This window comes from Bordetella tumbae (assembly GCF_054780995.1).
The window spans coordinates 1-115,343 of record NZ_BAAGVG010000002.1 but is presented as its reverse complement, the minus strand read 5'-3'; the positions used below and the strand labels follow the sequence as shown (position 1 = coordinate 115,343).

Sequence of the window (115,343 nt, the reverse complement as noted above, 5' to 3'; positions counted from 1 at the left end):
GGAAAGGCATTCTACTGGGCCAATGGTTGTGGCGTGGCCAAGCGTTGGTGCCTGTACGCGCCAGGGGTGGCCATTATGGCCGCAACGGCAGGCGGCAGCTATGAAACCAGGACGGGAGCGTCGCTTGCCGTTCCCCATGTGGCGGGTGCCGCGGCATTGGTGGCTCAGCGATTCCCTTATATGACGATGGCGCAAGTACGTCAGGTCTTGTTGGGCACTGCCGGAGATATGGGTGAGCCAGGTGTAGACGAGGTATACGGCTACGGTATCCTCGATGTTGGCAAGGCGGTTCGCGGTCCAGGGAAATTCGATTGGGGGGATTTCCATGTTTCGTTGGACCAAGGGCGCAGCACATGGAGCAATGACATTACTGGTAAGGGCGGCTTGATCAAATCCGGCGCTGGATCGCTGGAATTGACCGGCAACAGCACGTACACCGGTAAAACGCGCGTCGATGGCGGTGAGCTTGCCATCGCAGGCAGTATTGCTTCGAACACGACGGTGGGCCGGGGTGGTTTGCTGTCCGGTAACGGCATCATCATTGGCAATCTCGATAACGCAGGCATCGTGGCGCCGGGCTTGCCTGGCGAGGGAAGAGCATTGTTCATTGGTGGGAATTATGTTCAGCGCCAAGGAGCCAGCCTACTGGTGCAGATCAACGAGCGGCAGGAGGCGAGCGTTCTGTACGTCAGTGGTCAGGCCCACATCGACGGCGGCAAGGTCGCGGTGATGATGAGGCTCAGCGATTATCGCGGCGACAGGCGTTATACGATTCTGTCAACGGGAGAGGGGGTCTCGGGGCGGTACGACGAGCTGTGCAAATGCTTTGCGTTTTTAAATGTGTCGCTGGCATACGATGCACGGCACGTTTACTTGGATGTTGCACGTAATGGTGTGGCGTTTGCCGATGTAGGGGAGAGTGATAACCAGCGATCGGTGGGCGCGGCGATCGAGCGTATGGGCGTGACGGCAATGGCCTCTGCCGAGGCGAGCGCAGCAACGGCAGAGGCAACAATGCCAGATGCTGCGATGCCAGGCGGAGCAATACCAGATGCAGAAACCCCTGACAGAGTAGCACCAGGTGCAGTAACGCCCAGTGCAACCGCAACTGTTGCTGAGGTGACAACAAATGCGGACTTATCCCTGTTTCAGCGGATCCTTTTGATTGATACCCCTGCAGCGCGCGCCGCGTTCGATAGTTTGTCTGGAGAGTTGCATCCCAGCATCGCATCCGCCCTGATCGATGACAGCCGCTATACGCGCGATGCCATCACGAATCGCCTGCGCACGGCAGTCGGAGGCGCAGGCGAATCCTCGGCGTTGAGGTCGCTGTACGCTAGCGCGACGCACCCTCTGAGCGATAGGGTCTCGGTTTTGGAACCTGCAGTCGCGACATGGGGCCAGTTCTACGGCGCGTGGGGACATATGTCATCGCCTGGCAGATCCGCTCAACTGCAGCGCTCAGCTCGTGGGTTTTTTCTCGGCGCCGATACGGCGATGGGTGATTCCTGGCGAGCCGGTGTGATGGGCGGCTTCGGGTCCAGTTCTCTGCGGATGGGTGCACGCTCGTCCTCGTCCTCGGTCGATAGCTACACGCTGGCGGCTTATGCGGGCGCGCAGTACGGTGCGACGTCCTTGCGCTTTGGCGCCGCTCATACCTGGCATGACATTGACGCCAAACGCAGCGTATCGTTCTTGTCCGAGCGCGCAAACAGCGATTATCACGCACGCATCGCGCAGGTGTTTGGCGAGGCGGGGTATCAGTTTGATGTGGACGGTGCTCAGTTCGAACCTTTTGTACAGCTGGCCTATGTGCGTCTGCATACGAACGGTTTTGAGGAGGGTGGTACCGTCGGTTTGAAGGCACGCAGCGCCAATCACGATGCGACGTTCAGTACGTTGGGTTTGCGCGCTGAAACGGTGCTGGGCAACGCAGAGACGAGCACGCTGTCGATTCATGCCATGATGGGTTGGCAACACGCATTCGGTACGTTGTCGCCTAAATCAACATTCTCATTTATCGATGGATCGCCATTCACCATTGAAGGCGTGCCGTTGGCTCGAGATGCGTTGGTGCTGGATGCGGGGCTGAGTATCGCTGCAGGAAAAGCGTTGAACATCGACTTTTCGTACATAGGACAATTGGCACAGAACTCGACGAATCAAACGGGCAGGGTAAATTTGATTTGGCGGTTTTGAGTCAACACCAGCTTGGCGCCAAAGAGAGCGAGCTTTCAGTGTTACGTAATTTTTGGTGTTTATATTGCAATAATAAATTACTATTCGAACACTTTTTCAACGATTCTCCCGTAAGGCGTTGTTCGAATGGCTCACGCAGCTGGCGGTGTATTACGAAAATTATTCCTATATTTCATCGCGACTACCGGCCTGCAACCGGCGCCGGTTTACGCGCAGACATCCGGTGATCTGAGCAGTCCAGACACGTGGCGCACCAAAGAATATCTCGCGCAATGGGGATTGGACGCCATTAACGCAGCCGATGCCTATGCGTTGGACTTGGACGGCAGTGGCGTGAAAATCGGAGTCGCCGATACCGGTATAGACCCTAATCACCCTGAGTTCTCCGGCCGCATTGGGGGCGGGTATGACTATCTGGATAATACGGCTACGCTGACAGATAGTTACGGGCATGGCACGATGGTTGCCTCAGTCATCGCCGCAAACCGCGATGGTGTTGGCATGCACGGCGTAGCGCCGGGCGCCACCGTGTACTCCGCGCGTATCCTGGACGAGGATGATTCCTTTAGTCAATTTAACCGCCCCTACATGGCCGCAGCCTGGGACGACCTCATCAGCCAAGGCGTGCGCATTATCAACAACAGTTGGGGTTCGAGTGGCACCTCGATCACAGACGAGTCGGCGGAGTATTGGCTGACGCTCCAGCCTAATTTGATTGCGGCTGCGCGCCGGGCGGTCAGCGCAGACACGTTGATGATTTTTGGCACGGGCAATAACGGCGCTGCGGATCCACTGAGTCCCGCTGGCTTGCCTTATTACGTGCCGGATTTGGAGTCCGGGTGGTTGGCGGTGGCGGCGATCGCGCCTGCCTACATGCCGGAGTGGTCCAATGAGTGTGGGGTGGCGATGAACTGGTGCCTGGCCGCGCCAGGTGGCAGTGATGGTTGGGCCTGGGATAGTGCCGTCGGGGCATGGGTCTGGGTGAACGATCGTGACGATATTCTCGTAGCGAATTCGGGAGGCGGCTATTCCAGAGAATGGGGTACGTCGCTCGCGGCCCCACATGTAGCGGGGGCCGCTGCATTGGTGGCGCAACGGTTCCCCTATATGACGATGGAGCAAGTGCGCCAAGTGCTGTTGGGGACGGCGTTGGACGTAGGCGATCCCGGGGTAGACGAGGTGTTCGGCTATGGGATTCTCGATGTCGGCAAGGCTGTGAAGGGGCCAGGGAAATTCGATTGGGGTGATTTCCGTGTGACGTTCGATCAAGGCACCAGCACCTGGGGCAATGACATCACAGGTGCTGGCGGATTGATCAAATCGGGCAGTGGATCATTGGAGCTGACCGGCCACAGCACGTATTCTGGCCAGACACACGTCAATGGTGGCCAGTTGATGGTTTCCGGCAGCATCGCGTCGCCCACGTTTGTCGGCGCAAACGGGGTGCTCTCTGGTAACGGCACCATCATCGGGGATCTCGACAGCCAAGGAATGGTGGCGCCCGGTGTGCCTCAACAGGGAGGCACGCTATCGGTCGAGGGCGACTATGTACAGCATCAAAGCGGGAGCCTCTTTGTAGATGTCGCCGCACCGGGCCGTTTGGACGTTAGCGGGCAAGCACACATCGACGGTGCCAGAGTCGATGTCGCATTGAAGCCGGGTGATTATCAGGGTGACCAGCGTTACACCATTCTGTCGACGGGCGACGCGATTTCGGGTCGGTACGATGAGCTGTGCCAGTGTTTTGCGTTTTTGAATGTGGCGCTGTCGTACGATCCGCAAAATGTCTATCTGGATGTCGCACGTAACGGCCTGGCATTTGGCGATGTGGGCACGAGCCACAATCAACGATCAGTCGGCGCGGCGATTGAGAGCATGCAGGGTGTTGCTGCTGTAGGTGATTCAAACACCACCTTGTTTGACCGTGTCCTCCTGATGGACGCTTCCACGGCGCGTGCCACCTTTGACAGCTTGTCTGGCGAGTTGCATCCCAGCGTGGCGTCGGCGCTGATCGACGACAGCCGCTATACGCGCGATGCCATTACGAGCCGATTGCGTACGGCATTTCGACAAGGAGCGACGCAGCCCAGCCTAGTGGCTCAGAACGGCAGCGTGAAGCTCAATACCCGCAATACCGCCTTCACCGCTATGCCCGAGACCTCGACATGGGGGCAGGTATATGGTGCGTGGGGCCACATGTCCTCGGGCAGCACGGCCCAACTGGATCGTTCTTCCAGTGGCTTTTTTGTTGGTGCGGATACGTCTGTCGGCGACTCCTGGCGAGCCGGTTTGATGGGAGGCTTTGGCTCCAGTACGTTCCGCGTGGACAACAGGCAGTCGTCGGCATCTGTGGACAGCTACACGCTGGCGGCTTATACCGGTGCACAGTACGGTGCGACGTCGTTGCGCTTTGGGGCGGGGCATACCTGGCATGACGTTGATGCAAAGCGCAGCGTACCGTTCTTGTCAGAGCGTGCGGATAGCGACTATCACGCCCGCACTGCGCAGTTGTTCGGCGAGGCAGCTTATCAGTTTGACCTGTATGGGGCGCAGCTCGAACCCTTTGCGCAGTTGGCCTATGTGCATTTACATACTGATGGCTTTGACGAGGGCGGTGCAGTGGGCCTGCGTGCACGCAGCGCCAATCACGATACGACCTTCAGCACGCTGGGATTGCGTACGGAAACGGTGCTGGGCACGACAGAGAAAAGTGCGCTGACGGCCCACGCGATGATGGGTTGGCAACACGCATTTGGCGCGTTGTCGCCGAAATCGACATTCTCATTGTCCGGTGGGTCGCCATTTACTATCGAGGGCGTGCCGTTGGCACGAGATGCGTTGGTGTTGGATGCCGGGCTGAGTGTTGCCGCAGGGGACACGCTGAATATCAGCTTCTCCTACATCGGCCAACTGGCACAGAATTCAACGAATCAAACCGTCAGGGGCGATCTGGTCTGGCGGTTTTGATTCGGTCGGGTGATTTTTTATAGCTTGCGCGTCCATACAGAACGGCCATACCTCGGTAACTACGACTATACGGCGTTAAATATTCCGGCCAGACTGCAGGGCGGGGCGATCAAGTATTAGCTCGATATTCTGATCGTTACTGCACTGATTTGTATTGCCGGGGGGCCATACTTGAAGCGGGGGCATTTAACCGTTCGACGTGGCTTGTTCTTGTATTTAATTGCATCTACAATTTGACTATAAGCATCATTTACGATCCGGAAAAAAATGACGCCAACATCCGTAATCGGGGATTGTCGTTTGAGCTGGTTCAGCAGTTTGACTGGGATAGCGTATTAGTTGTTGAGGATGACCGATATGATTATGGTGAACAGCGGTTTCAGGCGCTGGGCATGATCGACGGTCGTTTGCATATGGTGGTTTTCATGGTGCGGGATGACATGCTGCGTGTCATCAGCCTGCGTAAAGCCAATGCCAGAGAGGTAGCACGTTATGAAAAAACCAGATCCTGAAATGATTGACGATCAGAATCCAGAGTGGACGGAGGATATGTTCCGCCGTGCCAAGCCTGCTCGGGATGTATTGCCTCCAGGCTTGCAGGCCAAGCTTGGAATACGCCGTCGCGGGCAACAGATCGCGCCGACGAAGATCCAGACTTCGGTTCGATATGACGCTGATGTCTTGGCTGCGTTTAAAGCAGACGGCCCTGGTTGGCAGTCGCGGATGAACGATGCTTTACGCGAGTGGCTGAGAGAACATCGGCCCACTTTTCGGTAATGCAGCACGAGACACCTCCGGCGACTGCGGACAGCGTCTAAATTGCCGCTCGTCAGTGTTTCCCCAACCCCAGATACACATCAATCACCCGCTTGTCCTGCGCAATATCCGCGGCCGGCCCTTCGATTGTGATGGCGCCGGTTTCCAGGACGTAGGCATAGTCGGCGACTTGCAGGGCGGCGCGGGCGTTTTGCTCGATCAGCAGAATGGATACCCCACGCCGGCGCAACTCAGCGACGATATGGAATACCTCGCGCACGATGCGTGGCGCCAGCCCCAGGCTCGGTTCGTCCAGCATCAGCAGCCTGGGCTTTGCCATCAACGCACGCCCAACGGCCAGCATTTGCCGTTCCCCGCCAGACAGCGTGCCGGATAATTGTGTCCGGCGTTCGCGCAATCTGGGAAACAGTTCATAGACCTCCTGCAGACTGGCTTGATGGTCGCGCTGACCCGTGCGATAGCGGTGAAAGGCGCCCAGCATCAGGTTGTCTTCCACGCTCATCTCGGCGAATAGTTCACGTTTTTCGGGGACCAGGTTCATGCCTGCTGCGACCATTTCCTCGATCTCGGCATGTACGTGAGGCCGGCCGTCGAAGACGATCTCACCGCGCGAGGGCAATACGCCCATGATGGCGGCCAATAGCGTCGTTTTTCCCGCACCATTGGGGCCGATCACGGTCACGATCTGGCCTTCGCCTACACGTAGATTGATGCCCGAGATTGCCTCGATCTTGTCATAGGCGACATGCAGGTCCGTGACTCGCAATAGGTCGCGTGGGGCGGATGGATGCGCGAGCCCGTCTGCGCTCGTGCTGTTCATGGCAGTGCCCGTGGTCATGTTTGAGTTGAGCATCAATCGTCTATGCCTCCGAGATATGCCTCCAGCACGGCGGGATGCGATTGAATCTCCGCAGGCAGGCCCTCTGCGATCTTCTGGCCAAAGTCCATGACCACGACGCGGTCCACCAGACCCATGACGAAATCCATATCGTGCTCCACGAGCAGTATTCCCATCCCCTCGGCACGCAGGCGTCGCAGCAGCTCGGCCAGTTCCTGCTTTTCCTGATAACGCAGGCCGGCAGCAGGCTCATCCAGGAGCAGCAAGCAAGGATCGGACGCGAGCGCACGAGCGATTTCCAGGATGCGTTGCTGTCCCAGCGCCAGCGAGCCTGCCTCATCGTGCAAATGCTTGCCCAGTCCGACGCGTTCGATTTGATGGGCTGCCTCGGCCAAAAGACGTTGCTCTTCGGTCCGGTCCAACCGCCAGGCGGATGGCATAACGCCACAATGGCCGCGCAAATGCGCACCGATGGCGACGTTTTCCAGGACCGTCATGCGGCTCAAGAGTTTGACGTGTTGAAACGTGCGCGATAGACCCAGGCCGGCAATGTGCCGGGCACCGGTTCCCGCGACGGATTTGCCCCGCAGCAGCACTTGCCCCGAAGTCGGCGTGTCCACACCGCTGATCTGGTTGAACATGGTGCTTTTCCCCGCGCCGTTCGGACCAATCAGGGCCAGGATCTCGCCGGCGTGGACGGTGAGGCTCATCGCGTTGTTGGCGACCAGGCCGCCGAACTTGCGCGTGACGTCGCGCGCTTCCAACAGGACGCTGCCTGGCGCAGGCATGTCGCGGCGGGGCAGGGGGTCGGCTTGCCGATTGACTTGCAGCGGAGCCTTTTTGACCGGAACGAGTTTCGCCAAAACAGGCCAAATGCCGCCCCGTGCACGGTGCAGCAACAGGACCATGCCAAAACCGAAAACGATGATTTCGAAGTTCCCGGTTTGTCCCAGCAAACGCGGCATCCAGTCTTGCAGCCATTGCTTCAGCACAGTGAAAATCCCCGCACCGGCAATCGCACCCCATACGTGGCCCGCACCGCCGATCACTGTCATGAACATATACTCGATGCCCATTTGCAGACCGAACGGATGGGGGTTCACAAAGCGCTGCATATGGGCATACAACCAGCCCGAGGCGCAGGCCTGTAACGCGGCGATGAGAAAGATCACCATACGTGCACGCGTGGTGTTCACACCCATGGATTCAGCCATGATGCGTCCGCCTTTCAGGGCGCGTATCGCGCGGCCCTCTCGGGAGTCCAGCAGATTGCGGGTGCACCAGACGGCCAGCATCAAGAAAGCCCAGATGAGGTAGTAGATGCTTGGGCCGGTGTTCAACACCAGGCTGCCGAGCGAGATGGGCGGAATGTCGGGCAGACCAGTATGGCCGCCCAGACCCTGGACAGAACCAAACGCGAGGTACAGGCTCAACCCCCACGCGATCGTGCCCAACGGCAGAAAATGGCCGGACAGACTCAACGTGATCGCGCCTAGCAGCCAGGCAACGATCAGGGTCAATATCAGGCCGACAACCAGCGTGATCCACGGCGATGTGCCCATCCAGGCCAGCCATGCAGGCAAGCTGTCGGCCTGCGTGGTCAGCACCGCGGTGGTGTAGGCGCCCAGCCCCACGAACGCCGCCTGTCCGAAACTCGTCAGCCCCCCTACGCCCGTCAATAGCACCAGACCCAGCGATACCATCGCATACAGACCGATGTAGTTCAGCAGGGTGACGTAGAACGGCGGCAATACCTGAGGCGCCAGCAACAAGAGCGCCAGGAACACCAGGACAATGTGGCGCGGCTTCACTCGTCGTCCTCCTCTTCGACATGATGGCTTCTCAGTGAACGCCAGACGAGCACGGGGATGATGAGTGTGAACACGATGATGTCTTTATAGGCACTGGCCCAGAATGCGGAGAAAGCCTCGATCAGCCCCACGAGCACGGCGCCCGCGGCTGCAATCGGATAGCTCACCAATCCGCCGATGATCGAACCCACAAAGCCTTTCAGGCTGATGAGAAATCCCGAGTCGAAATAGATGGTGGTAATCGGGGCGATCAGGATGCCGGACACGGTACCGATCAAGGCTGCCAGAAAAAAAGTAGCCTTGCCGGCAAGCGTCGGCGAAATCCCCATGAGTCTCGCGCCGAGCCGGTTGAATGCTGCGGCCCGCAGGGCTTTGCCATACATGGTGCGTTCAAAGAACGTATACAGCACCACGATGAGGATCAACGACACCAAGACGACCCAGATCGCCTGGCTGTTGATGTTGATCGGCCCGAGCGGAAAGCTGGCATCGCTGAACGGATCAGTGCGCGCACCCTCGGGGCCAAAGATCAGCAGACCCAGCCCCACCAGGGCCAGGTGTACGGCGATGGACACGATCAACAGCACCAAGGTGGATGCCGACGCGATGGGCTGAAAGAACAAACGATAGAGCTGCGGCCCCATGGGGATCAGAATCGCCAATGCGAGCAGCGCGCGCAGCACCATGGGCAACGAGGCCAACGGCAGCGCATAGAGCAGGGCGGCCAGCGCGAACGGATAACTCAGCTTGATGATCATCCAGCGGCCTATGCGCAGGCCCCCTGTACGGCGGCGCGCCGCGATCACGTCCGCTAGAAATTCCGCTACGGCAAAGCCCGCCAGCAGCCACACCATACGGGTCGGAGTGCCTGCTTGCAGCGCCGCCATGGTCAGCGCGCCAAACGCCACGAACTCGCCCTGCGGAATGAACAGCACCCGGGTGACCGTGAAGACGAGCAAGATGGACAGCGCCAACAGCGCGTAGACCGCGCCGTTGGTAATGCCATCTTGCCCCAGGATCAAGGCGATCTGCGCATTCATGCAGAGGCTCTCCGTTGTCGCATTGCTCGCGTTGTCATCATTTCACAAGCGTCCATTGGCCATTTTTGACGGTGATCAACTCGCGGCCACGATCGTCGAACCCGCTATGGTCGGCTGCACTCATGTTGTAGACGCCTTGGGTACCAATCAGTTCTTTGGTTTGCTCCAGGGCGTCGCGCAATGCGCTGCGGAATTCCTTGGTGCCTGGCTTACCGGCCTTTTGTGCGATCGGCACGGCCTTCTCCAGCAGCAACCCCGCGTCGTAGACGTTCGCTCCAAAAGTGGCGGGTCTGGAACCGTTCAGCTTTTCATAGGCGGCGATATAGTCGCTGGCGACTTTCTTGGACGGATTGCTGTCGGGGATCTCGGGCAATACCAGCATCAAGCTTGCCGCCAGGATCGTGCCCTCGACTTTCTTGCCACCCAATTTCAGGAAATCGGGCAGTGCTGCGCCGTGGGTTTGATAAAACTTGCCCTTGTAACCCTGATCGAACAGCGTGGCTTCTGGCAGGACGCTCGCCGCGCCGGGAGCAGCGATCAACACGGCATCCGGTCGTGCCGACAGCAGTTTCAGCGACTGGCCTGTGACCGAGCTGTCGGTGCGCATATATCGCTCGTTGGCGATGATCTTGATGCCTTTTTCCGTCGCCAGCCCGGAAAAAACCTTGTACCAGTTCTCGCCATACGGATCGTTCAGGCCGATGAAGCCGACTGTCTTGATGCCCGTCTTGGCCATGTGATCGACCAACGCGCGTGCAATGATGTCATCGTTCTGCGTGGTCTTGAACACCCATTTTTTCTGGTCCGTCATCGGCAGCACGACCGCTGCGGTGCCAACCGGAGCCAACATGGGAACGCCAGCCTCGGCGACAAACTGAATCACGCCCATCGCGTTCGGCGACCCTGAGGGGCCAATGATGGCGTCCACGTTTTCCTCGGAAATCAGTTTCTTGAACGCCGTGACGGACGCCGTGGGATCGCTGGCATCATCCAGGGAAATGTACTGCACGTCGATATCGCCGATTTTTTTTGGCAACAGCGGTACCGAGTTCTTCTGCGGGATACCCACCAGCGCCGTGGGGCCGGTCGAGGACGTTACAACGCCCACTTTCATTTGTGCCCAGGCGGGTAGGGCGCAAAAGGTAGCCAGGACGGCTGCGGCCGCCAGCGAGACAGTCTTTGAATGCATGGCAAATCCTCCGAGAGGGAGAGAAACAAATGCTGCAATGAGGGAATAAGACGACGACGGAACTGCTCTGCGGTACGAGCGCAATGCGATGTCAGATCGTGATGGAACTCACACTGGCGCCGCCGCAGACATACAAGGTTTGGCCCGTCACGAAACTATTGGCGGGATCTGCAAAAAACATCACCGCGCGGGCCACATCATCCGGCAGGCCCACGCGTTGTACCGGGATGCCGCGCGCGAGCTGCTGTTCGCGCTCGCTGCCGGCGGGAATGACATCGTGGAACATGTCCGTTTTGATCGGGCCCGGGGCGACGACGTTGACCGTGATGCCATGCGGGGCCAGCTCTAACGACCACGTGCGCGCCATGCCTATCATGCCGGCCTTGGTGGCGGAGTACGCCGTGCGCGTAGGCAGCCCGAGCGCGCCGCGCGAGGACATCAGCACAATACGGCCGAACTTGCGTTCCTGCATGCCAGGCAGGGCTGCCTGCACCAGGCTGATGGCAGCGCCCAGATGCAATTGGGTCAGTCCGTGCAATTGCTCTTGCGTGACGTCGGGCAGCAGATTGGGCCAGATGACGCCTGCGTTATGCACAATATGGCTGATGGGATAATCCTGCGCGATTTGCGCGGCAGCCTGGGCGGTGGCTTTCGCATCCAGCAAATCCGCCTGCACGCTGATCAAACGTTCGTGCGTGAAATCGGGATCGCGCCGCGCCAGCGACACGACGCGCCAGCCGGCATCGAGCATGCTGCGGCAGATTTCGGCGCCTATCCCGGCGCTGCCGCCAGTGACCAACGCGACGTAGTCCGTGTTTTGCATGATTTTCCCTGTGATCTGTATATCGTCTCGTGCGAATTGCCGCAGGTCAATGCGTGGCATCCCGCGTAGCCTGTGCGGCCGCGGATGGGGTAAGGGCCAATACCCGCAATGGGCTACCCGAGCCTTTGCGGATTTTCAGCGGCGCCGAAAAAATGACTGCGCCGGTGGCTGGCAACTGATCCAGGTTCGTCAGGCACTGTAGGCCATAGCGGTTGTTTCCATGCATGTAGTAATGGCAGGGATAGGGCGGATCCAGATGCTGGGCCTGCCCTGCATCGGTGCCAACGGATTCCGTGCCAAAGCCATGCACGTCGCGTTCGCGTATCAGCCACGGCACGACTTCCGCGTCGGGCCCGGGCGAGTGTGCACCGTCATCACGCATATTCAGATAGTCCACGGGCTTGGCGCGCTTGGACCAGTCGGTGCGCATCAGCACCCAACTGCGCGCGGGAATGCGACCATGAGTGGCCTCCCATTCGCGCACATAATCTATCGTCAGCAGAAAATCGGGATTGTCGCGAGCAGGCTCCGAGCAATCGATGACGCACGCCGAGGCGATGAACGCCTCGATCGGAATGGTGTCGACGGTATTATCGGGTTGATCCTTGCCGGACACCCAATGCGCGGGCGCATCGAAGTGCGTGCCGGTATGCTCGGAGCAGGAAAAATTATTCCAGTACCAAGCCGGACCTCGTTCGTCATAGCGGGAGATTTCCTCCAGACGGAACGGCCAGGCCTGGCCGAATTCCGGCGGCAGCACGATGGTCGGGAATTCCGGCGTCAGGGTTTCGGTCAGGTCCACGATGCGAATGCGGCCACTCATCAATTCGCTCATGAACTGGGTCAATACATGGGTATCCATTACCAAGGCTCCAATCAATCGATAGGGGAATGCAGCGCGTGTGCCGTAATGACAGCCTCAGGCGCCCAGCTCGCGCTCGAGGGCTTTGGGGTTTTCCGTCAGGCGTTCGCAGAATTCCTGCGCGACGTCCCCCACGTACACGTCCTCGGTTCCTTGTCTCAAACTGCGGACGACCGCTTGCGCCAGTGCCTGCGGCGTGACGCGAGGCGGCGGTGTGCGTTGTTCCCATTCATGATCCAGCGGCCCGGGGAATACATTGATGACGCGAATGCCGGACGGCCGCATCTCGGCGCGCAAGCATTGCGACAATGACAATGCCGCAGCTTTGGATGCCGACCACATGCCGCGTGCGGGCAGATTCATCTGGGCGTAAATAGACAGGATATTGACCCAGGCCACGGCATTGCGCGTCCCGTCGGCAGCGCGCCCGCATAGTGCCGGCCCGAAATGTTGTGCCAAGCGCATCAGGCCCAGCACATTGATATCCAGCGCATCCCGCGCGACGTTGACGTCGCGGGTCGTCATGACACCGCCTTCGCGCTCCATGTCGGCGGTATTGATCAGAATCTCGACCTTGCCTCCCAGTGACGCGGCGGCACGCTGTACCGAGTCGGTATCGGTGATGTCCAGCGTGACGGCCTGGATGCGGTCGTCCTTCAGCAGGTCGGTGTAGGCGTCGACAGGACGCCAGGGCTGCGGATCGCCGAGGAATATTGTCGATGCTCCCGCATCCAGCAAGGCGGTGGCCAGGGCCTGGCCAGCAGCCGACTTACCGTCGGTGATCAACACGCGCCGGAACTTGGGGTCGCACGAGGTCTCGCGCAGAACGGGATCGTCAGCCATATGCGGCGTGTCCTTTTCGGGTAAAGCGATCATGACGGCCTGGCCGGAGCGATCCAGGCGCAACGTCAGGCGTACGCGTGTGCCATCGGCGCAGTCTTGATGCACATGTGCTACTACGGAAGGGCCTGCATCCATGCGTACGGTGCCGACTCTCCACGGCAGGCGCTCGCGGAAATACAGGTCGTTGCTGTGGTGCAAAGTGGTGCTCGCGAGCAATACGCCTTCGGGATTGACGGATTTCCAGGCTAACTCATGCGACAAGCATGCCCCGCAGACTTCACGAGGGGGATACTGCACGGTCTCGCAGGCGGAACACACTTGCAGTTCGAATCGACCCAACGCGGCGGCACGCGTCAGTCCGAGCGCGCAACGGCTGCGGGGGCCCGGCGGCAGCGTAGGCTGCCGAGTTCTGGCGATAGGGTTTTTCTTGGCCGGAGGGTTCAGAGGCTGCGTCATGCTTCGCTCCTGGCCAGGACCGCGGCGGCCGTGCATAGGCCGCGGTCATAGTTGATCATGCCGAAACCACTTACCAGTCCCGTTTGTACCTGCGCGACCTGCGTGCCACCTGCGGTGCCCGTCAGTTGCCGCAGCGCTTCGACCAATCCCAGATAACCGCCTGCCGCGCCAGCCTGGCCGACGGAGAGCTGGCCGCCGTTGGTATTAAAGGGAAAGGTCCCGTCTATCGTGAACGTGTTGTCGCGCACAAATTGCGGCGCATCGCCTTTGGCACAAAATCCCAGATCTTCGATCTGCATCAGGTTGATGACGGGATAGTCGTCGTAGGCTTGCATAAAGTCCATATCCTGCGGCCCACGACCCGCCAGTGCGTAGAGTTCGTCCACATCGATGGTCCATCCGCCGCGTTGCTGAATAGGGTCCTCGCTCCAGGCGTTGTGGCGCTCGATGGTAGACAGAATCCTTACACCGGTCAGGCCCAACGCCTTTGCTCGATCGGTACTCATTACCAGAAACGCATCTGCCCCCGCGCAGGGCATGACGCAATCAAACAAATGGATTGGGTCGGTGATCAGACGTGCATCCATGTACTGTTGCAGACTCAGCGGCTTTTTCATCAGCGCATGGGGATAGCGCAGTGCATTGTCGCGCTGCGCGACACACAGCTTGCCAAAATCCTCACGTGTGGCGCCGGTTTGCGCCATGTAGTGTGCCGTCAACAGCGCAAAGCTGGCATTGGGCCCGCCGGCGCCATAGGGGTACACCGCGTCTTGGGCAAAGCGTGAAAACTGGCTGACGGTATTGCGAAACGAGTCCACATGATTGGTGTCGCCCGCGAGGCAGGCGACGACCTCGGCATCGCCGGCTTGCACGGCACGTGCCGCCCGGCGCAGGGCCACGACACCGCTTGCCCCACCCATGGGGATATGGTCCAGCCAGCGCGGAGCCATGCCTAGATGTTGAGTCAGGCCGACGGCAGTATCCGGCGCCAGCGTAAAGCTCGAGACGCACATGCCATCGACATCGGATTTTTGCAGGCCCGATGCGTGCAGCAGCTCATACAATGCGCGACCCAGCCACCAATGAGCGCTATGCGTGCTGTAGCGTGCATACGGGATCGTGACGGGGCAAACCGCGACCACACCTTCGTATCCGCGGCGCAGGGCGGTCATGCGGGCACCTCTTGGCGCTTTTTCATGGCGCAGGTATCGACGCAGCGTGCGGTGCCCGGCAGCGTCGGCGCGAGGGCCTTCATCTCTCCGCGTTGGATCTTGTTGGTGGTGGTCAGAGGCAAGGCCTCGACAAAAGCCACGAACCCCGGCGCCTTGTAATAGGCCAGTTGCGTCAGGCACCAGCGGACGATGTCATTGGCTGCATCCCGCATCGCGCCGGCATCGGCAGGCATGGTGACCGGCACGACGCAGGCTAGGACCTCGTCGCCTCGCACCGCGTCCGGGACAGCAGCCACGGCGACGCTTTTAATCAGGGGATGTTGTGCCAGCACGCTTTCGACTTCGACCGCGGAGATGTTCTCGCCACTGCGGCGGATCACGTTTTTCTTGCGGTCGACGAAATGCATATTGCCATCGGGCTCGCGACGTACCAGGTCGCCGGTATGGAACCAACCGTCCTGCCATGCCGCCGCCGTGGCGGCCTCGTCCTTGAGATAGCCGGCAAAGAAACCGTAGCGCGGATCCTCGCCGGTATGACACACGAGCAACTCGCCAGGGCTGCCGTCGGCTACGTCCAGGCCCGCGTCATCGACAATGCGAACCCGCACGTCGTCCTCCGCTGCCCCAAAACAATTTGTACCCGTGTGACGCGGCTCGTGATTCGCAATGATGACGGCGCCCGCGCCGGTCTCCGTCATCGCCCAGGCCTCCAGCAATGGAAAACCAAAGCGCGCTTCAAAAGGATCGTGCAATGCCCGGTCAACACCCGCGCCGAAACCAAAACGAATCTGGTGATCGCGATCTTGCGGCGCTGGCGCCGCTTTCATCAAGATAGCGGGCATCACGCCCAGATAATGCAACACCGTTGCGCCCGAATCGCGAACGTTCTCCCACCAGGTCTGCGGATGAAAACGGTCCAGCGTAATCAGGCATCCCCCCGTCAACAACATCGCCATCGCCGAGTAAGCCATGGCGTTCATGTGCACCAGAGGCAGTGGGGTCAGCATGCGATCCCGTCCTTCATGCAGCGTCGCGAGCCCGCCGATGTTGGCGTACCAGTTGCCTGCATGCAGGAAATAGCGGTTAGGCAGAATGCAGCCTTTGGGACGTCCGGTGGTGCCGGACGTGTAGAGCAGGGCGCACTCGGTCATGATGCCGGGGGCCGTCCCGGCCGCAGGGGCGCGGAATGGCGCAGGCGGTGGCGTGGTATCAGCAGCGATGACTTGCAACGGATGATTTGCGCGCTCTGCCGCGGCGCGCAGTTCTTGGTGACGTGAGGGCAGCGCGATGGCGATGGCGATCTCGCTATGGCCGATGAGGTATTCCAATTCCGCTGCGCGCAGATCCCCGTTGATAGGAACGACAGAAACCCCCAAGCCGTTCAACGCATACCAGTGCAGAAAGAAGTCCGGCCGATTCTCCAACAACAGCCCCGCACGGTGGCCGTGCCCATAACCCGCCCGTTGATAGGCCTCGCGCAGCGCCCCAATACGGTTTGCCGCATCCTGATAGCTGATTTCGCCGGCGGGGATGCCATAAATCCCGGCCGTTTCCTCCAGCACACACAGCATTGCGTTGGATGGCCATTTCTGTGTTGTGTCTACAAACGCTTGGTAAACCGTGGCGCTCACGTGGCCCCCTTACATGAATAGCTGGATGTTGCCAAAGGCGGCGTCACAATTGACCAGGTCCACCCGTTTCAGCCGGATGCGCAATGCACCCTCGTGTTCGACCAAGTGCAGCGTGGACCAGCCCGCATAGAGTTGCTGCGCATCCTGCCGTGTCTCGACATAGTGAAATGCCACGCGCACGACATAGCGTCCTTGGTCGGGCGCGTGCTCAGGATGATCGCGCTCGATCGTGGGCTGTTGCAGCAAATGGTGACAACGGCTTTTAGGTTGCTGTGAGAACGTGCGTTGCCCAGTCAGACGCTCGACGCGCACTTGCAGCAGCAGTTTGTCCTCGTACATCAATGAGGCATGCAGGCGAGGATCCTGTTGATCATGTGCAAGCGGCATCCAGTAGTACGCATCGTCGGCATAGAGCGCCAACCATTGCTCGAACTTCAGCTCATCCAACAGCCTCGCCTCGGCATAGACAAAGTCGAGCAGATCCTGTTCGCTCACGGCGGTCGTTAGCGGGTTCATGCCGCGTCCTCCATGCCCTGGGTCATATAGCGTGCCCAGGCTCGATACTGATTACGCATCTGCCATTCGTTGGTGCCGTTGGTGACGACATTCTTTTGACCGTGCTCGGCAGGGTCATAGAGGCGGCCTACGTTGACCCAGCTGCGCGCACGTGTACGCAGGCCATCCTGGGCGCGTTCGTACATTTCCAGGTCGTCGTGGCCCACGACCGAGGTAGGGGCATTGATCAGCCGGTTATACATCAGCGTGCGCTCCAGCAACAGATCGGGCGCTCCGACCAGACGGAAGGTCCATGACTCGACCAGCGTACGATCCGCAGCCAGCGGCTTGAAAATACGCAGTGTTTGAATGGGACCCTTTACCATGATGTTGGGGAAATACACCGTGTTATGACGCACATCGCCCAGGATGGCCTTGGCGCGATCCTCGCCGTAGGCGGCCACCATCGCATCCCAATAGCCGGGAATCGCCGAATACGAGGCGTGAATCGAGTCAGAGACGCCGGTGTGCCCGTGTCCGTTTTCCCAGACACGGATGCCCATGCCCTCGAAAAATTCGTACGGTGAGATAAACGGCGCATAGAGTTCGACCGCCATGGGCTTGGGCGTGCCCTCGGGGGCCTGTGCCCAGACACGTACGGCCGTGCCGGCCGAGGACTCATGCGCCACCATGGGGTGGCAGGTGTCGGTCTGGTTGTCGACCAGCATTTTCCAGTTGCAGCGATGCATATAGCGAAATACGCCGCCAGCGACCTCGAGCCGGCCCTCGGGCGATCGATCCACCATATTGTCCAGCGTAGACAGGGCCTCGCCAAAAAAGGTCTCGAAGTCCTCGCCTTCGTCGCTCAGGCGGCAGAATACAAATCCCCGGTGATTGCGGACATTGGCGACCGCGGCCATGCCCTTGCTGGCTTCGCAGTGTTCCAGCCCCGTGTTCTCGTAGCCCTTTTTGAGCGGAATGGACAACGGGCTGCCATCGGTTTTGAACGTCCAGGCGTGATAGGGGCAGCGAAAAAACTTACCTGTATTGCCGCACGCGTCGCCCGCGACCATGGTGCCTTTGTGCGGACAGCGATTGATCAACACGCGGACCCTGCGATCGGTATGGCGCACCATGACGACCGGTTCGTCGCCCACGGTCGTGGTGATGAAATCACCGGGGTTCGGAACCTGGCTGTCATGGCCCACATAGACCCAGGTGCGGGCATACAGCTGTTCCATTTCCAGTTCGAACAGTTCCTGATCGACGAACAGGTCTTTGTGCACCTCGGTGTCGCGCACCAGGGCACGGATGGCGTCGGGGTTGTTGCGATAATGGCCCATGATGTTTCCCCTTTTTTTATGTCTCTTGCGTCACAGATCCAGCACCAGGCGCGCGGATTTTGCGCGCGAGATGCAGATCTGGATCAGTTTGCCTTCGGCTTTTTCTGCGTCCGACAGGTAGTAGTCGCGGTGATCGGGCGTGCCCTCGAGGACGGTAGCCTGGCAGACGCCGCATTCACCGCGCTTGCAGTCATACATGGGATCGCAGCCTGCGGCTTCCATGATTTCGACGATGGTTTTGTCAGCGGGAATGGTCAGCACCAGGCCGCTTTGCTTGAGTTCGACCTCAAAGGGCTGATCGCCAGCCAACGGTGCAGCCGTTGTGAACAGCTCGAAATGTATGTGTGTGTCGGGCCATTGTCGTTGACGCGCTCCCGCAATGACCGCGTCGATCATGCCCTGTGGTCCGCAGACATACAGGTGTTGATGTGGCGCGTAGGTATCCAGCAATGCGTCGAGATTCAACGCAGACAGCGGATCGTCGTCCACGTGTACATCGAGGTGTTCGCCGGCCAACGTATGCAGTTCGTCGACCAAGGCCAACTGATCGCGGTGGCGGCCGCAGTAATGCAAGACGAATTCGCGGTCCGTGTTTTTCAGCGCTGCAGCCATCGATGCGATGGGGGTGATGCCGATACCGCCTGCAATGAGCACGGTGCGATGACGGTCTGTCGATTCCTCGCGCGAGCAGGCATGCAGCGGGAAATCGTTCTTCGGTCCCTGCACCGTCAGCGTGTCCCCGACTTGCAATCCATGCATGTAGCGTGATCCGCCACCGCCGGCTTCGTCCAGGCGAACGCCCAAGCGATATTGATGAGGAGCGGTAAAGGCCGCGGTATCGGCGCACGTTGCGATCAGCGAATAACAACGAGGTTCGGCCAGGCCCGGGATCTGGACTTTCAAATGCGCGCCGGGCTCGAATGCCGGCAGCGTGCCACCGTCCGCATTTTCCATGACAAAAGTGCGCACCAGCGGCGTGGCCTGCTGGATGTCGCGAATGATGAGGTTCAAAATCTGCACGATGTCTCCGTAGCGATCGTGGCGGTTCAGGCGGCGATGGCCTGTTTGGCTTGGTTTTCCAGCGGGCCGCAGGCGACTTGCGACAGGGCGGTTTCCCGCAGACCGCGCAGCGTTTGCGCGGCGTCAGGGCGGCCTGCCAACTGGCGGGCGGTGTCGAGCAATGTGCCGTACTTGCTGGTGCCGCGTGAGTGCGTATCGCTGTAGCCCTTGACGAGCCGTCGGCAGTTCACGACCTCGACGGCGAGTGCGTAATCGCGCGGCGCGAGCTCGGTGATCAAATCCAGCCATTCGCGCAAGGCTTGTGTTTCGATCTGATGGCGCAAGGTCCGGCGGCGAATGCGCCGCATGCCGGATAGTCCATAGAGCATCAGGAACCCTGTCAACGAGGCGCTGCTCAGTCGGCGTCCTTTACCCAGGCGGCGGCTGACAAATCCCGACAGACCCGGCGAGCGCTCGATCCAGCGGCCCAGGCCTACCGGCAGCGTGCCGCAGATTTCCTCGACACGAGGGTGCATATAGTCGGTGGTGTAGACCAACTGATCCGGTTTGGCGCCGACCTCGGCACGTACACGGTCAAAACGGGTGCCGCGCGTCTTGAGGTCGGCGACGCGAATGACGTCGTCGTACGCCATCGCCACCGCGAGGTAGCGCGCCGCCGCACAGGTCAATGCCCAGTCGTGACCGGCACCGCCATATTGCGCGTCCAATGCCTGTAGTGCCGCCATGCGATCCAGGTATTCGCGGGCATACGCCATGTCTTGAAATTCGGCAGTACGCTGCGTCCCTGCTGCCAGCAGTGGCTGCGCCACACTCGGAAAATCACGCGTGATGCGATCCAGCAGCGCCTGCGCGCCCGGTGTCGCGGCACGCGTGGGCACTGCAGGCATTTCGCGTTCACGATCAATCGCGGCAGGCACGGCAGGGGCCGTCGCAGCGGCCTCATAGCCCAACGCGAACGCGCGCAAGCTGGCTTTGACCCCGAGCCCGCCGCGTTCGATCGTGGCCTCGAAATCCTGGCGGCTAAAGGGCAGGGCGCCGCTGCCCGCCACGGCGCCAAACAGGCTGGCGCTGATGACGCTGTCGGCCTGATCCGCCAGGGCTTGCAAATCAAAACACAGAAAACGCTGTGCGGCGACACGCCCAGCATCGAGCACCTTGTTCGGATCGGCAATGCCATTACCGGGTGCGGATTTTTCGCTGACCGCAAAACTGCGATGCGAGGAGGAGATCAAGGTCGTACGTTCAGGGGTGACAAGGCCACGTTGAATGGCGCGACCGCCTTCCATCAATTCCGCAGCCACGACCAGATCGACATCGCCGGGCGTAGGCATGAGAGCCAGCGCCGGTTGGCGGCCCGCCTGTTGCACAGCAGACTCGGGCAAGAGTTCCAGATAGTAAATCGTGGCGCCGGTACGTTGCGCGACACCCGGCACGGACGTGGTTTGCGCCCACCAGCCTGCGTGTTCGGCCATATCCACGATCCAATCAGCCAACACGCCTCCGCCTTGGCCGCCCATGGCGAGGACGGCGATCTTGATCGGAGATGCGGCGGTTACAGCGTTCGTGTGCATGCGAGTCTCGAGATGGAAAAGCCATACAGGTCGTCATTCGGTGCGATGGGATCAACAGTCCCATTGCCGATACTGCGGTACTACCAGGCGGTCTGTGCCAGACGTCTGGCGCGTCGTTTTTGCAAGAAACCGATCACCGCGCCGCGCACGCGTGCCGCGGTGAGATCCCATTTTGTGGGGTTATGCACGATATCGGCGCGATAAAACGAAGGACACAGTACGGCGGCGTGAGCGACCTCACCGCAATTGCCGCAGCCGACGCAGCTGCTTTCCACATGCGCGACCGGATCCTCTTTCAATGGATCACCGCTGTCTTTCACGCTGAGCGACGGGCAACCCGACAGGCGGATGCACGCGTGATCGCCCGTGCAGACATCGGGATCCACGCCAAAACGTTCCTTCACCACGCGCTTGCCGTCCTTGACGGCCTGGTTGAACTGCGGTTTGATGCGGCGCTGCTTATTCAGCATGCACTCGGACTGCGCGATGATGACCTTCGGACCTTTTTCGTCGGTGGTCAGGGCTTCTTCGATCGTGGCGCGGACCTTGGCGACGTCGTAGGTGCGATCCAGCGTGCGTACCCATTTGACGCCTACGCCGCGCACGGCTGCATCGATAGGGTTGTTAGTGCTGCGATCGGGATTCTGTGCGCGCGAGGACAAGATGTCCTGACCGCCTGTCGCCGATGCATAAAAGTTGTCGACGATGACGATGACGCCGTCGTACTTGTTGAATACTGCATTGCCGATGCCGGACGCGAGCCCGTTATGCCAGAAACCGCCATCGCCCATGATCGAGATCGGCCGTTTTGCCGCTGGAACATTAAAAGCGGCTGCGCTCGATGCTCCCAGGCCATAGCCCATCGTCGTCGCGCCGAGATTGAACGGCGGCAAAATCGAGAATAGATGGCAGCCGATGTCACAGGAAATATGGTGTTGTCCCAGCGTTTCCTGCGCCAGCGTCAGCGCGGAAAAAATCGGCCGTTCCGGACAGCCCGTACAAAAGCCCGCAGGGCGGGGCGGTACGACCTGAGCCAGATCGGCGACGTGTTTGTGGAACGTGATGGGTTGTTCTTTAGGGAGCGCCTTGGTACCCGTACTGTCGGGCGTCTGCGTTGTCGCGCGGGACTGAGTGGCTCCTGTTTCCGGTGTGTGTGGGCTGATTGATGCTTGCTTCACTGCCGCCGGCTGCGGTGAATCCAGCACGGTTTCCTGCACCAGATTCCGCAGCGATTGCTGACGAGCGTCAGCGGGTGCCTGACTCGCCTGTGCGGCCGACAGGGGCCCCGCATCTGCCGCGACTGCCGGATGCGTCTGCAACACCTCGGGTTGATACTTCGCCAGGAACCCGCGTATGCCATCGCGCAGCACCTGTGTCGTGTACTCGCCGGCCATCGGCAGAAAATCCTTGCCGTGCAGCGCCGTGGCGACGCCTGCCTTGCGCAGGATGGCGTGCAGGTTTTGTTCCAGATAATCGGGTTGGCCTTCTTCCAGCATCAACACGGCGCGCTTGCCCGTACAGAAACGCTGCACCTCGTCCTCGATGACCGGGTAGGTGACGTTCATGACGTACAGGGGGATACGGCTATTGCCAAAGTGATCCGCCAGGCCCAACAACTGCAATCCGCGGATGACACCGTTATACAGCCCGCCTTGCAAGATCAATCCGATATCCTGCAGATCGCCGTCGTCCATGAATTCATTGAGTTGGTGTTCCTGGATATAGCGCACCGCGGCGGGCCAACGGTCTTTGATCTTTTCCTGCTCGTGCAAAAACGAGGCGGGCGGCAACACGATGCGATTGGTATCGCGCGACGGACTCTCCAGCGCTTGGGCCAGCGTGTATGTGGGACGCTTGTTGTCCTTGGCAATAAATCGCCCATGGACATGGCAGCCGCGGATGCGCAATTGCAGCATCACAGGGGTATTGCTGGCCTCGGATAGCTCGAACCCGTCTTCGACCGCCTTGACCATGCTCTCCAGATTGGGACGTGGGTCCAGCAACCAGATCTGCGATTTCATCGCAAAGGCATGTGAGCGCTCTTGCATAATGGATGAGCCCTCGCCGTAGTCCTCTCCCACGATGACCAGTGCCCCGCCCGTGACGCCGCCCGAGGCCAGATTGGCCAGCGCATCAGAGGCTACGTTCGTGCCGACGGTGGATTTCCAGGTGACAGCCCCGCGAATCGGATACATGACTGACGCGGCGAGCGTCGCGGCGGCAGTGGCCTCGGAGGCGCTCGCCTCGAAGTGCACGCCCAGCTCCTGCAGGATCTCGTTTGCGTCGGCCAGGACATCCATCAAGTGCGAAATCGGCGAACCCTGATAGCCGCCCACATAGCCCACACCGGCCTGCAACAGGCCCTTGGTCACAGCCAGAATCCCTTCGCCGCGAAATTCCGTGCCGGCGCCGATGCGCAACTGCTGGACTTCTTTCTTGAAAGATCTTTCAGCCATGCCGTTTTCCCTGAATCCGGAGCTATCGAGAGCCCGTGTTTTTTTGCCGCGATTGCGTCATGAATAAATACTTTAGGAGTCAACTATATAACTGTCAACAAAAAACATGATTTTTCATGGAAAAGACAAAATATCACTTAAAAACAAGGGTGTATACGACCAGGAAAGATGATTTATATCCAGGTTTACCCTGTATCGAATTGGTGCATGGCGTGCTAAAACAGGGCATCGCGGTATGGTGCGGCACAGCATTCAACAACCATGTTGGTGCAGGTGCGAACCGTGCCTGGTTTCGAAGTAAAGATGAGGCCGAATGAATCCGCCATCGACGCGTTTTGTAGACGAATACCTGGCTTATTTATTGGCCCAGGCCAGCCATCGCATCTCGGCGGACTTCCATTTGCAGGTCAATGCGGCAGGGCTTTCAGTGACCGAGTGGCGCGTGTTGGCGAGCTTGATGGGCGGCACGGGCGAAACCATCGGGACCTTGGCTCGCCTGGCAATCACCAAACAGCCTACGCTGAGCAAAGTGGTGCAGCGGATGGAAATCGACGGTTGGGTAGAACGCGTCGGCGTGCGCGCGGATCGCCGGCAAACTCAGGTTCGGATTACTGCGGCGGGGCGGCGATTGATCGGCGGTCTGTGCGATCAGGCTATGGCCCACCAACGTGAAATACTGGCGTCGTTTGATCCAGCGCGCGCGGCGTCTTTTGTCGAAATGCTAAAGACTTTGATGCACTGGCACGAGCCCTTAGTGGATCAGAGCGACGGTGCAGTGGACGGTGCTGTTTGAGTTCGCAGAATAGGGGGCTCATGTTATCGCCCTGATTTTGCAATGTCTGCTCCGACGGGCGTAAACTTCATGGTGAATCCCCCGGTTGCTTGTGAATACTTCGCGTATATCACCTTTAGGCACTTTGATGCCCTTGACCCGTGGGGATCCACCTCTTATTGCACAGAAGGGATTAGTCATCAGAATGCCGTACGGTTCGCGTAGGGTGTTCCCGTCAATGCGTCACTACCTCGGAGATTCTCCGCCATGAGCCGCCTCACCGCCCGCGACTTTTCCCCTGAACTGCTTGAGCTTTATGACGGTTATGTGCACGGCCGGATCAGCCGGCGCGATTTTCTCGATCGCGCGGCGAAATACGCGGTGGGCGGCCTGACAGCCGCAACGATCCTGGCGTCCTTGAGTCCCGACTATGCGATGGCCCAGCAGGTGCAGTTCACCGATCCCGATATCGTGGCGGAATACATTGAGTATCCGTCACCGAACGGGCACGGTCAGGTACGCGGCTATCTGGTGCGTCCAAAGGCTGCCCAGGGCAAGGTCCCCGGCATCGTCGTCGTGCACGAAAACCGTGGCTTGAATCCTTACATCGAGGACGTGGCGCGTCGTGTGGCCAAGGCCGGTTTCATCGCGCTGGCCCCGGACGGGCTGAGTTCGGTCGGCGGCTATCCCGGCAACGACGACAAGGGCCGCGAATTGCAGCAGAAAGTCGATCCGCAGAAATTGATGAACGATTTCTTTGCGGCGATCGAATATGTGCGTGCCAGCGATCTGACCACCGACAAGGTCGGCATTACGGGATTCTGCTACGGGGGCGGCGTGTCCAACGCGGCTTCTGTGGCTTATCCCGAGCTTGCCGCGGCCGTCCCGTTCTATGGCCGGCAGGCCAAGCCCGAGGACGTCGGGCGCATCAAGGCCCCGCTGCTCTTTCATTTTGCCGAGACCGATCCCAACGTCAACGGCACGTGGCCAGCCTACGAGGCGGCGCTCAAGGCGGCGGGCACAAAATACGAAGCCTATATTTATCCCGGCACCAACCACGGGTTTCACAACGACTCGACTCCTCGCTACGACGAGGCTGCGGCCAAGCAGGCATGGGATCGCACCATTGCCTGGTTCCAACGCTATCTGGCCTGATCAATAGATCCGGCTCTGCGCGGATTTGAGCGGCGTTGCCATCCTGATGGCGGCCGTTTCGCGGGCGTTAGTCCCTTAATAAGGGGAACGCCGGCCATTCTTACTTTCATATATATAAAGATGATTAAAATGTATTTTTATATATAAATAAATAATGAAAGAATGGCCGCTGGGCTTACTCCTTTCAGGGCACGTATCACCATGAAGCGTTTTCTCCTTCTCTTTTCCGCCGCGGCGCTGATGGCGGGCTCGGCCGTGTACGCCGCGCAGCCCTTGCTGACGCCGGCCGAACTGAACGCGGTGCGTAGCGAACCCGCCGTGCGCATCATCGATATCCGGCCGCCGCAGGACTATGCCGCCAACCATATCCCCGGCGCCTTGTCGGCCCCCTATGGCCAATGGCGTGGCCCGGCGGACAATCCCGGTCTGCTGCCGCCCGTAGAAAAACTCGCCGACCTGGTGCGCAAACTGGGTGTGGATCAGAACATCCATGCTGTCGTCGTATCCTCGGGCTCAGACGCCACCGATTTCGGCAGCTCGGCGCGGGTGTATTGGACACTGAAATATCTGGGCTTGTCCGAGCTGTCGATCTTGAACGGTGGGGTCAAGGCCTGGGCTGACGCCGGCTTGCCTCAGGACCAAGCCGTGCCGACGGTCGCTGCCAGCACCTATACGCCGGTGCTGAATCGATCCTTGATCGCGACGCAAGAGCAGGTCTTGGCCCAGATCGATAACCCCAAGGTGCACTTGGTCGACGCCCGTCCGTCGAACTTTTTCCGCGGTGAGGTCAAAGCACCCACCGCCAAGATCCCGGGCACGATTCACAACGCGCTCAATCTCGAGCACAGCAAATGGTTCAAGCCTGGCACGTCGATCTTTGTCTCGCCGGACGAGGCAAAAACGATTGCGTCGCAGTCTTTGCCCGAACCCGCTGATGAGACCATTTCTTTCTGCAATACCGGTCACTGGGCAGCGACAGATTGGTTCGCTCTGTCAGAGGTGGTTGGCCAAAAGAACGTGATGCTCTATCCGGCATCGCTGGCCGATTGGACACAATCCTCTGAGGCCTTGCCGATGGACAACGTGCCTAGCAGAGGTCAACAGATCTGGAAGAGCCTGAAGGATTTGGCGGGCTGATCGCGAGTCGAATAATCAAACTCAAAATTTTGCAGCCGCTTGGTTGCATCCTTTTCCCCGGCGTGAGCGCCGGGGTTTTTCAAGGCATGTGATGACCCGTTTCCCGTTGGCGGCAGTATTCGCCGCGTTTTTCTTGGCGTTGGCCTGGTTCGTATCGTTACGTCAGGCGGCCTTATTCCTCGTTGGCATCGGCATGGGGGGTGTGCTGGCCGGCGCGCGATTCGGATTCACGACCGGGTGGCGACGCCTGATCGAACAGCGCGATCCCAGCGGCGTGATGGCGCAATTGATACTGCTCGCAATCGCGGCGGCAGTGTGCATGCCGCTGCTGGCCGAATATCCGACGGATCTGGGGGCAGCGCTAGGCCCACCTAGTGTCAGTTTGTTGATTGGCGCGTTCGTATTCGGCGCCACGATGCAGATTGCCGACGGCTGCGGCTCCGGCACGCTGTACAAGGCTGGTATGGGCGTGCCGTTGAATATGGCGATATTGCCGGTGTTTGCGATCGGCAGTTTTCTGGGCTCGGCTCAGTTGGAGCAATGGCTGCAGCTGGGCGCGACAGCCCCCGTCAGCCTGGTAAAAACGTTTGGCGCAGGCGAGGCGTTTGGGCTGACATTGATCGGCTTGGTCGTGTTTGGTTTGGCTGCACGCGCCTGGGTCGGCGGGGGCGCCAGCTGGTTCAACCGGCGCCTGCTGATCGGGGCCGTGTTGTTGGCCGCATTGGCGATGCTGAACCTGCTGATTGCCGGTCAACCGTGGGGTGTGGTGTATGGCTTTGGCCTGTGGGCCGCAAAGCTCGCCACTGCTGCTGGGCTATTCGACCCAACGGCGAATGCCTTCTGGAGTCAGTCCGTCAATCTCAATAACCTGTCGCAATCGGTATTCCTGGACGTTACCTCGATCACCAACATCGGTATTTTGGCGGGAGCCTTGTTCGTCGCTGCGGGGCAAACTGCCGCGCAGCGAGCGCCCTTGACCGGCAAGCAATGGCTGGTCGGCATCATCGCGGGTTTTTTGCTTGGCTACAGTTCGCGTCTGGCCTTTGGCTGCAACATCGGCGCCATGGTCAGCGGCATTTCCACCGGCAGTTTGCACGGCTGGATCTGGGTGCCGTTAGCGTTTTGCGGTTCATTGATTGGCGTACGGGTTCGTCGCCACTTTGCGTTTTAAGCTGGGCGTGCAGATCATGAAGAAAAATCTATCCTCACTCACGCTGGTTTTTTGGCTGGGTTTGATTGCCTTTTTTGCCTGGGACTGGGCTGTGTCCAAACCCGTCAACGTTCGATTGGAGCCGCCGCTCATCGCAGCGGGCTCCGGCCATGCCCCCACAGGAGGGCATTGCGCATCAACGTTCTGAGGCGTTTAAACCTGCTCGCTACGGTCGCGGCCTAGCCCGCGACGCCATCCTGTCTGATCTGCCTGCGGCGGCGTTGACGCTACCGCAGGCAGATGTCTTTGTAGCAATCGCATGGGCCTCAGATGCGCCTATTTCCGCGGCAACTCCGCGGGCGTTGCGCTGCCTTGGTCAACCTGAGATTCCGACGGAATCACTACCGGCGTTGGAGGCTTGCTGGCGCAGGCGGCCAAGAGAGTGAGAGACAGCAAAGCAGCGAAACGCATAGAAAGGCTCCGTGATGGGGTGGATGAAATCAGCTTGCCGAGGTTTGCAACATGTTCACCATTGTGCGGTGCCCTCTGCAATTCTTTCATGTCATGTCACATTATGGCCGATGTTTTTACATCCTTGTAGATCACCCTCAGATCTGAGCAGCCTAGAAATCCATTGATTCAAGCCAACTTGGAAGCGAATGCATCCATGACAGATGGCCTGTCGTTTGTCGTCGAAAAACAAGCCGTCTCTCCAAATTGCTACCTATTTCGACGTATTTTTTCTAGTCATATTTTTTGTCGTTACATGCAATCAATGTGCTAAATGTGTCAATCCATAGTGTTGCAGCATTGTTTCACTTAAGTTGCAATGGAAATATCTATGCGCGTTTGATATGCAATTAGCTATAACAATATACGGGTTAATGACATGTGTTTGTACATTTCACTGTGATAATTTAGCTCTTTGAAAGAATATAGAGTCGTATTGTGTTGTTTTTAACAATTGGAAATAAAAAATGGTTTCAAAAATATTTGAAATCATCTGAGAATGCTGCTGTTGAATAGGCAATACCAGTATTATTTTTTGCAGTTCGTGAAGATATCCTTCACGGATGCTTTCTTTTGGCAACTTTTGCGTCGGAGAATGTCATGGCGATCATTGGTGTAAATATTGGTTCGAGCGATCAGACAATTGATGAAAGTAATTACGACGCTGGCGATACGCTGTCGATCACTGCGCTTGGCACTAACACGCTGACAATTGATGGCGTCTCCACATCCGCGAATTTTGCCGCTGGCGTTTCGATAGTTGGCAACCCCACGTACAATTTGGTCAATGGCGGCGACCTGACGATCAATTTTGGTGTGGCCAATCTGAGCGCTCTGAGCGGCACTACGTATAACGTTGGTGACGGCTCCGCGTTGACCATCAATGGTCCTACGGTCGACGTTGGTTTGATCAACAATCAAACGATCAATTTCACCGGTGACGGCGGCGGCGTGTTCTCCTATGACCCCAGTGGTCTGATCGGGACTGGCCAAACGTTCAACGTTGAGAGCCTCGGTGTAGGCGATACGCTGTCGGTGGGGGATCGTACCAACGGCACGTTTACCTACAACGCAGAAACCCAGACCGGTACGCTTAACTATCCCGGTGGCATCCTCGGCGTCGGTGGCGGCCCGGTGACGTTCAATGTTCAGAACCTGAGCCAAGAAGACTACGACGCCATCATCGCTGACCACGGCGGCACCACTGGCTTCGGCGAATTCGTTTCGCCCGTGTGCTTCCTGCGTGGCACCATGATTCAAACGACCAAGGGCGAAGTCGCCATCGAAGACCTGGTCGCAGGCGATGTCGTCATCGGCCAATCCGGCGAGCGCACCGTCAAGTGGGTCGGCTTCCGCAAGACCTACACCAAGCGCATCCCCGCCGATCGCCGTGCCGAGCACATGCCCATCCGCATCGTCCGTGATGCCATCGCTGAGAACGTGCCCAGCAAGGACATCGTGGTTTCGCCGGGACACCACATCCTGGTCGAAGGCAAACTGGTTCGCGCTCAAGACATGGTCAACGGCAAGACGATCTATCAAGAAACGCACCACGTCAGCTACGAGTACTTCCACGTAGAACTCGATCAGTTCGACGTGATCAGCGCCCATGGCCTGATGTCCGAATCGTGGGCCGACGGTGGCAACCGCGACTACTTCCAGAACGCCGACGTCGCTGCTCTGCGTCCGGAAGACCGCAAGCGTCGCCGTGCTGACCGTCCGGGCTTCGTTGCTCTGCGCAAGGGTGCCGAACTCGAGCGTCTGCAAGCCGTCTACGCTGCCCGCGCTGAAAAGCTGCAGCAAGAACAAGACCAAGAGTTGATGGTCGCTTACGGCTAATCTTCACCCGTGCCAGGCGGGTCCTGGCACCGTTGTTGATAGAAACTGACTTCCCACGCCGTACCGGTATCCGGTACATGCGTGGGAAGTTTTTTTATTGCTGCGAGATCAGCGCGCAGTGCTCGGCACAGGCGTATTGAGTAGCTGTTGCTCCCATAAAAACGCTATGCCGCTGCCGCCTGCATGGTGCTTGATGACTTCCGTCAACTCGCCGATGTGTTCGGTGCGCGCCCAGTCGCGCTGCCATTCCGATGCCACTGCCAGCCACGTCATCATGTTGGCGCCGGCGGCGATCATGCGTTGGATGGCGATCTCGTGTGCCTCGACCGACACGCCGCCGGATGCATCGGTGACCACGGTGACATCCCAGCCTTCGCCAAGGGCCTGAATGGTGGGCATCGCGACGCATACCTCCGTCCACAGACCAGCGATGATCAGTTGCTTGCGGCCCGTTGCCTTGACCGCATCTACGACCTTCTTATCCTCCCAGGTGTTGATGAGCGTCCGGTCGATGACCTCCTGGCCGGGAAACACATCGGTGATCTGAGGAAAGAGGAGGCCGCCTTGCCTGGCGATCACGGTCGTCAGGATCGTGGGCACGTCGAAGGCCTTGGCGACTTTTGCCAGTGCGGCTGAATTGTTGACCACCATCTGTGGCTCGTGACTGTTCACGTTCGCAAGCTGGTAAGGTTGGTGGTCGATCAGGACGAGTACTGAATCCTCGGGGCGAAGAAGCGAAGCCAAGCCGTTACGGAAGGTCATTGATACATCCTCTGCAGTAAGTGAAATGGGTTTGCCGGCAGGCACGCTCGAACTGCCGTGCTGCCTGAATGGATTCTGGCATCTCCATTTATGATGCGGTACCGGCCTTTTTTGCTACGCTGTGTCGCTAAACAAGGAACGCTGAATGGATATCGAAGACCTGCAGACCTTTGTCGCCGTTGCAGATGCGGGCGGCGTATCGCCCGCTGCACGCCGGCTCGGTATCTCTAAATCGATCGTCAGCCGGCGGCTTTTGCGGCTGGAAACAGAGTTGGGTACCCAGTTGCTCGCGCGAACCACGCGCGGCGCCGCGTTGACGGAGGCCGGGGCCGCGTTTCGAGATCATGCCGCCAGGGCCTGCGCCGAGATCGACGTGGCGAGGGAAACGATCCTGCCTACTGGCGACCTTCGTGGCCGCTTGAGAGTGGCGGTGCCGCTGTCTCTAGGCCCCAATCATTTTGCGCCCGTGCTCGCCGACATGGGACGGCGCCACCCGCAATTGCATATTGATGCTTCTTACAGTGATCGCTTTGTTGACCTCATTACTGAAGGCTTTGATTGTGCGATACGGGTCGGCTATCTACCGGATTCCAACCTGATCGCCAGACGCGTCGCGCCGCTGTACGGCAAGCTCGTTGCAAGCCCCGACTATATCGACGCGCATGGTGCGCCCGAGACGCCGGATGATCTGATCGTTCATCAGGCACTCATGCAAGGCACCGAGGCCTGGCAATTCATGGACGGTGACAAGACCGTCAGCGTTCGTCCGCAGGGCCGCTTCAAAGCCGACAACGGCATCGCGCTGGCTGCAGCTGCGGCGGCGGGGCTCGGCATCGCTTGGCTGCCTGACTGCGTCACCTATGAATATGTGGCGTCTGGGGCACTAGTGCCTGTCATGACAGGCTATCCGCCGCCACCGGCAGGTATCTATGTCATTCGCCCGCCTGGGCAGCATCCTGCACGGAAAATACGAGTCTTGATTGAATTGCTGATCGAATATTTCGAGCACGCTCCGTATCTTCAGGGGAGTGCTCGCCAGATTTGACCGTGCTTGTTCGTATCTCGATTGCGATGGCAAAATGGTGATGAGGATTCCATCAATTTCCTGGTGGGTCTGGATGATCCTATCTACGATCTCGAAAGCAGAGTGCAACCCACAAAAAAACTGAGCCCGGGGCAATGCTGGGCTCAGGTAGAGCGTGCTCTTATTCAATCAATCCAGCTTGATCTTGGTGCTGAAGCTGCGCCACTTTGCCAGGTCCTGGGCGATATAGGCCTTGAATGACTCCGGTGTGCTGGTGGCGGGTTTGAAATAGTTGTCGGCCATGGCCTTCTGTGTCTCCGGCATTTGTGAAACTGCGTTGACCGCAGCATTCAACTTGGCCACGATCTCTGAGGGTACGCCAGCCGGGCCGACCAAACCGTAATAGGTATACGGATCGATCGCCTGCAGTTCCTTAAAGCCAAGCTCATTGACCGATGGCACATCAGGCAGCGCCTCGATACGGTTCGCGCTCGTAATGGCCAGTGGGCGTACCTTTCCGGCGCGTATTGCGCTGATCGCGCCTTGCAATGGCGAGATGCCCAGGTGCACCAAATTGCCTGACATGGCCGTCATGATTTCGGCATCGGCCTTATAAGGAATATGCGTGGCTTGCACGCCGGTCAGACTGAGAAAATATTCACCTTGCAGGTGGCTGGCCGATCCCATGCCCGACGAACCGTAGTTCAGTTCACCCGGATGGGCCTTGGCATAGGCGATCAGCTGGGAAAAATTCTTGACCGGCAATGCGGGGCTGATGGCAATCAGACCTGGGGTGGTGGCGACCAAGCCGATATGCGTAAAGTTCTTTAGCGGGTCGTACGTGAGATTCGTGCGGACGCCAGGATTCTGGGATAGCGAGCTGCCTGTGCCCAAATAGACTGTGTAGCCGTCCGGTGCGGAATTCAGAACGGCATTGATGCCTATCATCTGCGCTGCGCCCGGCCGGTTTTCCACTATTACATTGGTTTTTAACACGTCGCCCATTTTTGCGGCGTAGTAGCGCGCGACGGTGTCGGTCGAGCCGCCTGCACTGAACGCGACAATCATCCGTATAGGTCTGTTGGGGTAGGTGTCTGGCTGAGCGGCGTGGGCACTACCCGCTGCGATACAGACTGCGGCAGCAATCAGGCAGAGTCTGGTCGGGGTCATGGGGGCATCTCCTTCTTGTCGGTGTTTTCAATCTGATCAGCCGCATCATACAGTTTCATTAATCAGTTTTAGTTTCGATAATTGGAACTTGCTGAAAAATAGTTTATTTTTGCCTTTTGTTTGTTGGTTTCATTTAATGGAACTGGTTCCTAAAATTTGACAGGGGCGTTTGAACCGATTAGAGTCGCCGTGTGCTGACGAGCTGGATCCCCGTAATGGTGATGAATCTGGCCGTGTGGCTTACCCCCGAGGAGACAAAAGTGTTCGGAAAAATCAGTAGTACGTGCCTGCTGTTCTGTACGCTGGCCTGGGGCAGTCCGGCTGTGGCTGCCGAAGCATCAGAAGGCCCTACAAAAATCGTCGTTGCGTCTGCCCCGGGCGGTAACCTGGATGTATTGGCGCGTATTCTTGCCGAACAGATGAGTACGGCAACGTCGAGAAGTTTCTTTGTCGAGAACAAGGCCGGCGCGGGAGGCAATATTGCCACCGCGCAAGTCGCACTAGCCAAACCTGACGGGCGGACCTTGTTGGTCGTGTCTACCAGCCATACCAGCAACATTCATCTGTATCGCAAAGTGGGCTATGACCCCATCAAGAGCTTTACACCGATCTCCAGCTTGGCTGAGTCTGCGTTCGCTGTGGCGGTTCCTGTCACGTCGAGTTATCAGAGCCTGAGCGACTTGGTAGCGGCCGCGAAAGCCAACCCGGGTCAATTGAATTATGGCTCCTCAGGCATCGGCCAAGGGAATCACTTGGGCATGGAGTTACTGAAGTCGCGGCTGGGAATGGATCTGGTGCATGTGCCTTTCACGTCCGCGGGCGCTGTAACTACTGCGTTGATGGGCGCTCAGGTCGATGTTGCGATGCTGACGTTGCCGGGAGCATTTGCCGGTCTGGAGGCAGGCAAGTTGCGCATTCTGGGCGTCACTGGAAACCGGCGTGTGGAAAAAATTGATAGTGTGCCGACGATCCAAGAGACGACGGGCGTTGATTTTGACCTGACTGCATGGCAAGGGTTGGTAGCGCCAGCTGGTTTGCCGCCGGATCAGGCTGTTGCATTGAGCAAGCAGATCGCTGCCGTCTTGGCCATGCCTCAGGTTGTCGAGCAACTCGATCGCGTAGCCCTGACGCCGAAGACTTCCACTCCAGACGAGTTCGGACGATTTTTGGTCCGGGAGACCGCCCGCTGGGGCGACGTCATTCAACAAGCGAACATACGTGTGGAGTAAATATGGTGAGCAATACTCTTGCCCAGCGATTCGGCAAGTTCATTACTGAGTCCGAACTAGGAGATTTTCCATCAGAAGCCGTTGTGCACGGCCAGATGCTGGTGGCCAGTACGCTGGCCAGCGCTGCGCTGGGATCGACCCTGGAATCCGGCCACATCGTTCGGCGTCTGGAAACTGAACGCGGAGGAAACGCCGAGGCTACGGCGTGGTTTGGCCAATGGGACGCGTTGCCTGCTGTAGCTGCGGCGCGTGTGAACGCATTGATGAGTGACGCCGCAGCATCAGATGATAGTGACTTGCGCAATATCGTGCACAGTGGCACACAAGCTTGCGCGGCCGCGGTCGCGGTGGGGCAGCAGTGCGGTGCCAGTGGTAAAGACGTCGTTGCAGCCATCGTGCTGGGCTACGAGGTCGCCGGCACGATCAATACGGCCATGACAGGCGGGCTGCAGCGCAAGGGTTTTCACGGTTGCGTGGTGGCGACCTTTGCCGCGGCAGCAGCTGCGGCGCGGCTGTTGAAGCTTGATGCGAAATCGTCCGCTCATGCGCTGGCGTTGGCCGCTACGTCTATGGGAGGGCTGCATGCGGCTGCTGCGACTAGCCTGTCTCGTGAATACCAGGCCGGTAATGCGGCCATGATGGGGGTATATGCGGCACAGGCTGCCAGTTTGGGCTATCAAGCTGAGCTGGCCACGTTTGAAATGAAACGAGGGTTTTTCGAGACATTGGGCAATGGCGCAGACGCCGAAGAGGTGATCGGCCAATTGGGCAGGAAATGGAACATTCTGACCGAGCTTGGTGTGAAGCTCGTTCCGGGAGGATCACCGTTTCATGCTGTGGCGGAGGCTGCCGCAAATGCTGCGCGCCAGGCAGATCTCGATGTGTCGGATATCAGCCAGATTTACTTCACCATGCCGGATTATCCATTTCCCGGGCCGAAGCATCCTACGGATTTGATCGGCATCGCGCACAGCCCGTTTTATTTCGCCGCGGCGGGTGCCGCCGATCATGACTACAGCTGGCAACATGCTTTCCCGGAAAAGATCCAGGATCACCGTATCCGATCGTTGTTCGATCGCGTGACGCGCGTGGATGCGGACGTTCCCGACAAAGGCTTCTACAAAAGCGGGGCCATCGTCAAGATCGAAACCAAGGACGGCAGGGTGATCGAGGAAACCGTTCGATTTCCCAAGGGTGCTGCGGTGCGGGGAATCAGTTGGGACGAGATCAGCCACAAATACCAAACCCTGATGCCGTATGGCGGCGTCAGCCCCGGGGCCATAGCCCGCAGTTTCGACTTGCTACGTACCCTCCCTTCGGTGCCGGCAATCCAGGACTTGATCGTCAGCCTGCGCAACGGCTGAGAACGTATTCACCGATAAAGAAAAACAGGAAGAGACATGAAGAAAACGGCATTTACGCGCTTGGGACGGGCGCTATTGGCCTCGTTGATGTTGACATGCTCGGTCGGCGCATTCGGCGCCGATGCATATCCATCGCGGCCCATACGTGTGGTGGTGCCCGTCGCTGCGGGCGGATGGGGCGATGTGACCACGCGCATCATCGCCCAGCGCATGGCCGAAGAGCTGGGCCAACCGGTCGTCGTCGAAAACCGGACGGGGGCAGGGGGGCTGGTAGGTATTCGCTATACCAAGGGCGAGCATCCCGATGGATATACCGTTCTGGCGACCGGCGGCACGATTGCCATTCAGCAGGCTCTGAACGCTCAGCCCGGCTATGAGGCTAACAAAGATTTCGTCGCCGTTGCCTCGATGGTGCGTTCGCCTGCCATTGTCGTCGCGGGGGCGGACTCGGCGTACAAGACTCTGCCTGAGTTGATTGAGGCCGCGCGCGCCAAGCCCAATCAGATCAGTTACGGGTCCGCAGGGGTAGGCACGACGACGCACATCGCCGCTGAAATGCTGTTGCGCAGGGCGGACGTTCAAATGTTGCACGTGCCGTATAAGGGCAACGGTGCAGCCATGCCGGACGTCATCGCGGGACGCCTGAGTTTCATGATCGACGCTTATGGCAGCAGTGCTTCCAATCTGGAAGGCGGACGCCTGCGTGCATTGGGAGTCACAGCCGACAAGCCCTTGAACGTGTTGCCGAAAGTGCCGACCGTAGCTTCCGCAGGGCTGCCGGGTTTTGAGTATTACTACTGGCTGGGACTGTTTGCTCCGGCGGGCACCCCAGAAGACATCGTAAAGGTATTGTCTGAGGCGTTAAGACGGTCACTAGACGATCCCAAAATCAAGGCCAGATTGCAGTCCGATGGCACGGAGCCGTATTTTCTGGCTCCCGCGGAATTCAAAGTATTCCTGAGCAAGGAGGTCTCTGATACCGCCTCCTTGATCAAGGATCTGGCACTGCCGAAGCAATGACGCGTTGGTCACCGTTCACCACTCAAACTACAGCAAAGCACAGCAGGGATCTGAGCATGGCCGATGAGCGCGTCAATGTGAATGCAGAGGAACAGGAGCAGGCACTCAATGCCGTCAACGATGTCATCGCCGCGGCGGTTCTATTGCTGAACCTTGAGGTCATGGCGATGGGGTGCAAATCCGGACTGTCATTAACAGGCATGCTGCAGACTATTAACCAAAGTTCGGGCCGCAGCCGTATTTCCGAGCTCGAACTGCCAATGTTGCTTGCCGGCAGAGATATTGACAACGGGGTGCTGGCGTCAGTCTTGAACAAGGTGGACCGCGCGATTGCCTTGGGCGCGGAGGCCGGTGCCGCGATGCCCATTGCGGCCGGGACGCGTGCGTTGCTGCAGATCGGGGTCAATATGCGAGGGGCCGAGGCATATGCAGACAGTATGGTTGATGTGATCGGCAGCTTAGCAGGAGTTTCGTTGTATACCGCTGCAGAACGTAGCGGGCAGGCCGGGCCGCCAGTGAACGATGTTCCGGTTACAGCTTCCTCTCGCAAGCCAGTCATCGGCTATGTGGGGCTGGGTGCGATGGGCAGCGCTCTGGCGCAGCAGGCATTGCAGGCGGCGAGCAAGCTATATGTCTACGATATAAGCCCGTCGCGCGTGCAGACGTTGGTACAGCAAGGCGCCCATGGGGCGACCGACCTGGCGTCGTTGGCTAAAGCCTGCGACATCATCATGCTGTGCGTGCCAGGTGCAGCCGAAGTTCGCCAAACGCTGTTTGGAGCGAGCGGCATGATTGACGGATTGGCGCCTGGCAAGATCATCGTGGATCAAACGACCGGCTCGCCGGCACGCACGCGCGCATTGGCAAACGAGCTGGCGTGTTCAGGTGTCACATTGATCGATGCTCCCGTCGCGGGAGGACCAGACGGTGCACGAAAAGGCTCGTTATTGAGTTTGTGCGGAGGGGGCGGGCCTGCCTATGTCGTGGTCGAGAAAGTGTTAAGGGCAATGGGCAGTCAAGTCACGCATTTTGGTGAGACGGGTAATGGCCATGCCGCAAAACTCGTCAAGAACGCGCTGGGGGCATGCAACCGTCTCATCACCTACGAAGCATTGTCCATGGCTATGAGGCTGGACTTGCCGCTGGATGTGTTGGCCCAGACCGTCAGTACGAGTCCGGGCTGGACGGTTGCATTTCAGCGCATTGTCCCGGCTATGAAGACTGGTGCGCCGACAGCCGATATCAGACTGGAGCTATTGGCGAAAGACCTGCGTCTTATCTGTGATCAGGCTGTGAGCTGCGGAGCGCCAATGCTGATTGCCAATCTAGTGCGCACGTCTGTCGAGAACGCAATCTGCGAATTGGGTAAAGACGCCAACATTGACGAACTGGAACGGGTGTTTGGGCTGGACGCGCTCCGGCAAAAGAAGGCATGAAGAATCATTCATGAAGTTTCATACATTGAAACTTGTGCTGATAATAGAAATTTCGTGTTAAGATTTCTCATCGCTGAAAAATCTCGCTTTGTCCTTTGATGCTGAGTTCAAGCTCGCCGGCCAAGGCTACATAAACTCAACAGGAGACGTGCAAAAGTGAAGATCGGGTACATAGGATTGGGCGCGTTGGGCGGTCAATTGGCGCGTACATTTCTGGGCAAACATGAACTGCACGTTTGGGATGCCAATACGACGGTGTGCTCGGCATTTGCAGAGGCTGGCGCACAGGTCGCAACCTCGGCCATTCAGTTGGCGCGGGACTGTGAGGTGATTCTGTTGTGCCTCCCGCGTAGTGCCGATGTGCATCAGGTGGTATTTGGTCCGGGCGGGCTGTCCGAGGGGTTGTCGGCCGGGCAGTTGGTCATCGACCAGACCAGCGGCGTTCCAGCCGAAACGCATGCGATGGCGTTGGAGCTGCAGCAACGTGGTGTGGTCATGATCGATGCTGCGGTGTCGGCCAGTCCGCACATTGTTGCCGAAGGCGGCGCGACATTGATGGTAGGGGCGTCTGACGAGGCATATGAACGTGCGCTGCCGGTGCTTCGTGCCGTTACCAAAACGATCTACCGCTGTGGCATCCGCGTGGGTGACGGCCAGGCGATGAAGATGGTCAACAATGCCATGAATGCCGGCGTGCGGCTCGGGACCTTGGAGGTCGTGGCAATGGGCCGTGGCGCTGGTTTGTCATTGACCAGCATGACCGACCTATTGAACAAGGGGGCGGCGCGCAATCAAACCACCGTAAAAATGCTGCCTGCCATCGCCGCAGGAAAAGCGTCGACCAATTTTTCATTGGCGCTGCAAATCAAAGACGTAAATCAAGCGGTGGTGTTGGGTATGCAGACAGGCGTGCCCATGCCGCTGATGAATATCGTTCGAGGGTTGCTGCAAATAGGCCTGAATACCGTAGGGAAAAACGCGCAGCTCGAAGACATGGTCACCGTTATCGAGTCCATGGCGGGTACCCGGTTCAGGGACGATAACCTGCAGGCCCAGGCGGAACATGCAGGCGATGTCCATGACGTGGCATCGATGAAGATAGGCTTTGTAGGGTTGGGCGCCATGGGCGGATCGCTCGCGCGGCGGCTGATGCAGTCACAACATATTCACGTCTACGACACACGTGAAGAGGTTCGCAGACAGTTCGAGCGCGAAGGTGCAGTGGCGGCGGACGATCTGGCGTCGCTGGCCACGCATTGCGATGTGATTTTCCTGTGCTTGCCTAATTCAGCAGCCGTCCATGATGCCTTGTTTTCGGCAGAAGGCTTGTCGAGGAAGCTGGCACCACAATCGTTGGTCATCGACATGACCAGTGGCGATCCGGTGCAATCCCGGCGCTTCGCTGACCGGTTGCAGAAAATGGGTATGGGTTGGGTTGACGCCCCGGTGTCGGGGATGCCGGATTGGGCGCTGGCGGGCACGATTGCCATCATGACCGGTGGCACATCACAGGATTGCGCGCGCGCTCGCCCGGCGCTGGAGGCCATCAGCACAAACATTGTGACGTGCGGCCAGGTAGGCAATGGGCATTTGATCAAGCTGGTAAACAACGCCGTGTCTTCATTGTGCCGGCTTGTCACGTACGAGTGTGCCGCAGCGGGATTCAAGTATGGCCTGTCGTTGTCCACGATGGCTGAGGTATTGGCACATACCTCTGGCTGGAGCGGCGTGTCTCAACGGGCGTTGCCCGTTCTGGGTACGGAGGCGAAATCGGCAAATTTCCAGATCCAGTTGATGGTCAAGGATCTGCGTTTGGCTGCCAACGTTGGCATGGCGTGCGGCGCGCCCATGATGATTTCCAATGCCGTGCGCACTCTTTTCGAGACCGGGCACAACGGGATTGGCGGCACTGCAAACATCGACGATATGGCTCACTTGTACGAAGCCATGGCAGGGATCAAGTTTCAGCAGGATACGACACTGGACTAGCACGTGGTGCCGCATTGCTATTTGAATCACAAGATCAGTATGGAGACAGCAGCGTGAAACGGCAATATTCGAATTTCTTTGGCATGGGCGCCTGTGCGCTCGCCGCGGCATTGGGGGGAACGACCGCAGCGCAGGCGGCTGATGCGTTTCCGACGCACCCGATACGCGTCATCGTGAATACGGCGCCCGGCGGCCTCACGGACGTGACGACGCGACTCGTTGCAAAGAAGATGTCTGAAAACCTGAATCAGTCGGTAGTGGTCGAGAATCGCGCGGGAGGTGATGGTCTGATCGGTCTGCGTGCCGTCAAGGCTGCCGCACCCGACGGCTACACCTTGCTGGCCTCCGCGGGGACGATGGCACTGCAACCCTCGGTGCGCGAGGATGCCGGCTACGATCTGCTAAAGGATTTCACTGGCGTGGGTCTGATGGGCCGATCGCCGTTCATGTTGGTGGAAGCCTCCTCCGGACAGGACAAGTCGGGAGCCGACTTTATCGCCCGCGCCACGGCCAATCCCGGAACGCTGTCCTATGCGTCGGCGGGGGTAGGCACCGTCCCTCATCTGGCTGCTGCGGTGCTCTTCAAACAGCTGGGCTTGAACTTGATGCACGTGCCATACAAAGGAAACGGTGCAGCCATGGGTGATGTGATGAGCGGCAGGGTCGACGTGATCATGGAGGCCTATGGCAGCAGCGGGGCCAAGGTCAAAGCAGGGCAGTTGACGGCGCTGGCCTTGACGTCGCCCAAGCGGGCGACAGTGTTGCCGGATGTTCCGGCATTGGCCGAGTTGGGTGCGCCTGAGTACAGCTACTACACGTGGTTGGGTATGGTGGCGCCGGCGGGGACTCCAAAAGAGGTAGTCGACCGTCTGTCCATTGCATTACGCAGCGCCCTGGACAGCACAGAGGTGCAACAGCGGTTTCGCGAAGATGGGGTGGAGTCCTTGCCGCTCTCGCCAGACGAGTTCAACAACTACATGGCGCAAGAAGTCGAAAAGGGGCGCGAGGTTGTGACCTATCTGGCGCTGCCCAAACTTTAATCCCATCTAATACTGACTGGAGTTCGGAATGACATTGACGATAGACGGCGGCGCACTGCACGATTCCCTGACGACGGGACAGAAGCAAGCGTTCGAGTGGCTGCGCGGCCGCCCTAAGCAATTGCTGATCGGAGGGAAGTGGGTCGATTCTCTTTCTGGTAAAACGTTCCAGACCATCAATCCGGCGACGGAGGACACCTTGGCGGAAATCGCCGAGGCTGACAGCGCCGATGTGGACCGCGCGGTCAAGGCGGCACGGCAGGCGCTGGAGTCGCCGTCGTGGTCGGGTATTTCTCCGCATGTCCGCACCCGGTATCTGCTAAAGATCGCTGACCTGATCGAGGAGCATGCCGAAGAACTGGCTATGCTCGAAACGCTGGATATGGGTGCTCCTGTGTCCTTTACAGCGGGGCGCGTTGCGTCGGCCGCCGAGTTGTTTCGCTACTACGCCGGCTGGGCCACCAAGATCATGGGCACCACGAACCCCACCGACGCGGCGCGCTTCGTGTACATGTTGCGCGAACCCATGGGCGTGTGCGCGTTGATCAATGCATGGAACGTGCCATTGGTCATGGCTGCTACAAAATTGGCGCCCGCCATGGTGTGCGGTAACACTGCCGTCTTGAAACCTGCCGAGCAGTCTCCATTGTCGACCCTGCGTTTGGCCGAGCTGATCCAGGAGGCGGGCGTTCCGCCGGGCGTGGTTAATGTGATTCCGGGATTTGGGGCGACTGCAGGTGCAGCTATGGCGGCGCACTTGGACGTGGATAAGATCGCGTTTACAGGATCCACGGCCGTGGGCAGGCATATTCTGCAGGCGTCTGCGGGCAACATGAAGAAAGTCACCCTGGAGCTGGGTGGAAAGTCGCCCAACATTATTTTTCCCGACGCCGACCTGGACAAGGCTATTGAAACGGCGGTCGTGGCCTTTTGCCGCAATTCCGGGCAGATCTGCTCTGCGGGCACGCGCCTGTTCGTCCAGGAAAGCCTGCAAGACGAAGTCACTGAGCGCATTGTAAAAATCGCCTCAGGCTATAAGGTTGGCTCTCCATTGGCTGCGGCTACGCAATTGGGCCCGTTGATCTCGGAAAAGCAGATGCAGCGCGTGTTGGACTATGTGAGGTCGGGGCAAGAAGATGGCGCTACGTTGCAACTGGGCGGTGCTCGTGCTGCGGACGTGGGGTATTTCGTCGAACCCACGGTGTTTTCCGGGGTGGCCAATGGCATGAAAATCGCCCAGGAAGAAATCTTCGGGCCGGTGCTTTCGATTATTCCATTCAAGGACGAGAACGATGCAGTGCTGACAGCCAATGACACGCCTTATGGCTTGGCTGCGGCAGTGTGGACGCGCGATATCAGCCGCGCCCACCGTGTGGCACGTGCGTTGAAGTCAGGCCGCGTGTGGATCAACACGTATGCGGAGACCGACCCTGTCATGTCCTTGGGTGGCTATAAGCAGTCAGGGTTCGGGCGTGAAATGGGTGCCGAATCGATCGAGGCTTATACGCAGACCAAGTCGGTGCTGATGCGCCTTTGAGCGGTAAAACATAAAACGATAGCCCAATGATGGCAGGAGACAATCATGAAATCACTTTTGCAGCGCATTGCCCGGTTTTCCCTGGGCGGTCTGGCCGGGCTGGCACTCTGTGCCGGTGGTATTGCGCAGGCCGCCAATTACCCTGATCATCCCATACGCCTGATCGTAGGTGTGCCGCCTGGCGGTGGCGCTGACATGATCGCCCGGTTGCTTGCAGAGAGCCTGCATGGCATTCTGGGCCAGACAGTCATTGTCGAGAACCGTCCTGGCGCTGGCGGCAATATTGCCGCGAGCGAGGTGGCGCGGGCCAAGCCGGACGGCTATACCTTGCTGCTGGCGAACTCCAGTCATGCCATCAACGCCAGTTTGTACAAGAAATTGCCGTTCGATCCTATCAAGGATTTCGAGCCCATTTCGCAGTTGACCGAGAATTTCTTCTTTCTGGCGATCAAGCCCTCGTTGCCGGTAAAAACACTGGGTGAACTCGTGCAATACGCCAAGGGCCAAAAGACGGCACTGTCCTATGCATCGGCAGGGGTAGGGCAGGGATCGCATCTGGGCATGGCTATGCTCGCTTCTGACGCGGGTTTTGAGGCGGTGCATGTGCCGTATGCGGGAATGGGCCCGGCGGCGCAGGCGCTGTTAGGGGGACATGTGGACATGGCGTTTTTGACGCCGCCGTCCACGCTGCAGTATTCCCAAGCCAACAAGATTCGGGTACTGGCTGTGACAGCACCTACGAGAGTGAAATCGCTGCCTGACGTTCCCACGATTGCGGAGTCGGGCTATCAGGGCTTTGAGGTGAACAATTGGCAGGGGTTGCTGGCGCCCGCGGGAACACCGCCAGACGTCATTCAGAAACTGCAGGAATCAGTGGCCCAGGCGTTGAAAAAGCCCGAGGTCGTCAAGCAGCTGAATACCAGCGGCACTGATCCCGTGGGCTCCGCGCCGGACGCATTCGGCGCATTCCTGAAAGCCGAGATAGAAAAGTGGGGCAAGGCGGTGGCGCAATCAGGCGCAGTCGCAAACTGATCATGTTGTGCCGTATCTCGAAAGGAAGTTGGTCATGAGTGTGCAGGATGCAGACATTGCACGTGGTGCTGAGGTTGTCGGCTTTGTCGGCCTCGGGGCAATGGGAGGGCCCATAGTTCGCCACTTGTTGAGCCAGCATTGGACAGTCGTGGTGTACGACTTGAACCAGGAGGCCGTTCGCTCGGCAGCGCAAGCCGGTGCGCGCATTGCCGCCAATCCTCAGGACGTGGCACGACAGACTGGATTGGTCTTTGTTTGTCTGCCTTCGTTGGGGGCATTGCGCGCTGTCCTGTTGGGTGATGACGGCGTCGCCCGTTGTGGTCGGCCGTGCACTCTGGTCGATCTGTCTACGACGGGGCCAGCGTTTGCACGCGAAATGCGTGCCGCGCTGGAGCCACGAGGCGTCTCATATATCGACGCACCGATTACAGGCAATGTCACGACCGCCGGTAACGGACGGCTGGGAGTGATGTGCTCGGGGCCGGAGTCGGCGTTCGAACAGGCCGAGCCCGTCATGCGTGTGATGGCAGGGGCCACTGTGCTGTATCTGGGAGACTCATCGGGGCGTGCGCAAACACTGAAATTGCTGAATAACCTGATTTCAGCGACTGGCATGGCAGTCACATGCGAGGCCTTCATCCTGGGGGCAAAGGCCGGTTTGAAGCCGGCCGTGATGCTACAGATCCTGAACGCCGGCGAAGCCAGCACAAATGCCAGCCGCAATAAATTCGCCAGCTCTGTACTGCCGCGGCGTTTCAATTACGGCGCACGCATGGCCATTACCGCCAAGGATATTTCGCTGACAGTCGCGGAAGCCGAGCATTTGAACGTACCCGTATGGATCGCGCGCCCCGTGCAGCAGTTGTGGCGTTACGCGGTGTCGCAAGGTGGTGCGGAACGTGATGGCAGCGCTTTGATTACCTACCTGGAGGCGTGGGCTGGCATTGAGGTACGTGACGACGATGCAACGTACGACGCGCTTTTACCTGCAGACGGCGGCCCTATGGCCCCCGGGGCGTGCCACATCTTGTGCGAGCCCGAGAATGTCTCAGCGCTGGTAGATCATTTGGCGGGTCTGGGGTGGACCGTAGCCCTGGCGACGGCGGAAGATTCCACTCCTGCGGCGCATTGCATAGTATGGGTACTCGACAGCGATGCCGATATCTCCGAACTATCAGGTTTGCCCGAGCTGGGCTCAAACCCCGACCATGCGCTGATCGTCAATACCTGCTGGATGCCTGCCGCGCAAGCGAGCTTGTTGGCTGAGCGGTTGCAACGGCAGGGCTATGGATTCGTGGACGCTCCTTTATCCAGTAGGCCTCGGGACATGCAGGATGGTAGCGCAACGCTGCTGGTCAGTGGCGATCCCCGTCATGTGTCGCAGGCTTTGCCCGTTTTGCACGCATTGGGAAAACAGGTATATCAGGTTTCAGCGCGGCCTGGCGACGCCCAGCGTATGCGCCATTTGGAGGAGGCCGTCTCCGCCGTATTGCTTGCCGTCGCCTGCGAATCCTATGTGATCGGCGCGCGTGCCGGTTTAGCTGTGGAGATCATGCCCCGCATTCTAGGCATCGAGACCGGCCGTACGTTGGCCAGCGCAACACTGTTTCCGCAGCAGGTGTTGACGCGTCAGTTCGATTACGGGAAATCCTTGGGCAGGGCCCTGCGTGCGCTGCAGCTGGTCAGCGAGGAAGGAGCCAAGTTGCAGATCAGTGCATGGGTGCTGGAATCCGCCCGATTGCTTTATCGCATGGCAGTGGCCAGGCTTGGGCCTGACGCTGACGTGACGACCCTGGTTCAGCTGTACGAACAATGGACCGGCGTGGAGGTCCGTGCCGGATCGTCCGCACACGATACACAAGGATGAGAAAGATGCCCAACGAAGAGGAGTTCATTGGAAACACGCCACGAGGCCTGGACGAATTGTCAGTCTGGACATCGCGTCATGTCGAGGCAGCACTGGAGCCGGAATTGCCCATTATCGACTCGCACCATCATTTGTACGACGATGAGCGCGGCCGATATCTGGCGCCGGAGATGTTGGATGAGATTTCGTCAGGGCACAACGTCGTGGCGACGGTATATCTGCAGCATTCTGCCTCGTATCGCACAGAAGGCCCGGAGGCGCTGCGCCCGGTGGGAGAGGTCGAGTTTGCGGCGGGTGTCGCGCGCGCAGCCGCAACGCAGTCTGTACGTTTGTGTGCGGGCATCGTCGGCCATGCCGATCTGGCATTAGGCGATCAGGTCTTGCCGGTGCTCGAAGCGCAACAGGAGGCCGGTAACGGCTATCTGAGGGGTATTCGGCATGGCGCAACCTGGGATGCAGGCCGCGCGGGCTATGGCCGGACTTTCGCGCGCAGGCATCTTTTGCTCGCGCCGGAGTTCCGTGCGGGTTACGCGCATCTTTCCCGGATGGGATTGTCATTCGATGCCTGGATCTTTCATCCTCAGTTGCCCGAGCTGATCGATCTATTGCAGGCCTTTCCAGAAACGCCGGTGGTGCTGAATCACTGCGGCGGCATCTTGGGCATACCCCCCCATACCGATCATGAGCAAGTGTTCAACGTCTGGAGCCGACATATCCGGGATCTCGCCCGATACCCGAACCTGAGCGTGAAATTGGGCGGCCTGGGAATGCTGTATGGCGGCCATCAGTTTCACCATGATATTGAGCCGCCATCGTCGGAAACACTGGCCGAAACATGGAAACCGTATGTCGAGACCTGTATCGAGGCATTCGGCCCGGCGCGAGCAATGTTTGAGAGCAATTTTCCTGTCGACAAGCAAAGCTGCGGTTATGGCGCACTGTGGAATGCGTTCAAGCGGCTGACACGGTCCTATACGGACTCGGAGCGAGCCTGCTTGTTTCATGATACGGCTAAAAAGTTTTATCGGCTCGACTTGCCGCCGCCTGCGTGATGGCAGCACTGCGTCCGAAGGAACGCTTCGGGCGCACTGACAATCTACTGGGGCATGCAAGTTTGCCCGCGCGATCGACCCTGTCGTATCAGGGCATCTGATTTCATCAATCAATTTTGAGGCGAAGCCCAAAAGGCGGCCGCTATTCCGACGCCGTTGGGTTGGCTGGGCCGCCTTATATAGACGTTGTTGAATGGAACAAGGTCCAAAATAACGGAGATAGACCGCATGGCAACTGATATTGGTTCTAGCGATCCGCGTCAACGCCGATTCGTCGTGGCCTCCACGTTTATCGGCGCGACGATCGAGTGGTATGACTTTTATATTTTTGGCGTGCTATCGGCGTTGTTTCTGAACAAGCTGTTTTTTCCCACGTTCGATGACACGACAGGGACGATGCTGGGGTTCATGGCCTTTGCCACGGCATGGATTGCCAGGCCGATAGGCGGGGTGGTAGCCGGCCACCTGGGCGACAGAATAGGAAGAAAAAAAATTCTGCTTTGGAGTTTCATCATCATGGGACTGGCGACCATGATGATTGGAATGCTGCCCACCTATGACAACGCAGGATCGACGGGAGCGGTCTTGCTGGTGCTGCTGCGTATTGTGCAAGGGCTGTCAGTAGGTGCGGAGTACGGCGGCGCCGTTGTGACGGTGGTGGAGCATGCGGAGAAATCCAAGCGGGGTTTCTACGGCAGCGTGCCACAGATAGGATCATTCCTGGGTTTGCTGCTGGGCAACGGGACGTTCGTTCTGATGACTTACCTGGATAACGACGCGATGATGACCTGGGGATGGCGGGTGCCATTTCTGTTCAGTGCGTTGATGCTGGTGGTAGGTGTGCTGATTCGCAAGCGTATGGCCGAATCGCCTGACTTCGAAAAAGCCAAACGGCAAGGTGCGATTGAGCGTATTCCCTTTGTGACCGTGGTCCGGAAGTATCCACGTCAATTGATATCCGTCATGCTGGCGCAGGGAGCACCGAACACGTTCTTCTGGACTTGCGCGGTGGCCATGGTGTCCTACGGCGTCACGCGTCTTGGATTTACACAGACGCAGATGCTCGCTGCTGTGTGCGTGGGTGCAGCCGTAGAGATGTGCACGCTGCCATTGTTCGGCAAATTGTCTGACAGGGTAGGACGCCGCAAGGTTTTTGTCGCTGGATTGATTGTTCTGCCCATTGCCAGCATTCCCCTGTTTGCTGTGGCGCAAACGCAGTCCTATATGTGGCTGGTGATCAGCTACGCACTCGTACTGGGCATTGGTCATTCGGCCAGCTACGCAGCGCAACAGGCCCTGTTCGCTGAAATGTTCCCTACATCCGTCCGATATTCGGGCATTTCAATCGGATATCAAATGTCCGGGGCCTTGTTTGCGGGTCCTTTGCCGATCATCGCGACGGCGTTGATTGCCTATCAGAATGGCAGTTTGTGGCTCTTCTACGGCTACGTCGTGGCAGTCGCGATCATCAGTATCTTGGCCATCATGGCGGGAAAACCTCACTACAGCCAAGTTCAAATAAAGACGTCATTAGAACAGGAGGCCGCGCGCGAACGTAGTCAAACGGCCTGATTGCCAAGTTCGTGCCACACGTTCCGGATGGAACGAAGGATCACGTCGCCTGGGGAGGGAGGACTCCAGGCGATGGAACAAGCGTTACCAGCAACTCACCAAAATCGAGGAGACGACAATGTTGGAAGAACGTGAAACCCGTAAGCAGGGAGTCCTGCGTGAGCGGTTTTTTGTAGCCGTTGCTGCGGTGATGGCGACCGGTGCTTTTGCAAGCACGCCGGCATACGCGGCGGGCGACTATCCCAGCAGACCCATACGATTGATTGTTGCTACGCCGCCAGGCGGGGCGACAGATATTACGGCGCGCCTGGTGGCCCAGAAAATGGGAGAAAAGTTGGGGCAGACTATCGTGGTCGAGAATCGGCCCGGAGGCGACACGATGGTTGGCACGCGCGCAGTCAAGGAACTGCCTGCTGACGGCTACACCGTACTGGCGCAATCGTTGGGATTCTTGTCCGTGCCTGTGACGAAAAAGAATCCGGGATACAGCATCAAAGATTTCACCGGCGTCGGGATCATGGCGCGTTCACCTTTTTTGATGGTGGTCGGCGGCGACACGCCATATAAGTCGCCAAAGGACTATATCGCCGATGCCCGGGCGCACAATATTACGTTCGCCTCCGGTGGCACGGCCAGCGCGCCGCATCTGGCTGCGGAACAGTTCGTCCGTTCCGAGGGGCTGAATATCCTGCATGTTCCTTATAAAGGCAACGGGGAAGCCCTACCCGATGTGGCTGCGGGCCGTGTCGGAATGATCTTCGACGCCTACATCGGCTCGGCGCCCTTTATTGAAGTTGGCCGTTTGCGGCCGCTGGCCGTCACGTCGACCGAACGCATACAGCCCTTGCCGCAGGTGCCCACGTTCAAGGAGCTGGGATTCGACTATTCCTACACAGTCTGGCTCGGCTTGTTAGTGCGCGAGGGAACCCCGCCAGCCGCGATAGAAAAGCTCTCGGACGCCCTGAAGTATGCGCTGCAGACTGAGGTCGGCACACGATTGAAATCGGAGGGCGCCGATACGACTTTCATGACGCCGGATCAGTTCAACCGGTATCTGAACGATGAGGCCGCTCAGATGAACAAGCTCGCGGCGCAGTTGAATCTGCCGCGCGAATAGTGTTTGGCGACGCTTAATCCAGGAGAATTTCTTATATGCGTGCGATTACGTTTCCTGGCGATCGCCAGGTGGAAATCATCGAGATGCCGGACCCCACTCCGGGGCCGTTAGATGCGGTCATCGAGATCAAGGCTTCAGGAATGTGCGGCAGTGATCTGATCTACTACCGGCGTCCGGTGGGCACGCCAATGAGCGAAAAATTCCAGTATCAGTCTGGTCCATTGATCGCGGGGCATGAGCCTTGCGGGGTTATCGTGGCGCTGGGCTCAGCCGTGCCGGAGTCATTCGGTCGTGTAGGTGATCGAGTGATGGTGCATCATTATTCCGGCTGCAGCGCGTGCAGCCTGTGCCGTTCGGGCTGGCAACAGCTGTGTCAGGAAGCGCCCAGCCGTACCTATGGCAATAACGATCATGGCTGCCATGCGCATTACTTCAAGGTTCCCGCCATGACCTTGGTGCCGTTGCCTGACACACTGTCATTCGCAGCGGGCGCCGCGATTTCCTGCGGCACGGGGACGGCTTATGGGGCTTTGCGTCGCCTGGCGCTATCCGGCAACGAGACGATCGCGATCTTTGGCCAGGGCCCGGTCGGCTTGGCGGGCACACAGTTGGCGCGCGCGATGGGCGCCCGAGTCATTGCATTGGACATCAACGCCGATCGTTTGCGGCGCGCGATCGAGTTTGGCGCCGATCATGTGATCAACCCCGCCCAGGACGACCCGGTGAGCGCCATCAAAGACCTGACCCGTGGCTATGGGGCGGATTCCTCGATGGACAGCTCAGGCTCGGGGCCGGGGCGTATTGCAGCGATTCGATGCCTGAAAGTATGGGGCAAAACATGTTTTGTCGGCGAGGGCGGCGAACTGAAGGTCGACGTCAGTCCGGATCTGTTGCGCCGCCAGATTACGGTGATGGGTTCGTGGACATTCTCGACGATCATCCAGGCAGAATGCGCGCAGTTCATCGCCGACAAGAAAGTCGATGCCGACGCGGTATTTACTGACTATTGGCAATTAGATCAGGCCGAAGAGGCGTACCGGCTGTTTGACAAGCAAACCACCGGAAAAGGAGTGTTTCTGATATAGATGATCAACTACCCCGTCAGCGCTCAGGTGATGTTGTACCGCTGGGCGCTTGACTTGCCGGCGTTGCAGGAGCGGCGTTGGTGTTTGTGCCACTGCCGCCGCTGCTGCTGATGCTGCTGCCGGACGCAGGCACTGTCGGCCGCTTAAGGCTGATTATCGAATGTCTGGACAGCTCCGAGCGGAGCAAGCCAGGAGAATCTGCGTTTGGCCCAAATCTGTCGCACGGGCGGTCCCAGCTCGTAGCGTTGCTTTAACGTGCCGACGCGCAGAGAATAAGTTTGCGGATTGTCGGCCGCGCAGGCATAAACCGGCCCACCGCAGTTGTCGCAAAAGGCATGAATGCGCTTGGTTCCGCTATCCGCAACCTTCAAATACCGCTTAGGGATTCCTTTCAACAGCCGGAATTTATCTGCGGGTGCAGGAATATTGGTGCGAAAAACGGAACCGGACTGCATTTGGCAATCAGCGCAGTGGCAGATGGAAATCGTACCCGGTTCGACCTCTGCCTCATACGCAATAGCGCCACAATGACATTGACCCTGGACTTTCATCGTTTCTCCCGGTAGATGATAGGCGTAGCCTACGTTTTTAGTGTAGGCTCTTGGCGCTATTCTTTTGGAATGCCCAGCTCCTGAATCAATTCACGAGGTAGCGCTTGCCTTCCTATTCAAGTGCAAACAAAGCGCCCGCACCGGCCGTCCCAGGATGGCCGGTGAAATCGTGCGGCGCGAAAGCTCAAGCCGCCTTATTCAAGATCGCTGGCGGGGTATTCCAGTACCAAGGCCTCGAGCCCGTTTTCCCCAGCCTGGATCGTGAATTCTGCTTCGTTGCTTTCGACCACGACCATGGACCACAGGCCTAATTCTTCGCCTTTGTGCACCAAGCTGCCATTGCCGACGAATATGTAATACCCGCCGCTTTTGCTCGGGTCGGGACCTAACGTCTTCATTCCGGCACCCAGGCGCACGACCTGTGCATGCATCTCATCATCGCCCTTGAGAACCGTCTCCCATTGAGGTTCTTTGCGCGATCTCATGACCGGCTCGATAGAAAAGCCGACGGGCTCAGAAGCCAGGTTGCGGCGCTTGCTGGGTTTGATCCGGTCTCGGTAGTCGGGTGAGCTCAGGTATACGGGTTCCGAGTTGCCCGTGAACATGCGCAATGCAACGAAAGTCAGACCTTGCGGTCCGGCTGCGATCGGGCCGTATGCGGTGTGATGATCTTTGAACTGCACGGTCAGCGGCTGCAGTTTTTGGCCGCGGTTGCCGATTTCGCCCGAGCCTGCCAGGAACAGCTGAAACATGGAGACGCCGTGAAAGTGCGGAACGATAGATTCGTTGGCGTTGAGTTCCGACATCGTGGCCTGCGGTCCAGGGGCGTGAGTATTCGAAGAGCGGGGGCCGAAATAGACCGTTCCCCAGTGCTCGATGCCGGTCCCCGGCGAGACGATGACCCTGCGTTGCGCCAATGCGTCGGCGCCACTGCGCGTGTAAATCATTTGGAAAACCTCCGATAAGAGTTTGGCGTAGCCGTTCTGCCGCGAGGAACTCCTGCCGCGCTGCATGGTGGCGTCAGAGAAATCTTAGCACAAAGTTTTATTTAATAGCATTGGTTTTATTCAGTGGAACTTTATGGGAAGGAAAGCCCTATTTCCGGTCGAAACGGAGCTTTGGCCAGGTTTCGATAAAAGAAACTAAATTCGTTAATCAGATTGTTCGGGTAGGATGGCAGTCCGTCGGCATGCCACCACGCAGGGGCGAAGGACTGAGGGCGCAGACGGTGAAAAGAGAATCACAGCGTGAGGTTGAACACTGCAGTAATGCTATACTCGCGCATCGCTGGCCGGTTAGTATTTCAGTGGTAGAAACCCGGACGCCTATGAGGCAATCATCTTGAATCGGGCATCCTGCGTCTACGGGCCTGCGACCGTCCAGTTAACCGAGTCTATACGAGGCTGCTTATGATGCGCTCAGTTCAACGGATTATGGCGATCTTCGAGAGCTTCAGCGCGGAGCGTAATAGTCTGTCGCTGCAGGAACTGGCCGATCACATCGAGCTACCCAAATCCACCGCATTCCGTATTGTGCAGAGCCTGGAGAAAGCCGGCTACCTGGTGCGTATGGATGACCGGCAATACTGCTTGTCGCTTCGATTCCTGCGCTTGGCCGGTATGGTCAAAAGCACTTTGGGGATCCGCGAGATTGCCCGTCCTGTGATGGCGGACCTCTCTCAAAAAACCCAAGAAGCAACCTCGATTCATACGGTGATTGGCTCCAATCGGGTTTGCATCGAGTCCGTCGCGGCCGCAACGACGTTGCGCAGCGTGGTGCAGCCCGGAGAGCAGGTTCCCCTGCTGGCGGGCTCTGCGTCCAAAATCTTGCTGGCATATATGCCGAAAAAAGAGCTGTCGGCATTTTTGCCCGCGGTGGCCAAAGGCACCAAACGTACTCAAACGGCCATTCAAGAAGAGCTCAAGGCCGTCCACCAGGCAGGCTATGCGGTCTCGCATGGCGAACGCCTATTGGGTGTGAGCGCCATTTCCGCACCGATCTTCGATGTCAACGAAGAGGTGAAATACTGCCTTTCGTTGGGTGGTGCTTCCGTACGTATTCAGGCCAACGAAAAGGCGCTGATCAAACTAGTCGTTCAATCGGCAGCCGAGATCAGCCGCCAATTCGGCGGAGGGGCCGGCGTTGCCTGAACAACGCGCCTCTTAGGCCATCGGCGGGATCTGTTCGCCGCTTCCTCACTCAAGCGCACCGCAGTGCCAGTTGCATGACTGAGCCCTGGAAAGGCTGCGGTCGCGCGTGATTCTCTCCGCTCGGCGAGTTCATGCTCGATGTCCAGCAGCATGCCCGTTCATTTCATCTTCGCACGGTCTCTTCATTTCAAGCGCTTCGTAGTTTTATTCATCGGAACTAATACTGATGATTAGAATTAATGAGCTAACATATGACACTCGCCAAGCGGCTGAAATAGACGAGGGCGGAACGTGATATTCGAGATACCAACTGGAGACGGCAGCAATGCATAGCGATAGCAGTATGGAAGGCTGGACCCCCAGCAAACGCCTGGAGGGACGAGTAGCCATCGTGATCGGAGCGGGGCAAAGTCCGGGCGAGGGGCTGGGGAACGGGCGCGCGACCGCGCTGCGTTTCGCCCGCGAGGGCGCCAGAGTTCTTTCGGTAGATCGCAATCTGGAATCCGCGCAAGAGACCGCAGAAATCATCAAAAAGGAAGGCTTCGAGGCTGAGGCATGCGCGGCAGACGTGACGCGCGAACAGGATCTGGAGGCGGCCATTCTTCAGGCGCGCGACGCCTGGGGCAGCGTTGATATCCTGCACAACAATGTGGGAGTGTCGTTGGCAGGCGGCGACGCCGATCTGATGGACATCGACGAGGAGCATTTCGACTTCGTCTGTCGCGTCACCTTGCGGGGGACCGTTTTCGCATGCAAACACGCAGTGCGTATCATGCGTGAGCAACGCAGCGGGGTGATCGTCAATATCGCTTCGGCCGCAGCTGTGGGCCGGTATCCCTATGTCGCCTATAAGGCCAGCAAAGCAGGCGTGGTCGCGTTCACCGAGCAATTGGCCCTGCAGAATGCCGAGTACGGTATTCGCGCCAATTCGATTCTGCCCGGTTTGATCGCGACCCCGATGGCAATTGGCCGTCGCATAGAACACTGGAAACAGCCTCGCGAGCAGGTCGAGGCGGAGCGGTTGGCCAAGATCCCTCTGCGGCGGCATGGCTCTGCCTGGGATGTCGCCAATGCCGCGCTTTATCTGGCGTCGGATGAGTCGGCGTTTGTGACCGGGACGTCATTACTGGTCGATGGCGGACGGGTGCTTAATCGGATTTGACGTCAATGCGGCCATTTGGCCGCGATAGCACTACGCTACAACAAGGCCGCCCAAAAGGCGGCCTTGTTGTTTTTAGATTTCGATCATTTCGAAATCGACCTTCGTGGCAGAACATTCGGGACAAATCCACGTATCAGGTATGTCGTCCCATCGCGTTCCAGGTGGAATGCCTTCTTCGGGGATGCCGGCGGCTTCTTCGTAAATGAAGCCGCACAGAATGCATTGCCAGGTTTTGAAAGGTTGCTCGGTGATGGTCTCAGGAGAGGCTGTAGTCATGATGATACATAGTCCAAAAGCTTCGAGGGCGCCGTTTTGGCGGCGCCGATTGCTCAGGCAGCGGTGGCCTCGCGCAGTTGTCCGGAGGCAGCAGCGATGCTGGCAAGCAGTCGGCTGGGTTGCCACCGCTTTCCATAGGCTGCATGCCATTCGCTGATCTGCCGGTAGATATTGTCCGCGCCGATGCTGTCCGCCCAGTACAGCAGACCCCCACGGTGCCGCGGGAAGCCAAAGCCGTTGAGCCACATCACATCGATATCGCTGGCGCGCAGTGCCTTGCCTTCGTCAATGATCTTGCAGGCTTCGTTCACTGAGGCGAATAGCAGGCGTCGCAGAATTTCGTCGTCGCTGAACTGGCGCTGCGGAATATTGAAGTCGCGCGCGACGCCCGCAATGACCTCAGCCACCACTGGGTCCGGCATCGGCGTGCGGCTGCCGGCTTCGTAGCGATACCAGCCGGCGCCGACCTTCTGGCCGTGACGGCCCATTTCTGCCAGGCGGTCGGGAACATGCAGCTTGCGGTATTCGGGATTGGCGGCCGCACGCCGTTTGCGCGTGTCATAACTGACATCCAGCCCGGACAGATCACTGACAGCGAAGGGGCCCATTGGATAGCCGAAATCCATCATTACCTTGTCGATCTGCTGCGGCAATGCGCCTTCCTCGAGCAGCAGCATCATTTCGGTCACCAGCGGCGCGCGGCTGCGGTTGGCGGCGAAACCATCGCAGCTGCCGGCAATGACGCTGATCTTGCCCAGGTCGCGGCCCATCTTCGCCGCGCGCAGGATCGTTTCTATCGAGGAGGCGTCGCCTTTAACGATTTCGCATAGCTTCATCACGTTGGCCGGTGCAAAGAAGTGAGATCCCGCCACCATATGCGGACGCTGCGTCGCGCTCGCGATCGTGTTGATGTCAATGGCCGACGAGTTCGTCAACAGCAGCGCATCGGGACCCATGATCCTGTCCAGCTTGGAGAAAATTTCAAGCTTCAGGTCAATACGCTCGAATACGGCCTCGATCACCGCGTCGCAATCGACGATATCGTCGTAACTGAGCGTTGGCTGGATGAGCGCCATGCGTTCACGAATCTCGTCCTCGGTGATCGTGTTGCGCTTTAGCTTGGCGGCATAGTTGGCCGCGATACGCTGTATGCCGCGTTCCAGGCCCTCGGCGCTGGCATCCAGCAGGCGGACGGCGATGCCGGCGTCGGCAAAGGCCATGGCAATACCTCCCCCCATGGTGCCTGCACCAATGACGGCAGGCCGCGTTACGCGTGGCGGCCGGTAGTCTTCGGGTGCTCCGGGGACCTTGGCCGAGGTGCGCTCGGCAAAAAAGGCATAACGCAATGCACGCGATTCGTCGGAGCCCTCTAGTTCGGAGAATCGGGCGCGCTCCAGGGCCATGCCTTCCGGGACGGATCGCGAGGTCGCTGCCTCGACCAGCTCGATCGCATAGGCCGCAGCCTTGATGCGTTGGCGTGCGGTGCGTTTGCGTGCCTCGGCGAATACGCGCTCGTCGGCATCCTGGATCGTCATGCTGTCCACGTGGGGCAGGGGGGCCGCGGGTGAGCGGCGCTGAATCAGGTCGCGCGCGGCCCCCAGCACAGGCTGTTCCGTGACGAGATCCACGATGCCCAGGGCCAGCGCTTCTTTGGCGTCAACGTGCCGTCCGCTCAGGATGAGGTCCAGGGCGGCACGGGCGCCTACTAGCCGGGGCAGCCGTTGCGTCCCGCCGCCGCCGGGAATCAGCCCGATCTTTATTTCCGGCAATCCCATGCGTGCGCTGGGCGCGGCAACGCGGTAGTGACAGGCCAATGCATGCTCGAGTCCGCCACCCAGGCAGTACCCCTCAATGGCAGCCACAATGGGTTTCGCGCTCTGGACGATGGCAGCGGTGCTCTCGGCGCTGGAAATTCCGCGGGCTTTGCCGAACTGCCGGATATCTGCGCCCGCAATGAAATTGCGATTGGCGCCTGTCAGAACGATGGCTTGTACGGCGGGATCCGCATTCGCGCGTTCGATGCCGGCAACAATTTCCTCGCGCATTCCCGGCGCCATGGCATTGACGGGCGGGTTATCAACCGTAATGACGGCGAGCTGATCGTTCACCTCGTATCGGACCGTAGGGACCGAATTCATGGCTATCTCCTTCGTGATTTCCGCGCGAATGTTCGAAAAAAACGGAATTCGCGCTGTTGTCTTGACCGGTCGTCATGCTACCATGATATCCACACAGTGACATTAGTTTTGATGAATGAAACTTTTTGGCTGGGCCGTCGGAACGAACATAGATTGATCGTTCCCGAGGCCAGAGGGCAGCAAGCCCAGACCAGATCATGGAGGAGATAGCGTGAGTATCCGAGGCAAGGCGTGCATTGTGGGCGCCTACGAACATCCCCTGCGCCATGCGCCGGAGCACTCGCTGGCGCGGCTGCATGCCGAGGTCGCCGTCGGTGCTCTGGCCGACGCCGGCCTGGACAAGAATGACATCGACGGCTATTTCTGCGCCGGCGATTCCCCCGGGGCCAACCCGTGGTCCATGGCCAATTATCTGAACCTGAGGCAGTTGCGGCATATCGATTCCACTGACATGGGCGGGTGTTCCTACCTGATCCACGTGGCGCACGCTGCGCAAGCTATCGCCGCGGGAAAATGCAATGTGGCGCTGATCACGCTGGCGGGCCGCCCGAGATCCGAGGGGGTGTCCGGTACGCAAGTGCGTGTGCGCGGATCGAATCTGCCGGAAACGCCATTCGAGATTCCCTATCGTCCGGTGACGCTGAATTTGTACGCGATGTGCGCCATGCGCCATATGTACGAGTTCGGCACGACAAGCGAGCAATTGGCCTGGGTCAAGGTGGCGGCGTCGCATCATGCCCAGCACAACCCGAACGCCATGCTGCGCGATGTGCTCAGTGTGGAGGACGTGCTGGCATCACCCATGATCGCTGATCCGCTGCGGCGCATGGATTCGTGTGTGGTCACCGACGGGGGCGGCGCGATCATCGTTGCCCGGCCTGAGATCGCCCGTTCATTGAAGCGTCCTGTGGTCAGCGTGCTGGGCACCGGTGAAACCACCAAGCATCAGGACGGCGGAGAGATTGATCTGACCTATACGGGGGTTGCCTGGACTGGGCCACGCGCCTTTGCGGAGGCGGGACTGAGCCCGGCCGACATTCAGTACGCCTCCATTTACGACAGCTTCACCATCACGGTCCTGTTGCAGCTAGAGGATCTGGGTTTCTGCGCCAAGGGCGAGGGTGGCAGGTTCGTATCCGATGGCAATTTGATATCCGGTGTGGGCCGCCTGCCGTTCAATACGGACGGCGGCGGAATGTGCAACAACCATCCGTCCAACCGCGGGGGGATGACGAAGATCATCGAGGCGGTGCGCCAATTGCGCGGCGAGGCGCATCCCAAGGTGCAAGTGCAGGACTGTCAGTTCGCCTTGGCTACCGGCGTCGGCGGCGCGATCGGTCACCGTCACGGCGCAGCGACACTGATCATGGGCAGGGAGTAAGCGTATGCAAACCAATGACGAAGCCAAACTGGCCGACCCGGCGATGAACCCAGGTGACGAGGCCTATTTCGCTGCCGCCAAAGAGGGCCGCTTGCTGCTCAAACGCTGCTCGGCCTGCGGCAAGACCCACCATTATCCGCGCGCGATCTGCCCATTCTGCTGGAGTGACCGTGTGGAATGGGTCGAGGCCAGCGGCCTGGGCACGATCTACACCTATAGTGTGACCCGCCGCGGAGAGCAGTACTGCATTGCTTATGTGACACTGCAGGAAGGCCCCACGCTGATGACCAATATTGTCGATTGTGATCTGGATCGAATTCGCATCGGGGATATCGTGCGCGTGGTGTTCAAGCCGACCGAAGGCGGCTGGGCCATTCCGATGTTCAGCACCGGCGTTACAGGAGCGGGCCAATGAACACGTCTGTGAACGGCAGTCGTTCGCGGCCGCTGTGCTTCTACAGCGCGGTGGGCTCGAGGCTGAGTGTCTATCATCTCGACCCGCAGACCGGCCGTCTGGCACTGCGCGGTGGTGCAGACATGCCTGCAAAAGTGCAATACGCGTGGCGTCATCCCAGTCTACCGGTCCTGTATGTGGGAACCTCCAGCGCCGGTCCCCGTCAGGCGTCACTGGAAAATCACGTCAGTGCGTGGAGCATCGCCGCAGACGGCAGCCTGCAGCCCCTCGGCCAGTCGCAGATCCTTCCGGCGCGTCCCGTACATATCTGCGTGCATCCTTCCGGGCCGTTCTTGTTGAGCGGCCATAATTTCGGCGGCGGAAATCTCACCGTGCACGCGCTGAACCCGGATGGTTCGATCGGGGCGGCGGTTGCGCAGCATGAGGTCCAGGATTTCGGCATCTATCCCCATCAAGTCATGACGTTGCCTGGAGGGGACTATGCGCTTATCGTGGACCGCGGCAATTCGCCCAAGGACGAACGGCCTGAAGATCCTGGCGCCCTGCGTACGTATCGCATGACCGATGGGCAACTGGGGGCAGGGCAGGTCGTAGCGCCTAATGAAGGGTATGGCTTTGGGCCGCGCCACGTCGCGTTTCATCCTTCCGGCCGCTGGCTGTATGTCTCGGACGAGCGATTTAATTGCTTGCACGTGTTCGCGCTGGACGGCTCGTTGATCGATCCGCAGCCCTTGCAGACATTGTCCACGCTTCGAGATCCCGGCAACGCCAAGCAGCGGCAATTGGCCGGCCCCATCCACGTTCATCCTAACGGCCGCGCCGTGTATGTGGCGAACCGGGCCGATGGCGTTATTGAACAGCAGGGGCGACAGGTGTTCGGGGGTGGTGAGAACAACATAGCCGTATTCGAGATAGATCCGACCAGCGGCAAGGTGGCACCGGTACAGCATGCTGATACCGAGTCGTTCCACGTGCGGACGTTTTCCATGGATGGCGACGCGCGCGTGCTGGTGGCTGCCAGTGTCAAACCGATGGCTACGGAGGCAGGTCCCGTCGCGGCGTCACTGACGGTTTTTCGCATGGACGGCGTCCTGCTGCAGCAGCTGCATCGCGAGGAAGTGGCAACCCCTGGAACGGAACTGCAGTACTGGACGGGACTGGGCACGGTCTGTACCGAGCCGACGTAATTTTTTTCGGATTTTATTAAACGGAACTGGTTTCTAAATTGATCCAATGCGGGCAGCCATCCTGGATGCCGGTGCCCCGGAAACGGCGCAACCTCGATCGATGCAGTGCCACAACCCAATGAGTTGAACAATCATGAGCAATTTCAAATATTTGTTGGAACCACGATCCATCGCCATCGTCGGCGTTTCGGAAGAGACCGGCAGGCCGGGCACGCAGGCGCTGCGGGCATTGCGCGCCAATGGCTTCGCAGGAAAGATCTACCCGGTCAATCCCAAGTATGAGCACTTTGACGACCTGACGTGCTATCCCTCCGTGGAGGCCATTGGCGCGGATGTCGATCTGGTGATCATCGGTGTACCGGCCAAGGCCGTTCTGCCCGTGATGGAAGGATGTGCGACCAAGAAAGTGAAGTATGCGCTGATCCTGAGCGGCGGTTTCCGGGAAAGCGGAGAAGAAGGCATCGAGCGCGAGCGGCGGTTATTGGAGATCGCACGCGGCGCTGGAATCCGCCTGGTGGGCCCGAACTGTCTGGGCTTTGCCAACATCCACGCAGGCGTCTACGCTGCGTTTGGCAGTATTACGCGCGAACCCAAGCTAGCGCGCGGTGGCGTGTCGCTGGTGACGCAAAGCGGGGGATTCGGCTACAGCATCGCGCTGGCATGCGCAGAGGAGGGCATAGGCTTTCGTCATGTGATCGCGACGGGGAACGAGAGCGACATCGATACGGTGGACTTCATCGAATCGCTCGTCGACGATGACCAGACGCAGTGCATCGTTGCCTATATAGAAGGTACCCGGGATGGCCGCCGTCTCTTGGCCGCGGGCCGCAGGGCGCTGGCGGCGGGCAAGCCTGTCTTGCTCTGGAAGGGCGGCGTGACCGAAGAAGGCGCACGCGCCGCCGAGTCGCACACGGCGAGTATGACCGGTACCTATGACTTCTACCGGGCCTTGTATAAGCAGAGCGGCATTGTCGAGATCACCGAGCTGCACGAAATCGTCGACTACCTGAAACTGTTGCAGTCGGGCAAGCGGTTGCAGGAACCGGGAATCGCTGTAATGGGCGTTTCCGGTGGCTCGGCCATTGTTTTCGCGGACGCCGGTGCGCGCCAGGGCCTGAAACTATGCGACCTGTCCGCACAGACGCAGGAACGTCTGGCTCCGGTGGTGCCTAGCATTGGCGCGATTCACAACCCGATCGACCTCACGGCGGGATACTTCGCCGAGGGTAACCAGGACAAGCTGGAAATCGCGCTGCGCGCAGTCATCGAGGACCGTGCTGTCGGCGGCATATGCGTCAACATCGCCACCACCGGCGCATCGGGCAGTTTGGTCGCTGCCAAGGTGCTGACACGCGTTGCCCGGGATTACGACAAACCTGTGGTGGTCTTTTCATCGACGCCAAAGTCCATCAACGGCGAGGCGCGCCAGGTGTTCGCAGATGGCGGAGTGCCCGTATTTCCGTCTCCATCGCGCGCTGCCAACGCATTGGGGGTCCTGCTGCGTCTGGATCGGATCAAGCGCAGTCAGACCGCCGTTGCAGGCGAGCGCGGGACGCCGGCAGCCATCAAGGTGGGTGACGTGTTCTCCGAAATGGAGTCCAAGGCCATTCTGTCTGAGGCGGGTGTTCCGGTGACGCGTGACGTGCTGCTGCCGGCAGGACAGATGCCCGACTTGAAAGGTTTCAAGTTTCCGGCGGTGGCCAAGATCGTCTCGCGCGACATCCCCCACAAGTCAGAAGTGGGTGGCGTGAAGCTGAACTTGCGCACCGAAGGCGAAGTACGCACCGCGATCGACGAAGTGTTGTCCAATGCGGCTCGCCTGGCCCCGGGTGCGAAGATCGACGGCGTGCTGGTGTCGGAAATGGTGGGCGGCGGTTTTGAACTCATTGCCGGTAGCGTGAACGACGAGGTATTTGGCCCAGTCGTCATGGTGGGGGCGGGCGGCATCTACGCAGAGATTCTCAAGGATGTGTCGTACCGGCTCGCGCCCTTTGACGAGTCGACGGCCATGGAAATGTTGGACGAGCTTCGTTGCCGCCCGATTTTTGACGGTGCGCGCGGTGGGGCAATCCTGGATGTGAGCGCGGCGGCGCGTGCCCTGGTGGCATTGTCTGAATTTGTCTGGGCCAATCGAGAGACAGTCCAGGAGGTCGATGTCAACCCGCTGTTCTTGGCCAAGGACGGGGTGGTCGCGGCCGATGCCCTCGTCGTGTCACGCAAGCCTGATGGCCATGGCGCCTGAAGGGAGGTTCTATGCAGCATGAAATTCACTGCCGTCCGCTGGGCTTGACCTATACCTGCGGCGAGGACGAAACCCTGCTGGCGGCCGCGTTGCGGCAAGGCCATATTGTGCCGCACAGTTGCAGCAGTGGCCGCTGCGGCACCTGCAAAGTCCGGATTCTGGAAGGCGACGTGGAGCGCGCCACGCCGAAGGATTGCGCGCTGACGCCGGCCGAGGAGGCCGAAGGACTGGCGCTGCTGTGCCAGTCCCGCGCGCACTCGCCGGTCACACTGGAATTGAACATGATCGACGAGACCGCGGATATTCCGGTACGCCGCATCATGAGCCGCGTGCATGAGCTGGAGCGTGTCGCGAGCGATGTCATGCGCATCACTCTGAAGCTAGCCGAGGGAGACGCGGTGAAGTTCGCGGCTGGGCAGCATGTGAATGTCGTGCTGGGCGCATCCGTCCGCCGCTGTGTGTCGATTGCCAATTCCCCTGGGCAAGATGGTTTTGTCGAGCTGCATTTAAAAAACTATGGCGGCGTCCTGAGTACACATGTGTTCGAGAAACTGAAAGCCGGCGACCTCATTCGCATGGAGGGTCCGCTGGGTATCTTTGCGATCCGGCGCAGCACCGAGAGGCCGATCGTCTTTGTGGCCAGCGGCACGGGCTTTGCACCGATCAAGGCCATGGTCGAGCAACTGATTCACGAAGGGTCGCGTCGCCCAGTGGCGTTCTACTGGGCCGGACGCCGTCCGGCGGATCTGTACATGGACGAGTTGGCGCGCAGTTGGGAGGCGCGCGCTGGCCTGCGCTATGTGCCTGTGCTCGCGCAGCCTCTGCCTGAGGATCAATGGCAGGGAAAAACCGGCTTTGTGCAAGATGTCATCGCACAAGATTTTCCGGATTTGAGTGGCCATGAGCTTTACATCTGCGGCGCGCCGATTCTGATCGACTCCGCTCGAAAGGTCCTGCAGGAACGCTGCGGCCTGCGCGATTTCTACACCGATGAATTCAAAAAATCCTGAGACACAACCATGAGCGAAGAAGTAACGATTGAACAGTCCGAAGGCATCGCCTGGATCACCCTGGATCGTCCTGCCAAAGCCAATGCCATGACGGTCGACATGTCCCGGTGTGTGACCGAGGCGATTGTGCGTGCCAATGACGATGAGAGGGTCAAGGCCATCGTACTCACCGCTGCGGGCGAGAAGATCTTTAGCGCAGGCGTTGACGTTCGGGAGACGGCTCCCGACGGCGATGAGGCAGCGCAGCGCGCGCGCCGCTCGGCAAGTACGGCAGCCTTGCAGGATGCCGTGATGGACAGCGGAAAACCTGTGGTAGTCGCATTGAACGGCGCTGCCATCGGTGGTGGCGCCATGCTCGCCATGCTGGCCGATTCGTGCGTGGCGGTGCAAGAGGCGACCTTGTCTCTGCCCGAAATCGATATCGGTATCGCCAGCTTTTCAGGCGCCAACATCGTGCAGACGCTGGGAGGCCGCGCTGTGACGGCGGACCTGATTTTGACCGGGCGCCGCATGCCGGCTGCCGAGGCCGCAGCGCGGGGACTGATCCAAGGCGTCGTTCCGCGCGCAGAGTTGCGGCAGGCGGCAGCCAGCGCCGCTGCGCGTCTGGGCGACAAACCAGCAGACGCGTTCAAAGATATCAAGCGCTGGATCAACGGTCCGCTCAAGGCGGCGATGGCCGAGGCGCGCGAAGAGCATGCCCGCCACCGTTCCCCCAAAAAACACTGACTTATCAGGAGGTAATCATGGCCGATCTAGAGATCCAACGTGAAGGTCGCGTCGTCCTGGCGCGTTTGAACCGTCCGGAAAAGAAAAATGCGCAAAGCGAAGCAATGCTCGAGTTGCTATGCCAGGCATTGCGCGATGCCAATGCGGATCCCGGAGTGAGTTGCTTTGTGCTGACAGGTGCGGGCGATGCGTTTTGCTCGGGCGGTGACCTGGGCCGGCGCGCCAACGACCCGAACGGCGGGTCGCCTACGCCTCTGGAACGCATGGACCGCCTGCATGGCGTGACGCACAATGTCGCCCGCGCCGTTGAAGAGTTTGAAAAACCATTGATCGCTGCCGTGAACGGGGCTGCTGTCGGGGCAGGGATGGACATGGCCCTGATGTGCGATATCCGCTTTGCGGGGCGTTCGGCGCGGCTGTCGGAGGGCTATGTTCGTGTTGGATTGTTGCCAGGCAACGGCGGGTGCTATTTCCTGCCGCGCATCGTAGGCATTGCGCGTGCCCTGGAGCTTTTATGGACCGGTGATTTTGTCTCGGCCGAAGAGGCATTGGAACTGGGCTTGGTAAGCCGTGTGTATGACGATGACGCTTTGTTGAATGAGACCATGACGTTCGCCGCGCGAATCGCCGAGGGGCCGCCTGTGCAGCAGCGCGAAATCAAGAAACTGCTGTATCAATCTCTGCATACCGATCTGCGCACCAGCTTGCGCGCGGTATCGGCTCATATGGCGGTGATTCAGTCTACTCAGGATTACAAAGAGGCCATTGCGGCCTTTAAAGAGAAGCGCAAACCTGTTTATCAAGGTAAATGACCAGCGGCCCGCATCGTTGATCAATCGGCAGATACGGAACATACCAAAGGAAAGAATATGGATAACCAAGATCCTGTACGCGTCTATAGCATGTTGCTCTTTCTGGTCAAGCATGGAGACCGGTTAGCGTGGATCGTGTCTGTGGGGGCTCTGGCACTGGGTATTGTCTATTGGGCAATTGAGCAAGCCGTATGGGCGCTGCCTATCAGCGTAATAGGGGCCATATTTCTATACGTATTACTGAAGAGCTACGTTGAAATGGTCAGGCTGATTGTCGACATGATGTTGCCTAAATAAACGGATTGAGCATCGCTGGACGTCAAAAGATTGTGGAGCGTGATTCATGGAACATGTTCGGGGCATTACAACGTTCATCCGCATCGTCGAAACGGGAAACTTTAGCAACGCTGCCCGTGATCTCAGTATTACGCCGCAGGCGGCGAGTATCCATGTAAAACAGCTGGAAAATTGGGTCGGCGTAAGGCTCTTTAATCGGAATACACGCAAAGTCAGCCTCACAGAGGAGGGGACACAGTTCTATCAGACCTGTACCCTGGCTGTTAACGCGATTGACAACGAAGTGGAGCGGCTGCGTAATGCCTCTGAGGAGGCAGTGGGCAGAGTACGTGTTGCCGCGCCTTGCGGCATAGGGTCTCTCTTTGTTGCGCCTGCGATCGGGCGTTTCCTAAAGATGAACACTCGCGTAGAAGTAGAAATGCTGATACAGAACCGCATTCCAGACGTCGTGACGGAAAATATCGACGTCGGCATTCTGCCCCATCCCTTGCCGGATACAAGCTTGGTCGCCCGGCGGGTGATCTCTTCGCCATTCATGCTCTGCGCGTCGCCGATGTATATACGGCAGCATGGCATGCCACAGCAGGTAGAAGATCTGAGCAAACATCAGTGCATCGACCTGCGAAGCTGGATGACGCAGACGATCCGCCCGTGGCAGTTTCAGATGGGGGGAAAGATTGTCGATCTGGAAAGGAAGGCCAGTATCGTGACCAATGATGCCGCAGGCGCTATCGAGGCAGCATTGAGCGGTGCAGGGATCGTCATGTCGTCCACGTACCGTGCTGCACCGTATATCCGGTCCTCGCGCCTGATTCAGATCTTGCCTGGTCTGCTCGTCGGTTCGCTGGATTATTCCTTATATATGCAACGACGTACGCAGATTCCAAAGAAAACCAGGGCGCTAATGGAGTTTTTGCACCAAGAGCTCAGCTGCCACCCTGATTTTCAATTGCGATGATACGCATTACATCCGGTCGGTACGTCCGCCATCTACGGGGATCGTGTGGCCCGTGATAAAATTGGATTCATCGGATGCAAGGAACAAAACTGCGTTCGCCAGTTCTTCCAGTTTGCCCGGACGGTTCAGCACTGTCGTGCGTGTTCGCAAGGCGATATGTTCCTTGACTTCTTCCGGAGAGCGAGTCGTTGACGTGAGCGGCGTCAAAAAGAATCCCGGCGCGACACAATTGACGTTGACGCCGCTCGGGCCGAGTTCGCGTGCCAGGGTCTTGGTGAGCTGAATCACAGCGGCTTTGGCTGAGGCATACGGGGCGCTGGCTCCTGCTGACAGTTTCCCTATGTCAGGCGTGGTTCCGGTGCCGAGACTGGAAGAAATATTGACGATTTTTCCGTAACGGCGCCGGGCCATGTGAGGAGCCACTGCCTGTGCACCGTAGAAGACCCCCTTGAGGTCCAGGTCCAGCACGGCTTGCCAATCCGGATCGGAAATCGTGTCAAACGCACGGTAACGCGTGACGCCGGCATTATTGACGAGAATGTCGATCTGGCCGGTTTTTTCTGCGATGTCGTCGACAAATCGCTTGACATCTTCGTGCTTTGTGACGTCTATGCGATATCCGATGGCTTGTGCGCCGGTGGCCTGAATCTCGTTTACGGCGGCGCTGATCGACGTTTCATTGATGTCGGCAATCACGACAGCGGCGCCTTCTTGAGCGAGGCGTTTGGCAATCGCGAGTCCCAGGCCGGAGCCTGCTCCCGTGATGATGGCGGTCTTGTCCTTCAAACGCATTTGGGTCTCCCTGGTGTTGAGTGGTTTCCTTCAACTGCTATGCAACGGTCAGATGAGCAGCGATATCGTCGGCTGCACGTAATCCGATGACCATCGACCGAGTCAGTCCGCCGATGTACGCGACTTGACCTCCATCACCGCCCTCAAGGCCGCCCGTAGAGCAGCCGGCTGCATACAGCCCGGAAATGGGATTGTCTTGTTGGTCCAGGACCCGCCCGGCGCCATCGATAGCAATGCCACCCATCGTGTAGGTGATGCCGGCGCAGAGCTTCACTGCGTGAAAGGGCGCCTTGTTGATGAGATGTGGCTTGTGAGTCGTATTCGAGCGTGCCGGGACCAGTTCAGCTCCCTGGCCCTGCTCGATGGCGTGGTTGTATTGTGCGACAGTGCGTTGTAGCGACTCGACGGGGATTTCAAGCTGATTTGCCAAGCCAGCCAAATCTGGGGCAGAGTAGAGTGTTCCTCCGCCTGATAAAAGCGTCGGGTTCGCTGGTATGAGGTATTCCCGGCCCGCCGTATTCCAGATTTCCGAGTCGAATATGACGGTGTCCCCCAAGGGGTCTGCTTGGGTGGCAATGGCATTGGCCATCGTAACCCCACCCAAGCCCTCATCCATAAAGCGTTGGCCGGATGCATTCACCACTATGCCTGCAGCGCAGACAAAATCCATCATGGGAAAAGGCCAGAGGTCGTCATTATGCATGGCATCTTGCGCCAGGACGTGGCCATAGAACCGGTTCAATCCGGTCAGCTTGGCCCCGACGGCCCGCGCCATCGCCAAACCGTCGCCGTTGCCTGTCTTTGCGTTACGTTGTTTGAGCTTTTCGGGCGCAGGGCTGATAAATTCACGCAGCAGATCGATATTGGAATGAAAGCCTCCGTCGCAGATCACGACGCTTCGGGTGGGAATTTCTGCCGTCGTGCCTGCATACTCGACTCGCAGGCCAACGCACGTATCACCGCGCATCAGTAATCCCGTACCCCTGGCCCCTCGTTGAATACGGCCGCCCGCTTTTTCCAGCGCGCTAGCCAGCGTTCGTAGCAGTACGTCACCGCCTCGGCCTTCCCAATAGTTTCGACCTTTGGTGAGAATCGGGGGCGCTAATGTGTGCTTGCGATACGATTCGTGGCCGACTTTCATAAACCGCACGCCTTTACTCTGAAGCCAACGGGTGGCTTCACCGATATTGTCGGCGACAGCGTCGATCAGATCTTGGCGGGCGCTCCCTTGAGTACGGCTCACAATAGCTTGCCGAATGACTTGGGGATCGTCAGCGACGTCTTGATGGGCCACGTGAAAGGCTCCCCCTGCGATACGGGTATTGCAGGGATACTTTTCCTGGTCTCCCTGTTCCAGGACGAGGGGTTTCAATCCTTTGTCCGTCAGGCGCAGGGCCGTCACCAATCCAGCAATGCCGGCTCCTATTACGATTACATCTGCTTCGAGTTCAGTCATGGTTAAGTCACGTCTTCCAGATCAGAGCGATGATGGACGCATGGTACTCAGCACGAGGGGCCAGACTTACAAGAAAAATTTACAGACGAAGTAATGCAGATTAGATATGCGACTTGGCTGCCAAATTGAGCGAAATTTGTGTTGGGGGAGCGTAAGGGGGCTGATGGCACGCCTCGTAACGAGCCGCAGATATGCCTTTCGGTTTCATTAATCGGAACTTATTCCATTTTATTGACAGGCTGGAAATGTTGTCCCTATACTGCGGCAACGGTTACGGGTTGCCCTGATAGCCGTTGATGGCCCGCACTAGAGGAGACTACAGTGAACAGGATTGTTCAAATAGGCTGGTGGAGTGGGTTTGTGCTACGTCAATATCAAAAACAGAAAGACGAGTTTTCCGTACGGCCCTGGCCCCAAGGATCAGGGCTATGGTGACGCAAAGCACGATTGACCAGTACTTTGCGGCGCTTCAATCCCGAAACGGTGTACTGGCCGCATCATTGTTTGAAGAGCATGGCGCTATCGATGATTTTCGCGGTAGATGCCATGCCGGGCGGCAGTCTATTCGCGTTTTCATTGCACAAGTGCCGACGATGACGGTCGAGTTTCTGTCGGAGTTCATCGTTCGGCCGAACAGGGTCACTGTCTACGGAAATATTCATTATCCGGGTCAAGCCCCCGTTTTGGTTCGCTGGATATTCAGCGGTACCGACGGCCTGATCGAACATCTGTGTAACTCTCGCATCGAGCAGGTACCGGAAGCGTTCCATTTGCATGCGGCCAAGGAGGCGAGAACATGACGACCAGTTCAATCCGGCGCTCGATTCTGCTTGGCGCAGCATCCGCCGTGTTTTCGCGGCCAGCCTTTTCTCAGCAGTTTCCGTCGCGGCCGATTCGGTTGATCGTTGGTTTCGGCGCCGGGGGAGGCACGGACGCGATTGCCCGCGTCTATGCGCAGAAGCTGCAGGAAATTCTGGGGACGCCAGTCATTGTCGAAAACAAAGTGGGCGCTTCTCAGCTATTGGCTATTAGAACTGTGCTGAATTCGCCTCCTGATGGCTATACTTTTTTTCTCGGCACGGGAAGCTCCCTGGCTCAAGGGCCCGGCGTGCGCAAGGACCTTCCTTACGATCCGCTAAAAGATTTTTCGCTGGCAGGGATGGTCGCCACGGCACCTGGTGTGTTCTTTGTCAATCCCGAGGTTCCTGTCAAATCCATGGGTGAGTTAATCACCTACGCAAAAAATAATCCGGGAAAACTCAACTATGGGTCCGCCGGAGTCGGTGCGGCTAATCATCTGCAAATGGAGTATATGAAGCAAGTCACTGGTATTGACTTGGTCCATATTCCATTCAAATCCGATCAGGACGTCACATTGCAGGCAGCTAGCGGCACCGTGCATGTGGGTTTGACAATCGCACAGGCGGCGATCCCTATGGCGCTCGCCGGCAAGATCAGGCCTCTAGCCGTGACAGGCGCGCATCGGCTGCCGGCGCTTCCCGATGTGCCCAGCCTTTCGGAAACGGGAGTTGCCGAGCTAAAGGGAATAGATAACTACACGTTTTACGGACTCGTAGGCCCGAAGGGCATACCTGAGCCGGTGATAAAGAAACTGAATGACGCGCTCAACACTGCCTCGGCGGCTCCAGAGCTCGTCAGCAAAATGCGCGACAGCCTTTACTTTGAACCCGCAACCAGCACCTTGGCGAGCTTCAACGATTACTTGGTTACCGAAGTGACAAAGTGGAAAGAGCTGGGAAAAGTGGTTCAGATCGATATGCCTGGCGCATGAATAGGACAGAAGATGCAGGATGACACTTACGACTTTATCGTCGTTGGGTCTGGGTCCGCGGGTGGTGTCGTTGCCAACAGGCTCAGCGAGAGTGGAAAGTACCGGGTTCTTTGCCTTGAAGCAGGTGACAAGGGGGCTAGATATCTGTGGACCATGCCGCCGGCGGGCGTGGTCAAGCTAGTCGACAACCCGCGGGCCAACTGGTGTTATGAGTCGGAGCCCCATGAGAGTCACGGCAATCGCCGGATTTATGTGGCGCGTGGAAAGATCCTCGGGGGCAGCAGCGCGTTGAATGGCCTCATTTACAACCGCGGCCAACGCATTGATTACGATACCTGGGTCAAACTGGGTTGCGCCGGCTGGAGCTATGAAGAGGTTCTGCCGTATTTTAAGAAAATAGAATCCACGAAGATCGGCGATGATACCTATCGAGGCAGGAAAGGACCGGTCAAAGTCGTTGAAATGGCCAAGATGTCCCCTTTCTATGACCTGTATATCAACGCAGCAGAAGCCGTGGGCATTCCAAAGAACCCCGACTACAGCGGTGTGACACAGGAAGGCATCGCTTTAGCGCAGCAGACCAGCTATAGAGGTTTTCGCCACAGCACCGCCACACAGTATCTGTGGCCTGCACGGAAGCGAAGAAACTTGACGATCCTGCAAGGTGCAGAGGCGACTTCGTTGATCCTGCAAGGTAAGCGTTGTTTAGGCGTCCGTATTCAAAAAAACGGCATTACGAAAGAACTGAGAGCACGGCGCGAGGTCATTTTGTGCTGCGGCACGGCGAATACTCCAAAGCTGCTTGAACTATCAGGGATTGGCAATCCTCAAATCCTTGAAGAATATGGCATACCCGTTAAGCATCCCCTCATCGGTGTAGGAGAGAACCTGCGGGATCATTACGCAGCGATTCTGAAGTGGCAGTTCAATCGGCCAGGTCTGTCTCTGGCTAAACGGGGTCGTGGTATCGGACTGGCGATGGAGGTCCTGAAGTACGTGTTCTTTCGCAAGGGTTTTATCGCCCAAGGCAACGGATCGCTGCGTGTTTTCGCGCGCTCGCGCCCAGAGAGTGAGCTGCCGGACATCATGATGATTGTGAATCCCTACATCATTGAATTGAAGGAAGGGAAAGGCCGGAGAATGTCGCGTACTGAGGGGTTCTTTGTCTATACGCATGTCCAACGCACAGGCAGCACAGGTTCTGTGCATATTCGATCAGCCGATCCGTTGGCCTCTCCCGCGATCAACTATCGATTTCTTGAAACAGAGGAAGACCGTCAAACGGCAATTCTCGCGGTGCGCAAGGCGCGCGAAATTGTGGCGGCGCCACCGGTGCGAGACGTGATTGCCAGTGAGATGTCTCCTGGTCTGGAGGTGGAAACAGACGAGGAAATACTCGAGTTCATTCGTCAGAGCGGAAATATCACTCAGCATATGGTGGGCACGTGCAAGATGGGCGTGGATGCTGCAGCTGTGGTCGACGAACGCTTGAGAGTGCATGGCATGACGGGATTACGCATCGCAGATGCGTCAGTGATGCCGACCATTATCTCGGGAAACACCAGCGTGCCATGCATGATGATTGGCGAAAAATGTGCCGACATGGTGTTAGAGGATGTTGTGCACGCTTAGCTCGCTGTTTCTCCAGATCAAGCCAAAGCCCGTTCCGGGATTTTGTCTGCTATTTATTTCTGAGGGCTTTTTACGATCATGACCCATTCCCAGCAACCCGACATGGCGAGCCAAAAGAACTTTATCAACGGCAATTGGATCGAAGCCCAAAGCGGCAGAACCTATCAGCGCCTGAATCCATATGATCAATCGATTGTGGGTGTATACCAGGATTCCGATGCCGTCGATGCAGAACTCGCGATAGACGCGGCGCGTTTGGCGTTCGATACCGGGCCATGGCGGAAAACGCCCGCCGAACAAAGAGCGGCGGTGTTCAAGCGGGCGGCTCAACTGCTGCGAGAGCGCGTAGATGAGTTGGCAACGATCATGGCCAAGGAAGTCGGTCAGCCCAAGGATGAGCAACTCAAATTTGTGAGCGGTGCGGCAGCGACGCTGGAATACTACGCAGGCCTCATTGTCAGCAGGAGAGACGAGGCTGTTTATGGGCAGCATGCCGATGCTATTGGACTGGTAGCAAAAGAGCCCGTTGGCGTGGTGGGTACATTGACTGCTTGGAATACGCCGCTATCGGTGGCTCACAAGAGCTGCCCGGCAATGGCGGCCGGGTGTACCCTGGTCGTGAAGCCTGCCCATCAATCGCCTGGCGCAATTTTGAAGTTCGCAGAGATTCTGCAGGAGGCCGGCTTGCCTCCTGGAGTGTTCAACGTGCTCACCAGTGCGCTGGATAACGGGGCAGTTGTGGGTCAGGCAATCGCTGGCAGCGACAAAGTCGATATGGTCACTTTCACCGGCTCGTCGCGTACTGGCAGCGCCGTCATGCGTGCTGCCGCAGGCAACTTAAAGCGCGTAAAGCTGGAACTGGGCGGTAAGTCGCCTCAGGTGGTTTTCGCCGATGCGCCGTCGTTGTCAGTGGCCGCGGCGTCTTGCGCCAAAGGGTTTGTTCGTCTGGCGGGACAGTCGTGTCAGGCGGGGAGCCGACTGCTTATCGAGCGCAGCATTAAAGATGAATTCATCCCACTGCTGCTTGCCGAGATCGAAAAAGTGAAAATGGGAGATCCGCTGGCCGCTGATACAACCTGTGGTCCACTCGTCAGCGAAGATCAATTGGTCAGGGTGGAAGCGTTCGTGGCAGATGGAAAGAAAACATCCCGGCTTCTTGTCGGCGGCCATAGGCCTGTGGATGCGGATCTGTCACGCGGGTTCTTTTTTGAGCCTACGGTTTTCGATGATGTGCCGCTGGATTCCCGCCTCGCCCAGGAGGAGATATTCGGCCCCGTACTCAGCATTCTGACCTTTGACAGTGTTGAGGAGGCCATCGAACTGGCTAATCGCAGCCTGTTTGGTCTGGTGGCAGGATGCTGGACCCAGGATCTGGGCACCGCGATGGCATTTGCCCAGGAGGTCCGTGCGGGGATGGTCTGGGTAAATGGCTATCGCGACAATTCCATCCTCAAGCATATGCCGGTCGGCGGGTTTAAACAGAGTGGGATCGGCAGGGAAATGGGGCCGGAGGGGCTGGATGAGTTCCTGGAGACCAAGAGCATCATGATCCGGCATCGGCTCTGATCATCGCACGCTGTCTGCGTGCGACGGCTCTTCATTGGCGTGATCCCGCGATGCGGGAATCAAAATTTTATAGACGAGTTTCCCGTGCATACCTACGAATCTCATAGCGCCGATCGCGTACATTTCAGTGTCGATGACGCCCGGCAACATATGCGCCAGATTGTGGCCCGTATTGGTTACTCGCCCGATGAGGCGGGGATCATTGCCGAGCAGCTTCTTGATGCGGCTCTGTGTGGATATGAGTATTCCGGATTTCCGAAAATTCTGGATCTCGCCGCCCATCCCAAGGTGCAGCAGGGAAGGGCCACACCGAAGATCTATCACGAGACCCCGGTATCGGCGTTGTACGACGGCGGCAATACGGTAGGTATGCTGGCCCTGCATACTGCGACTCAGACGGCGATCCAACGGGCTGCTGAGCATGGTTTCGCGGTGGTAGGTGTCTACAACAGCTGGATGACGGGACGCAGCGCCTATTTCGTCGAGCAGTTGGCCAACGTCGGTCTCATCGGGATGTTGACTGTCTCATCGTTCTCGATAGTGGCTCCGCCGGGGGCATCGGCTGCCGCGCTTGGGACCAACCCTATTTCCTTCAGTTTCCCGACTGAGAATGATCCCTTGGTGATTGACTTGGGGACGTCTGCCTATATGGTTTCCGAATTGTCTCTTGTACAGCGCCGGGGAGGAGAGCTGCCTGAGGGAGTTGCCATCGACAAGGCGGGCGTTCCTACCCGCGATCCTCAGGCGGCTCGTGCCGGGGCGTTATTGAATTTTGCCGGTTATCGCGGATTTGCCATCGGACTCGCGATGCAGGCGCTGGGTGTGATGGCTGGCTCGGACAAGAGTCCTGACAAAGACTACGGCTATCTATTGATCGCCATGAGGCCTGATTTGCTTGTGCCTCTGGAGGACTATCGCCGCGGACTTAGCGAAACACTGGCCAGGATAAAAGCCACGCCAAAACAGGCCGGCGTGACGGATATTCGCCTGCCGTCCGAACGCGCATTTGCCGAACGCCGAAAGCGACAGGATATGGGTATCAGTATTGATCGCCGCATTTGGGATCAGCTGCAATTACTCGGCTCAGCATGATTTTTCCTGTTCGCTATTGGCTGCTGGCCTTGATGCCTGATTGCCTGATGATGTCGCCCCAGTGCCGGTATTCTTCTGATAAATAGTCGCTCATCTCTGTAGTCGTCATGGTGTGCGGCGTGGCACCTTGAGTCAGAAAGTGATCGCGAATTTCAGGGGTTTCCATGATCTTGCGTATCTCATGGTTGAGCTTTTCGGCAATTTCGCGCGGCAAACCTGGTGGTGCGACCAAGCCGTACCATCCGGATGCCGTTCCGATGGTCGAGACACCCAGTTCGGCAAAGGTCGGCACATCCGGAAGGAGCGGCGACCGCTGAGAGCCCGTCACTGCGAATGCGCGAAGCTTGCCTGATTTGATGCCGGCCAGCGCAGCGACGACGGTGGGCATGGAGGCGTCCACATGACCCGCTATGACGTCGGTCAGTGCGGGCGCTGATCCACGATATGCCACGAATTCGAAATCGACGCCGGCCGCACGCTGCAGGAGCTCGCTGGCGAGGTGGCCTGGTGCGGCCTGTCCGGTCGTGGCGACGGAAAGTGGAGTGTCGCGAACCTTCAGTTGGTCGAGAAAAGACTGCAGGTCTGTTCCGGGAATGGCAGGGTTGGTCACCAGTACATTGGGAACATCGGCAATCATGGTGATGGGCGTGAAGTCTTTAACCGGATCCAGTTTGTTGGTGCTGTACAGATGAGGATTCGTTGTCAGCCCCATGGTCGTGACCAGCAAGGTATATCCGTCGGGCTTTGCCGCTGCGGTGAGGCTGGCGGCGATGAGGCCGTTGGCACCGGGCCGGTTTTCTACGACGATGGTCTGACCCAATGCCGGGCTCAGATATTGAGCAATGGCCCGCGCGACGAAATCGCCGGACCCGCCGGGTGAAAAGCCAACCAGTAAAGAGATGGCCTTGACGGGATAATTCGAGTTATCGGCAGCCGTGGCTGCGGGCAAAGGGGAAAATGACAGTGCTGCAGCTGTCAGCGCCGAGGCGGCATATCGCCAGTAGTGAGCTGTCTCCACGAAATCCTCCGAGTGCCACTGTTTAGATTTTTTAAAGATGCGGTGCATCCGCATCCTGGCGATAGGGTCAGTCCGCGCGTTGTGGATTGAAGCGGCCTTTGCGCATGCGTCGTACTACGACGGCCTCGAATACGCCGGCCCTGCAGAAGGTCTCATTATTGATGAAGTCTTCCGCTTCTTTACGGGTTTCTGCGTTGAGAATAAACAGACTGCCCAGTGAGGCGGCGCCATCGTCGGTTTGCTGAGGCCCGGAAAAGAAAATCAGGTCGGTGTTCGTATCCAGGTAGTTGCGATGTTCCGCCAGCAGTTTTTCCCGTGTCTGCGCCTGATTGGGTTTGTCCGTGCACATGATGAGCCAAAGCATTGCGTCTCCCGATTAGTGGTGAGGATTTTTGCTTCTTAGAACCAATTGCAGTGTGGTCGACTCAGGCGGGGTTGATATGGCCCGCCTATAAAGTTCCATTGAATGGAATTAGTCTTGTTTGACAAAACTCATGATAGCATCTCGACAGAAAATTGGGAGACTCCGATGTCGAGAAATGGCGAGGAATTTTGCGATGTCGTCGTAGTCGGCGGCGGCATTGCCGGCCTGATTGCGGCGCTGCGATGTGCGCAAGGAGGACTGAAAGTCAGTGTTCTCGAAAAACAAGCGGAACCGCTGTACCTCTGCAATTCTCGTTTGAGTGCCGGCGTGTGGCACTGCTGCGCATCGGATATTTCCGGCGATCCCGCAGGACTGCAGGAAAAGATGATGCAGGCCACCGCGGGAGAGGCTGATCCAGACTTGGTTCGCGTTGTCGCGCACGACGCGGTGAGGGTGGTGCACTGGCTACGCGATCAAGGGGCGAAGTTCATACGGGGTCCCTATGCCTATCAGAAATATGTGCTCGCTCCGCCGGCCGTGTCGCCGCAAGGCGCTGTCTGGAAAGGACGCGGGCCGGATGCCGCGTTGCAGGCTCTGGAGGCTGCGTTGACGTCCAGAGGCGGATCGCTATTGCGAGGCCGTCGGGTCACAGGGCTCTTGGTCGATGAGCAGGGCGTGCATGGCGTCAGCGGCGAGTGTCACGATGGCGTACCTTTTCACGTGAACTCAAGGCATGTCGTGATTGCGGACGGAGGATTCCAGTCAAACGTAGAGAAAATCGGCCAATGGATTGCGGCCGATCCCGAACGTGTCGTCCAACGGAACTCGCGGGCGAGCAGTGGAGACGGCCTGCGGATGGCGGTAGAGGCAGGAGCGGCGACCAGTACGTTGAGCGGTTTCTATGGGCATCTATTGTCGCAAGATGCATTGGAAAACGCCGAGCTGGCGACTTACCCCTATCTCGATTATCTGGCGACGGCGGGGATGCTGGTCGATTCGACAGGCCGGCGCATCGCCGACGAAGGGCTCGGCGGCGTGTATCTGGCGAATTGCCTTGCCCGGCAGCCTGTTCAATCTGGTCCCTATTTTGTGATCGTTGACGAGAAGATCTGGCAAGAGTGCGGCGCTATGCGGATCACTTCTCCTAATCCGTTATTGCAGAAGCTCGGCGCAACGCTGTATCGGTCGGACTCGATCGGGGGGCTGGCCGAGTTGGGCGGAATAGATGCAGTAGGTCTGAAAGACAGTATCCACACCTATAACCAAGCGGTCGAAACGGGGGCTACGGCAGCGTTGGAGCCGCCTAGACAGATTGAAAAATATACGCCCATGCAAATTGCGCAGACGCCTTATTACGCATTTCCGGTCTGTGCCGGGATAACTTACACGATGGGCGGAATACGGATCAATGCAGATTCTCAGGTGGTGAATGAAGGAGGAAGTCCTATCCCCCATCTATATGCGGCAGGATGCACGACAGGGGGCTTGGAAGGGGGAACCCGTCATGGGTATGTGGGTGGTCTGGTGAAGTCGGGAGTAACGGGGTTGCGCGCGGCAGAGCATATTCTGGGAATATCGGTATCTCATCCGGGATAAAGCCGGTGCGGATCAGAATGCGTAGCATCCCTGCGTGATCGTTGTCCGGCCGCCATCGACGACGATATTGGTGCCATTGACATAGGAGGACCAATCGCACGCCAGAAACAAGGCCACGCGCGCGACGTCCTCCGGCGTCCCCATGCGCCCGGCCGGCGTGAGCGCGACGAGCCGATCATCGTTCGGACGGCCGATGCCGTCCCGGATTCCTCCCGTAGCAATGCTATTGACGCGTATGCCGTACTGGCTGAGGTCATGAGCCATGACATGCGTCAGCGAGGTGATGCCTCCTTTGGCGCTGGAGTAGGCAGCGAGGCCGGGGTTCCCCAGCGCGCCGTCGATGGAGCCGTGATTGATGATGGAACCTCCGCCGGACCCTTTCATGAGCGGCAGGAAATGTTGTGAACATATAAACGCGGCCGTCAGATTCCGCTTGATCATTTGATCCCACGTGTCGATCGAGGTTTCTTCGAAACGTTGGCCGATGGTTCTGCCGGCAAGGTTGAACAAGACATGGACTTGTCCATGAGTTCGTTCGCACTCGCGTGCGACCGCCGAAACTTCGTCTGGATTGGATACGTCGATCAGGAAGCGCGGGCCTGGCGATTTGGAGTGTCCCGTCGAGGTCCACCCGTCGTCGGTATCGTCCAGGCAGATGACGGTGGCGCCTTGTTCCGCGAACAATTTCGCCGCCACCCGGCCAATGCCGTAGGGGTTACCCGTAATCACTGCCGTCTTGTCTCGCAGTAGCATCTTGCTGTCCTGATAGAAGTTTCATTTAATGAAACTATGTTTGATAATCAGAACTTCGATGATACTATTCGCGCATCGCTAAAGAAATCAAAAAAAGCCGCGATGCAGCCTGGCTTGAATTCAACAGGAACGTTAGGTCAGAGGAGGCGCTGTGCAAAAATCAATCGTCAACATGTGCAGAATCGTCTGTACATTGCTCGTGATCGTTTGTGTGATGGGCCCGGGCCGCGTGGCGGCGCAGCCTGCGTATCCGGACAGGCCGATTCGATGGGTAGTGCCGTGGCCGCCTGGAGGCGGGGCCGATTTGATGGCCAGGATCATTAATATGAAGGTGGGGGAGATCCTGGGCCAGCCTGTGGTGATCGAAAATCGCAGTGGGGCGGCGGGGAACATCGGCACACAGATAGGGGCCAATGCCGAGCCGGATGGCTATACGATGACGTTCGGCTACTCGGGTACGCTATCGATCAATCCTTTTATCTATGAGGATACGCATTGGCGTCAGAGCGATTTTGCGCCCGTCATTTTTCTGTCAAAGGTACCGTTGGCGCTGGTGGTCAATGCCGAGCTGCCAGTGAAGAACGTACAAGAGTTCATTGAGCTGGCCAAAACCAGGCAGCTGACCTTTGGTTCGTCCGGGCAGGGTTCCATCAACCATCTGGCTGGTGTTCTTTTTGCTTCGATGACGGGGGCGAATCTCATGCATGTTCCTTATCGTGGCGGCGGGCCTGCTTTGAATGCCGTCATGGGCGGGCAAGTCGATGCGTTGTTTGTCGTGCCCGTCGTTGTTGCGCCTCAGCTCAATGGAACCAAGCTAAAGATTCTCGGGGTGACGAGTGCGCAACGCTCCGAGATACTTCCGGGTGTTCCCACGATCGCAGAGGCCGGTGTGCCTGGTTACGAGGTGAGTTCCTGGAATGGCGTGATGGTGCCGGCGGGAACTCCCGAAACCGTCATTTCCCGGTTGAATAAGGCTTTCAATGAGGCGCTCGATGATCCCAAGGTCAAGAAGGGATTGGTGGATACCGGCTACGAAATCATAGGGGGCACGCCTGAGCGGTTTACCCATTGGGTCGATAGCGAGCTAGAAAAATGGGGGCCGGTCGTCAAGCAAGCCGGTATCCGGTCGGAGTAGCGAGCATGGATGCCCCTCGAACGATTTTTGAAAAAATCTGGAATGACCATGTGATACTCACGCGCCCAGATGGTACAGCATTGCTGCATGTCGATCGGAATCTGGTTCACGAAGGGTCTTTTCACGCATTCGCGTCGTTGCGTGTCGAAGGCAGAAAGGTTCGCCATCCGCATCAGAACTTTGCCGTGACTGATCATTACGCGCCTACTGTTGACCGAAATCGGGGAATGGCTGCCATCTCTGATCCTGAGCGGCGCGAGATGATTGTGCTGCTGAGAGAAAACGCCAGGGATTATGGTGTGAGGCATTTCGATCTGGACGATCCAGACCAAGGGATTGTCCACGTCATCGGTCCGGAACTGGGACTCAGCCAACCCGGGCTGCTGATTACCTGCGGCGATTCGCATACCTCTACTCATGGCGCCTTGGGAGCCTATGCGTTCGGGATCGGGCAATCACAGTTGCGGCAGGTGTTGGCCACCCAGACCATCTGGCAGAAAAAGCCCAAAACGATGCGTATACAGGTGGAGGGCGCTGTCGGTCCGGGCGTTTCTGCGAAAGATATTGTGCTGTCCATTATCGCGAAAATCGGCGCAGGCGGGGCGACAGGCTACATGATCGAGTATGCGGGGTCGGCGATTCGCACGTTGTCGATGGAGGGGAGGTTGACCGTATGCAATATGTCGATCGAGGCCGGAGCGCGGACCGGCATGGTATCGCCGGATGATACGACCTTTGCCTATTTGAAGGGCAGAAGGTATGCGCCCAAAGGGGCGCAATGGGATCAGGCCGTTGCGCAATGGCGGCGGCTAGCCACCGATGACGATGCCCCGTTCGATCGTGAAGTCTCGCTGGACGCGGCGGCAATTGCTCCTATGGTGACTTGGGGAACCAGTCCAGAAGACGCTTTGCCTATCGATGGCGTGGTTCCAGAGCCGCAGTCCGCCGGCAATCCCGACGACCGTGCTCGCATGGAGAAGGCGCTGCGCTATATGGATCTGGTGCCCGGATCACGGCTGGATCGTATCGAGATCGATCGTGTCTTCATCGGCACATGCACGAACGGACGTATAGAGGATCTGCGGGCAGCCGCCGAGATCCTGAAAGGAAGAAAGACGGTCGTGCCGGCGTGGGTCTCGCCCGGATCGACCGCGACCAAACGACAGGCCGAGGCTGAAGGGTTGGACCTGATATTCAAGCAGGCAGGTTTCGAGTGGCGAGATTCGAGCTGTTCCGCCTGTGCGGCCATGAACGGAGATCATATCGCCCAAGGCGAACGTTGTGCCTCGACATCGAACCGGAATTTTGAGGGCCGGCAGGGAGTAGGAGCCCGTACTCATCTGGTGAGTCCCGCGATGGCGGCCGCCGCTGCCGTGACGGGCCGTCTGACCGACGTTCGTCATTTGATGGCATCCCATTGAGGGGTGGGGGAGATTCCCGAATGACGCCCTTTACTACACTGACCGCAGTTGCTGCGCCACTGGACATCGCCAACATCGACACCGACGCCATCATACCGGCACGATTCCTGCGCAAGCATCGGGGCGATCCTGACTATCCGACCTTGGCATTTCATGATCTGCGTTTTTCTGCGGACGGTACCGAGAATCCCGCCTTCGTTTTGAATCAGAAGCCTTATCGCGCAGCGCAGGTGCTGGTCGCCGGCGCTAATTTCGGATGTGGCTCATCTCGCGAGGCTGCAGTCTATGCGCTGATGGATACGGGAATACGTAGCGTCATCGCGCCATCATTCGGCGATATTCATTACGCGAATGCGCTACAGAATGGGTTGTTGCCGGTGGTATTGCCCGACGATCAATGCGGGGTCTTGCGCGCCGAACTTCACACTGCGCCCGGATCTGCAGTGACAGTGGATCTGGTGGAACAGATCGTTGTGTCGCCCACTGGTACGAGATACAGATTCGACATCGATGCCGCGCATAGAGAAAGCCTGCTGAAAGGGCTAGACGATATTGAGCTCGTGATGACGCATCTGGACCAAATCAAAGCCTTTGAGGCGAAACGCCAGGCAAAACTGCCCTGGCTGAACGAGGAGAATACTTAATGGCCCTGCCGTCGGTGTCCACATTACCGCTACCGGAAAAACTGAATACGCATGCCAGAGGTCTGCTCGAATACCTCCATGGCCTGGCGGAACTGACCGACCCGCATCCGCTGGAACGGGCCCGTGGTTGTTTGATGGACGCGTTGGGATGCGGCTTGTTCGGCGCCACCCAGCCTTGGGGAAAGATCATTACTGAAGAGGCGTTGTCAGAGTCCAGCCAAGGGCATTGCCGCATCCTCGGGAGCACAGCAATGGTCGCTGCGGGGCAGGCAGCGCTATGCAATGGTACGGCGATGCATGGATTCGAGCTGGATGATCTATTGTCCGCGGCGTTGATTCATCCTGGCGCGGTGATCGTGCCGGCCGCGATTGCGGCTGCGGAGGCGGTCGATGCCTCAGGGCTGCAATTGTTGCGCGGCATTGTGGCGGGCTATGAAGCGATGGAGCGTATCAGCCTCGCGCTGGGTACAGAGCCCTCTCATCGAGGCTTTCACAAGACGAGTGTGGTGGGGCCGGTGGCAGCATCGATCGCGGCCTCGGTTGTCATGAGACTGGATTTCCAGCAGCTGCAATGGGCGGTCGGCTTGGCATGCTCGTGTGCCTCTGGGGTCAAGAATTTCGCCGCTGGCGGCGCCGGCATGGTGAAGCGCCTGCATGCAGGCAGGGCGGCGGAAGCAGGCGTGCGGACGGCGTTGCTCGCCCGGCGGGGCTTTACGGCACCGGTGGGGGCTATTGACGGAAAGTTTGGTTTGCTGGAGGCTTTCGGTGGAGCCACGGCTCGGCCGGAGCTGCTGGATGATGCGTTGGGCAGCCGTTGGGCGGTGGACGATGTGTGGGTCAAGGTCTATCCGATCTGTGGTTGGATACAGGGAGTCGTTCAGCTGATTCTCGAGATGAGAGAGCAAGAATCTCTTGATACTGCCTCGGTGGCCGAGGTCGTTGTGTCGACCAGTACGTTTGCGGTAAAGAACAATGGGAACGTCGAGCCCGAAGACACCATGGATGCGCAATACAGCATCCCATACTGTGTGGCGGTGGCGTTGACTGGCGAGCCGATGGATCCCAGTGAATACGGTGTCGCGCGCATTCAGGATTCCAGACGAAAAGCTATTGCTCAACGCGTGACTTTAAAGGCGGACCCGGCCGCCGATGAGGTCTATCCCAAGCACTTTTTCAGTGCTGTTTCGTTGCATTTAAACGATGGGCGCGTATTGTCTGCTCGCACGATGGACCCCCATGGGACGCCTGATCATCCATGCTCGCCTAAAGAGAGAGCGCAAAAGTTCACGAGGCTGGTTGAACTCGCGGAACTGGACATTGATGGGTCCAAATCCCTCGCATGTGTTGAAGGCATAGCAGCGATATCGGCGCGAGAGCTGATGGACAGCATGACGCCGTCTTTGTGATTCAAAACCCTCTCTTTATCTGATGAACAAAACCATGACAGAAACGCTGCTCGACAAAGAAACCGCTGATACTGTGCGACTCAGTGTGGAGGATGCTCAGACGCTGGGCGAAACCGCGCTTGCCAAACTGGGTTTTACGCAGGAAGAGGCGAGGATGGTTGTGACGCACCTGATCGACGCGACGGTGTGGGGATATGAGTTCGCCGGTTTGCCGCGCATTTTGGTAATCGCGGATAGACCCGAACTGAAGAAGCCACGCAATCCGGTTTCCATCGTTCGGGAAACGCCTGTGTCGGCGCTGCTGGATGGCGGCAACCATGTTGGATATGTGTCGATTCCCCGCGCGGTGGATGTGGCGATCGACAAAGTGAGGCAATCCGGTGTGGCGATTGTCGGCCTGCGCAATAGCTGGTTCGCGGGACGCAATGGGTATTACCTGGAAAGAATCGCTCGCGCCGGATATGTGGCTGTTTATTTCGGCAGCAGCACACCCAGTGTCGTGCCTCCTGGCGCTAGCAAGAAGATCCTGGGAACCAATCCATTGGCCATTGCCTTGCCTGGCAGGGTCAATCCTTTTATCTTCGATATGGGAACCGGAACCGTGATGACGGGAGAGATCCTGTTGAAGGCTTTTCTCGGAGAGGAATTCTCGGAGATCGTGGGAATAAATGGCGAGGGGGTACCCACGCGCTCTGCACGGGAACTGAAAGAGGGCGGCGTCTTTCCATTTGGCGGACACAAAGGCTACGGCGTGTCGTTGGCGGTGCAGGCGTTGGGCTTGCTCGCGGGCTCTCGTTTTCGTAATGGGCAGGTCAGCGATTTCGGATCGCTGTTGATTGCCTTTGATCCGGAACTGCTCATGCCGCTGGAGCAGTTCACCACTGAGCTTGAAGAACTGCTGACGAAAGTCAAGACGCTACCCAAGCAACCCGGTGTGGTCGAGATTCGCATTCCCTCCGAGCGAGGATTCAAAGAGCGCGAGATCCGGCGCCAGCAAGGTGTGCTGGTCAACAAGCACGTGGTGCAGCGGCTGCATGATATTTGCGGCACGTCGGTGCCTCTCAAATAGGTGTCAGTGAAGCAGGGGCGGTGCGCAGCCCCTGCATGGCGCCATCACTCAGGCCGAATGCCGGCTTGGGCCAGTTCCTTGGACCAACGGCGCATGTCTTTGCGGGCCCAGTCTGTGAATTCGTCGGGCGTGCTGCCGATCAAGGTAAAGCTGAGGTCTTCCAGTTGTTTCCGGGTCTGGGGTTGTTTCAGTATTTCGGAAAGTTTTGCGCTGAGTTTTTCTGTGATGGCTCGGGGTGTCTTGGCGGGCAGCAGTACGCCATAGCAGGTATTGACCTCGAAGCCGGGATATCCCGACTCGGCAACGGTAGGGACGTCTGCCACCAACGGCAGTCTTTGCGCGGAGGTGACTGCCAGCGCCTGGACACGGCCGTCACGCACGTACGGAATCATTTCGTGTGGAGCCGAAAAGATCAGGTCGATCTCCTTGGCGATCATGGCTTTATTTGATTGCCCTGCGCCCTTGTAGGGAACGTGCACCATCTGTATTCCCGCCTTTTGTTTGAAGAGAGCCGCAGACAGGTAGCTGGTCGTGCCTATGCCGGAAGATCCGTACGTCAGGCCGTCCGGGTGGGCTTTGGCGTAGGCGACGAGTTCCTTGACCGACTTGACCGGTATTTTTTCCTGTACCACCAGCATATTGGGAGCGCAGGCCAGCAGCGATACCCGTTCAAAATCGTTCATTGTGTCGTAGGGCAGGTTCTTGTACAGGCTCGGGTTCAAGGTATAGCCACCCGCGATGAGAAGCACCGTATAGCCATCTGGAGCCGCCTGGGCGACTGCGGAGGTTCCTATGATGCCCCCGGCGCCCGGGCGATTTTCTACGACGACAGATTGCCCCCAGCTTTCTGCAAGTTTGGCCCCGAGAAAACGGGCGAGCACGTCAATGCCTCCGCCGGGCGAAGAGGGGGCCACGATTCGAATCGTTTTTTCGGGATACTTGCCCGCCGCTTTTTGAACATCGGCGTTTGCTGCCAGCACTGATACGGAGGCTGCGGCCAGCGTCATGCCGGCAAGCATATTTATCGTTTTTATGCCTTTCATTGTCCTCTCCTTTACGAATGATCGGCGAGAATCATGTCCGCGGCTTTCTCGCCGATCATCAGGCAAGCCGCGTTAATGTTGCCGGAAATGATGCGTGGCATGATGGAGGCGTCCGCGATTCGCAGGCCGTCGATGCCGAGGACGCGCAATCGAGTGTCGACGACAGCATCGGCGTCATTGCCCATTCTGCAGGTTCCGCAAGGGTGATAGATCGTGCTGGCTTTTTCGCGCACGAAGCGCAGGATGTCTGCAGGAGACGTCACAGTGGCGCCAGGTTGGTACTCATCTAGGATGAGGCTTTCGATAGGATCCGTCGCCAATACCTCACGCAGCATGGGTAACGCGCGTTGGTAGAACTCCTGATCCGTCGCTGTGCTGAGATAGTTTGGCTGGATGGCCGGCGCAGTGTGCGGATTGGCGTCTCTCAGTTCGATATGACCCCGGCTAGTGGGCCAGCATTGAGACACTGATACGGAGAACGCAGAGAAACGGTGCGGGTTCTTGCCGATGCCCGGCGTGCTGAAAGGCATGAAGAAAGCCTGTGCATCGGCGAACGGCAGCGTGTCTTGTGTTTTGAAAAACATACCGGTCTGACCCGTTGCAAAGGTGAGAGGGCCGCGCCGCTGAAATAGGAACTTTGCGCCGATGGCTGCCTTGCCGCGCCAGCTGGACAACTGATCATTGAGGGTGATGGGCTGCCGGGTTCGGCAGATCACCCGCACGGCCAGATGGTCTTGAAGGTTGCGGCCGACCTGCGTCCGATCGGCCAGAGCGTTGATCCCGATGCTTTCCAGGTGTTGTGCGGGTCCGATACCGGAGAGCATCAGCAACTGGGGGGTGTTCACTGCGCCCGAGCACAATACGATTTCCCGTCTGGCTCGCGCTTGTATCGATGCGCCACGCGCGTGGCGGTATTCGAGGCCGACGGCGCGGTGGTTGTCAAAGAGGATACGCTGCACGCACGCGTTTACCTCGACGCTCAGGTTGCGCCTATCGCGAGCAGGACGGAGCGCGCCTTTTGCGGAATTGGACCGCAGCCCACGACGCACCGTCAGATCGTAATGGCCGATGCCCTCCTGTGTGCCGGCGTTGAAGTCGTCGTTGCGCGGTAGCCCCCAGTTCGCGCCCGACTCGATGAAAGCGCTGCAGATGTCCAGATGGTCGGTGGGTTTGGACACCGCGACCGGGCCGCCCGTGCCGTGCATCTCGTTTTCGCCGAGATAATGATCCTCGGATTTACGGAAGTAAGGAAGCACGCCATCCCAGTGCCACCCGTTGCAGCCAGAGTCGGCCCAGCCGTCGAAATCCTGCCGGTGGCCTCTGATATGTACCATGCCGTTAATGGCGCCGGAGCCTCCGATGACTTTGCCGCGCGCCATATAGATGCGGCGGCCTGCCAGTTCCGCCTGCGGCTCGGTTTCGTATGCCCAGTTGACCTTGCGGTTCATGATGGTCTTGCCCACCCCTAGGGGGATGTGAATCCAGGGAGAACGGTCCCATCCGCCAGCCTCGAGTACCAGCACCGAGAAACGGCCGTCTTCGCTGAGGCGGCTCGCGACGATAGCGCCTGCGCTGCCAGCGCCGATGACGATGAAGTCGAATTCCTCGGAGGAGCGCTTCACATTCTGTTTTTGCGGCATTCAATACGCCTCGATCTTGATGGTCTTGCCGATCTTCTTCCAGTTGTTCACTTCTTTTTCGACAAACTGGCGCACGTCGGGCGGCGAACTGGTGACGGCTTGCATTCGCGCCTTTTGCAGAGTCTGTACGGTTTCCGGCATGCCAGCCGCGGTGTTGAGGCCGTCGTTGAGCGTCTTGACGATAGCGGGAGGCAGGCCTGCCGGCCCTGCCAGCCCGTAGAACAGATAATTTCCCAGCCCGTGAATTTGGGGAATTTCAGATTCGTCCAGCGTCGGGACATCGGGCAGATCATCGAGCCGCCGCGATCCCGTGACGGCAATGGCCTTGAGCCGGCCGTCTTTCACGAACGGCACGGTGAAGGTCGTGATGGCGATGGCGAAGTCGAGCGTACCCGCAGCCAACTCGCGCGCGACTTCCGCGTCGCTTTTGAACGGGACATGTACCATGTCTATCCCGGTCAGCATCTTTAATTGTTCTGTTAGCAGGTGATTGGAGGAACCCACACCGGCGGAGCCGTAGTTCAATTTTCCGGGATGTTCCTTCGCATATTTGACGAGGTCAGATACCGAGTTGACGGGCAGTCCTGGTCTGACGACGTACAGGGCCTCCACTTCGGCAACGCGCGAGATGAACGTCAAGTCCTTTAGTGGATCGTAGGGAATATCACTGCGTACGCTGGGGTTGCGCACGAGTCCACTTGCGCTACTCATCCATAAGGTGTAGCCGTCAGGTTGCGAGTTCAGCAACGCCTGCACGGCGAGCAGTTCTGAGGCCCCCGGCTTGTTCTCTACGATGACAGGCGTTTTTAGCAGGTCAGACAGTTTCTGGGCGTATAGTCGCGTGACGGTATCAACGCCACCGCCGGCTGCGAAGCCGACCAGGATGCGGATCGGCCGAGCCGGATAAGACGTCTGTGCGCGGGCGAGCGGAGTGAAGAGAAGCGCAGCGCTGCCCAGCAGCAGCGCGCGGCGTGTGTTGTCGGTCATTCTTGTCGTCTCCTGATATGCTTTTTTTTGTGGCTAGCGGAAAAGTGCCTGTTAGCACTGATTCACTAGCCCAAAGCAATATAGGCGCGCTTTCTTGTGTGTGTACCGACGTGTGCTTGAAGGACTTTCAAGCCGGTTTTGTAATTGAGACCCTCATGCTGGGGTACCATGATTGGACAGGCGTATGCCTGTCCTGTCTCAGAATAACGATCCGACCATTCCGCCGTCGACCGTGACGGTGGAGCCGGTGACGAAACCGGCCTGGCGTGACGCGAGGAATGTCACGACGCCGCAGACTTCTTCCTGCAGCCCCATGCGTCCGAGCGGCGTCATTTTCTTGCGTGCTTCGGCTTGTTCGGGCGTATAGGCGGCGGTACCGGTTCTGTGCGACGTGTCGATCAGGGCCGGCGCTACACAGTTGGCAGTAACGCCATGTCTGCCCATCTCGTTCGCGAGATGCCGCATATATGCGGTGACGCCGGAACGGAAGACCGTCGACAGGCTGTGATGCGGCATGGGCTGCTTGACCGAGGCGGAGGTGATGGCCACGATCCGGCCCCAGCCTCGATCCTGCATTAATGGCAAGACGTGGTTGACGACCTGGATCACGCTCCAGAGCTGGTTCTGGTAGGCCTCTTGCCAACGGTCTTCTTCGGTTTCTTTAAGTGTCGCGCGTAGCGGATTGGGGGCTCGGCCTGTATTCAGCACGAGTATATCCAGCCCTCCGAACTCGGTTTTCAGTATGGACGCAAGACGTTCGAGGTCGGAGGCGAGCAGCATGTCGCCCACGACCGCACGTGCCTGCACGCCATGTGTCTGCGCGATTTCTGCGGCGACGGCCTCGAGTTTGTCGGCGGTCCGCGCGAAAAGGACGACATTCGCTCCCTCTGCAGCAAGTGCGTGAGCGATGTTGCGGCCCATGCCGCCACTGGATGCGGTCACGAGAGCGACCTTGCCGGTTATTCCAAGATCCATGATAAGTGTTGCCCTTGTCAGGTTCAGGCGTCTTGCGCCGTAATCACGACTTCGTCGCCTTCTACCGTGAAACGATGAGGCATGTCTTCGGAGGCCCATTCGAGATAGGACACGATTTCCGAAAACTTGGGGTCGCCGTTTTTCAGGACCTGTGGGCGGTAGCGCTCATCCATGGCCATGGGCAGGAATGAGACGCGCTGGATGCCTTGCTTCGTTACCACGGCCTTGGCCAGCAGGCTCAAGGTGCAGGCCTTGCCGTAGGGCATGAGCGGAAATTCCGGGTCCAGGTCTGCGTGGTTGCGCACGGCGCCATGCGCCCAGGCGGGTTCTTTCCATGACGGTGCCGGAAATCCTTTTGTCATGGCGAATACACCCAGGCTGTAGAAGATGGGCTTGCCCTGATAGATTTCGATGGCTTTGGGCAGGTGAGGGGCATGTCCGACGACCATGTCGGCGCCGGCATCGATCGCAGCGTGGGCGACGGCGACCTGATAGTCGGAGATCACGCGCGGTAATCGGATAACGCCGGAATGAAACGCCAGGATGACGATATCAGCTTCTTTGCGTAATGCGCGGATGTCTTCGATCAGCAGGGCGAGGTCTTTGGGATCGGGCTCGGTGCGGATGCGCACTGGCTGATGTGGGCCGCGGGTTTCGTAGCAGGTCTTGACGCGAATCGATGCCACGCCTGGCTTGTTCGGGCCAGCCTCCGTGCCTGCCGTGGCAACCGAGGTGTAGCCGAGATAGGCCACTCGCACACCGTTTTTCTCGACGATGGCGGGCTGGCGTGCTTCGGCCAGGTCGCGGCCAGCGCCCGTGACCTGAATGCCCCGTGACGCGAAAAGCTCGCGGGTATCCAGCGCTGCCTCGGGACCCGCATCGAAGCTGTGGTTGTTGGCCATGGTGACGGCGTCGAAACCGCCATCCGTGTAGATCTGCGCCATCTCGACCGGCTGCGCCACCTGGGGTGCGTGGTCTGCCTGTACGCCGCGGTCGGAGTAGGTGCGCATGCAGTTGACGAAACGCATGTCCACGCTCTGCAGGGCTGCGCGCACGCCCTCCGTGTAGCCTTCGATCGGGAAGCCCTGCTTAGGGCCGTGGGCGGGGCCGCAATCGCCGCCGATCAGCAGGGAAACGCTATTGGACATGGAATCTCCTCATCTTGATTGCATTGGCGTACCCACGCTGAGCACGCGAAATAGTTTATTGGTGTTGGGGTGGAACAGGTTCTTCATAAAGGGGGCAGGTCGGCATGGGATGTTGCCACTGCCGCGACGAACTCGCCCCGGAACGAATCTGACACGATGAATCCATTCTAGCATTATCGATGAAAAATGGGATTGGTTTTATTCAATGAAACTTCGTGTGGGCGATATGTGAATATCAGTTGAGTGACTTTCAACGCACGCTTGGCAATCAGTGCGTCCGGGGAGGGGATCATGCCGTTTTCCCCGAGTAATGGAAGCAATGCCTATGAACGCCGCTATTGACGCGTCCCCCCTGGTGGATTGCCCGCCGTTGGAGAATGCGGTCATCCATTTCATTCGCCATTTCGGTGAGGAGCACCTGACGGCCCATTTGCGCGGGATGGTCAGCCGAGTCATGCGAGACCAGTTCAGTTCCCAGATTGGCAACTCCCGGCTGCCGTGGTCGAAGCAGGTACGTGCGCTCGCAGAGCGGCGTCACGTGCCTGGCCGCAGCAGGATCATCTCCAGCGAGCGCACGATGAGCGCTATGGACGCAGCGTTCGTGAACGCGACTTATGCGCACGGCTTCGAGTACGACGAAGGGCATCGCTCCAGCAACAGCCATCCCGGCAGTTGCGCTGTTGCTACCGCGGTGGCGGTGGGTGAGGAGACGGGAGCGACGCTGGGTGAAGCCGTCTCGGCGATTCTCATGGGTTATGAGGTTTACGCGCGTATTGGGGTTTTGGCCGCGCCCGACCTGATACAGCGAGGCTTTCATCCCGCCAGCGTGCTCGCGAGTTTTGGTGCGGCAGCGGTGTGCGCGAAGCTGAGACAGTTCGATGATGAAACGACACTGCATGCGATGGCGATCGCCTTGAGCCATGCTTCTGGGGCGTCCGAGTGCACGTCCACCGGGGGCTCTGTAAAGCGGGTGCATCCTGGCATCGGGGTGCGAGGCGGGATGATGGCGGCCGATCTCGCGCAGGCCGGCATTACGGGGCCGCGCGCTTTCTTGAGCGGCGTCAAGGGGTTCTATCGCGCGTTTCTGCAGCGGCCTGTGGCGTCCGATGCGGCAGAGCGGTTCGGCTTTGGGCAGTCGTTTGAAATTTTGCGCGGTGGCTTCAAGCGATACTGCTGCTGCGGCGCCAATCATGCGGCGATCGATATCCTGAGTGCCTACGCTGGGCGGCTGGACGAGATCGCAGCCGTTACGCTGCGCATTCCGAAACTCAGCAACACGATGGTCGGAACGGTTAATGCGAATGCCTATGCCCCGGCCAACATCGAGCATGTGCAGTTCAGCTTGCCTGCGCAGGCGGCGTTTGCATTACTGGGGTATGGCAACGGCTATGGAGCGCATCTGAGCTATCTCGAAGGCAGGCTGGACATGGATCTGGTGATGCGCACGGCTCGTAAAGTCACACTCATCGAATCTCCGGAACTGGATCAGCAATATCCCCGCAAGTTTGTAACTGAGGCGACCGTGAGGTTGGCCGGCGGTAGAACAGAAACGCACTTCGTCGAGAACTCGCTGGGAACGCCTGATAATCCAATGACCGAGGAGGCGCATGACGCGAAGTTCATGGAGTTGACCACTGCAGCACTCGGCAAGGCACGTGCCCGCGAACTGTTAGTGGCGTTGCATGAGTTGCCTGATGATATGCGCCTCGAGGATTTGACCGCGATGTGTGTGGCCCGTTAGGCAGGCGAACATCACATCGTCGTAAAAGAGGCGGACTTCCGTATGGTAGGCAGCCGCCAGTATGAGAACCGGCTTTGCCTCCGTCGCAGGAGAGGGCGCCTTAGTCTATTTATGAGCCTGGCTTATATTGGCTTTCATGATTCATCTTCTATTCAATGAGGCATGAATTGAAGAATACTTGGTTTGTTCACGAAGCGCAGGATGGCGATGTCAAGTGAATGCAGGGCACCGCCTGCCCGCGACGCCTGATTAGATATTCGCGCGGTTTGCCGCTTTGGATGGAGAAAGTTGCTGATGAGCAAGGCAGCGCCCACAAAAAACCGTTGTATACACCTCCACGCCGGTGGGTTGGCCGTTGTCCTAACTTTGGCCGCCACCTTAGGGCACACAGCCAATGAAAAGGAAACCAAGCCTATGACCCAATCCCAAATGACCACGCCCAGTGCGTCCGAAACCCTGAGCGCGCGCCAGCAGGCCATCGTGCCTATCGCGGCGGTTGCTGCCGTGGGCGACATCGCCAGACTGAATACCGCATTGAACCAGGGGCTGGATGCCGGCATGACGGTGAGCGACGCTCGGGAAATCCTGATCCAGCTTTATGCCTATGCGGGTTTTCCTCGCAGCCTCAATGCCTTGGGCGAACTGATGAAGGTCGTGCAAGCGCGCAAGCAGCGTGGAATTCAAGACGCTCTGGGCAGTGCGCCCAGCCGTCCGATCCCGAAGGGTGACGCGCTGATGACTGCCGGGACGGCCAACCAGACTAAACTCTCGGGCGGCCCGGTGGACGGCCCCCTTTTTGACGTCGTTCCCACCGCCAACGAATATCTCAGGGCGCACCTGTTTGGCGATATCTTCGAGCGCGACAACCTGGATTGGCAAAGCCGCGAGCTGGCCACGGTGGGTATGCTCTCTGCGCTACCGGGTGTGGAACCGCAGTTGCTCGCGCACATGCGCATCAGCATGAACGTGGGCATTACCGAAGGCCAGCTGCGCCACGTCATTCAGATATTGGCCGACCGGGTGGACGCGAATATGGCCGACCGGGCACGCGAGGCGCTGGCTCGTCAATTAGAGAGCCTGTCTGGCAGGAAGCAGTAACGCGCTGCGGTGAGCACCGACCATACACGATTTTGCGACCACAACAGTGATAGGAGCAGAGATAAATGGGTGAATCGGAACATGTAAATGGTACGCGGCGGGATATGCTAGTTGTGGGAGCTGTTTCTGCTGTCGCTCCTCTTGCGCCATTCGGTATTGCGCATTCCAAGGAGTTCATTGGCAACTCGCGAGATCAACAAGCGTCGCTCTCGGTACAGAACGCCATGCGAGTTGCTTTCAATGTGAACGGCACCGGTCGCGACCTCACCCTCGACCCACGAACCACGTTGCTTGATGCGTTGCGCGAGCATCTCCGTCTAACGGGCACCAAGAAAGGCTGCGATCACGGACAGTGCGGAGCGTGTACTGTGCTGGTCGATGGGATCCGTATCAACGCATGCCTTAGCCTTGCAGTGATGCACCAAGGCCAGACGGTCACCACGATCGAAGGACTCGGTACGCCGGATACCCTCCATCCGATGCAAGCCGCTTTTATCAAACACGATGGCTATCAGTGCGGCTACTGCACGCCAGGCCAGATATGCTCGGCCGTTGCCGTACTCAATGAGATCAAATCCGGTGTGCCGAGCCACGTCACGGATGACCTGACGACACCCGTCGATACAAGCGGTGTAGAGATGCGCGAACGGATGAGTGGAAATATTTGCCGTTGCGGTGCGTACTCGAACATCGCAGAAGCTATGGTAGAAGTTGCACGGAGCCTCACATGAAGGAGTTCACCTACGAACGGCCGAAAAGCCCTGTTGAGGCAGCGAGGAGTGTGGCGCAGCGACAAGGTGCAAAGTTCATTGCGGGAGGCACCAATCTCCTTGATCTCATGAAGGTCGAAATCGAAGCGCCGACGCATCTAGTCGATGTCCAGGACATAGGGTTGGACAGGATTGAGGCGACAGAGGAGGGTGGATTGCGAGTTGGTACGCTGGTCACCAACACTCAACTTGCCGCTGACCCACGCGTACGGCGTGACTACGGTTTACTGGCGCGTGCGATCGTTGCCGGTGCCTCTGGACAACTTCGCAACAAAGCCACGACGGGCGGCAATTTGCTTCAGCGTACCCGTTGTCCGTACTTCTATGATCCTAATATGCCCTGTAATAAGCGGGTACCGGGTTCCGGTTGTCCGGCAATCGGCGGATTTAGTCGGCAGCTTGCCGTCATCGGCGCGAGTTCCGATTGCATTGCGACAAATCCCGGGGATATGGCGGTCGCGCTACGCGCTCTGGATGCCTCGGTGGAGACGATTGACGCCGACGGCCACACCAGAGTGATACCGATAGCTGATTTCCACCGGCTGCCTGGCAGGACACCGCATATCGAGACCGAGCTTGAGCCCGATGAGCTGATCACAGCGGTAAGGTTGCCCGCGCCGATCGGTGGGCGGCATTTGTACCATAAGGTTCGCGATCGTGCATCTTACGCCTTTGCGTTGGTCTCGATCGCAGCAGTCATTGGCGAAAATGGTAGCGGAAGAGTGGCAGTTGGCGGCGTCGCTCCTAAACCTTGGCGAATCGACGCCGCGGATGCAGCAATGCCGCACGGTGCCAAGGCGGTTGTGGCGGAACTGATGCGGGAAGCATCGCCGACCCACGAGAATGCTTTCAAAATACCGTTGGTAGAAAGAACGCTCGCTTACGTGATGGCGCAATCGAAAGGTTGATCTATGAAGTTTGACACTCCTGCAGCACAGAATCCTATAGACCGACTGGCTGTCATCGGCAAGCCTCATGACCGTTTCGAGGCAAAGCTGAAGACGACGGGGAAGGCAACTTATGCCTATGAATATCACGAGGCAGTCCAGAACGTCGCGTATGGCTATATTCTAGGCGCTAGCATTTCAAAAGGGCGTATCGAGTCGATCGACACACGGCTAGCGGAAGATGCGCCCGGCGTACTCGCTGTTATCACCTATCGCAACGCGGGGCCACTGGGCGTAGGAGAGTTTTACGTTCAACGCATGCTGGCATCGCCTGATGTCGATCACTACCATCAACCAGTCGCGATCGTGGTGGCCGAGACCTTCGAGCAGGCGCGTTCAGCCGCGTCACTGATCCAGGTCAACTATAAGCAAGCTGTTGGGAAGTTTGATCTCGCCTCGCAACTAGAGAGTGCTCCGGTAGCGAAAAGGATGCCATTTGGCGGCCCGACCGAGACGCATGTCGGAGACTTTGAACAAGCTTTCCGGAAGGCTGAGGTCAAGGTCGATGAGACCTACATGGTCCCCGATCAGGCACATGCCATGATGGAGCCTCATGCGACGATAGCGGCCTGGGAAGGAAACAAGCTAACCTGCTGGACCTCTATTCAGCAAATGAATTGGGGCACTCGAGACCTCGGGCGTATTCTGAGGATTCCTCGCGAGAGTGTTCGGCTGATCTCCTCGTTCGTCGGCGGGGGGTTCGGCGGCAAGGGCACCGTGCAGTCTGATCTCGTACTTGCATCCGTAGCCGCTCGGATCGTGCAGCGACCGGTCAAGGTCGCGCTCCAGCGGCCAATCATGTTCAACAGCACGATTCACCGGCCAAAGACCATTCAACGGATCCGGCTTGGCGCGACTCGTGACGGGAAACTTACTGCGGTCGGCCATGAAAGCTGGTCCGGCAATCTTGCGGGTGGCCGAACTGAACCGACGACGCTATCCACTCGTGCACTCTATGCGGGCGCAAACCGCATGACTCGTGTCCGACTTGCCACGCTAGATCTTGCCGAGGGCAATGCAATGCGTGCACCGGGAGAGGCACCGGGATTGATGGCACTTGAAGTCGCCATGGACGAAATGGCTGAAAAGCTCGATATGGATCCTGTCGAGCTTCGTATCCTGAACGACACGCAAGTGGATCCGGAAGACCCGAGCAGACCGTTTTCAACGCGCCCATTTGTCGAATGCCTGCGAGCGGGCGCTGAGCTGTTTGGTTGGAGTGCCCGTAAGCAGCAACCTGCTCAGGTGCGGGATGGGGATTGGCTTATCGGATGCGGGATGGCGAGCGCCATACGCGGGGCTCCTATCGCCAAGGCCTCCGCACGTGTGCGTCTTAATCGGCTGGGGTTAATAACGGTCGAGACCGATATGACCGATATCGGCACCGGCAGCTACACAATCGTCCAGCAAACGGCAGCCGAGATGATGGGTGTTCCACTTGAACAGGTGGTGGTGAGACTAGGGGATTCCAGTTTTCCGGAAACACCGGGCTCCGGCGGCCAGCAGGGGGCTCCTTCAGTTACCGCGGGTGTTTACGCTGCCTGTATGAAGCTGAGAGCAGCCGTTGCCGAGCGCCTTGGCATTAGCGATACCGAGGCCCAGTTCGTTTCGGGTGAGGTTCGGCTCGGAAACCGCTCCATATCGCTTGGCCGCGCCGCTGCCGGCGGGGACCTCGTTGTCGAAGACAGCATGGAGTTCGGTGATTTAGCGAAGCGCTTCTCGATTCAAACCTTCGGCGCACATTTTGCCGAAGTCGCAGTCAATGCTTTTACAGGGGAAGTGCGAGTCCGGCGCATGCTCGCGGCCTGCGCCGCGGGCCGCATTCTCAATCCTAAGACGGCACGTAGCCAGGTAATCGGTGGCATGGTGATGGGAGTCGGGGCAGCGTTGATGGAGGAAATGGCCGTCGACAGACGATACGGGTTCTTCGTCAATCATGATCTGGCTGGCTACGAGGTGCCTGTTCATGCTGATATCCCGCATCTTGAAGTCCTGTTCATCGACGAGGTCGACCCAATGATCTCGCCAGTCAAGGCAAAGGGGATTGGTGAACTGGGGTTGACAGGAGTAGCCCCCGCCGTTGCAAATGCGATTTACAACGCCACCGGCGTGCGCGTGCGGCAGTACCCGATCACACTGGATAAGTATCTTGATCGACTGCCAGATATCGCTTGATGATCACTCTGACTTTGGTGCCAACCACAGTGCTGGGCCGAAACTGTCGAAGCCCTCTCCCATTGATAAGTCACACTCATCGAATTCCGGAACTGGGCCAGCGATATCCCCGCAGGTTCGTGACTGAGGCGACCGTGAGGGTGGCCGGCGGCAGAACAGAAACGCACTTCGTCGAGAACTTGCGGGGAATGTTGTTGCTTCAGTATCAGAGGTAGCCGATCAAGGCTTTTACTTCGAGATATTCTTCCAGGCCAAACACGCCCATTTCACGTCCGTTGCCAGACTGTTTGTAGCCGCCCATCGGCGCGGCGACGTTGCTGGGCGCGCCGTTGAGAAAGATACGGCCGGCGCGAAGGCGTGCTCCGAGCGAACGGGCCTTGGATGGGTCGCGCGTGAAGAGGTAACCGCCCAGTCCGTAGTCTGTCTCATTGGCGATTTCTACCGCTTCATCTTCGTCGCGGTAGGTGATGACGCACAGGACCGGTCCAAAGATCTCTTCGCGTGCGATGGTCATGTCGGGGCGCACGTCTGCGAATACGGTCGGCTTCACGTAGTAGCCACGGCTCAGGCCCTCGGGGCGTCCCGGGCCGCCGCAGACGACGCGAGCACCTTCTTCAAGGCCTTTATCGATGTAGCCCTGGATACGTTCGAACTGTGCCTTGTTCACGGCAGGTCCCATCGTGCTTGCGGGATCCTGAGGATCGCCGACCACCAGCTTGCTGGCTTCCGATGCCAGCAATGCCTCCAATTCTGCTGCCTGGCTTTCGTGTACGAGGATGCGTGAAGGGGAGTGGCAGGATTGCCCGGTGTTGAAGCAGGCTCTGCCGATATTCCATTTCGCTGCCGCCTGCAGATCGGCATCCGGCAGGATGATGTTGGCCGACTTGCCGCCGAGTTCCTGGCAGACGCGTTTGACCGTGGGCGCTGCCGTGATGGCGACCTGGATGCCGGCGCGTGTCGACCCGGTAAATGACAGCATCTCGATGCCGGGATGCGCTGCGATGGCTGCACCGACGGTTGGGCCATCACCGTTTACCAGATTGAAGACGCCTTTCGGTACGCCGGCATCGTGGAAAATTTCGGCTAACAGGATGCTCGTGATCGGCGTGAACTCGCTGGGTTTGAACACGACGGGGCAGCCTGCCGCAAGTGCTGCCGAAATCTTGGTGGACGGGGTCTGGATAGGCCAGTTCCAGGGCGCGATCAGACCGCATACGCCAATGGGCTCCCTGCGGATGATATTGATGCCGTCGATTTTTTCGAACTCGTACTGCGCGAGCGTCTTGGCCATCTGCCGGAAATTTTCGGTGGCTGCGCGCGCGTGGTTGACCGCGGTGATCGGGGCGCCTAGCTCTTCGGAGGCGGCCGCCATCAATTCGCCCTCGCGTTGTTGCATCAGTTCCGCGATGCGCAATAGCAGCGCGACACGCTCCTCTTTGCTGGTGGCGCTGAAACCCGGAAAGGCGGCCCGCGCGGCCTCTACTGCACGATCCACGTCCTGGGGGCCGGCGAACGCAATACTGGCGAAAGCTTGCTCGGTGGCGGGGTTGATGAGGTCGAAAGTGCGGCCCGGCGTGACCGGGTCTACCCATTCGCCGCCGATATAAAGCTGGCCATATTTCTTCATGTGATTCGATCCTTGATTGGGGTAACCATTCACGCCGTGTGGCGCACGCTTGCGCAATGATAATATTTTAATGCCGTTTATTGATATTGGTTCCATTTAATGAAACCAAATGGACTGTTCGTTGCATGACCGTGGTGTTAACGGGCGGCGCCTGCGTTAAACAAACTTACTAATGTCGTTTGGGATTGGACTGGCGCGTGACCCGCAGCGCATTGAGCACTAGCGAAAAGGCTGGCGAAGGCTGCCGGCGGCTGGGGTAGTACAGGTAATAGCCAGGAAATGGCGGGCACCAGTCCTCCAGCACGCGCACCAGCCGCCCCTCCTCGAGGTGGGGCGCGAACTCTTCTTCAGGCAGGGAAGCGATCCCCAGCCCCGCCAACGCGGCGTCCACCATGCTGGGTGAAGTGTTGAAGACGAGTTGACCTTCCACCCGTACGCTCAACGGCTGGCCGCGACGCTCGAAATCCCAGGTGTAAATGCCGCCAGCCGTCTGCATACGCATGTTGATGCAGTTGTGCTTGAGCAGATCGCGCGGTGTCTTGGGGATGGGGTGTGTCTCGAAGTATGCAGGCGATGCCGCGATCGCTGTGCGCAGGTGCGGCCCGATCGGGACTGCGATCATATCTTTATCGATGGTATCGCCCAATCGAACCCCTGCGTCGAAACGGTCGGCCACGATGTCCCGCAATCCGTAGTTGATGTCGAACTCGACTTTAATGTCGGGGTATTCGAGCAGCAAGGGTGTTAGTTTGGGCAGCAGTGTGCTCCGGAGGACATGTTCGCCGCAGGTGATGCGTACTGTACCGGCCGGCTTGTCCCGCATTTCGGTCAATTCGTCCAGTTCCGCACCGATCTCATCGAAACGGTGACCAATGGCATTGAGCAAGCGTTCGCCCGCGGCTGTGGGTGATACGCTGCGAGTGGTTCGGGTGAGAAGCCTGATGTCCAGCCGTGTCTCCAGGCCGCTGATAGCCTGACTGAGAGCCGATTGCGTGACGCCCAGCAGTGAGGCTGCGCGCGTGAAACTGCCTTCCCGCGCCACGGTCACGAAATACAAGAGATCGTTGAGATTGCGTTTGACCATGGCGAAAGTCTCTCATAAAGGATTAATTAGTATATCTAATAAGCCTTTTAAGTTTTCATTAGCTAGTCAAGCCGGTCTTCATGGTTCAACATTCCGGGCATGGAAAAGGTAAATACCGATACTTCTGCGGAGGGCGATCGTTCCCGGGTTAATCATGCGCCAGGGCAGCCAGCCTATTGGAGCGGCGTGTTCGCGATGTCGCTGTGCGTCTTCGCGTTGATTGCTTCCGAATTCATGCCGGTCAGCCTGCTGACGCCCATGGCGGCCGACCTGTACGTCACGGAAGGCATGGCCGGACAAGGCATTGCAATCTCCGGCGCGTTTGCGGTGTTGACCAGTCTGTCGATCCCTCTCATTGCAGGCAGCGTGAACCGCAAGACGCTATTGCTGGCGCTGACGGCGTTGATGGCGGTCTCTGGCGCCGTGGTAGCGCTGGCGCCAAGCTATCTGGTCTATATGGTCGGCCGAGCGCTGATCGGCGTAGTCATCGGCGGTTTCTGGTCCATGTCCGCCGCGACAGCGATGCGGCTGGTGCCCAGCAGCCAGGTGCCAAAGGCCCTGGCGATCTTTAACGGCGGTAACGCGCTGGCCACGGTGATTGCCGCGCCGCTGGGCAGTTATCTCGGCTCGGTCATGGGTTGGCGCGGCGCGTTTTTCTGTCTGGTTCCAGTGGCGGTGATCGCCCTGGTGTGGCAGTCGATCAGTTTGCCCGCCATGCGGGCCAAGGCGCACGCACCAGGCTCGGGAAACGTGTTCAAGGTGTTAGGGAGCCGTCCTGTCGCCTTGGGTATGGCCGCCTGCGGTGTGTTCTTCATGGGGCAGTTCGCGCTATTCACCTATGTGCGCCCATTCCTCGAAACGGTGACGCGCGTGAACGTGTCCACACTGTCGCTGATCTTGCTGGTGATTGGTGTCGCTGGTTTCATCGGCACTGCGTTGATTGGCACCTTTCTCAAACGCGGTTTGTATGGACCGCTGATCACTATTCCGGTACTGATGGCTGCTATTGCTGCGGCATTGATCCCTTTGGGAACCTCGGTCGCTGTTGTCTTTGTGCTGCTGGGTTTGTGGGGCCTGATGGCGACTTCCGCGCCAGTAGGTTGGTGGAGTTGGATCGCCGAAGCCATGCCGCGCAACGCCGAGGCTGGCGGCGGTTTGATGGTCGCGGTGATTCAGTTGGCCATCGCCTTGGGTTCAACCGTGGGAGGGGTGTTGTTCGATGCAGTGGGGTACCGAAGCACGTTCGCGATGAGTGCGATGATGCTGTTGATCGCTGCGTTTCTTACTTCCCTGACCTCACGTTCGCAAGCCTCACAAACGGTCTGAGCCCCATATCATAGGAGAATCTCATGATTGCGAGCCTCAGACCCGTTGCCCGCAGCCAACGCTATTTGGCCATGGGAAACTGTGGCGTGCGCGGGCGGCTGGCTCTGTACGGGCTCGGCTTGCTTTGTGGCCTGACCGTGTCAGGTGCATGCAACGCCGCCCAGCCGGAAGCTGCAAGCTCGCGCACTGCCGACACTGCGGCGGTGGCCGTTCAACAAAAGGAGTCTCGCATGTGGATGACTGTCGATGAGCATCGTTTCGCTATCACCCTCGCCGATACCGAAGCGGCCCGTGCCTTCGCCATGATGCTGCCGTTATCGATCGATATGGCCGATCTCAACAACAATGAGAAGCACGCGGACTTGAAGCAGGCTCTGCCCACGAATTCCAAGAGGCCCGGTACGATTCGCAATGGGGATCTCATGCTGTACGGATCGAGGACCTTGGTCGTTTTCTACCTGACTTTTAATACTCCGTATTCCTACACCCGTCTTGGTCGCGTGGACGATCCGGCTGGTCTGGCGCAGGCGCTGGGAGGAGGCAGCGTACGGATCGAGTTCTCCAAGAACTAATTCCAGGTTACAGAGCGAAAGTCGCTGGCTGGCAACGGTTGCATGAGGGTTTTGTGGCAGTGACGTATCATGCTGTCGCTGATAAGGAGAATATTTTGAAATTCACCGCGCTTGCCCGTGCCTCGATTGCCGCCTCTGCCTTGTTTTGCGGGGCGCAGTTGGCCTCAGCTTGTGAAATTCATGCCAAGGCCCCGTTTGTTGTCCATCAGGCGGTGAGCAATTATGGCGGCTGGCCTATATCCGAAAAGACTTGCGAGGCACTGAAAGCGCACGGCCTATCAATCAATATCTCTGGCGATGCCACAGTGATGCGTGACAGGGCCGTCGCCTGGGCAGTCGTTTCGGTGATCGACTCCAACACCAATATCACGTCTTCCGAGCAGACCTCCGCCACGCTGATTGACAGTGAGCAAGTCAGTCAAGCCTTGGCAGACAAGTTGCTGGTTGCCGCCATAGAGAGCGCGGCGCATGACTTTGATCTGGCCAAGGCCATCAAAGAGGTTGACGAATTCCGGAAGCGTTTTTGAGTTCTTAAGAGGTTGCCAGGCTTCTGCAGGCAATGACAGCGCTCGCCAAACCGGAACCTCAGTCCCTATGATGGCGGCGATAGCGCAACGTTTCTACGATCAACGACAGCGCGGGCGAGAGCTGCCGCTTGTTGGCGTAGAAGATGTGCAGGCCGGGGAACGTGGGGCACCAGTCCTTTAGAGCGGATAGCAGGCGTCCGCTTTCGATATGTGGTTGCGCCAGTTCTTCCGGCATGTACGCGAGGCCGAAACCAGCCAAGGCCGCGTCGAGCACGGGATAGATGCCATTGAAGGTCCACGGCCCATCCACCCGTACCTGCACATTGCGTTTGCCCTTTTTCAGTTCCCACGCATATACACCACCCCGCATCGAGAAACGCATGTTGATGCAGTCATGCTGGGTCAGGTCCGCCGGTACTCTGGGTAAAGCGCGTTTTTCGAAGTACGACGGAGCACCTACGATGGCCATGCGAATGTCCGGGGAGATTCGGACGGCGGTCATGTCCTTGGCGATCTGGTCGCCGAAGCGCACGCCCGCGTCATAGCGTTCGGCCACGATGTCGGTCAGGTTGGGATCGATGGCGATCTCAATCTTCAGGTCCGGGTACTTGGTTCGGAGTTTCGACAGTTTTGGCCACAGCACGGTATTGGCGGCAAAATCCGATGTCGTGATGCGGACCGTGCCCGCTGGCTTGTCGCGAAGCTCGCTGAAGGCGGCCAGTTCCTCCTGGATCGCGTCGAACCGGGAGGCGACGTTCTGGATCAGGCGCTCGCCAGCCTCTGTGGGAGCCACGCTGCGTGTGGTACGGGTCAGCAGCCGCAACCCCAGGCGCGATTCCAGGCCACGGATGGTATGGCTGAGGGCTGATTGCGATACGCCGAGCTGAACCGCTGCGCGCGTGAAACTGCGCTCGCGCGCCACGGTGAGGAATGCGTAGATGTCTCGGAGGTTTTCGCCTGACATGGAAGTCCCGGAATCTCTATGGTCTGTGGCGAAGCGCGTCAACCAGCAAGGTCATGGCCCGGGAGGGCTGCCGGCGATTCGGGTAGTACAGGTGAAAGCCGGCCCATGTGGGACACCAGTCCTCGAGGACTGAAATCAGATGGCCTTTGGTAACGAGAGGGCGAACCAGGTCTTCCGGCAGGTAGGCCAATCCGAAGCCTGCTTTCGCCGCGTCGAAAATATCGTATGCGTTGTTGAAGACCAGAGGACCCTCCACGCGGGCACTCAATGTCTTTTTGCCTTTGACGAACTCCCAGTCGTAAAGGCCGCCATAGGTCGTGGTGCGCAGGTTGATGCAGGCATGTTCCATGAGATCCTGCGGCGTCTTGGGGCGGCGGCGATCCGCGAAGTAGGACTTTGCACCGACGATCATGTTGCGGATATCGGGGCCGATCCGCACTGAGATCATGTCCTGTGCCAGCTCCTGGCCGAAGCGCACGCCTGCGTCATAGCCGTTTGCAACGATGTCCACACTGGCATATTCGTTGATCAGCTCGACCTTGATGTCCGGATACTTGGGGAGAAATTTCGCCAGTTTCGGCCAAATCGTGCTGCGGATCGCGTAGTCGATCGCAGAGATCCGAATGGTTCCCATGGGCTCGTCGCGCAATTCGCTTAGCGCTTGGATTCCCTCGTCGATGCCATCGAATTCGGGCGCGAGGCGGTCCAGCAGGCGCTGTCCCGCTTCGGTAGGGGAGACGCCGCGCGTACTACGCATGAGCAGGCGTACACCGAGTTTTTCCTCCAACTCGCGGATGGTATAGCTCAGTGCAGGTTGAGACACGCGGAGCTGGGCTGCCGCGCGTGTGAAGCTGCCAGCCCGTGCTACGGCGATGAAGGCGTGAAGGTCGCCAAAACTGTCTCGGGGCATTGATGAGTGAGTTCTATATGGCTACATGGATTGATGTCATGTATTTAATCTTAAAGGAATATTTTTCATGTTGTCGGTCTTCCGCTACTGGCCGCGTCGGGGATCAGTGGGCGGTAAAGCCACCATCGACCGGCAGGCCGACGCCGACCACGAAGCTCGCGCCGGGGCTGCACAGCCATAGCACGGCGGCCGCCACTTCATCGGCGCTGCCCAGTCGTCCGATGGATTGTTCCTGCAGGATGACTTTCATCGCGTCCGCCTGACCCTTGAGCATGTCCTGCACCATCGGGGTATCGATGGTGCCTGGGCAGATGGCGTTGACGCGGATGCCGCGGGGCGCGTACTCCACGCCCGCGCTTTTGGTCATGCCCAGCACGGCGTGTTTCGTGCCGTGATAAGCCGCACGCTGTGGCAAGCCGACCAGGCCGCCTAGCGAGGAGTTGTTGACGATCGCGCCCGAGCCTTGGGCGCGCATCACGCGCAGCTCGTGTTTCATGCTGGCCCACACGCCGAACTGATTGACTGCGACGACGCGCTGGAAATTTTCGATAGGCTCTTCGGCCGCGTCGCTCGGCGGCACCTGGATGCCTGCGTTGTTGAAGGCCATGTCGAGCCGGCCATATTCGGCGACTGCTCGATCCACTGCGGCTGCAACTTGTGATTCGTCGGTAACGTCGCAGGCCACGCCGATGGCGGTACCGCCTTCATCGACGATCTGTTGTGCTCCCCTGGCTGCCAACTGTCCGTCGAGATCGGCTAGCACTACGGAGGCTCCGCTTTGGGCGAAGGCTCGGGCCGCGGCAAGGCCCATCCCCATCGCAGCGCCGGTGACAAAAGCGACTTGCCCTTTGAAGTTATAAATCAGATTCATAGGAGACCTTTTCATTGTTGAGAACGAGGTTCACGGTGCCGGCGCAAGACGTACTTGCATCAAGGCTGCAGAAGGCCTCAAGCGCGGGTCGTTGGCGACAGCAGTGAAGTTGACTGGATCAAAGTCAACATGTTGGTCAATTTCAGTCCCGTTGAGTAGCTAATGAATAGTGCAAGCCGATATAAATAAAACTCATCAATGTCGGGCCTCAGACTGTATGAGTACCGATGGCATCAGCTGAAATCTCGCGATGGGCCAATGCCTTCGCGCGGGAGGAGTATGACTAAATGAAACCCTACACCTAGCATGGTTGTATTGCGTGAATGCGTCTGGCAATCGCCACCAATGAAAAAGATTACCAAGCATGTCGCTGCTCTCGGCTTATCCATCAGTCGCGAACAGGCGGTGCATTTATGACTTGACGACGTTTTTTCGCAATAATTTATCATTCATGTCAAAAAATCATGTATAGCTAGCTTATACTAATCGTTGGATAATCTAAGCTATTGGTTATCCAAGTAGCATCAATTCTATTGATGGCTTCATGTAACTTTCCGGGGGAGCTAATCCTTGCAGCCAGGAACTCGAAGCTTTACTGCCGATCTCGCCGCCATGATGCGCGCAGCGCATGTCGTGATGGACGATGAACCAAAGATACTTGACGATAAGTTTGCTCTGAAGTTGTGCGGCCTGCCGGATTCGGCGACGTTTCACACTGTCATGGCCGGAATGGAGCAGAATCTTTCTTCGAAATTTCCAGACCTGCCTGTCAAGACAATCCTGGAAGCGGTTCGATCAGGAATCATCGTGCGAAGCAGGATAGCCGAGCAGAGGCTGATCGAGGCAATCGAACGAGGCATATCCCAATACGTCATCTTGGGCGCTGGCCTGGACTCTTCTGCGTATCGTCTCGCCGAGGTTGCAAATAAATTGCATGTGTTTGAGGTCGACTTTCCTGCGACGCAGCAGTGGAAGCTCGCACGGCTCAAGGAAGTCGATCCGCAGCTTTTAGAGTTGGCGACGTTTGTGTCGGTTGATTTCGAAAAGGAATCGCTTTTCGAACGGCTGACGCAACATGGATTCGATCCAGCGAAGCCGACATTTTTCTCATGGTTGGGCGTGGTCTGGTATCTCAGCGACGACGCCATATTCACAACGCTTGAAAATATAGCGTCGCTGGAGTGTGACAGCGAGGTGGTATTCGAGTACCCCATTACGACGGAGCTTGTCTATCCCGTCGATCGTCAAGTGATGGAGATGTTGACGCAGACGGGGGCGGAAAGAGGCGAGCCGTTCAGGGCGGGCTTTGATCCTGCGGATTTGACGCGTCGTGTCAAGGAACTGGGGTTCGACACTGTAGAGGACCTCCCTCCGGCGCGCATGCAGGAACTCTATTTTCAGAATCGTGCGGACAAGCTTCGGATGCCGGGCATCGGCCATTTCATGAGCGCTCGCCGTACTGCTGCTCGATAGTATTCAAGAAGATCATCGAGATTTGACGTGGTATTGCTTTTATGCGCCACGTCATGTGATTTTGTTGTGAGCAATGTAAAGATAGTGTTGTGACGATGTAAGCAAGAAACTTGATGGCATGCATGGATTCTTAGGCAGCAAATAGGATGCGTGATGAGAGTATTGCTTTTTCAAGGGCAGGGTGCGCAGTTCAAGGGGATGGGGAAGGATCTTTGGGCAGCTTATCCTCGCTTGACGGATGCTGCCTCAGAGATTCTCGGATATTCCATCGTAGAACTCTGCCTGAGAGACCCGTATAACCAGCTGCGCCTTACGCCTTACACACAGCCGGCGCTCTACGTGGTCAATGCATTGTCTTACTATCAATGGCAGGAAGAAGGCGGTACTGCGGACGCACTGGCTGGCCATAGTTTGGGTGAATACTCGGCACTGCTGGCAGCTGGCTGCTTCGATTTCGAGACGGGGCTGCGCCTTGTTCAAAAACGCGGTGAGCTCATGGGCAAAGCTGGCGGAGGAACAATGGCCGCCGTGCTGGGAATGCGGGCCGAGGCGTTGCAGGCCTTGCTGCATGAAAATGCGCTGGACCAGGTGGATCTGGCTAACTTCAATTCGCCGACCCAGCTGGTGATCGCGGGAGAGGCGGCCGCGATTCAGTCTGCGGCGGCACTCGTTACCGCGCGCGGCGCAAGGTGCGTCCCGCTGAATGTCAGTGCGCCGTTTCACTCGCGTTTCATGCGGCCGGCGCAGGAAGCCTTTGCGGCCTTCCTGCAGGACTTTGCGCTGACCGATCCGAAGATACCCGTCATCGCCAATACGACCGCACGGCCCTATGAACTCGGCCAGGTCGCGACGTTGCTGGCCAAGCAGATCGCTAGCCCTGTGCTGTGGACCGAGAGTATTCGATATTTAATGGGGCTGGGTGAGTTCACCTATCATGAAGTCGGCAGCGATCCAGCTCGAATAGGTGGCACGGTGCTCGGCAAATTGGTCGATGAAATTCGTCTCACTGAAACACCGCTGTGCGAGGTCAAGACCGCGCAGGCGCCAGCCGCTGCAACTACCGCCGTAGCGACCGAAGATGTATCGCCGCGAGCGGATGATTTCGCCGAGTCGCTCGGCAGTGCGGCGTTCCGGCGACGCCATGGCTTGAAATACGCTTATGTAGCCGGAGCGATGTACCGGGGCACCAGCTCTGTGGCGTTGGTGGTGCGCATGGGGCAGGCCGGCATGATTGGATATTTGGGCGCGGGTGGATTGAGTCTGGTAGAGATTGAGTCGGCGATCCAGGCAATACAGTCGCAGTTGCAACCACACGAGCCCTACGGCTTGAACCTGCTGGCGGCCCATGATGATCCGGCCTTTGAGCGAGCCACGGTCGAGTTATATCTGCGGTATGGCGTGACGCGCATCGAAGCCGCGGCATTCATGCAAATGACTCCGGCGCTCGTGCTGTTTCGCCTCAGGGGCATGTACCGGGATGTCGACGGCAAGGTGCGGTGCAAGCATCATGTGCTGGCAAAAGTCTCGCGGCTGGAGGTGGCCGAGGCGTTCATGAGTCCTCCCCCTGTTCACCTCGTCGACGCGCTGTTGAAAGAGAACGCGATCACCCCTGAACAGGCGAAGCTGGCCGCCGAGCTTCCCATGAGCCACGATATTTGCGCCGAGGCCGATTCCGGCGGTCATACTGATGGCCACATCCCAACCATTTTATTGCCCGCGATGCGGCAATTGGGACGGACGCTGAGCGAGCGGTATGCGTACGACGAACCGTTGTGCGTGGGGCTGGGCGGAGGCATCGGCACGCCTGCTTCGGCGGCCGCGGCCTTTGCCATGGGCGCGGATTTTATTCTGACTGGTTCCATCAACCAATGTACTGTGGAATCGGGGGCTACCGACACAGTGAAGACCCTGTTGCAGGGGGCGGGCATTCACGACATGGCTTATGCCCCCGCCGGGGATATGTTCGAACTGGGCGGGCGGGTGCAAGTACTCAAAAAAGGGCTCCTGTTCCCGATGCGAGCCAACAAGCTGCATGCGCTCTACACGCATTATGAATGCTTGGAAGACATTCCTGTAGCGATACGCACGCAATTGGAGCGCCGATATTTCAAGCGCAGTCTGGCCGAGGTATGGGAGGAGGCGCTGCAGCATATGCGAGCAAACGGACGTCTGAACGACATCACGCAGGCGCAGGCTAATCCGAAGATTCGCATGGCGCGGGTGTTTCGATGGTATTTCGCCTACGCGACGCGCCTGGCGTTTGGTGGCTCGCCGGAGGATCTGGTTAATTATCAGGTCCAGTGCGGCCCGGCCCTCGGTGCGTTCAATCAATGGGTCAAAGGCACGGAGTTCGAAGCCTGGCCGCAGCGGGATGTCGGGACCATCGGAATCACCTTGATGCAGGCGACAGCGCAATATCTGCGTGACGGCATACTCGGCATGCAGAGCTGAGCCATGCTGTTCTTTTATCCGTGTCAGGCTCCTGGAAGCCCGCTGTTTTTTGCGGGCGAACATTCGCAACTAGTGAATCAATACGATTCGACACTCTGGGAGCCCGACTGAAGCATCTGCTGCTGGATCAGAGTATTCCCCTGATCAATGGATTCGATCCTGCCTGCTTTGCACGGCAGGGCGAAGCACTTGAATGCATGACCGCTGCGTGGAAGATAAAGCGTTAATTCTGTGCACGGATTGGTTTTACTCAGAGTCGTTGGTGCTTATCTGAGTTTATCTACTGAACTCAATTGGTCTGTATAAGGAAACCCTCGTGCTTGACGTGATCAATAGCCTTGCTGATGGATATGTCGCTGTCCCGGTCATCGAAGCATGTCGCAGGCACGATGTGTTCTCGCTGTTAGCCAATCGTTCTGCTTTGAGTGCAGAACAATTGGTCGCCGAAACGGGGGCAAACAGTGGTCATCTGAGGGTCGCTTTGCGGCTGCTGGTGGAATTGGGATGGCTCGAACAGATATCGGCGGATGAATATGCGCTGGCGCCAGCAGCCCATGCGGTTGCGCAGGTGCCGGCAAATACGGACGAGCTGATCGATCTGAAGATCCCGGACGTCCTGCGCGAATCGACTGGCGCGAAACTGAAGAACTGGCTGGATGTCTCCATTGCAGGATGGAATGGGGCCGGACGACAGCTTGCCGGAATGCTTGATGGCGCTTTGCTGTCGCCGTTGTTGGTCGAGATCCATCGTTTGGGTGGCGTCCCAGTGCTGGAGGGCGCGGCCCGGCCCGACGCGGTGTCTACCGCGTGCCTGGCCGTATTGCATCACTATTTCGAGCAGCGTCGGTGGGGCAGTGTCCAAGGCACCCGGTTCGCGCTCAATGGAGCTGGTCGCTATCTCGTCGAAAGTGGTGGGGCGCTCGGTACGGTGGTCTCCTATCGGCCGATGATGTGCGGCCTGGATGCGGTCTTGTTCGGCAAGGTCGACGATGTCTTCCGCCGCGATGAACAGGGGCATGAACTGCATGTCGAGCGCCAGCTCAACGTGACCGGCAGCGGCTCTCAACACAAGATTTATTTTGAGGCGCTCGGCGAGTTGATCGCACAGGTATTCGATAGCGAGCCGGTCGCGGCACAACCTCGCTATATCGCTGATATGGGGTGCGGCGACGGTTCGCTGTTGCGCCACGTTTACGAAGCTGTCCAAAGCCAGACCCGACGCGGCCAAGTACTGGACCGTTATCCGTTGCAACTGATCGGCGCGGACTTTAACGAGCGGGCGCTGGAGGCAACTTCGCGAACCCTGGCCGGCTTGCCGCATCTGCTGGTGGCCGGCGATATCGGCGATCCGGAAGGTTTGATCAGGGACTTGGAGGCGCGTGGCATCACCGATCCGGAAAACATCTTGCATATTCGGTCTTTCCTGGATCATGACCGGCCTGCGCAGTCGCCGCAAGACGACGTGGCGGTTGCCAGAAAACGCAGCCTGCCGCTGACGGGGGTGTATGTTGGCCGTGATGGCGAACAGATCGAACCCGCGATCGCCCTGCAGAGCTTGGTAGAGCATCTGGGACGATGGCGTGATGCTGTGTCGAAGTACGGCTTGGCCATGCTAGAGGTGCATTGCCTGAAACCGGCAACGGTGCGGACGCTGCGGGATCGGACCGGCGCATTGCACTTCGACGCTTACCATGCCTTTTCGGGCCAGCAGCTGTTCGAGGCGCCGATGTTTTTGATGGCGGCTGCGGAAGCAGGGCTTTTCCCTGACCGTGCTTCGTTCCGACATTTTCCGCCGGCAGCACCGTTTACTCGTATCACCTTGAACAGGCTGGTCGCACGGCGCTACCGGATGCGGCATCCATCCGAGGAGGATGTAAAGCAGCTGCGAGCACTGGATATAGCGTGTTGGCCGGAAAATCTAGCGGCACCTGAAGCAGAACTACGTCGCCGCGTCATTGAGTTTCCGCTCGGGCAAATGGTGGTGGAGCAAGACGGTCGGATGATTGGCGCGCTCTATTCTCAACGGATAGATAGTGTTGAGCAGCTGCTGCATACGCCTTACGCGAGGTTCGGCAGTATCCACAATCCGGAAGGCGCAGTTGGACATTTGCTCGGACTTTGCGTTGCACCCGATATGCAGGGTACGGGCCTGGCAGATGACATTCTCGAGTTCGCATTCGCCTACTTTTCTACGTGCGAAGGTTTTGAAAAACTCGTCGGTGTCAGCCGGTGCCAAAACTACGCGCGAGTGGGCACGGTTTCGTTGGAGCAATACATCCGGCAGCGGGATCAAGCCGGCCGCCTGATCGAGCCGGTGCTGAGTTTCCATGAAGCGCACGGTGCAAAAATCCGTCAGGTCGTATCACGGTTTCGCCCAGAAGACACGGCGAATGAAGGATCGGGTGTTCTGATCGAATATCCGAATGTTCGCAATGCCGCAGTGCAAGCGCCGGAAAAACTCAATGCGCCCGTGATGCCGCCGGCCGGGATAATGGTCAGGCGCCAAGTGCGGGAGACGATTGAGCAGGTGTTGGGGGCGACCCGGGTGGGAGCTTACCAGGACGATGCACCGTGGATGGCGATGGGGCTGACGTCGCTCGATTTGTTGGACCTGCGGCATCGGCTCAATGAACGGTTCGGGCGTGAGTTCGATTCGGCCATTTTCTTTCAATACGGCACGCCCGCGTCGATCACGGCACATCTCGACACGCAGCCTGAACTTGTCCAGGGTATGCCGGCAACGGTGCAGGCCTCGCCGGAGCCCGTCTCTGGCTTGGGACGTGATCCGGTCAAGCATTTTCCGACGAACAAGGGCGCAGACGCGTTGGTAAAACGCCAGGTCCGCGAATTGATTGAGCACGTGCTGGGAGCCTCTCGGTCTGGCGCTTACCAGGACGAGGCGCCATGGATGGCCATGGGGTTGACGTCGCTCGACCTGCTGGATCTGCGGCATCGGCTCAATGAGAGGTTCGGGCTAGAGTTCGATTCAACCATTTTCTTTCAATACGGTACCCCTGCCTCGATCATCGAGCATTTGGCGCCGCAAGTCAGCTTGGAAAATGAGGACGTCTTCCCTGACGATGAGTCGTCTGGCGGACCGATCGCCAATTCAACTGGATCCAGTGAAGAAGGCGAGCGTCGATGCGCACAAGGGGATCAACGGATTGCCATCATCGGATTGAGCTGCAGGTTCCCAGGCGCGGCAAATACTCCTGAACAGTTCTGGGAACTGCTGAAGGGCGAGGTGGATGCTGTTCAAGGGCGTCCAGGTTCTGGTATCGATCGGCCGCGTGCGCCGAGAGATCCGTTGGCCGAACGTGTGGGCAAGTCCGGTGGATTTCTCACCGATATTGATCGGTTCGATGCGTCGTTCTTCAGAGTTTCTCCGAGAGAAGCGGAACTGATGGACCCGCAGCAGCGCTTTCTGTTAGAAGCGGTGTGGGCAGCATTGGAGGAAGCAGGCCTCTCTGCGGCAGGGATGGCAGGTTCAGATACCGGCGTGTTTGTCGGCGTGATGGGCCATGATTACGAACTGCTGCTGCGCCAGCAGGCGGGCGACCATGATCGGGATCCGCATTTCGCCACGGGCAATGCCGCCGCGATCACGGCAGGTCGCATTGCCTACTATTTCGATTGGCACGGGCCCACGCTGTCCGTGGATACCGCTTGCAGCTCCTCGTTGGTAGCTACGCATCTGGCTTGCGAAAGTCTGCGCGCGGGAGAATGCGCCGTCGCCGTTGCCGGTGGTGTGAACCTTTTACTGAACGCCGAGACTTTTGCTGCGTTTGGCAATGCCGGGATGTTGTCAGCGGACGGCCGTTGCAAGACGTTCGACGCTGGCGCGAATGGCTATGTCCGAGGCGAAGGCTGCGGCGTGCTGGTGTTAAAACGCTTGGCAGATGCCGAGCGGGATGGTGATCCGATATGGGCGATCATTCGTGGCAGCGCGATCAATCAGGACGGCGCCAGTGCCGGTCTGACCGCGCCGAATCAGAAGGCGCAGCAGGCGGTCATTGAGGCGGCTCTCAAGCGAAGCGGGGTGGCGCCGCACCAGGTTAATTATCTCGAAGCGCATGGGACGGGAACGTCGCTGGGCGACCCGATCGAGGTGCATGCCGCGGCGGCGGCCTTGGGAATTGGGCGTGATGAAAGCCGGCCGCTGCTGCTGGGTTCCGTCAAGACGAATATTGGACATCTGGAAACGGCGGCGGGCGTTGCGGGACTGATCAAAGTTATCCTGTCGATGCGACATGGTTTGATCCCGAGGCATTTGCATTTCAGTACGCCCAATCCGCATGTCGCTTGGGATCGCCTGCCGGTCAAGGTCGTAGCCAAGGCGCAGCCTTGGCCGGCCGGCAAGATGATTGCTGGCGTGAGCAGCTTTGGTTTCAGTGGGACGAACGCTCACGTCGTGCTCGAGGGCTATGACAGACGCGGTTCTGCGCGCGCCGAGGTGCTGGCGGGGCAGCCGGTGCTGGTGGTGCTCTCGGCGCGGGATGAAGAGCGCCTGCGCGCGCATGTGAAACAACTCCAGGCGTATGTGCAGACCCATGAGGTCAACTTGGTTGATCTTGCCTACACGCTGCAGATAGGGCGCGATGCGATGGAGCATCGTTTGGCGCTGACGGCCGGCTCGATTGAGGATCTCGCAAACAAGTTGGCACAGTTTCTGGCGGGAAATAGGGAGCTCAAGGGGAGTTGGCAAGGAGCGGCGAAGCGTGACCGTGGGACGCTGAGCGTATTAGCTCTTGTTGCAAAGGAGTTGAACGAAGCAGTCGACAAATGGGTAGCTCGCGGCGAGCTTGAAACGCTCGGTGAGCTGTGGGTGCAAGGCCTGGCGGTGGATTGGTCGGCGCTGTACGGCGCGTCGCGGCCCTCTCGGGTGAGCTTGCCGACGTATCCGTTCGCGAAGGAGCGCTATTGGGTGCCAGAGAGCGGGTCAACAGCACGGACTGCGCAGATCGCTGGCGCATTGGCCGTCTCGGGGCGCGAGGCGGTGTTGCACCCGTTGGTGCATCGTAATACGTCGGATTTGAGCGAACAGCGCTACAGCACATGGCTGACGGGCGAGGAATTTGTCTTGCGCGATCACATCGTGCTGGGTCAGCGAGTGGTGCCGGGCGTAGCACAGTTGGAGTGGGCGCGAGCCGCGGTGAGCTTGGCATTGGGCGGCGCGGCGGCGATTCGCCTGGAGCAGGTGAGCTGGGTGCGGCGCCTGGCGGTTGCCGAGCCGCTGGAGGTGCACATTGGCTTGGAAGTAGAGGACGACGGGCGGATCAGCTACGAGATTTATAGCGGCGAAGGTGAAGAGGCGCAGGTGTACAGCCAAGGCTGGGCGGTGGTCTCAGCGCTCGGTGAAGCGCCGACCGTTGATCTGGCGGGGTTGCGGGCACAGTGTGGGCGTACGCTTAGCAGCGGGGATTGTTATGCGCGGTTTGCCGCGATGGGCTTGCACCAGGGACCGAGCTTCCAATCGTTGACGCAACTGCAGATAGGCGAGAACTTGGCTGTCGGGTCGTTGCAGTGGCCGGCACCTGCGCCGGCCGATGACGATCCCGCTTATGGCTTGCCACCCAGCTTGTTGGACGGCGCGTTGCAAGCATGTTTGTTGGGCCTGATGCCGGAGGACTCAGGGCCGACGGTGCCGTTTGCGGTGCAGTCGGTGGAGCAGTGGTCGCCGGTGCCGGTGCCCGCGTATGCCGTGGTGCGGCCAGCGGCAGGCGACAGCGCAGCGGTGCGTAAGCTGCAGGTGGAGATTGTCGATCCGCAGGGGCGCGTGGCGGTGCGGTTGAGCGGATTCAGCAGCCGCGCGGTGGAGCGTCTGGCGCCGCCGCAGACGGTGCTGTTGATGCCGCAGTGGACCGCTCGGTCGCTGTTGGCTCAGGCACCGGAACCGGATCGAGGGTCGGCCTACGCGCAGCATTGGGTGCTCTGGTGCGAGGAGGTGGTGGGCGCTGGGTTCGACTCGTCGCTCGAGGCGGCACTGGCGCCGGCCCAATGCGTCAGGTTGAGTAGGATCGACAACGGAGCCGGCACCGACACGCTGGTGCAGCGTTACGGTGCCTATGCGAGGCAGGTGCTGGCTCAGCTCAAGCGAATCGTGTCGGCAGCGTCGGCGCAGCCAACGTTGGTGCAGCTGGTGGTGCCGGGACGCGGCGAAGATGCGGTGCTGCAAGGCTTGGGCGGCATGTTGCGCAGTGCGGTGCAAGAGTATCCGATGTTGACCACGCAAGTGGTGGTGACCGACACGATAGCGGACCTCGCCGCGCGGCTACGCGCGGAAGCGGCGCAACCGGTGGCGGTGGTGCGTCACGGGGCGGCGGGTCGCGACGTGCTGGAGTGGGTGGAGACGTCGCCTGCCGACGGTTCGTTATCGTTACCCTGGCGCGACGGCGGCGTGTACTGGATCACTGGCGGGATGGGAGGTCTGGGCAGGGTGTTCGCGCAGGCGATCGCGCAGCAGGTGCGCGAGCCGGTGTTGGTGCTCACCGGCCGCCGCGCGCTGGAGCCCACGCAGGAGGCCTGGTTGCAGGATCTGCGCGCACGAGGCGCTCGGGCGGAATACCGATCGGTGGCCGTTGATGATGAGGCGGCGATGGCGGCGCTGTCGCGGTCGATCGTGGTAGAGCACGGTCAGTTAAATGGGGTGATCCACACGGCGGGAGTGTTGCGCGATAGTCTGCTGGCGAACAAGACCGAGGCGGATCTGGGCACGGTGTTGCAGCCGAAGGTAGCTGGTGTGGTGGCGTTGGACGAGGCGACGCGAGAGTTGGCACTGGACTGGCTGGTGCTGTGTTCGTCGGTGGCGAGCGTCTGGGGCAATGTGGGGCAAGTCGATTATGCGGCGGGCAACGGATTCCTGGATGCGTATGCAGCGTACCGCCAGGGGCTGGTGGCTCAGGGACTGCGTCGGGGGCAGACGATCTCGGTGAGTTGGCCGCTGTGGGCCTCGGGAGGCATGCAGGTCGATGCAGCGGGTCAGGAGCGGATGCGGCGGTTGACGGGGATGGGGCCCTTGCCTGATGAGGCGGGGATCGCGGCGTTCGCGCAGGGAGTGTCCGTCGCGTCGCATATCTCGCACGTGCTGGTGCTGCACGGGGATCGGAAGCGTCTGCTGACTAGTGTGCGCGCGGCCTATGAGAAGACATCGTCGACGCAGACGAAGGCAGTCCCGGTGCAGGAGCAGACCGTGTCAGTGCAGGCGGGGAGTGCCGGGGAAGCACGTGCGAGCGTGGGGACGATGCCTTCAGGCGAGGCCTTCGCGGGGCAGTTGGAGCGGGCGCTGACGGGCTTGATGGCGACGCACTTGAAGATGCCGCGCGAACGCTTGGAGCGAGAGGCGTCGCTGAGCGAGTTCGGTTTCGATTCGATCACGCTGACCTCATTTGGCAATGTGTTGAACCAGCGGTATGGGTTGACGCTGAGCCCAACGGTATTCTTTGAAGCGCCGACGATTGCGGCGTTGACAGCCTATCTGGTGCGTGAGCATGGTGATGTGCTGGCGCCGGCGTTTGTGACAACGTCTCAAGTTGCAAAGCTGGAGCGATCGACCGAGGACATCGAACCGATCACCTCACTCGCATCGGTTGGCCGGCGGCTAGGCCGCCGGCCGCTTGCGGTG

General features: G+C 58.6%; 93 protein-coding genes (1 of these 93 running past the window's edge). 58 read left to right on the top strand and 35 right to left on the bottom strand.

Annotated elements, in window-relative coordinates:
* The 4 genes from ACYVI2_RS00475 to ACYVI2_RS00460 all read left to right on the top strand — a co-directional run.
* On the top strand, positions 1-2,199 hold the 3' portion of the coding sequence (locus tag ACYVI2_RS00475; protein WP_415819325.1) for an autotransporter domain-containing protein. It extends 741 nt beyond the left edge of the window; only the last 2,199 of its 2,940 coding nucleotides appear in the window; its start codon lies off the left edge, out of view; its stop codon occupies positions 2,197-2,199.
* 126 nt (positions 2,200-2,325) lie between these two features.
* On the top strand, positions 2,326-5,166 hold the full coding sequence (locus ACYVI2_RS00470; protein WP_415819326.1) for an autotransporter domain-containing protein: 2,841 nt from the start codon (positions 2,326-2,328) through the stop codon (positions 5,164-5,166).
* 233 nt (positions 5,167-5,399) lie between these two features.
* Positions 5,400-5,678: a BrnT family toxin gene (locus ACYVI2_RS00465; RefSeq protein WP_415819327.1), complete on the top strand. Its 279-nt coding sequence runs from the start codon at positions 5,400-5,402 to the stop codon at positions 5,676-5,678.
* Positions 5,659-5,943, top strand: a complete 285-nt coding sequence (locus ACYVI2_RS00460; protein ID WP_415819328.1) for a BrnA antitoxin family protein — start codon at positions 5,659-5,661, stop codon at positions 5,941-5,943. The genes ACYVI2_RS00465 and ACYVI2_RS00460 overlap by 20 nt, the downstream gene beginning before the upstream one ends.
* Positions 5,944-5,995: 52 nt before the next feature.
* On the opposite strand, the gene ACYVI2_RS00455 is transcribed toward ACYVI2_RS00460, so the two are convergent.
* The 14 genes from ACYVI2_RS00455 to ACYVI2_RS00390 form a co-directional block, all read right to left on the bottom strand.
* A complete protein-coding gene (locus tag ACYVI2_RS00455; protein WP_415819329.1) occupies positions 5,996-6,763 on the bottom strand; it encodes an ABC transporter ATP-binding protein in 768 nt (255 codons plus the stop codon).
* Positions 6,764-6,795: 32 nt separating this feature from the next.
* Positions 6,796-8,592: a branched-chain amino acid ABC transporter ATP-binding protein/permease gene (locus ACYVI2_RS00450; RefSeq protein ID WP_415819330.1), complete on the bottom strand. Its 1,797-nt coding sequence runs from the start codon at positions 8,590-8,592 to the stop codon at positions 6,796-6,798.
* Entirely contained in the window at positions 8,589-9,632 is a 1,044-nt protein-coding gene (locus ACYVI2_RS00445; protein ID WP_415819331.1) for a branched-chain amino acid ABC transporter permease, read from the bottom strand. The genes ACYVI2_RS00450 and ACYVI2_RS00445 overlap by 4 nt, the downstream gene beginning before the upstream one ends.
* A gap of 37 nt (positions 9,633-9,669) precedes the next feature.
* The gene (locus ACYVI2_RS00440; protein WP_415819332.1) at positions 9,670-10,821 is read right to left on the bottom strand and encodes an ABC transporter substrate-binding protein; all 1,152 of its coding nucleotides are present in this window, start codon (positions 10,819-10,821) and stop codon (positions 9,670-9,672) included.
* A 91-nt stretch (positions 10,822-10,912) separates the two neighbouring features.
* Entirely contained in the window at positions 10,913-11,644 is a 732-nt protein-coding gene (locus ACYVI2_RS00435) for an SDR family NAD(P)-dependent oxidoreductase (protein ID WP_415819426.1), read from the bottom strand.
* Between the two features lie 46 nt (positions 11,645-11,690).
* The gene (locus tag ACYVI2_RS00430; RefSeq protein ID WP_415819333.1) at positions 11,691-12,506 is read right to left on the bottom strand and encodes a cyclase family protein; all 816 of its coding nucleotides are present in this window, start codon (positions 12,504-12,506) and stop codon (positions 11,691-11,693) included.
* A gap of 57 nt (positions 12,507-12,563) precedes the next feature.
* On the bottom strand, positions 12,564-13,805 hold the full coding sequence (locus tag ACYVI2_RS00425; RefSeq protein ID WP_415819334.1) for an SDR family NAD(P)-dependent oxidoreductase: 1,242 nt from the start codon (positions 13,803-13,805) through the stop codon (positions 12,564-12,566).
* Positions 13,802-14,977, bottom strand: a complete 1,176-nt coding sequence (locus ACYVI2_RS00420; RefSeq protein ID WP_415819335.1) for a thiolase family protein — start codon at positions 14,975-14,977, stop codon at positions 13,802-13,804. The genes ACYVI2_RS00425 and ACYVI2_RS00420 overlap by 4 nt, the downstream gene beginning before the upstream one ends.
* The gene (locus ACYVI2_RS00415) at positions 14,974-16,608 is read right to left on the bottom strand and encodes an AMP-binding protein (RefSeq protein WP_415819336.1); all 1,635 of its coding nucleotides are present in this window, start codon (positions 16,606-16,608) and stop codon (positions 14,974-14,976) included. Before ACYVI2_RS00415 ends, ACYVI2_RS00420 begins: the two co-directional genes overlap by 4 nt.
* 9 nt (positions 16,609-16,617) lie before the next feature.
* Positions 16,618-17,124 (bottom strand): aromatic-ring-hydroxylating dioxygenase subunit beta, encoded by a 507-nt coding sequence (locus ACYVI2_RS00410; protein ID WP_415819337.1) that lies wholly within the window; start codon positions 17,122-17,124, stop codon positions 16,618-16,620.
* Positions 17,121-18,446: an aromatic ring-hydroxylating dioxygenase subunit alpha gene (locus ACYVI2_RS00405; RefSeq protein WP_415819338.1), complete on the bottom strand. Its 1,326-nt coding sequence runs from the start codon at positions 18,444-18,446 to the stop codon at positions 17,121-17,123. The genes ACYVI2_RS00410 and ACYVI2_RS00405 overlap by 4 nt, the downstream gene beginning before the upstream one ends.
* A 30-nt stretch (positions 18,447-18,476) precedes the next feature.
* The gene (locus tag ACYVI2_RS00400) at positions 18,477-19,466 is read right to left on the bottom strand and encodes a PDR/VanB family oxidoreductase (protein WP_415819339.1); all 990 of its coding nucleotides are present in this window, start codon (positions 19,464-19,466) and stop codon (positions 18,477-18,479) included.
* Positions 19,467-19,492: 26 nt separating this feature from the next.
* Positions 19,493-21,037 (bottom strand): indolepyruvate oxidoreductase subunit beta family protein, encoded by a 1,545-nt coding sequence (locus ACYVI2_RS00395; RefSeq protein ID WP_415819340.1) that lies wholly within the window; start codon positions 21,035-21,037, stop codon positions 19,493-19,495.
* Between the two features lie 80 nt (positions 21,038-21,117).
* Positions 21,118-23,493, bottom strand: a complete 2,376-nt coding sequence (locus tag ACYVI2_RS00390; protein WP_415819341.1) for a thiamine pyrophosphate-dependent enzyme — start codon at positions 23,491-23,493, stop codon at positions 21,118-21,120.
* A gap of 116 nt (positions 23,494-23,609) precedes the next feature.
* On the opposite strand from ACYVI2_RS00390, the gene ACYVI2_RS00385 reads away from it, so the two are divergent.
* From ACYVI2_RS00385 to ACYVI2_RS00355, 7 genes are all read left to right on the top strand, one after another.
* Positions 23,610-23,810, top strand: a complete 201-nt coding sequence (locus ACYVI2_RS00385; protein WP_415819342.1) for a hypothetical protein — start codon at positions 23,610-23,612, stop codon at positions 23,808-23,810.
* Entirely contained in the window at positions 23,807-24,286 is a 480-nt protein-coding gene (locus tag ACYVI2_RS00380; protein ID WP_415819343.1) for a MarR family winged helix-turn-helix transcriptional regulator, read from the top strand. The genes ACYVI2_RS00385 and ACYVI2_RS00380 overlap by 4 nt, the downstream gene beginning before the upstream one ends.
* 246 nt (positions 24,287-24,532) lie before the next feature.
* The gene (gene yghX / locus ACYVI2_RS00375; RefSeq protein ID WP_415819344.1) at positions 24,533-25,420 is read left to right on the top strand and encodes a YghX family hydrolase; all 888 of its coding nucleotides are present in this window, start codon (positions 24,533-24,535) and stop codon (positions 25,418-25,420) included.
* A 201-nt stretch (positions 25,421-25,621) separates the two neighbouring features.
* The gene (locus ACYVI2_RS00370) at positions 25,622-26,557 is read left to right on the top strand and encodes a sulfurtransferase (protein WP_415819345.1); all 936 of its coding nucleotides are present in this window, start codon (positions 25,622-25,624) and stop codon (positions 26,555-26,557) included.
* A gap of 91 nt (positions 26,558-26,648) precedes the next feature.
* Complete coding sequence (locus ACYVI2_RS00365; protein WP_415819346.1) at positions 26,649-27,728, top strand: YeeE/YedE family protein; 1,080 nt, start codon at positions 26,649-26,651, stop codon at positions 27,726-27,728.
* A 16-nt stretch (positions 27,729-27,744) separates the two neighbouring features.
* On the top strand, positions 27,745-27,915 hold the full coding sequence (locus tag ACYVI2_RS00360) for a hypothetical protein (protein ID WP_415819347.1): 171 nt from the start codon (positions 27,745-27,747) through the stop codon (positions 27,913-27,915).
* A gap of 902 nt (positions 27,916-28,817) precedes the next feature.
* A complete protein-coding gene (locus ACYVI2_RS00355) occupies positions 28,818-30,056 on the top strand; it encodes a Hint domain-containing protein (RefSeq protein ID WP_415819348.1) in 1,239 nt (412 codons plus the stop codon).
* Positions 30,057-30,164: 108 nt separating this feature from the next.
* Here ACYVI2_RS00355 and ACYVI2_RS00350 read toward each other — a convergent pair whose 3' ends face one another.
* Positions 30,165-30,818 (bottom strand): hydrolase, encoded by a 654-nt coding sequence (locus ACYVI2_RS00350; protein ID WP_415819349.1) that lies wholly within the window; start codon positions 30,816-30,818, stop codon positions 30,165-30,167.
* 145 nt (positions 30,819-30,963) lie between these two features.
* On the opposite strand from ACYVI2_RS00350, the gene ACYVI2_RS00345 reads away from it, so the two are divergent.
* Positions 30,964-31,863, top strand: a complete 900-nt coding sequence (locus tag ACYVI2_RS00345) for a LysR family transcriptional regulator (RefSeq protein WP_415819350.1) — start codon at positions 30,964-30,966, stop codon at positions 31,861-31,863.
* A gap of 168 nt (positions 31,864-32,031) precedes the next feature.
* Here the strand turns inward: ACYVI2_RS00345 and ACYVI2_RS00340 are convergent, their stop codons facing one another.
* Entirely contained in the window at positions 32,032-33,012 is a 981-nt protein-coding gene (locus tag ACYVI2_RS00340; protein ID WP_415819351.1) for a Bug family tripartite tricarboxylate transporter substrate binding protein, read from the bottom strand.
* A gap of 260 nt (positions 33,013-33,272) precedes the next feature.
* Here ACYVI2_RS00340 and ACYVI2_RS00335 point away from each other — a divergent pair, with 260 nt between their 5' ends.
* From ACYVI2_RS00335 to ACYVI2_RS00275, 13 genes are all read left to right on the top strand, one after another.
* Entirely contained in the window at positions 33,273-34,241 is a 969-nt protein-coding gene (locus ACYVI2_RS00335; protein WP_415819353.1) for a Bug family tripartite tricarboxylate transporter substrate binding protein, read from the top strand.
* A 2-nt stretch (positions 34,242-34,243) separates the two neighbouring features.
* Complete coding sequence (locus ACYVI2_RS00330; protein WP_415819354.1) at positions 34,244-35,605, top strand: MmgE/PrpD family protein; 1,362 nt, start codon at positions 34,244-34,246, stop codon at positions 35,603-35,605.
* Between the two features lie 36 nt (positions 35,606-35,641).
* Positions 35,642-36,625, top strand: coding sequence for a Bug family tripartite tricarboxylate transporter substrate binding protein (locus tag ACYVI2_RS00325; RefSeq protein ID WP_415819356.1), 984 nt, complete (start codon positions 35,642-35,644; stop codon positions 36,623-36,625).
* Between the two features lie 56 nt (positions 36,626-36,681).
* Positions 36,682-38,061, top strand: coding sequence for an NAD(P)-binding domain-containing protein (locus ACYVI2_RS00320; RefSeq protein ID WP_415819357.1), 1,380 nt, complete (start codon positions 36,682-36,684; stop codon positions 38,059-38,061).
* Positions 38,062-38,217: 156 nt separating this feature from the next.
* Positions 38,218-40,050: an NAD(P)-dependent oxidoreductase gene (locus tag ACYVI2_RS00315; protein ID WP_415819358.1), complete on the top strand. Its 1,833-nt coding sequence runs from the start codon at positions 38,218-38,220 to the stop codon at positions 40,048-40,050.
* Positions 40,051-40,103: 53 nt separating this feature from the next.
* Positions 40,104-41,090, top strand: coding sequence for a Bug family tripartite tricarboxylate transporter substrate binding protein (locus ACYVI2_RS00310; RefSeq protein WP_415819359.1), 987 nt, complete (start codon positions 40,104-40,106; stop codon positions 41,088-41,090).
* 28 nt (positions 41,091-41,118) lie between these two features.
* Positions 41,119-42,627 carry an aldehyde dehydrogenase family protein gene (locus ACYVI2_RS00305; protein ID WP_415819360.1) on the top strand — a complete coding sequence of 503 codons (1,509 nt, stop codon included), beginning with the start codon at positions 41,119-41,121 and terminating at the stop codon, positions 42,625-42,627.
* Between the two features lie 45 nt (positions 42,628-42,672).
* Positions 42,673-43,659 (top strand): Bug family tripartite tricarboxylate transporter substrate binding protein, encoded by a 987-nt coding sequence (locus tag ACYVI2_RS00300; protein ID WP_415819361.1) that lies wholly within the window; start codon positions 42,673-42,675, stop codon positions 43,657-43,659.
* Between the two features lie 34 nt (positions 43,660-43,693).
* Entirely contained in the window at positions 43,694-45,526 is a 1,833-nt protein-coding gene (locus tag ACYVI2_RS00295) for an NAD-binding protein (RefSeq protein WP_415819362.1), read from the top strand.
* 5 nt (positions 45,527-45,531) lie between these two features.
* Complete coding sequence (locus ACYVI2_RS00290; protein ID WP_415819363.1) at positions 45,532-46,578, top strand: amidohydrolase family protein; 1,047 nt, start codon at positions 45,532-45,534, stop codon at positions 46,576-46,578.
* A gap of 228 nt (positions 46,579-46,806) precedes the next feature.
* Positions 46,807-48,150, top strand: coding sequence for an MFS transporter (locus tag ACYVI2_RS00285; RefSeq protein WP_415819364.1), 1,344 nt, complete (start codon positions 46,807-46,809; stop codon positions 48,148-48,150).
* Between the two features lie 118 nt (positions 48,151-48,268).
* Entirely contained in the window at positions 48,269-49,267 is a 999-nt protein-coding gene (locus ACYVI2_RS00280) for a Bug family tripartite tricarboxylate transporter substrate binding protein (RefSeq protein WP_415819365.1), read from the top strand.
* Positions 49,268-49,302: 35 nt separating this feature from the next.
* Positions 49,303-50,352, top strand: a complete 1,050-nt coding sequence (locus ACYVI2_RS00275; RefSeq protein WP_415819366.1) for a zinc-dependent alcohol dehydrogenase family protein — start codon at positions 49,303-49,305, stop codon at positions 50,350-50,352.
* Positions 50,353-50,495: 143 nt separating this feature from the next.
* Here ACYVI2_RS00275 and ACYVI2_RS00270 read toward each other — a convergent pair whose 3' ends face one another.
* Entirely contained in the window at positions 50,496-50,903 is a 408-nt protein-coding gene (locus ACYVI2_RS00270; RefSeq protein WP_415819367.1) for a GFA family protein, read from the bottom strand.
* Positions 50,904-51,097: 194 nt separating this feature from the next.
* The gene (locus tag ACYVI2_RS00265) at positions 51,098-51,850 is read right to left on the bottom strand and encodes a hypothetical protein (protein ID WP_415819368.1); all 753 of its coding nucleotides are present in this window, start codon (positions 51,848-51,850) and stop codon (positions 51,098-51,100) included.
* A gap of 462 nt (positions 51,851-52,312) precedes the next feature.
* On the opposite strand from ACYVI2_RS00265, the gene ACYVI2_RS00260 reads away from it, so the two are divergent.
* A complete protein-coding gene (locus tag ACYVI2_RS00260; protein WP_415819369.1) occupies positions 52,313-53,053 on the top strand; it encodes an IclR family transcriptional regulator in 741 nt (246 codons plus the stop codon).
* Between the two features lie 325 nt (positions 53,054-53,378).
* Complete coding sequence (locus ACYVI2_RS00255; RefSeq protein WP_415819370.1) at positions 53,379-54,215, top strand: SDR family NAD(P)-dependent oxidoreductase; 837 nt, start codon at positions 53,379-53,381, stop codon at positions 54,213-54,215.
* A gap of 72 nt (positions 54,216-54,287) precedes the next feature.
* Here ACYVI2_RS00255 and ACYVI2_RS00250 read toward each other — a convergent pair whose 3' ends face one another.
* The gene (locus ACYVI2_RS00250) at positions 54,288-54,491 is read right to left on the bottom strand and encodes a rubredoxin (protein WP_415819372.1); all 204 of its coding nucleotides are present in this window, start codon (positions 54,489-54,491) and stop codon (positions 54,288-54,290) included.
* Between the two features lie 53 nt (positions 54,492-54,544).
* On the bottom strand, positions 54,545-56,629 hold the full coding sequence (locus ACYVI2_RS00245; RefSeq protein ID WP_415819374.1) for a 3-hydroxyacyl-CoA dehydrogenase NAD-binding domain-containing protein: 2,085 nt from the start codon (positions 56,627-56,629) through the stop codon (positions 54,545-54,547).
* Positions 56,630-56,840: 211 nt separating this feature from the next.
* Here ACYVI2_RS00245 and ACYVI2_RS00240 point away from each other — a divergent pair, with 211 nt between their 5' ends.
* From ACYVI2_RS00240 to ACYVI2_RS00200, 9 genes are all read left to right on the top strand, one after another.
* Positions 56,841-58,010 (top strand): thiolase domain-containing protein, encoded by a 1,170-nt coding sequence (locus ACYVI2_RS00240; RefSeq protein WP_415819375.1) that lies wholly within the window; start codon positions 56,841-56,843, stop codon positions 58,008-58,010.
* Positions 58,011-58,014: 4 nt separating this feature from the next.
* Positions 58,015-58,425, top strand: a complete 411-nt coding sequence (locus ACYVI2_RS00235; RefSeq protein ID WP_415819376.1) for a Zn-ribbon domain-containing OB-fold protein — start codon at positions 58,015-58,017, stop codon at positions 58,423-58,425.
* Positions 58,422-59,612, top strand: coding sequence for a lactonase family protein (locus tag ACYVI2_RS00230; RefSeq protein ID WP_415819377.1), 1,191 nt, complete (start codon positions 58,422-58,424; stop codon positions 59,610-59,612). Before ACYVI2_RS00235 ends, ACYVI2_RS00230 begins: the two co-directional genes overlap by 4 nt.
* A gap of 133 nt (positions 59,613-59,745) precedes the next feature.
* The gene (locus ACYVI2_RS00225) at positions 59,746-61,854 is read left to right on the top strand and encodes an acetate--CoA ligase family protein (RefSeq protein WP_415819378.1); all 2,109 of its coding nucleotides are present in this window, start codon (positions 59,746-59,748) and stop codon (positions 61,852-61,854) included.
* An 11-nt stretch (positions 61,855-61,865) separates the two neighbouring features.
* Positions 61,866-62,864 (top strand): 2Fe-2S iron-sulfur cluster-binding protein, encoded by a 999-nt coding sequence (locus ACYVI2_RS00220; RefSeq protein ID WP_415819379.1) that lies wholly within the window; start codon positions 61,866-61,868, stop codon positions 62,862-62,864.
* A gap of 9 nt (positions 62,865-62,873) precedes the next feature.
* A complete protein-coding gene (locus tag ACYVI2_RS00215; RefSeq protein ID WP_415819380.1) occupies positions 62,874-63,590 on the top strand; it encodes an enoyl-CoA hydratase/isomerase family protein in 717 nt (238 codons plus the stop codon).
* Positions 63,591-63,607: 17 nt separating this feature from the next.
* Positions 63,608-64,402: an enoyl-CoA hydratase/isomerase family protein gene (locus ACYVI2_RS00210; RefSeq protein ID WP_415819382.1), complete on the top strand. Its 795-nt coding sequence runs from the start codon at positions 63,608-63,610 to the stop codon at positions 64,400-64,402.
* Between the two features lie 57 nt (positions 64,403-64,459).
* Positions 64,460-64,699, top strand: a complete 240-nt coding sequence (locus ACYVI2_RS00205) for a hypothetical protein (protein WP_415819383.1) — start codon at positions 64,460-64,462, stop codon at positions 64,697-64,699.
* A 46-nt stretch (positions 64,700-64,745) separates the two neighbouring features.
* On the top strand, positions 64,746-65,657 hold the full coding sequence (locus tag ACYVI2_RS00200; protein WP_415819384.1) for a LysR family transcriptional regulator: 912 nt from the start codon (positions 64,746-64,748) through the stop codon (positions 65,655-65,657).
* Between the two features lie 6 nt (positions 65,658-65,663).
* On the opposite strand, the gene ACYVI2_RS00195 is transcribed toward ACYVI2_RS00200, so the two are convergent.
* Entirely contained in the window at positions 65,664-66,449 is a 786-nt protein-coding gene (locus ACYVI2_RS00195) for an SDR family NAD(P)-dependent oxidoreductase (RefSeq protein WP_415819385.1), read from the bottom strand.
* 37 nt (positions 66,450-66,486) lie between these two features.
* Entirely contained in the window at positions 66,487-67,905 is a 1,419-nt protein-coding gene (locus ACYVI2_RS00190; protein ID WP_415819386.1) for an FAD-dependent oxidoreductase, read from the bottom strand.
* Positions 67,906-68,333: 428 nt separating this feature from the next.
* On the opposite strand from ACYVI2_RS00190, the gene ACYVI2_RS00185 reads away from it, so the two are divergent.
* From ACYVI2_RS00185 to ACYVI2_RS00165, 5 genes are all read left to right on the top strand, one after another.
* A complete protein-coding gene (locus ACYVI2_RS00185) occupies positions 68,334-68,705 on the top strand; it encodes a hypothetical protein (RefSeq protein ID WP_415819387.1) in 372 nt (123 codons plus the stop codon).
* The gene (locus ACYVI2_RS00180) at positions 68,702-69,697 is read left to right on the top strand and encodes a Bug family tripartite tricarboxylate transporter substrate binding protein (protein WP_415819389.1); all 996 of its coding nucleotides are present in this window, start codon (positions 68,702-68,704) and stop codon (positions 69,695-69,697) included. The genes ACYVI2_RS00185 and ACYVI2_RS00180 overlap by 4 nt, the downstream gene beginning before the upstream one ends.
* Positions 69,698-69,709: 12 nt before the next feature.
* Positions 69,710-71,329, top strand: a complete 1,620-nt coding sequence (locus ACYVI2_RS00175; RefSeq protein WP_415819390.1) for a GMC family oxidoreductase — start codon at positions 69,710-69,712, stop codon at positions 71,327-71,329.
* Positions 71,330-71,407: 78 nt separating this feature from the next.
* Complete coding sequence (locus tag ACYVI2_RS00170; RefSeq protein WP_460490244.1) at positions 71,408-72,895, top strand: aldehyde dehydrogenase family protein; 1,488 nt, start codon at positions 71,408-71,410, stop codon at positions 72,893-72,895.
* An 84-nt stretch (positions 72,896-72,979) separates the two neighbouring features.
* Positions 72,980-73,987, top strand: a complete 1,008-nt coding sequence (locus ACYVI2_RS00165; protein WP_415819391.1) for an Ldh family oxidoreductase — start codon at positions 72,980-72,982, stop codon at positions 73,985-73,987.
* Positions 73,988-74,000: 13 nt separating this feature from the next.
* Here the strand turns inward: ACYVI2_RS00165 and ACYVI2_RS00160 are convergent, their stop codons facing one another.
* Both ACYVI2_RS00160 and ACYVI2_RS00155 read right to left on the bottom strand, forming a co-directional pair.
* Entirely contained in the window at positions 74,001-75,005 is a 1,005-nt protein-coding gene (locus tag ACYVI2_RS00160; protein WP_415819392.1) for a Bug family tripartite tricarboxylate transporter substrate binding protein, read from the bottom strand.
* A 67-nt stretch (positions 75,006-75,072) separates the two neighbouring features.
* The gene (locus tag ACYVI2_RS00155; RefSeq protein WP_415819394.1) at positions 75,073-75,369 is read right to left on the bottom strand and encodes a YciI family protein; all 297 of its coding nucleotides are present in this window, start codon (positions 75,367-75,369) and stop codon (positions 75,073-75,075) included.
* Positions 75,370-75,534: 165 nt separating this feature from the next.
* Here ACYVI2_RS00155 and ACYVI2_RS00150 point away from each other — a divergent pair, with 165 nt between their 5' ends.
* Positions 75,535-76,965 carry an FAD-dependent oxidoreductase gene (locus tag ACYVI2_RS00150; protein ID WP_415819395.1) on the top strand — a complete coding sequence of 477 codons (1,431 nt, stop codon included), beginning with the start codon at positions 75,535-75,537 and terminating at the stop codon, positions 76,963-76,965.
* Between the two features lie 12 nt (positions 76,966-76,977).
* Here the strand turns inward: ACYVI2_RS00150 and ACYVI2_RS00145 are convergent, their stop codons facing one another.
* Entirely contained in the window at positions 76,978-77,718 is a 741-nt protein-coding gene (locus ACYVI2_RS00145) for an SDR family NAD(P)-dependent oxidoreductase (RefSeq protein WP_415819396.1), read from the bottom strand.
* Positions 77,719-78,025: 307 nt separating this feature from the next.
* Between ACYVI2_RS00145 and ACYVI2_RS00140 the strand changes: the two genes are divergently transcribed.
* Genes ACYVI2_RS00140 through ACYVI2_RS00120 form a run of 5 tightly spaced genes read left to right on the top strand, consistent with a single transcriptional unit; the run spans position 78,026 to position 83,393 of the window.
* On the top strand, positions 78,026-78,853 hold the full coding sequence (locus ACYVI2_RS00140; RefSeq protein ID WP_415819397.1) for a Bug family tripartite tricarboxylate transporter substrate binding protein: 828 nt from the start codon (positions 78,026-78,028) through the stop codon (positions 78,851-78,853).
* A 5-nt stretch (positions 78,854-78,858) separates the two neighbouring features.
* Positions 78,859-80,274: a 3-isopropylmalate dehydratase large subunit gene (gene leuC / locus ACYVI2_RS00135; RefSeq protein WP_415819398.1), complete on the top strand. Its 1,416-nt coding sequence runs from the start codon at positions 78,859-78,861 to the stop codon at positions 80,272-80,274.
* A 20-nt stretch (positions 80,275-80,294) separates the two neighbouring features.
* Positions 80,295-80,918: a 3-isopropylmalate dehydratase small subunit gene (gene leuD, locus ACYVI2_RS00130; RefSeq protein ID WP_415819399.1), complete on the top strand. Its 624-nt coding sequence runs from the start codon at positions 80,295-80,297 to the stop codon at positions 80,916-80,918.
* Positions 80,918-82,324 carry an MmgE/PrpD family protein gene (locus ACYVI2_RS00125; protein WP_415819400.1) on the top strand — a complete coding sequence of 469 codons (1,407 nt, stop codon included), beginning with the start codon at positions 80,918-80,920 and terminating at the stop codon, positions 82,322-82,324. Before leuD ends, ACYVI2_RS00125 begins: the two co-directional genes overlap by 1 nt.
* Positions 82,325-82,358: 34 nt before the next feature.
* Positions 82,359-83,393 (top strand): Ldh family oxidoreductase, encoded by a 1,035-nt coding sequence (locus ACYVI2_RS00120; RefSeq protein ID WP_415819401.1) that lies wholly within the window; start codon positions 82,359-82,361, stop codon positions 83,391-83,393.
* 44 nt (positions 83,394-83,437) lie between these two features.
* On the opposite strand, the gene ACYVI2_RS00115 is transcribed toward ACYVI2_RS00120, so the two are convergent.
* The 5 genes from ACYVI2_RS00115 to ACYVI2_RS00095 form a co-directional block, all read right to left on the bottom strand.
* Complete coding sequence (locus ACYVI2_RS00115; protein ID WP_415819402.1) at positions 83,438-84,436, bottom strand: tripartite tricarboxylate transporter substrate binding protein; 999 nt, start codon at positions 84,434-84,436, stop codon at positions 83,438-83,440.
* 11 nt (positions 84,437-84,447) lie between these two features.
* A complete protein-coding gene (locus ACYVI2_RS00110; RefSeq protein WP_415819403.1) occupies positions 84,448-86,076 on the bottom strand; it encodes a GMC family oxidoreductase in 1,629 nt (542 codons plus the stop codon).
* Complete coding sequence (locus ACYVI2_RS00105) at positions 86,077-87,063, bottom strand: Bug family tripartite tricarboxylate transporter substrate binding protein (protein WP_415819404.1); 987 nt, start codon at positions 87,061-87,063, stop codon at positions 86,077-86,079.
* Between the two features lie 198 nt (positions 87,064-87,261).
* On the bottom strand, positions 87,262-88,038 hold the full coding sequence (locus ACYVI2_RS00100) for an SDR family oxidoreductase (protein ID WP_415819405.1): 777 nt from the start codon (positions 88,036-88,038) through the stop codon (positions 87,262-87,264).
* A gap of 23 nt (positions 88,039-88,061) precedes the next feature.
* A complete protein-coding gene (locus ACYVI2_RS00095; RefSeq protein ID WP_415819406.1) occupies positions 88,062-89,186 on the bottom strand; it encodes a CapA family protein in 1,125 nt (374 codons plus the stop codon).
* 325 nt (positions 89,187-89,511) lie between these two features.
* On the opposite strand from ACYVI2_RS00095, the gene ACYVI2_RS00090 reads away from it, so the two are divergent.
* The 5 genes from ACYVI2_RS00090 (at position 89,512) to paoC (ending at position 95,917) form a co-directional block, all read left to right on the top strand.
* Positions 89,512-90,927 carry an MmgE/PrpD family protein gene (locus ACYVI2_RS00090; RefSeq protein ID WP_415819407.1) on the top strand — a complete coding sequence of 472 codons (1,416 nt, stop codon included), beginning with the start codon at positions 89,512-89,514 and terminating at the stop codon, positions 90,925-90,927.
* Positions 90,928-91,341: 414 nt separating this feature from the next.
* Positions 91,342-92,025: a carboxymuconolactone decarboxylase family protein gene (locus ACYVI2_RS00085; RefSeq protein WP_415819408.1), complete on the top strand. Its 684-nt coding sequence runs from the start codon at positions 91,342-91,344 to the stop codon at positions 92,023-92,025.
* Between the two features lie 65 nt (positions 92,026-92,090).
* The gene (paoA, locus tag ACYVI2_RS00080; RefSeq protein WP_415819409.1) at positions 92,091-92,756 is read left to right on the top strand and encodes an aldehyde dehydrogenase iron-sulfur subunit PaoA; all 666 of its coding nucleotides are present in this window, start codon (positions 92,091-92,093) and stop codon (positions 92,754-92,756) included.
* Positions 92,753-93,703: an FAD binding domain-containing protein gene (locus tag ACYVI2_RS00075; RefSeq protein ID WP_415819410.1), complete on the top strand. Its 951-nt coding sequence runs from the start codon at positions 92,753-92,755 to the stop codon at positions 93,701-93,703. Before paoA ends, ACYVI2_RS00075 begins: the two co-directional genes overlap by 4 nt.
* A 3-nt stretch (positions 93,704-93,706) precedes the next feature.
* Positions 93,707-95,917, top strand: a complete 2,211-nt coding sequence (gene paoC, locus ACYVI2_RS00070) for an aldehyde oxidoreductase molybdenum-binding subunit PaoC (protein WP_415819411.1) — start codon at positions 93,707-93,709, stop codon at positions 95,915-95,917.
* A gap of 205 nt (positions 95,918-96,122) precedes the next feature.
* On the opposite strand, the gene ACYVI2_RS00065 is transcribed toward paoC, so the two are convergent.
* Entirely contained in the window at positions 96,123-97,544 is a 1,422-nt protein-coding gene (locus ACYVI2_RS00065) for an aldehyde dehydrogenase family protein (protein ID WP_415819412.1), read from the bottom strand.
* 169 nt (positions 97,545-97,713) lie between these two features.
* A complete protein-coding gene (locus tag ACYVI2_RS00060; protein ID WP_415819413.1) occupies positions 97,714-98,628 on the bottom strand; it encodes a LysR family transcriptional regulator in 915 nt (304 codons plus the stop codon).
* 195 nt (positions 98,629-98,823) lie between these two features.
* On the opposite strand from ACYVI2_RS00060, the gene ACYVI2_RS00055 reads away from it, so the two are divergent.
* Genes ACYVI2_RS00055 through ACYVI2_RS00045 form a run of 3 tightly spaced genes read left to right on the top strand, consistent with a single transcriptional unit; the run spans position 98,824 to position 101,053 of the window.
* On the top strand, positions 98,824-99,954 hold the full coding sequence (locus ACYVI2_RS00055; RefSeq protein ID WP_415819428.1) for an MFS transporter: 1,131 nt from the start codon (positions 98,824-98,826) through the stop codon (positions 99,952-99,954).
* Positions 99,955-99,977: 23 nt separating this feature from the next.
* Complete coding sequence (locus tag ACYVI2_RS00050; RefSeq protein WP_415819415.1) at positions 99,978-100,526, top strand: cyclophilin-like fold protein; 549 nt, start codon at positions 99,978-99,980, stop codon at positions 100,524-100,526.
* A gap of 38 nt (positions 100,527-100,564) precedes the next feature.
* Positions 100,565-101,053, top strand: coding sequence for a hypothetical protein (locus tag ACYVI2_RS00045; protein ID WP_415819417.1), 489 nt, complete (start codon positions 100,565-100,567; stop codon positions 101,051-101,053).
* A gap of 58 nt (positions 101,054-101,111) precedes the next feature.
* On the opposite strand, the gene ACYVI2_RS00040 is transcribed toward ACYVI2_RS00045, so the two are convergent.
* From ACYVI2_RS00040 to ACYVI2_RS00030, 3 genes are all read right to left on the bottom strand, one after another.
* The gene (locus ACYVI2_RS00040) at positions 101,112-102,017 is read right to left on the bottom strand and encodes a LysR family transcriptional regulator (RefSeq protein ID WP_415819418.1); all 906 of its coding nucleotides are present in this window, start codon (positions 102,015-102,017) and stop codon (positions 101,112-101,114) included.
* A 16-nt stretch (positions 102,018-102,033) separates the two neighbouring features.
* Positions 102,034-102,927: a LysR family transcriptional regulator gene (locus ACYVI2_RS00035; protein WP_415819419.1), complete on the bottom strand. Its 894-nt coding sequence runs from the start codon at positions 102,925-102,927 to the stop codon at positions 102,034-102,036.
* A 103-nt stretch (positions 102,928-103,030) separates the two neighbouring features.
* Complete coding sequence (locus tag ACYVI2_RS00030; protein ID WP_415819420.1) at positions 103,031-103,798, bottom strand: glucose 1-dehydrogenase; 768 nt, start codon at positions 103,796-103,798, stop codon at positions 103,031-103,033.
* 570 nt (positions 103,799-104,368) lie between these two features.
* Here ACYVI2_RS00030 and ACYVI2_RS00025 point away from each other — a divergent pair.
* The 3 genes from ACYVI2_RS00025 to ACYVI2_RS00015 all read left to right on the top strand — a co-directional run.
* On the top strand, positions 104,369-105,271 hold the full coding sequence (locus ACYVI2_RS00025; protein WP_415819421.1) for a class I SAM-dependent methyltransferase: 903 nt from the start codon (positions 104,369-104,371) through the stop codon (positions 105,269-105,271).
* A gap of 153 nt (positions 105,272-105,424) precedes the next feature.
* Positions 105,425-107,722: an ACP S-malonyltransferase gene (fabD, locus tag ACYVI2_RS00020; protein ID WP_415819422.1), complete on the top strand. Its 2,298-nt coding sequence runs from the start codon at positions 105,425-105,427 to the stop codon at positions 107,720-107,722.
* Between the two features lie 316 nt (positions 107,723-108,038).
* The coding region (locus tag ACYVI2_RS00015; protein ID WP_460490243.1) for an SDR family NAD(P)-dependent oxidoreductase at positions 108,039-115,343 on the top strand (7,305 nt) is incomplete at its 3' end.

Coding starts and splice junctions, on each gene's coding strand:
- ACYVI2_RS00195 (WP_415819385.1), bottom strand. CDS start 66,449: ATGCGTTTGAAGGACAAGACCGCCATCATCACGGGAGCAGGCTCCGGC.
- ACYVI2_RS00355 (WP_415819348.1), top strand. CDS start 28,818: ATGGCGATCATTGGTGTAAATATTGGTTCGAGCGATCAGACAATTGAT.
- ACYVI2_RS00325 (WP_415819356.1), top strand. CDS start 35,642: ATGAAGAAAACGGCATTTACGCGCTTGGGACGGGCGCTATTGGCCTCG.
- ACYVI2_RS00110 (WP_415819403.1), bottom strand. CDS start 86,076: ATGCCGCAAAAACAGAATGTGAAGCGCTCCTCCGAGGAATTCGACTTC.
- ACYVI2_RS00365 (WP_415819346.1), top strand. CDS start 26,649: ATGACCCGTTTCCCGTTGGCGGCAGTATTCGCCGCGTTTTTCTTGGCG.
- ACYVI2_RS00290 (WP_415819363.1), top strand. CDS start 45,532: ATGCCCAACGAAGAGGAGTTCATTGGAAACACGCCACGAGGCCTGGAC.
- ACYVI2_RS00185 (WP_415819387.1), top strand. CDS start 68,334: ATGGTGACGCAAAGCACGATTGACCAGTACTTTGCGGCGCTTCAATCC.
- ACYVI2_RS00095 (WP_415819406.1), bottom strand. CDS start 89,186: ATGTCCAATAGCGTTTCCCTGCTGATCGGCGGCGATTGCGGCCCCGCC.
- leuC (WP_415819398.1), top strand. CDS start 78,859: ATGGATGCCCCTCGAACGATTTTTGAAAAAATCTGGAATGACCATGTG.
- ACYVI2_RS00220 (WP_415819379.1), top strand. CDS start 61,866: ATGCAGCATGAAATTCACTGCCGTCCGCTGGGCTTGACCTATACCTGC.
- ACYVI2_RS00275 (WP_415819366.1), top strand. CDS start 49,303: ATGCGTGCGATTACGTTTCCTGGCGATCGCCAGGTGGAAATCATCGAG.
- ACYVI2_RS00295 (WP_415819362.1), top strand. CDS start 43,694: ATGAGTGTGCAGGATGCAGACATTGCACGTGGTGCTGAGGTTGTCGGC.
- ACYVI2_RS00235 (WP_415819376.1), top strand. CDS start 58,015: ATGCAAACCAATGACGAAGCCAAACTGGCCGACCCGGCGATGAACCCA.
- ACYVI2_RS00035 (WP_415819419.1), bottom strand. CDS start 102,927: ATGCCCCGAGACAGTTTTGGCGACCTTCACGCCTTCATCGCCGTAGCA.
- paoA (WP_415819409.1), top strand. CDS start 92,091: ATGGGTGAATCGGAACATGTAAATGGTACGCGGCGGGATATGCTAGTT.
- yghX (WP_415819344.1), top strand. CDS start 24,533: ATGAGCCGCCTCACCGCCCGCGACTTTTCCCCTGAACTGCTTGAGCTT.
- ACYVI2_RS00120 (WP_415819401.1), top strand. CDS start 82,359: ATGACAGAAACGCTGCTCGACAAAGAAACCGCTGATACTGTGCGACTC.
- ACYVI2_RS00140 (WP_415819397.1), top strand. CDS start 78,026: ATGGCCAGGATCATTAATATGAAGGTGGGGGAGATCCTGGGCCAGCCT.
- ACYVI2_RS00300 (WP_415819361.1), top strand. CDS start 42,673: ATGAAATCACTTTTGCAGCGCATTGCCCGGTTTTCCCTGGGCGGTCTG.
- ACYVI2_RS00285 (WP_415819364.1), top strand. CDS start 46,807: ATGGCAACTGATATTGGTTCTAGCGATCCGCGTCAACGCCGATTCGTC.
- ACYVI2_RS00430 (WP_415819333.1), bottom strand. CDS start 12,506: ATGGATACCCATGTATTGACCCAGTTCATGAGCGAATTGATGAGTGGC.
- ACYVI2_RS00405 (WP_415819338.1), bottom strand. CDS start 18,446: ATGGGCCATTATCGCAACAACCCCGACGCCATCCGTGCCCTGGTGCGC.
- leuD (WP_415819399.1), top strand. CDS start 80,295: ATGACGCCCTTTACTACACTGACCGCAGTTGCTGCGCCACTGGACATC.
- ACYVI2_RS00075 (WP_415819410.1), top strand. CDS start 92,753: ATGAAGGAGTTCACCTACGAACGGCCGAAAAGCCCTGTTGAGGCAGCG.
- ACYVI2_RS00270 (WP_415819367.1), bottom strand. CDS start 50,903: ATGAAAGTCCAGGGTCAATGTCATTGTGGCGCTATTGCGTATGAGGCA.
- ACYVI2_RS00340 (WP_415819351.1), bottom strand. CDS start 33,012: ATGACCCCGACCAGACTCTGCCTGATTGCTGCCGCAGTCTGTATCGCA.
- ACYVI2_RS00305 (WP_415819360.1), top strand. CDS start 41,119: ATGACATTGACGATAGACGGCGGCGCACTGCACGATTCCCTGACGACG.
- ACYVI2_RS00115 (WP_415819402.1), bottom strand. CDS start 84,436: ATGAAAGGCATAAAAACGATAAATATGCTTGCCGGCATGACGCTGGCC.
- ACYVI2_RS00420 (WP_415819335.1), bottom strand. CDS start 14,977: ATGACCGCCCTGCGCCGCGGATACGAAGGTGTGGTCGCGGTTTGCCCC.
- ACYVI2_RS00385 (WP_415819342.1), top strand. CDS start 23,610: ATGGAAAAGACAAAATATCACTTAAAAACAAGGGTGTATACGACCAGG.
- ACYVI2_RS00330 (WP_415819354.1), top strand. CDS start 34,244: ATGGTGAGCAATACTCTTGCCCAGCGATTCGGCAAGTTCATTACTGAG.
- ACYVI2_RS00245 (WP_415819374.1), bottom strand. CDS start 56,629: ATGAATTCGGTCCCTACGGTCCGATACGAGGTGAACGATCAGCTCGCC.
- ACYVI2_RS00055 (WP_415819428.1), top strand. CDS start 98,824: ATGTCGCTGTGCGTCTTCGCGTTGATTGCTTCCGAATTCATGCCGGTC.
- ACYVI2_RS00105 (WP_415819404.1), bottom strand. CDS start 87,063: ATGACCGACAACACACGCCGCGCGCTGCTGCTGGGCAGCGCTGCGCTT.
- paoC (WP_415819411.1), top strand. CDS start 93,707: ATGAAGTTTGACACTCCTGCAGCACAGAATCCTATAGACCGACTGGCT.
- ACYVI2_RS00230 (WP_415819377.1), top strand. CDS start 58,422: ATGAACACGTCTGTGAACGGCAGTCGTTCGCGGCCGCTGTGCTTCTAC.
- ACYVI2_RS00350 (WP_415819349.1), bottom strand. CDS start 30,818: ATGACCTTCCGTAACGGCTTGGCTTCGCTTCTTCGCCCCGAGGATTCA.
- ACYVI2_RS00380 (WP_415819343.1), top strand. CDS start 23,807: ATGAATCCGCCATCGACGCGTTTTGTAGACGAATACCTGGCTTATTTA.
- ACYVI2_RS00065 (WP_415819412.1), bottom strand. CDS start 97,544: ATGAAGAAATATGGCCAGCTTTATATCGGCGGCGAATGGGTAGACCCG.
- ACYVI2_RS00100 (WP_415819405.1), bottom strand. CDS start 88,038: ATGGATCTTGGAATAACCGGCAAGGTCGCTCTCGTGACCGCATCCAGT.
- ACYVI2_RS00150 (WP_415819395.1), top strand. CDS start 75,535: ATGTCGAGAAATGGCGAGGAATTTTGCGATGTCGTCGTAGTCGGCGGC.
- ACYVI2_RS00360 (WP_415819347.1), top strand. CDS start 27,745: ATGAAGAAAAATCTATCCTCACTCACGCTGGTTTTTTGGCTGGGTTTG.
- ACYVI2_RS00445 (WP_415819331.1), bottom strand. CDS start 9,632: ATGAATGCGCAGATCGCCTTGATCCTGGGGCAAGATGGCATTACCAAC.
- ACYVI2_RS00030 (WP_415819420.1), bottom strand. CDS start 103,798: ATGAATCTGATTTATAACTTCAAAGGGCAAGTCGCTTTTGTCACCGGC.
- fabD (WP_415819422.1), top strand. CDS start 105,425: ATGAGAGTATTGCTTTTTCAAGGGCAGGGTGCGCAGTTCAAGGGGATG.
- ACYVI2_RS00265 (WP_415819368.1), bottom strand. CDS start 51,850: ATGATTTACACGCGCAGTGGCGCCGACGCATTGGCGCAACGCAGGGTC.
- ACYVI2_RS00345 (WP_415819350.1), top strand. CDS start 30,964: ATGGATATCGAAGACCTGCAGACCTTTGTCGCCGTTGCAGATGCGGGC.
- ACYVI2_RS00410 (WP_415819337.1), bottom strand. CDS start 17,124: ATGAACCCGCTAACGACCGCCGTGAGCGAACAGGATCTGCTCGACTTT.
- ACYVI2_RS00190 (WP_415819386.1), bottom strand. CDS start 67,905: ATGACTGAACTCGAAGCAGATGTAATCGTAATAGGAGCCGGCATTGCT.
- ACYVI2_RS00210 (WP_415819382.1), top strand. CDS start 63,608: ATGGCCGATCTAGAGATCCAACGTGAAGGTCGCGTCGTCCTGGCGCGT.
- ACYVI2_RS00145 (WP_415819396.1), bottom strand. CDS start 77,718: ATGCTACTGCGAGACAAGACGGCAGTGATTACGGGTAACCCCTACGGC.
- ACYVI2_RS00320 (WP_415819357.1), top strand. CDS start 36,682: ATGGCCGATGAGCGCGTCAATGTGAATGCAGAGGAACAGGAGCAGGCA.
- ACYVI2_RS00280 (WP_415819365.1), top strand. CDS start 48,269: ATGTTGGAAGAACGTGAAACCCGTAAGCAGGGAGTCCTGCGTGAGCGG.
- ACYVI2_RS00225 (WP_415819378.1), top strand. CDS start 59,746: ATGAGCAATTTCAAATATTTGTTGGAACCACGATCCATCGCCATCGTC.
- ACYVI2_RS00040 (WP_415819418.1), bottom strand. CDS start 102,017: ATGTCAGGCGAAAACCTCCGAGACATCTACGCATTCCTCACCGTGGCG.
- ACYVI2_RS00255 (WP_415819370.1), top strand. CDS start 53,379: ATGCATAGCGATAGCAGTATGGAAGGCTGGACCCCCAGCAAACGCCTG.
- ACYVI2_RS00200 (WP_415819384.1), top strand. CDS start 64,746: ATGGAACATGTTCGGGGCATTACAACGTTCATCCGCATCGTCGAAACG.
- ACYVI2_RS00205 (WP_415819383.1), top strand. CDS start 64,460: ATGGATAACCAAGATCCTGTACGCGTCTATAGCATGTTGCTCTTTCTG.
- ACYVI2_RS00395 (WP_415819340.1), bottom strand. CDS start 21,037: ATGCACACGAACGCTGTAACCGCCGCATCTCCGATCAAGATCGCCGTC.
- ACYVI2_RS00215 (WP_415819380.1), top strand. CDS start 62,874: ATGAGCGAAGAAGTAACGATTGAACAGTCCGAAGGCATCGCCTGGATC.
- ACYVI2_RS00460 (WP_415819328.1), top strand. CDS start 5,659: ATGAAAAAACCAGATCCTGAAATGATTGACGATCAGAATCCAGAGTGG.
- ACYVI2_RS00440 (WP_415819332.1), bottom strand. CDS start 10,821: ATGCATTCAAAGACTGTCTCGCTGGCGGCCGCAGCCGTCCTGGCTACC.
- ACYVI2_RS00175 (WP_415819390.1), top strand. CDS start 69,710: ATGCAGGATGACACTTACGACTTTATCGTCGTTGGGTCTGGGTCCGCG.
- ACYVI2_RS00155 (WP_415819394.1), bottom strand. CDS start 75,369: ATGCTTTGGCTCATCATGTGCACGGACAAACCCAATCAGGCGCAGACA.
- ACYVI2_RS00050 (WP_415819415.1), top strand. CDS start 99,978: ATGATTGCGAGCCTCAGACCCGTTGCCCGCAGCCAACGCTATTTGGCC.
- ACYVI2_RS00390 (WP_415819341.1), bottom strand. CDS start 23,493: ATGGCTGAAAGATCTTTCAAGAAAGAAGTCCAGCAGTTGCGCATCGGC.
- ACYVI2_RS00435 (WP_415819426.1), bottom strand. CDS start 11,644: ATGCAAAACACGGACTACGTCGCGTTGGTCACTGGCGGCAGCGCCGGG.
- ACYVI2_RS00170 (WP_460490244.1), top strand. CDS start 71,408: ATGACCCATTCCCAGCAACCCGACATGGCGAGCCAAAAGAACTTTATC.
- ACYVI2_RS00370 (WP_415819345.1), top strand. CDS start 25,622: ATGAAGCGTTTTCTCCTTCTCTTTTCCGCCGCGGCGCTGATGGCGGGC.
- ACYVI2_RS00455 (WP_415819329.1), bottom strand. CDS start 6,763: ATGAACAGCACGAGCGCAGACGGGCTCGCGCATCCATCCGCCCCACGC.
- ACYVI2_RS00470 (WP_415819326.1), top strand. CDS start 2,326: ATGGCTCACGCAGCTGGCGGTGTATTACGAAAATTATTCCTATATTTC.
- ACYVI2_RS00425 (WP_415819334.1), bottom strand. CDS start 13,805: ATGACGCAGCCTCTGAACCCTCCGGCCAAGAAAAACCCTATCGCCAGA.
- ACYVI2_RS00180 (WP_415819389.1), top strand. CDS start 68,702: ATGACGACCAGTTCAATCCGGCGCTCGATTCTGCTTGGCGCAGCATCC.
- ACYVI2_RS00125 (WP_415819400.1), top strand. CDS start 80,918: ATGGCCCTGCCGTCGGTGTCCACATTACCGCTACCGGAAAAACTGAAT.
- ACYVI2_RS00090 (WP_415819407.1), top strand. CDS start 89,512: ATGAACGCCGCTATTGACGCGTCCCCCCTGGTGGATTGCCCGCCGTTG.
- ACYVI2_RS00260 (WP_415819369.1), top strand. CDS start 52,313: ATGATGCGCTCAGTTCAACGGATTATGGCGATCTTCGAGAGCTTCAGC.
- ACYVI2_RS00085 (WP_415819408.1), top strand. CDS start 91,342: ATGACCCAATCCCAAATGACCACGCCCAGTGCGTCCGAAACCCTGAGC.
- ACYVI2_RS00250 (WP_415819372.1), bottom strand. CDS start 54,491: ATGACTACAGCCTCTCCTGAGACCATCACCGAGCAACCTTTCAAAACC.
- ACYVI2_RS00060 (WP_415819413.1), bottom strand. CDS start 98,628: ATGGTCAAACGCAATCTCAACGATCTCTTGTATTTCGTGACCGTGGCG.